Raw genomic sequence first — 93,107 nt, 5'->3', positions numbered from 1 at the left:
GCGTCGAGGGGACGCTGGTTGGTGATCCAGTCAATGAAGATGGCAAACCGATATGCGCTGGTCTTGGCTGAGTTGGGATTGGTGAAGGTGTGCCCGCAGTCTGTGCAGCGCCATCGCTGTTTTCCGCTGGATGTGGTGCCCATTTTTGTGGCGGTGTGCTCGCATGCCGGGCATAGGGGCCTGTTGTGTTTTCTCTTTCTGTGTTGAGTTGGCATGCAGCTGGTTTAACAGTCTGCTGTCATAGCACATCCAACGCCTGAAGTGGTGGACCTTCCGGTCTACGGCAGGGAATCCCGATTCAACGAGCACTGTCCCGCCGTAGGCCCAGGCAGGACCTGGAATCCATATCCAAAAAAGCACACATTTTGTCGCTTAACCCGGTTTTGTTGTGTTTGTGCTGGCACCAAATTCCGGGTTTTTCGGCAAGCGGGCTGGCAAAAGCCCAGGTCGCATGATTGGGCTAATGGATTGCGGTGCCCAGCCAACGTTCAGGAACGTTTAGAACAGAGCAACCAACGTCGCTAGAGTGCTACAGGAGTGCTGCGCGCAAGACAGTCGAAGAAAAGGAGAACCTCGTGGCTACAGAACGGATCCGCCGAGCAGTACTGGTGGTTGCGCTGCTGAACTTGGCGTACTTCTTCGTTGAGTTTGTGGCGGCTGTTTCGATTGGGTCGGCGTCGTTGTTTGCGGATTCGGCGGACTTCCTGGAGGACACGGCGATTAACTTCCTGGTGTTCTTCGCGGTCGCTTGGTCTGCATCGCGGCGTCGTACGGCGGGTAGTGTGTTGGCGGCGTTGATTCTGATTCCGGCGGTCGCGGCGGTGGTGACCGTTGTTGCGAAGGTGCTGGACCCGGAGCCGCCATCGCCGGAGGGCCTTACGGGGGTCGCGGTTGGTGCGCTCGTGGTGAATGTCGTGTGCGCGGTGATTCTGCTGAGGCTACGGGACCAGGGGTCGTCGTTGGCGACGGGGGCGTGGCTGGCGGCGCGCAACGACGCACTGGCGAACCTGCTCATCATTGCGGCCGGGTTGCTGACGTTCGTGTGGTCCACTGCCTGGTTCGACATCATCGTTGGCGCCATCATCGCAGCGGTGAACTTCTCAGCTGCGAAGGAAGTCTGGGAGGCGTCCCGCGAGGAGTACGACTCGGTGGAGGAAGCCTTCGCAGAGATGGATGACGACTAGCTCCACACCCCGGAGGCTCCTCGCCGGTGTGTGCAGATCAGATTCGTGTCGATGATGCCAGTAGATTCCATGAGTGCGTACATCGTGACGGGGCCGACGAAGGTGAAGCCACGCTTCTTCAGGTCGCGCGCGAGGCGGCGTGACTCCTCAGACTGGGTTGGAACCTCCTCCATCGTGCGGGGTGTAGGTGTGGTTTCTGGCTGGTAGGACCAGATAAAGGTTGCAAGATCCGTGCCGGTTTCGCGCAACTCGCGGGTGGCGGACGCGTTGGTGAGCACCGCCTGGAGTTTGCGCCGGTTGCGAATCAGGGAGGCGTCGTCAAGAAGGTGCTCGATTGAGTCCATCCGTGCGAGGACGTCGGGGTCGAACCCGTGGAAGGCTTCGCGTAGGGCGTCGCGCTTTTGCAGAATGAGCTTCCACGACAATCCGACTTGGAACCCCTCGAGGCAGAGGCGCTCGAACATTCCGGCTTCGTCGCGGATGGGCATGCCCCATTCGGTGTCGTAGTAGTGGCGCAGGAGCGAATCGTGTGCGGCCCAGGGTGGGCGGCTGAGTCCGTCGTCGCCGATGATTGGGAATTGTTGCTTCGTTTCTTTATCCATACGTAGTTTGACGTTTTTCTGTCTGGTTCGGTTCCTTGAGTACTCTAGTGTGCATGAACAGGCCAGCAGTTCGAGATTTTGCGCTCTTAGTCATCCGCGCGGTGCTCGGGATCGTGTTTGTTGCGCGTGGGTACCAGCGCTGGTTTGAGCTGGGAATGCGGCGCACTGCGGAGGACTTTGCGGCGATTGGGGTGCCTCAGCCGACGCTGTCGGCGTACCTGGCGGGATTCGTTGAGCTGGTTGGGGGAGCGTTCCTCGTCATTGGTCTGCTGACTACGATCGTCGCGTCGGTACTTGCATTATTGGCGGTGGCGGCAACCTACTTCGTGCATTTGAGCAACGGTTTCTTCATTGCCGATGGCGGTATTGAATACACGATGGTGCTCGCCGCGGCGTTGTTCGTGGTCATCGTGTTCGGGCCGGGGCGCGCAAGCTTGGACGGGGTGCTCACACGTGATTAGCCATGACGAGATTCAGGCCTGCCTGTCCGCGCGGCTCGACGGGGAGCAACCATCGCTTGACGACGCCATCGTGGACGCCCACCTGGCGCAGTGCGAGGAGTGCGCCGCGTTTTGGGAGCAGGCGCTTTCCTTGTCGCAGACGGTGCGCTTTGCAGAGGTTGACGGCAATGTGGCTCCTCCGAGCGACCTCGCTGACGCGATCCTCGCTGGGGTCAACGACCCGTGGCACGCGATGATGCAGCGCCGACAAGTCAACGTGATGATTGGCAGGGCCGCGCTGTGTGCGATCGCGGTGTGCTGGATTGTGTGGGCCATCGTTGGGGTCGTCGGTGTGGGCGAGGCGTTGGCGCAGACTCCTGAGGTCGCCGCAGCCACGCTGATGGGGGTTGCGGTCCGCTTCGGCGTGGGCCTGTCGTTGGGGCTCGCGTCCTGGAAGCCTGCCCAGATCCCCGGCATCGTGTTGATCGTGGGGACGATGTTCACGTTTACCCTTGGGTTTGCGGTGCTTGATGCTGTGCAGCGTATCGGAGCAGTGGCACCGATGACGGTCATCGCTCCGGGAATCGCGTTGTTGGCGCTCGCCTGGACGTGGATCGCGGACAAAGGCGTGGCCATGCGCCGCGCGTGGCACTTGCTCAACGCAGACCCGACCGGCCTCTAGCGAACTACTTCCAGCTCGGGAACCACATGAGGGACTCGTAGTAGCCGTCGGTGACTCGAAGGCCGTACAGGATCGGACCCCAGTAGACGAAGCTTGCCGCCACAACGGCGAGGTAGACAATCACGATGATTTGGCCGGTGCGAATCGGGGCGCCGGTCAGCTTCACCAGCCACTTAGGTTCCCGTAGCGTGCCTTTCTTCGCGATGTTTCCGAGCGCCAGCGCGAGCAGCACTGCGGTAAACGGAATGAGCGCGGTGGCGTAGAAGAAGTACATCTGGCGGTCGAACGCCGCAAGCCACGGCAGGAAGCCTGCGGCGAAGCCGATGACTGGCACGATGACGCGGAAGTCGCGTCGGGTAATCCAGACCCACGCTGCCCACAGCAACGCGGGGATGGTGAGCCACCAGATCGCCGGGGTGCCGAACAGCGAAATCATTTCGCGGCAGGTGTTGCCGTCGCCGCACTCGATGTCGGTGGAGGAGTAGTAGAGGATCGGGCGTGCTGCGACGAGCCACGCCCACGGCTTGGAGTCCCATGGGTGCGAGTGCCCGCTAGAGCTCGTGAGGGAGCCGTGGAACTCAAGCACGGAGAAGTGGTAGTACAGCCATCCAGCAGCGGCATCCGGCAGGTTGGCCAGCCATGGCCAGTCGGATCCTGCGATCGTGCCGTCCGCCAGGGAGTGGCGGTACACAGAAGTCTCAGAGGCGAACCATGCGCGCCACGACCAGATATAGAGGAGTGCGGGCAACAGCACGATCGAGGCGAGTGCAGAGGGCACGTCGCGCACCAGTGCGCCAGCCAGTGGCTTCTCGACGCCATAACGCTTTCGCAGCCACAGATCCCAAAACGCAGACATTAGGCCGTAGAACGCGATGTAGTACAGCCCCGACCACTTCACACCGAGTGCCAGTCCGAGCAACACACCGGTTGCGAAACGCCACCAGCGGAACCCGAGGCGCGGCCCGTACGGACCCGAGGACTGCACAGCACCTGACAGCCAGGCGTCGTGCCAACGCTGGTGCACCTGACGCATGTCACCTGCGAGCGTCCACGCGGCGGCGACGATGAACAGCACCTGGAAGATGTCTAGCATGCCAAATTTGGCTGCGACCAGCAGCACGCCGTCGAAAAGCGCGATGACGCCTGCGATGGCTGCGATCGACGTTGACTGGCTCACGCGTCGGGCGAGCAGGAACGTGAACACGATTACTGCGGTACCAAAGAGCGCTGTCATGATGCGCCAACCCATCGGGGTGTAACCGAAGACGGTTTCACCAAGCGCGAGGAGCTGTTTGCCCAGCGGCGGGTGCACCACCAGCCCATAACCGGGGTTGGACTCGATGCCGCCCAGCACTGGGTTAAAGGAGCTGCGCACCATGTCCCAGCCCTGCGGCACGTAGTGTTTCTCGTCGAAGACCGGGGTGCCAGAAGACGTCGGCTGCACCAGCCCGAGGAAGCGCGTGAACAGCGCGAGGACCGTCAGTACCGCCAGCGTCACGGTGTCCCGGCGATGCCAAGGCACGCTGACTGGTGCTCCCGGCTGTGGCCTGCCAGGCTTCATCAACGCGGGCGTTGGCGACGCTTCACTCTGGACGGTATCGATGGGCGCATTGGTATTCACGTGAATGGATACTACTGTGTTCGCCGCATTATCTGTAGCTGCACCTAGTATCTATTGCATGGATAGTGCAGACACTCAAGCGACGTTGCAACACCAGTTTCCAACACGTGGGGTAGTGCTGGCCGCTACGCCGCTCGGCAATATTGATGACGCCTCGCAGCGGCTTCAGCACGCACTCGCGAACGCAGACGTGATTGCGGCGGAGGATACGCGGCGCACCCGCGCGCTAGCGGCAGCCTTGGGGGTGGAACCGCGTGGGAAGATCATCTCGAATTTTGACCACAACGAAGAGCAGCGGCGGGACGAGTTGCTCGTGGCTGCTCGCAATGGCGTTGTGCTCGTGGTGACCGACGCCGGCATGCCGATTGTGTCCGACCCTGGCCTTTCACTCGTTGCAGCGGCACACGACGCCGGCGTCCCCGTGACTTGCCTGCCTGGCCCCTCTGCTGTCACGACGGCGCTTGCGCTCTCAGGCTTGCATGTAGGGCACTTCATCTTCGATGGCTTTGCTCCACGCAAGGCAGGCGCGCGGGAAGCCTGGCTCAAGGAGCTTGTGCACCAACCGCGCGCCGTGTGCTTCTTCGAATCACCGCACCGACTGGCACAGACGCTTGCCGACGCCGCTTCGGTCCTCGGCCGCGATCGACGTGCAGCGGTGTGCCGCGAACTGACAAAAACGTACGAAGAAGTAAAGCGCGCGACACTTGGTGAACTCGCCGAGTGGGCCAAGGACGGAGTGAGGGGAGAAGTCACCGTTGTCATCGAGGGCGGTGACGCCGCAACAGCGGAGCCCGAAGACCTTGTGGAACTCGTCTTAGAGCTGGTAAGCGGGGGTATGCGGATGAAGGATGCAGTGAAGACTATCGCGAAGCAGCACGGGGTGAAATCGGGCGAATTATATGACCTCGCTCAGGAAGCTCGCAGCGCGGAATAGTCAGACTTTTTGGCTGAAAATGGGCACTACGTGGACGAATTGGATTAGATATAGCAGCCGAATTCAGTTAACCTGCTAAAGCTTTCTTATTTTCTATGGAATTGAGGAGAATTTTTCATGTCTCAGGGAGACCTGACCCAGGATCCGCATGATCCTGATGCAGAAACTCGGAGTACTGAACAGATAAATTCCGATGAAACCGAAATTGCCGCACCGTCTGCGACGAGCGAGCTTGCCGAGCTCATCGTTGCAGAGCGGCGCGGGGAGCGTAAAGAATCGGTCGACGCAGAGGAGCAGGTTGAGCTTGCTGCGGAGGACGAGAACGCGAAGATTGACTGGAGCATCGTTGTTCCGCTTCTCGTCGTGGTGGCGGCCGTCGTCGCTTGGGGCCTGTTAGCAACAGATAGTTTCTCGAGCTTTGCTGATACGTCCTTCAGCTGGGTGATTAACAACCTTGGCTGGGCGTTCGTGCTCTTCGGCACGATTTTTGTGTTCTTTGTCTTGGTAATCGCGTTTTCGAACTTCGGTACGATCCGCCTGGGCAAGTCGGACGAACAACCGGAGTTTAGAACGTCGTCATGGATTGCGATGATGTTCGCGGCAGGCATGGGCATTGGTCTGATGTTCTACGGTGCGTCTGAGCCGCTGGCGATGTACCGCGATGGTGTCCCTGGCCACCAGCCACACGAAGTGGGCACTGCGCTCGCGCAGACAATGTTCCACTGGAGCCTGCACCCATGGGCGATTTACGCGATCTTGGGCCTTGCGATCGCGTACTCGACGTTCCGCCTCGGCCGCAAGCAACTGCTCTCTAGCGCCTTCATCCCGCTGATTGGTGAAAAGGGCGTGAACGGTTTCTGGGGCAAGCTCATTGATGGTTTTGCAATTTTTGCAACGATTTTCGGTACCGCATGTTCGCTGGGCTTGGGCGCGATGCAGATTAGCTCGGGCCTGAACGCTTCCGGCTTTGTGGATTCGCCGTCGACGAAGCTGACGGTCGGCATCGTGTCCGTCCTGACTCTTGCATTCCTGCTGTCCGCGATGTCGGGCGTCGGCAAGGGAATCCAGTGGCTGTCGAACTTCAATATGGCGATTGCTGCGTTGCTGGCTATTTTCGTGTTCGTCTTCGGCCCAACCGTCAGCACCCTGAACTTCTTGCCGACGGGCGTCGGCGCATACCTGTCCCAGTTTTTTGAGATGGCTGGCCGTACCGCTGAGAACCAGAACGGTGAAGCAGGAGACTTCCTGTCCGGTTGGACCATCTTCTACTGGGCATGGTGGATCTCCTGGTCACCATTCGTTGGCACCTTCCTGGCACGAATTTCCCGTGGCCGCACGATTCGCGAGTTCTGCCTTGGCGTCATGCTGATTCCAGCAGGCCTGTCCACCGTCTGGTTCGCCATCTTTGGCGGCACCGCGATCAAGTTCGAGCAGGACGGTCGTTCCATTTACGGCGAGGGTACCTCGGAAGAGCAGCTCTTCAACCTGCTGCACCAGCTGCCTGGTGGCTTCTACATTGGTATTTTCGCGGTGATCCTGCTGGGTACGTTCTTCATCACCTCGGCTGACTCGGCTTCGACCGTGATGGCGTCTATGTCGCAGAACGGTAAATCGGATGCGAACCCATGGATCGCAGCTGTCTGGGGCCTTGGCACCGCGTTCGTTGGCCTGACGCTGCTGATCGCTGGCGGCTCTGACGCACTGGGCGCGCTGCAGTCTGTGACGATTGTTGCGGCAACCCCGTTCTTGCTCATCCTGATCTTGCTGATGTTCGCGATTGTGAAGGACGTGTCCAACGACACTATTTACCTGGACAAGAAGGAACAGGATCGCTTCAACCGCCAGTTGGCTATTGAACGCCGTATGCACCGCGACCAGCTCGAGCTTGATAGGAAGAAGGAGCAGGTCAAGCGCATGTTGCGTCCGCGTAACTAAGCTCTGACATCCTGCGGTGAATACCGCTCATGGCCCCGATATGACCCGAAACATGGGTTGTGTCGGGGCCATAACTTATGCTTAAGGGCATGACTTCTGCGAAGACTCAAAAAAATATCCTTGTGTGCGTTGCGTGGCCATATGCGAACGGCCCCCGCCACATCGGCCACGTAGCTGGTTTCGGGGTACCTTCTGACGTGTTTGCGCGCTATCAGCGTATGGCTGGCAACAACGTCCTGATGGTCTCCGGCACCGACGAACACGGGACCCCGCTGTTGGTGCAGGCGGACAAGGAAGGCGTGAGCGTCAAGGAGCTCGCAGACCGCTACAACGAACAGATCGTGCACGACTTGGCCGGTTTGGGTCTGTCCTACGACCTGTTTACTCGCACGTCGACTCGTAACCACTATGCCGTGGTGCAGCAGCTGTTTAAGGGACTGTACGCCAACGGTTACATGATCAAGGAGACGACGCAGGGCGCGATCTCTCCTTCGAATGGCCGTACGCTGCCGGACCGCTACATTGAGGGCACCTGCCCAATCTGCGGCGCGACTGACGCTCGTGGTGACCAGTGCGATACCTGCGGTAACCAGCTCGACCCAGCAGACCTGATCAACCCTGTCTCCAAGATCAACGGCGAGACGCCGAAGTTTGTTGAGACCGAGCACTTCATGCTGGATCTCCCGGCGCTGCACGACGCGTTGAAGACGTGGCTGAGCACCCGTGAGAAGTGGCGCCCGAACGTGCTGAAGTTCTCGTTGAACCTCTTGGAGGACATGCGTCCGCGCGCAATGACGCGTGACATCGACTGGGGCATCCCTATCCCGGTCGAGGACTGGCAGGACAACCCGTCGAAGAAGCTCTATGTTTGGTTTGACGCGGTGGTCGGCTACTTGTCTGCCTCGATTGAGTGGGCGGAGCGAAGCGGCAACCCGGATGCGTGGAAGACGTTCTGGCAGGACCCAGAAACGGCGAGCTACTACTTCATGGGCAAGGACAACATCACGTTCCATTCACAGATCTGGCCAGCGGAGCTGCTCGGCTACGCGGGCAAGGGCTCGCATGGTGGGCAAGAACACGAGCTGGGCACCCTGAATCTTCCGACTGAGGTTGTGTCCTCGGAGTTCCTGACCATGTCCGGTTCGAAGTTCTCGTCTTCGAAGGGCGTAGTCATCTATGTCAAGGACTTCCTGAAAGAGTTCGGTGCGGACCCGTTGCGCTACTTCATTGCGGTGGCCGGACCGGAGAACAACGACACGGACTTCACCTGGGACGAGTTCGTGCGTCGCGTGAACAACGAGCTGGCGAATGGCTGGGGCAACCTGGTCAACCGCACTGTGTCGATGGCGCACAAGAACTTCGGCGAGGTTCCAGAACCAGGAGAGCTCGCCGAAGTGGACGAGAAAATCCTTGAATTGGCGGAATCCACGTTTGTTTCCGCAGGCAAGGACTTGGCCGAGGCTCACTTTAAGAGCGCGATCACCAAGATCATGCACGTGGTCGGGGAGACCAACGCGTACATCGCGGACCAGGAGCCGTGGAAGCTCGCGAAGGATCCGGAACAGCGCACTCGTCTGGCGACGGTCCTGTGGACCGCACTGCAGGTGGTCAGCGACTGCAATGCGATGCTGACCCCGTTCCTGCCGCACACGGCGCAGAAGGTACACGAGACCCTCGGCCGGACTGGTGTGTGGGCGGCAGAGCCGTCCATCGTTGAGGTTCGCGATGACGCTGACTACGATCTCGTCGGCGTCGGCCTGCCGGAGCGCGGCCAGACCTACCTCACCATCACCGGCGACTACTCCGAGCAGCAGGCGACATGGAAGCGCGTGCCAATGGAGCCCGGCGTGGCACTGTCGAAGCCGAAGCCACTGGTGGCGAAGCTCGATCCGGAGCTCGGGGAGACCGGCCCGGAGTGGGCGCCTGTGCAGTAACGCTGCGGCAGCGCTAGAGTGCTTCGAGTGTTTGCTCTTGTACTTTTCGTCGCTGTCATTAGTGCCTCACTGAATTTGCGTGCGGGCATTGCCTCCGTCGGGTCTGTACTTGACCAGGTCATCGCATACTATGACGCCCCGGCATGGGTCGGTGGCGTCATCACGGCGATCCCCGGCACGCTCTTCTTCCTGGTCGGTATCTGTGCGGTACCGATTGCGCGGCGGTTTGGCCTCACCCCCGTCATTCTGGGCGCTGCGGGGTTGCTGACCGCGGGCTTGGGCTTGCGCCCCTTCGCACCCGATATCGCGATGTTCTTACTCGCGACGGTGGGCGCGGCCGGCGCCATCGCACTTATGAACGTGTTGCTGCCTGCGTGGATCAAGCAGCACGGTGGGCGCTACATCGTCGCCCTGACTACGGTGTACTCCGTAACCCTGGGCTTATCGTCGGCGGCTGGCCCGCTCAGCGCGTTGGTGACACCCTCGTGGCAGTCGGCACTCGGCCTGTGGGCGGTGACGGCTGTCGTGCAGCTGGCGGTTTGGGTATTTGTGCTCTTCAAATTCGGGAGGGACATCCCCGGGAGCAAGGCTTCGACCCCGCAGGACGGCGCGGTTGCTACGCCAGAAGCGCCGGTGTGGAAGTCGCTCACTGCGGTGGCCTTGATGCTCTTCTTCGGGTTGCAGTCAACCAGCGCGTATATCCAGATGGGGTGGTTGCCCGCCATTTTCATTGACGCCGGGGTTGCCCCTTCCACCGCAGCCACGGGACTGGGGCTGCTTGGCGCGGTAGGCATGGTTGGTGGGCTTGTGCTGCCGACGGTCATCTCTCGCGCGCGGACGCTGACGCCGCTGGTGGTGCTGTTTGCGCTCTCGACGGCCACTGGGTATCTCGGTTTGTACTTCGCACCGGCAGCATCACCGCTGGGCTGGAGCTTCCTCCTGGGCTTCGGCGGGTGCTGCTTCCCGCTAGCAATCGCACTGATCCCGGCGCGCACACGCGACCCGCTAGTCACTGCACGGCTGTCGGGTTTTGTGCAGCCGGTCGGGTACGTGCTCGCGGCAACGGGGCCGCTGCTCATTGGCGTGGCCTATGGGCGGATCGGGGAGTTCCAGCCGATCCTGATCGCGTTAGTCATCATGGCGTTGGTCATGGGGGCTGTTGGCATCGTGGCGGCGCGTCACGTCGTTATTGACGACGAGCTTAGTGTTGCAAGCCGCTGAGGAACTGCTCCAGGAACGTGGTGAGTTTGCCGGTTGCGTCGTCGTCGAAGCGGGCGTCGACAACCATGATGGGGGCGGTGTATTTGGGGGAGTTGGTGTCGGCATCGCGGACGACGACGAGGTCCGTGCCGTAGTCATCTTTCAGGAGTTTCCAGGTAAATCCGTAGTCGCGGACGAATGCGTCGCCGAGGGCGGTGCCGACGATACGGGCTGTGTCGCCGCGCGGGTAGCTGCGTTGTGCGTCGCGGGGAAGTGCAAGGAAATCCTCGAGTAACCCTTCGAACCGCTCGATGATTACTCGTGCAGGGCCATTGAGCCCCTGCGCCGCTGCCTCGGCGAGTGCGTTGTCGATGCTGGTTTGGGTCTGTGCGTCAATCGCGTGGAATGTCATAGGCTCTATCGTATGAGCAAAAAGAAACCTCGCCCGACACCAGTACCAGCAGCCCCTATACCAGGGCTTATCGACGCCCACACCCACCTGGCCTCTACCGGAGCCACCACGCAGGCGGATATCGATGCGATTATGGAGCGTGCGTTGAGCGCCGGTGTGGAGCGGGTATGCACCGTGGGCGATGGGCTCGCGGAAGCAGAGCAGGCGCTTGCTGCCGCGCACATGCATGAGGGCGTGTTCGCAGCGTGCGCGATCCATCCGACGCGAGCCGCCGAGCTCGACGACGCGACGCGGGAACGGCTCACGCAGATGGCCTCGGACGCTCGGTGTGTTGCGGTGGGGGAGACAGGCATCGATACGTATTGGATCCGCCACGACGCCGAGAACACCGCTGACCTTGCCACGCAAGAAGAGGCGTTTCGTTGGCACATTCAGCTCGCCGTGGACTCCGGCAAGGCATTGATGATCCATAACCGTGAGGGGGATGCGGACATGATGCGGATTCTCGCGGATACGCCGAAACCGGAGCATGTGATTTTGCACTGCTTCTCCTCGCCCCTTGACGTGGCGCGGGAGGCGATTGAGCGTGGCTATGTGCTCTCCTTTGCCGGCAACGTTACGTTTAAGCGCAATGAGGAGCTGCGGGAGGCGGCGGCTCTGGCGCCGGTGGGCCAGCTGCTCATCGAAACCGATGCGCCGTATATGACCCCGGAGCCGTTTCGAGGTTCGCGCAATGAGCCATCGCTGATTGGGCATACGGCACACGTGGTTGCGCAAGCTCGGGGAGTGGACGTCGAGACGCTGGCGAGCGAGGTATCCGCTACCTTCGATCGCGTCTATGGTCTGGGATGATGCTGTGCACGTGTCCGGGAACACACTGGGCGCAAGTAAGCGTTGTCCCAGGTCGGCTGTGAGTGGTGTGAATCGCGTGGCGCGAGTGAACGTGTCCACCATGGTGTGCAAACATGTGCTGGTAAAACGGTAGAAGTTACCGTATTGTTATCGAAGTATTATTTCGTGACGAAGGGGAATGACGCTTTATGGGCTCGCGTATCCAGCACAACAACACCGCAACGAAGCGAATCGCCGTCGGGGCACTCGCAGGTGTTGTCATTGCAGCCGGTACCACCACGGCGCTCACCGCGCAGAAGGACGTCACAGTGGACGTCAACGGTGAGGCGACCTCGCTGAAGACCTTCTCGGGTGACGTCGCGGGTGCGTTGCAGGCTGCGGGCGTTGAGGTCAAGGACAGTGACGTTGTGTACCCGGCGCCTGCTGAGAAGCTGTCGAACGGCGATACCGTGACCGTTCGTACTGCGAAGCCAGTCGCCGTCGTCGTCGACGGGGTGGCAAAGGAAATCACCTCGACAGCGCTGACTGTTGGGGAAGTCATGGACGAGGTGGGTGTGTCCCCGGCTTCCTCGTCGGACCTGGACAAGGACACCAAGCTTGTCGACGGCCTCAATGTCGACGTGACCACCCCGAAGATCATCGCGATCAATGACGGCGGGAACGTGACCTACGCGTCGGTTGCGAAGAAAACCGTAGGCGAGCTCCTCGCGGACCGTGGCATCACCTTCGACTCCGATGATCGTTTGAACCACCCGCTTGATGCCGCGGTGTACCCGAACATGGAGATCGTGCTCGACCGCGTCAACGTGGTGAAGCGTGCTGAGGTCCTGCCAATCGAGGCACCGGTTGAGTACGTCGATGATGAAGAGCTGGAAACCGGCAACGAAGAGGTGCTGGAGGAAGGCAAGGACGGGGAGAAGGAAATTCTCCACGAGACCGTTCTGGTCAATGGCAAGGTTGAATCCGAGGGCATTGCAGGTGAGCGCGAGGTTCGTGCGCCAAGGGCGGCGAAGGTGCGACGCGGTACCAAGGAGTCGGCGAATGCTCCCGCAGTAGCAGCTGGTTCGGTATGGGACACGTTGGCGCAGTGTGAGTCTGGCGGCAACTGGTCCATCAACACGGGTAATGGCTACCACGGCGGCTTGCAATTTTCTGCGTCGACGTGGGCAGCGTACGGCGGCACCCAGTACGCGCCGACCGCTGACCAGGCGACCCGCGAGCAGCAGATCGCAATCGCCCAGAAAACGCAGGCATCCCAGGGGTGGGGTGCGTGGCCTGCATGTACCGCACGGATGGGGTTGCGCTAACCTCGTCAGGTATGAGCGAAACCCAACTGCTTGGCCCGGTAGAAATCCGTGAGCTTGCGGCTGCACTAGGTGTCACCCCAACGAAACGGCTGGGGCAGAACTTCGTGCACGACCCGAATACCGTGCGGCGTATCGTTGCCGCAGCGGAGCTTTCCCCAGACGACCGCGTGGTCGAGGTCGGTCCTGGTCTCGGGTCACTGACGCTTGGCCTGCTCGATGAGGCAGCGCACGTGACAGCGCTTGAGATCGATGACAGGCTGGCACAGCAGCTGGGTAAAACCGTGGAGCTTCGCGCACCTTCGGCCGCGAGCAAGCTGGATATCGTGCACATGGATGCACTGAAGACTACGCAGCGTGATGTTCCCGGGGAGCCAACGGCCCTCGTTGCGAACCTGCCGTACAACGTTTCTGTGCCGGTGTTGTTGCACCTGCTTGCGGAGTTCCCCTCCATTCGCCGCGTGCTCGTGATGGTGCAGAAGGAGGTCGCTGACCGCCTTGCCGCGAAGCCAGGCACGAAGATTTACGGCGTTCCTAGCGTAAAAGCGGCGTTTTATGGCGAGGTGTCGCAGGCAGGGACCATCGGCAAGCACGTCTTCTGGCCGGCTCCGAATATCGAGTCCGGGCTTGTTCGCATCGACGTCGATCCCGAGCGCGACCGCAGCGTGCGCGACAAGGTCTTCCCACTTATCGACGCCGCCTTCGCCCAACGCCGCAAGACGCTGCGTTCAACGCTCGCATCGGTGTACGGTTCCCCCGCGGAAGCCGAGTCTGCGCTGCGCGCGGCCGGCATCGATCCTGGACTGCGTGGTGAGAAGCTCGGGGTGGAGGACTTTGTCAGGCTGGGGGAGGCTCGATGAGCAACACGCGGGAGATTGTTGCATCAGCGCCCGGCAAAGTGAACCTGCATCTCGGCGTCGGCAACGCGCGTGCTGACGGCTACCACGAGTTGGTAACGGTTTTCCAGGCCGTCGAGCGCCGCGAGCGAGTTCGCATCGTCGTCGAGGATGAGTCGGCATGCGTCGAATCTGGCTCCGTGGTCGTTGGGATGCAGACGCACTTCCACGTGGACGTACCAGACGAGGATATCGATACGCCTCGAAACCTGACGTGGCGTGCGGTCGATGCCGTCGTCGACGCCGTCCGGGCCCGCAGTGGCGTGCAAGGATTGTCGTTGCCGAAGGCGAAGCTGGTCGTCGACAAGCATGTGTTTGTGGCAGGCGGGATGGCGGGCGGCTCCGCAGATGCCGCGGCTGGGCTCGTCGCGGCGAACGCCTACGTGGAACGGTACTGCGGTGAGCGGCTCAGCGAAGAAGATCTCTACGACCTTGCAGTCGGGCTGGGAGCGGACGTGCCGTTTGCTCTCCACGGACACACAGCGCTCGGCACCGGGCGTGGCGACGCCCTCGTTGAGGTCCTCGGACGCGGCACGTACTGGTGGGTGTTTTGCAACCCGAAGATTGGGATCTCGACGGGCAAGGCCTTCGAAACACTCGATGACCTGCGTCACGACAACCCGGCGCTCGTACCGCATTTGGACACGGCCGCGCTGTCGCAGGCACTCGTGACGGGCGACCCGCGCGAGCTAGCGAAGCACCTGCACAACGATTTGGAAGCTGCAGCGGTGGCGATGCGCCCACGCATCGCAGCCCTGATCACACGCATCGAATCCGAAACTGAACTTGTAGCCCGCGCGATTGTTTCTGGGTCCGGGCCGACGATCGCCGCACTGTGCTTCGACGAAGAAGCCGCGCGGGCGCTTGAAACGGTGCTTCGTGACAACGTCGAGGGCGTCGAGGTGTTCTGTACTTCCGGCCCGTCTGCGGGGGCGCAACTCGAGGCGTAGGCTACGATGGGTTTGCTATGGCGAACCTGATCAACCTCGAAAACGTATCCAAAACCTGGGGCTTAAAAACACTGCTCGACGGTGTCTCCCTCGGAATCCAGACCGCCGATCGCATCGGCATCGTGGGCGTCAACGGCGGCGGGAAAACAACGTTGCTTGAGGTGCTCACCGGCATCGAAGCCCCGGACAGCGGGCGCGTGTCGCACAACTCTGACCTACGCATGGCGGTGGTGACACAACGCTTCGAAATTCACGACGACGCCACCGTCGGCGACGTCGTCGTCAAACCCTTGGGTCTCGAGACGTACGAGTGGGCGTCGAATAGCAAGGTGCGAGAGGTTCTCCAAGGAACAGGCGTGGCTGCCCTCGGGCTGGACACCCCGGTCGGGGAGCTTTCTGGTGGTGAGCGGCGCCGCGTGAGCCTCGCCGCGGCCCTTGTGCAGGACTTAGATCTCGTCGTGCTTGACGAGCCGACGAACCACCTTGACGTCGAGGGCGTGCAGTGGCTGGCATCCCACCTCATGCAGCGCAAACTCGCAGTCGTGGTGGTTACGCACGACCGCTGGTTCCTCGATACCGTCGCTACGCTGACCTGGGAGGTCCACGACGGCACCGTCGACGTCTACGAGGGTGGCTACAACGACTGGACGTTCGCCCGCGCCGAGCGTGCCCGCCAGGCCGACGCCATCGAGCAGCGTCGTCAGAACTTGGCGCGCAAAGAACTCGCGTGGCTGCGCCGAGGCGCCCCTGCACGCACGTCAAAACCGCGATACCGCATCGAAGCAGCCGAAGCTCTCATCGCAAATGTTCCGCCACCACGCGACAAGGTCGAGCTGATGGCGTTTTCCAAGCAACGCCAGGGCAACGTCGTCATCGAGTTTGAGGACGCCCGCATCGACGCTCCTGACGGGCGCACGCTCGTCGACCACCTCACGTGGCGGCTCGCGCCGGGCGAGCGCATCGGTCTTGTTGGTGTCAACGGTTCCGGAAAGACGACGTTGCTGCGGACGCTTGCCGGTGACTACCCGCTTGCTGCCGGCAAGCGCATCGAAGGCCTGACCACACGGATTGGGTGGCTGCGACAGGAACTCGACGACCTCGACCCAACGAGGACGGTGCTCGACTCTGTGGAGGACGTCGCGCACTACATCACGTTGGGTAAGAAGGAGGTTTCGGCATCCCAGCTCGCGGAGCGCCTCGGGTTTAGCCCGAAGCGCCAGCGCACACCTGTTGGGGACCTCTCCGGCGGTGAGCGTCGTCGACTCCAACTGACGCGTGTGCTGATGAGCGAGCCGAACGTTTTGCTCCTCGACGAGCCCACGAACGACCTTGACATCGATACATTGCAAGAGTTGGAAGACCTGCTTGATGGTTGGCCAGGGACGCTCGTCGTGATTTCACACGACCGCTACCTCATCGAGCGTATTGCAGACACCACCTATGCGCTGTTCGGCGACGGAACACTCAGCAACCTGCCGGGCGGGATTTCGCAATACCTCGAGCAGCGAGCTGCGATGGGCACCCAAACGGGTCCACTCGATTTGGGGGAGAAGACCGAAAACTCCGAAAAAGCTGCCCCCGTGGAGGAACCGCGGCTGTCATCGCAGGAAGAACGTGAGATCCGGAAGCGGATGAAAGCGCTTGAGCGCAAGATCGCGACGGCGGAAGCACGTGCCAAGGAGTTGGAAGCGCAGATTGCCGACATGTCGGGTGAAGACGCGCCGGATTTCGAAGCGATCGGCGCGAAGACGCAGGAATTGCAGCGCACCAACGATGGCCGCGATGAGCTAGAAATGGAGTGGCTTGAGCTTGGGGAGCAGCTCGAGCACTAAATCGGGTACCCGTTATTGATCTTCTCGATCAGGTCGTTCACAATACGACCCTGCTCGAGAAGTGCTTCCTGCAGGTAGTCGGACGCCTCGTGGCGCTTTTCTTTGCGCAGCAGCTCCACAATGTGCTCGTTGACGGAGATGAACTGGCGGTTAAACGACGGCTGCTGCTGAATAATCGGAAGCGTTGCCAAGCGCATGAACGCGTCAAGCTGGTCCATGGTGTCGCCGAGGGTCTTCGAGCCCATTGCGGAGAGCACCACGTGGTGGAAAGCCTGGTTCACGGCCGTCAGCAGGTCATCGTCGTCCTGAGCGATTGCCTCGCGGGCTTCAGTGTTGAGTTTTTCGAGACGGTCAACATCGAGCTCTTCGCCCCAAAGGAGAGCCGCAGGCTCGATTGCGGCGCGCGCACGGTAGGTGTCAGTGACGAAGTCCGGGGAAGGAGTGGCGAGGAATACGCCACGGTTCGGAATGCGCTCACAAAGACCTTCTGACGTAAGCATTGCAAATGCTTCGCGGAGGGTATTTCTGGATACCTCGAAACGCTCAGCGAGGGCAACCTCGTTGAGCTTCTGGCCTGGGGAGAACTCACCACGCGAAATCGCGCGGCGGACCTCAGAGGCAACGTTTTGAGCAAGCATGGCATCCGTAAGTGTAGAACTATTTATTTAAGCTAGTCAGCAATGGTAAATAGAACCATCGGCCGACAACTGTTACGAGTATAACGCATCTATTGTTGAACAATTAACTGAGCAGCTTCGTAGCCAAAAGCGTCGGCTGACAACAATGCGAGATATGCGTAGGGTGGTGGCATGATTTTGATCAACGTTCGTTACAAGCCACTGCCAGAATACGTCGAGACATTTCGTCAAGAGGTAGAGGAATTCACCAACGCAACCCGCGCAGAGCCGGGCTGCATCTTCTTTGACTGGTACCGCAGTGAAGAGGATAAGAACGAATACCTGCTCATCGAGGCATTCCACGACGATGCCGCGGAAGCGCACGTGAACTCCGATCATTTCCGCGCCGCCCAGGAGCTGTTCCCGAAGATTCTGAAGGAAACCCCGACCATCATCAATACCCTGATCGAGGGTAAGACCGAGTGGGATACCATGGCTGAATTCAAGGTGGACTAGCCGAATCGGCTTAATTTCTCCCCGCTTTATGGGTACGGTTAGTACCTATGAGTGAAGAGAAGAATTCCACCAAGCCCCCGAAACTTTCCAAGAAGGCGTACGAGAAAGAACTCGTACGCCTTCAAGCTGAGTTGGTGGCAATGCAGCAGTGGGTCGTCAAGACCGGAGCGCGTGTTGTCATCGTGATGGAGGGGCGCGACGCGGCAGGCAAAGGCTCCGCAATTAAGCGCATCACCCAGTACCTGAACCCGCGCACCTGCCGTATTGAGGCGCTGCCGAAGCCAACTGAGCGCGAGCAGACGCAGTGGTACTTCCAGCGCTACGTCGAAAAGCTCCCCGCCGCAGGCGAGATCGTCATCTTCGACAGGTCCTGGTACAACCGCGCCGGCGTTGAGCGCGTGATGGGGTTCTGCACCACGGAGGAATACCGTCGGTTCCTACACCAGACACCGATCTTTGAACGCCTCCTCGTTGAGGACGGCATCATGCTGCGTAAGTACTGGTTCTCTGTATCGGATGAAGAGCAGTACAAGCGATTCCAATCCCGCCGGGAAGACCCGCTGCGCCAGTGGAAGCTCTCGCCAATGGACCTCGAGTCCATTACAAAGTGGGAGGACTACTCCCGAGCCAAGGATGAGATGTTTATCCACACGGATATTCCTGCGGCGCCGTGGTACACGGTTGAGTCGGAGGATAAGAAGCGCTCGCGCATCAATGTGATTTCTCACCTCTTGTCGACGATCCCCTACGAGCACATTGACCCTGATCTGCCAGAGATCCCTGAACGCCCAGAGATTATTGACTACGAGCGACCTCCGCGCGACGAGTTCCGTTACGTGCCCGATGCTGCTGCAAAGCTGGAACTCTCCAAGGTGAGCAGCAAGAAAAAGAAGAAGGGCAAGAAGAACTCCTAGTTTGGTGTGTTGCCCAAATGGAGAAACCCAGCCATACCATGAGGTGGCTGGGTTTCTTGTTTTGCGGTCTGTATATCTCTGTATATCAAGGAATCGTTGGTAGCTGGATCCCGAGAATCGTCCCTGCGCCCTGGGCGAGTGCGGCGACGGTCATTACGACGCCAGCGATCGCCATGAGTGAAGTGATCACCGTGGTGATGTGTCCGCCGACGTTATCGACGGCGCTCATACGAGCTTCCCGAGCATCGCCTGGAAACCTGGCTGGCTCGCTGCAAATGCAAGGCCACCGAGGGCCGCGATTGCGGCAAGCACGATTCCGACGATCGCGCCGGTTCCAAGGCTTGATCCTTCCGGCGTGGGAGTGGGCGTCGTCTGTGCGGGAGCATCCTTGAATTTCAGTGCAAGGGCTACCTTGGAATCCGCGAAAGGCTCACCGGCCTTGTACTGCTTATCGAAGATCGCGGAGCCGTCCTCTGTCAGTTTGGTCGGGGTGAAGGTCGCAGCGAATTGGTTGTTCTTGTTAGCCTTCAGCGGCTGTTGGACGTCGAACTCGACGATGCGCTTATCGTCGCCGGTCAACGTGGTGGTCTCTGCACCGGGCATAGCGCCCTTGCGGACATAGTCTGCCTGGAGGAACCCTTTAGCCCCTTCGATGACGACCTTGAAATCAGACAACTGGATATCCATCGCACCGTGGTGTGCGTTGATACTGATAGCGCCGTCGAGGGCTATGACCCCTTCGCCAGTTGCCGTGAGCTTGGACTCCTTTGCATTTACTGGCAAGGCGAAGTCAACCAGCTTGCTCGCGTCAAGTACCTTTTCTGCCCCATCGGACGCCGTGATGGTTGCTGCGGCAAACGGCTTCTGGATGTAGCTCAGGAATGATCCCTTGATGTTCCAGTTTGCGTGCCCGGACTCGAGCGTTGGGGCTTCCGCGAATGCGCTCGGCGCGACGAGGGCAGTAGAAGCAAGGAAGGCAGCGGTGAGGGTTGCCAGAGTGGTGGAGCGAGACATGTACGTCCTTTCATGAGTAATCGCAACCACACCGAATGGTGAGGTTAGGCTAACCTTAAATATTGGTTGGGGTTTGGTCAACGGCCGGGGGTAATGGGGCTAGGTCGCACCTGTCATAGGGGAGCAGTTTGCCTCATGAGGCGCGATGAAAACACGATTTCCGTCGTGCAGGACCGTAATAGGCCAGTCGTAGATCTCGCTCAGAATGTGGTCCTGGTACACCTCGGCCACCGGCCCCGCTGCCGCAACAGCCCCCTGCTTCAAGCACACCACGTGGTCGCAGTACCGCGCAGCAAGCTGAAGATCGTGGAGCACGACGATCACGGTCGCGCCATCACGTGCCAAGGTGCGGGCGACGCCCATCGTCTGCTCTTGGAAGCGCACGTCCATCGCGGCAGTTGGTTCGTCGAGAAACACCACAGGTGTTCGCTGTGCCAAGACTCTGGCAAAGGCCACACGGGCGCGCTCACCACCGGAAAGCGTGAACATCTCTCGTTCCTGGAGGTGCGTGATGCCCGTCGCGGCGAGCGCTTGGTTGACGATGGTGGCGTCGTCAGGCTGAGTGCCCCACGGATGGCGCCCCATCTCGACGACGTCGCGCACCAAGAACGAAAAGGCGACACTGACATCCTGAAGCATGACGGCACGCGTCCGAGCGAGTTGATGAGCGGTGCACCCAGATACATCCTGACCTACAAGCTGGACGCTTCCGCTCGAGAGGGATGTATCGCCGGAGAGTGCAGCGAGCAATGTAGACTTGCCAGCTCCGTTGGGGCCGATGAGGCCGGTGACCTCTCCACTCTGCGCGGACATGCTGACATCGTGGAGTATTTCGCGCCCCTGTCTATGGACTGTGACATGTGAAGCGGTAACTGTCATTGTGCATGGCCCTTTCGCATCATCTGCCGCAGCAGGAAGAAGAAGGTCGGCCCGCCAATCAGCGCTGTGAAAATACCGATTGGCAGGTCAGCGAATGGAATGATTGTGCGGGAGAGGATATCGCCAGCACCGATCAAAAGCGCGCCACCGAGTGCAGAAGCCGGGACAAGCACCGTATTGGACGGGCCGACCGCAGTGCGCACGATATGTGGGACGACGAGTCCTACGAACCCGATCAACCCAGCGAAGGAGACCGCTGCGGCTGTAAGCAATGTCGATAGTGCGATCGCCAACATGCGCAGGCGTGCGACGTTGATGCCTACATGGAATGCAGCTTGGTCGCCCAAAGCGAGGATGTCGAGCTTGCGCACAAAACACATGGCACATGCCAATGCGAAGGTGACAACGGCAGCTACCACCCCAGTTTGCGCCCAACTCGCCCCAGCGAGACTGCCCATCTGCCAGAAAACGATCTGTTCCCGCGCCGTGGTGGGGGCGATGAATGTGAGTGCTGAAATGCATGCGCCGCAGATAGCGTTCGCTGCGATGCCTACTAGAACCAGGTTCAGGACGCGGACTCTGCCACCTGAACGCGCTAGCTGGTACACCACCACGGTGACGAATATGCCCGTTGCGAACGCGAAGATCGGCACGGTCATCGTTCCGAATGTGGTGATGCCGAATACGGTGGCGATTGCTGCGCCTACACCTGCCCCGGTGCTGACGCCAACGACGCTTGGTTCTGCTAGGGGGTTGGCAAATACGGACTGCATGAGCGCCCCGCCTGTTCCCAGTGCCGCGCCGACGCAGAGTCCTAGAACGAGCCTCGGGATGCGGATTTGCCACAATACTGATGCTTCGAGTGTGGACGCTGACATTGGCCCTGCGGTAAGGATCGGCCAGAGCTCGCCGGGGGAGAACTCAAACTGGCCTACAACGAGAGAGGCAATGGCCGTGAGCACTAGCAGGGAAGCGGTGGCTGCGAAAAGCACAATTCTTCCAATGCGTCGTGCATGGATTGCTCCGTGGTGCTCGCTCATAGCTGCTCTCCGTAGAGAGCGTGCGCCGCGCGCAGCAGCAGTTCGCCAGTTTGAGGTCCGAACGCAAGTGAGTCACCGTCGGGAAGCGCCAGGACTCGCCGGTGCTGCCCCGCGGTGGTTTGTGCGACGCCGGGACGTTGGAGGAGGCCTTCAATATCGCCTGTGGACTGGAGCCCACCGTTCATCATGACGAACACTTCGGGGTTTACCTCGGCGAGCGCCTCAGGGCTTGCAGGCGAAGGCTGACCGATGCCGTGCTCGGAATTGACGTCCCTGCCACCTAGAGCAGTGATGAGTTCTTCAGTTCCTTCTTCACGCCCGAGTAGATAGAAGACGCCACCGGTGCCGCGAGCATACAAAAACGACATTCGCAGTGGTTCTTCAGGTGCCACCGCAGCGATTGCGTCGAGCGCTTGCTGGACTTCTTTCTCGCTGCGTTCGGCGAGGAGGCGGCCTGCCTCAGGCTCACCGACGAGGGTTGCCACATTAGTGATGTCCTCCGCGATCGAGGCCAGCGAACGCGTCGGCTCCAGCATCACAGTGGTGATACCGGCTGCCCGTAGCTGGTCGATCGCCTCAACTGGTCCTACTGAGCGGTCGACAAGCACCAAGGTGGGACGAAGATTCAGAATGGCCTCGACGTTGAGCGAATGCCCGTTTTCCGTGACTACGGGCAGATGCGCAAGCGACGGCTCCGAGGAACTTACGGTCCGCCCGACGATGTTGTCTGCCATGCCGACACCACGAAGCGTCTTGGTGAATGTGCCGTATAGGTCTAGTGCAAGGATGCGGGAGGTATCAGTAATGGTGACGTCGTAACCGTCCGCATCGGTCACTTCGACGGGCAGAGCTTGTTCCCGTGGCGTATCGATTGGCTCGACCTCGGAGATCTCAGAGACCATCGAAACCCCTTGCGCCTGGTGTGGGTCCCCGTTTGTCTGCAGCGACTCCGCGAGCTCGTTGGTGGTGTGTTGTGTTGGGTTGTCCCACTCCGCACACCCGCCGAGGCTCAGCGTTATCGCAGTCGCGGTAACCAAGGAAAGAGTGGTTTGCAGCATTTTCATAGTGTCATATCTCCCTATCCAATGACCGCGAATCTGATGAGCGCACCGCCTGCGCCAAGCAGCGAGGCAATGAGCACCAAGAGCGTCGCGACGGTCGCGTCATCCCAACCATCCGCCCCTGTACGCGAATTGGGCGCGGTGTTTTTAATCTGGAACTTTCCGCCTTCTGGCTGATCAGAGGACGAAACAGTTGCGTCCCCCAAATGCTCGTCGAGAACGCTTCCGCGGGAAGGCGTAGACGAGGATGTTGTAGACTTCCGAAGTTTCGCTCGAGCGTCGGCCCCCGCCGCATTGTTGGATGGAGAGGACGCCCCTCCGATGGAGCCCTGGCCTTCGGCGCAGTTAGCCGATCCGCCGAGTTGAGCGGTGAAGTGAATTGTGTCGAGCGGATCGCCAGGAGGGTAGAACTGCCCAAACGCTTCCGAACCTGTGCTCGTAAGCGTTGCTTCTGCTGTACCGGTTACCGCAGAGTCGCTCACATCGAGGTTCGTGAAAGTGAGGTCTGCGATGGCGATGCGCCCGTAGTCGCGGGGGTCGCCTTCCATGGTGTTCGACGTCGCGTTGAGGATCAGCTGGCCGGTATTGCCGGAGAACTGGATTTCCATGTTGGAAAAACGAGTGTCCAATACGCCCCCGTGCCCGGTAAAACGGATCGAACCGGGGTAGAGAATGGACCCCGACCGCGTCGCAGAATCAACTGCTCCCGAATTGCCGTTGAAAGTAAAGGTGTTACCGCTGTCTCCAACGCCTTGGAGCTCCCACTTTCCTTTCGCGATATTGCCACGGATGTATGTACGGAACGACTGCCGGATTCCCCACTGTGCCTCAGCAGAGGTGACTCCGTGTGAGGTGCCAGCATCACAGACGGTATTTGAAGATGCATTACCGCCTGACGGGGCTGTGGCTGAGGCATCGCGATTGCTGTGGGCCGATGCGTTGCTCGATGGGGAAGTCGGCGCTGATGCTTGGTTGCGCGCCGGGGCCGTGTTGGCAGCCGAAGCAGTCGTCCCCGGCGCCGTCGAAGAGCGGTTGGGACGGGCTGACTGTTGCGACGATGTAGCGCGCTCGTGTAACGACGTTGCGCTTCGCAAGACCTTGTCGGCGTTGGTAAACAGCCCGTTGACCTCGATGAGCGTGTCGTTTACCTGTCCGAGCCAGAAAGCCGGTCCGCTTGTCGCCTTTGAACGTGTGGCGCCACTGTGCCCCTGAGCAGCTGCGTTGCTATTGTCTCCTGATGGGGACCCGAGTGTGAAGTCCGGGACTGGTCCGGCACCCGAAGCCTCCGTGAGTGAGAGATCGATACTGATCGGGTCGAGGGGCTCGCCTGCTTCGTAGAATCCGGCGAAGATAGTTTCCCCAGAAGCGGTAAGTGAGGTGTGGCCGCTTATTGTCACTTGGCTTGCGGTGAAGTCCGGTGCGGCGTCAAGGGTGATGGTGGCCAGTACTTCTTTTTGTCCTTCTTCGACAGGGCCCACAGCTCCTGCGCCGACATACTTCCGTGTGCTGTAGTCCACCCGGAGTTCTGCGTTAGTGCCGTTGACCACCAAGATCGGGTTGCTGAGCGTCAGCTCGAGAGAGCCATCGTGGCCACTGAAGTGGACTGAGCCGGTGAAGTTGAATTGTCCGGAGGATGGGCCAGTAATCGCGGAGGATTCGGCTGGGAATTGGAATGCCGTCCCTGAGCGAGTTGCCCCTTCATCTGTGGAGATGGACCCCTTGGCGACGCCAGTTTCGATGTACTTACGGAACGATTCCCGCACACCCCAATCCATTGTTCCCGTGGATACAGTGCGGTGTGACGCGGTTTGTTCTTGTGCCGGAGCAGAAGGAGGGGTAATGAGGAGCGGGCTGAACGCTGTTGCTGCAAAGCCAAGCATGCTGGCAGAAGCGGCCAACGCGCATACATAGCGGATAGACATAGTTCTTGAGGAATACTCTTCGTCGTCGGAATAAATGAGGGTAAGCTTACCTAATAAAAATTAGGTAAGCGTAGCCTTATGGAAGGGTGTTGTTGTGGTAGTGGATCAGGAGCCTGTAACCGAGCTCATACCAGTCGTCTCAGAGGTGCCTCGAGGGCGGTTCGCGCCGTGGGAGCGTGCACTGGCAGCTGTGATTGCTGGGATTGTGGTCTTTGGCGTGAGCGCCGGAAATGTGTGGGTAAGCTCCTTGGCCTGCTTGGGGTTAATTGTGCTAGTTCTTGCGCTAGCAGCGCTGCCGTCGCGACGTAGTTATCAGGCAGCACCACGCGGAGATCGTCGCTCCGGCCTTCTCGTTGGGGTGGTATGGGCTGGGGTGATTGCAGTCTCACTGATGGTGTTGTTTGCGGTGCCTGAGAGCTACACCCTTACCGGGGGCGTGCTTGCCGCCTTTGTGGCGGCAAGTGCCGTGTGGGGTGTGCTTGTGTATCTCGACAGCAGTGACGCCAAGTGTCGAGGGCTAGTCGAGTCGTGATGTGAGCTCCTGGAACACCGCTTCATTCAGCGTGAAGACGTGCTTTGCTGTCTCGATGAGTTGGGCGCGTTCGTCGTCGCTCAGTTGCATGGCGTCCAGGGATGCTTTGTATTGCGCACGATATGGCGGGATTTTCCCAATCGCGGAAAAGTCGTAGAAGTTGAGGGCGTTATCGCCGAGGTTGTATTCGCTGCGAAATACCCGGGCAAGCGCCTGACCACCAGCGATGTCGCCGAGGTAGCGAACGTAGTGGTGTGCTATCACTTCGGGGCCGTTGTTGGGGGTGAGTGCGTTGAGTTCGGCAACGTAGCGTGACGTTGCCTCGAGTGGGTGATGGTGATTTTGCCAATCCGCGCCGAGTAGCGCTGTGAGGTCGGCGGAGATTGCGTCTACCCGCTCAAGTCTCGGGTCGGCGATCTGGGCTACGGCATGGTGAGTGGCTGTGCGGCGCACCGCGGCTTCGAGTGCGGAATAGATGTGGAAGTACTGCACGGTGAGCTCGGCGACGGCTGTTGCGCTGAGCTGACCTCCGCTGAGGTTAGACATGAAGCGGGAGGTCTCGGCACTTGCGTGTGCGGCTGTGGTCTGCTCCTTCACGGCGACGGACAGTGGCATCTGTGCAGGGGCGATGAGGGTCATCGGTGACTCCGATCGTGTGTAGGTGGGGAGCGAGCGCTCCAAGCTGACGCACCAATAGTAAGGCAAGGCTTACCTAAAGAAAATCGCCCAAAAGTTTAGGATTTATGCCTTGTATTTATTGCTCGTTTTATAACCGCGTGGCGTGGAAACAGTTTTGTCTCCGGGGATCCAGAATCGCCAGGGGGCATCAGCATTCTTCGAGATGCCAATACGGGGGCCACAAACCCACTCCGGGGGAGCGGTAGGTGCGGTCAAAGAGACGGATTTATGGTTGTCGGTGAGTTCAAACCCCAACGCTTCGCCCAGGTTTCCGGGACCACGCGCCAGGTTGTCTTCTTCGATGGGAAGGCGGTCGGGTTTTTGGCGGCGTCGATAGGCGATATCGTGGCCTTCGATGACCCTGCCTCCGCGCAGTAGGCATCCCTGGCCGATGCCCTCCGGTGCGCACACAATGTTGACGTTGTGGTGAATGCCGTACGAAAGATACACGTAGAAACGTCCGGGAGGGCCAAACATCGCAGCGTTTCGTGCCGTTTTGCCGCGATAGGTGTGCGCGGCGGCGTCTTCCTCGCCGAGGTATGCCTCGACCTCGGTCAATACGATGCTGACCCCGCCATGAGTGAGTGTGCACCCGAGTAGTTTGGGCGCGACGATGTTTGCGGGGCGGGAAAAGTCAATCATGGCCCCACCCTAACGAGAGTTCCCCAATGGTGGTTGAACGAAAGGGGGAAACACCACATGAAGTGTGGCTGGAGTTTGTTTTGTTATTTTTTTGCGTACGGTGAACACAGGAACGCTTTTCTACACGCCACTTAGTCTAAGGAGCATCATGGCAGGCAAGCGCAACTGGGCAGCAACAGCGTCGATCGCGGCAGCGTTGGGGGTAGGAACTGTTGCAGCTGTGGATCTGACTCAGAAGAAACACTCCATTCGAAGAATTTACCCAGTCTTGGGGCGTGCGCGGTGGGCACTCGAGAAGATTCGACCGGAGCTTCAGCAGTACTTTATTGAGCGTGACTGGGACGGCCGCCCATTCGACCGCCGCACTCGTAGTCTCATCTACTCGCGCGCGAAAGGGCAGACTTCGACCACTGCGTTCGGTACGCAAGAAAACGTCTACGAGCAGGGACACCGCTCCCTGGTGCATTCGATGCGCCCCGTAGATATGCCTGCGGAGCCGCCGCGCGTGCTGATTGGAGGCCCGCAGTGCTCCCAGCCGTACAGTGCAGCATTGCTGAACATCTCCGCTATGAGCTTCGGCTCGTTGTCTGGGCGCGCCGTCGAAGCGATGAACAAGGGAGCCAAGTTGGGCGGGTTCTACCAGGACACCGGTGAAGGCGGTCTGTCCCCGCACCACGAAAAGTACGGCGGTGACCTGGTGTGGGAAATCGGCACCGGGTACTTCGGCGCACGCACCCCGATGGGGGGATTTGATGCAGATACCTTCGCAGAGAAGGCAAAGCGGCCACAGGTGAAGATGACGCTGCTCAAGCTCTCACAGGGAGCGAAGCCTGGTTTGGGCGGTGAGCTGCCAGCCGCGAAGGCGACGAAGGAAGTTGCTGAAATTCGCGGGATCGAGGAAGGGAAGGCGTTCACGTCCCCAGGTGCGCACTCTGAATTTGATACCCCAATCGGCCTCCTGCACTTCATCGACCAGATGCGTACCCTCTCCGGGGGGAAGCCGGTTGGATTCAAACTGTGCATAGGCTCTCGTCGGGAATTCCTCTCGGTGTGCAAGGCCATGCTCGAGACTGGCATTCTGCCTGACTTCATCGTGGTCGACGGTTCCGAGGGCGGTACTGGCTCGGCGCCGAAGGAGTTTGAGGACCACGTGGGCCTGCCACTCACAGAGGGCCTGACGTTCGTGAATAATGCGCTGGTGGGCTGCGGCCTTCGCGACAAGATCAAGATCGGTGCTGCCGGCAAGATCGCCGCCGGCAACGACTTGGTGCGTCGCATGGTGCAGGGCGCGGACTTCCTGCTGAGCGCCCGCGCGATGATGATGGCCGTCGGCTGCGTGCAGGCAATGGAGTGCCACCTCGGTACGTGCCCGGCTGGTGTCGCGACGCAAGACCCGTGGCGTGAGCGTGGCCTGGATGTCGAGGACAAATCAATGCGCGTGATGCGGTACCAGAAGGCCACCGTTTCGTCAGCGCTGCGCCTCATGGCCGCGATGGGAGTGCAAGATCCGAAGGACCTGCGCCCCGAGATGATTCGCTGCAACGACGACTACGGGAAACCCCAGACGTACCGCGAGCGCTACGAGTGGCTTCGCGACGGTCAGCTTGTCGACGGCGACGTCCCGGAGAACTGGCGCGAGGACTGGGAATCTGCGAACGCGGAGTCGTTTCTAGCGAAAGGGAAGTAGCGCTTCGCTTCGGCGTGGAAAATTTGCCACAATAGGGGCATGACCCTAGATGAATCACAACGCGCGAAGGAACTGGCCGAGCTTGAGGAACGCCTCGAGCTCGGCCGTAAGCACCACGAAGAACTCATGGCGCAGATGAAGGCGAAAGTCCAGGAGTTCGAAGAGCGCCAAGCTGAGCTTGAGCGAGCTATTGCGGAGCGCAAGTCCGCAAAGTAAGCGCTATTGCTCACTGAGCCATGCAGCAAGTCGATGCACTGCTGCATGCTCAGCGTTGGTTCCGATGACCTCGTCCGCCACCGTCTTAAGATCCGGGTGGGCGTTGCCCATCGCAACCGCTGTTCCAGCCGCCTGGAGCATCGTGTAATCGTTCAGGAAATCACCGATCGCGGCAGTTGCTTCCTGAGGCACGCCCAAGGCGTCCGCGATCGCCAGCAGCGCCTTGCCCTTGTCTGCCTCTGGGCTCATGATGTCGATCCAGTGCTGGCCACTAACTACGTGGTGCAGCCCAGGCGCGTGCGCCTGCACCCACGCCAGCGCGTCACGCTCTGCATCACCGTCCACGTAGAGCGCGACTTTCACGGGTTGTTCGAAGGGGACGTCGACAAGCGAATCCACGTTTGTGTTGGCGTGATAGTACTTTGCAATCTCCTGCTCGACTTCCTTAGATGCACCGCGCAGCGAGTAGGACTGCTCGGGGGTGCACAGCACCGCCGACGCTGAAAACGGCGCTGTTTCAAACGCGCGTAGAAACTCGCGTACTGGCTGCTCCGGCATGGCAGTCACGTCGATTATGCGGCCGTCATGGAAGACAACGGAACCGTTCTCCGCGATGAACGTGTGAGGCTGATGAGTGGTGAACATGTCACGAAGCGTCGCGAGCTGGCGTCCCGATGCCGGCGTGACCAGGACTTCGCGGTCGTCGGCAAGGCGAAGGAGCTCCCAGAAGGCGTCGGGAATGCGCCCGTGTTCGTCGAGCAGGGTGCCGTCCATGTCGAGGGCGATGATCTTCGGGCAAGGCATAGATTCGTTTCCTCCAATGCGTTGATGTACGTGCACAGGGTACCGAAGGTAGTTTCGCGCCAGCTTGTCGACGCCACGTTGGACAAATACCGCCATCCAGCACCGGGGGTGTGTTTTGGGGGTGGGGTGCGGGTTTACTTGGCGTTGCACTACAAAGCCCACCTAAGGCGACTGATGTAACCATATCTCGCGGTGCGGTTGGTTTAGCTGGAGTATTTGTAACAAAGATGGACCAATACACGCTACGATAATTCCTGTATTGGGGGTACGGCAGCTGTGTCATGTACCCCCAAGGCAAACGTTTCCCAATTGTTCAATTACCGCATGAAGAGGATGACTGTGTCTACGCCTACGAATACAACGCACCAACAGGACTGGAATCACAAGCTGACCCTGGCCCAGGAAATGCTTCCGCTCATCAGCCAGCTTCACCGTGAAAACAACGTTGTCACCTCGATTTTTGGCCGACTGTTGGTAGGTGTGACGGACATCGACATTATTAAGGCGCACCGGTACGCGCGTCGCATTGTGGAGAAGGAGCTTCCGCTCGAGGACACGTTGCCGGTGCTTCGTGAGCTTGTTCAGATGAACCTCGGCACGGCATCGATTGACCTTGGCCGTCTTGCCAGCGACTACAAGAAGTCCGGCGCGAGCGATCTGCGGGCCCACTTGAACGAGGCGCTTGCCGACGTCGTCGATACGGACTCGGAGCTCGAGCCACGCGATGTTGTGCTGTATGGTTTCGGTCGCATCGGCCGCTTGTTGGCCCGCATTCTGATTGCTCGTGAGGCGATGTACGGGGGAGCGCGCCTGCGCGCCGTCGTCGTGCGGAAGAAGGGTGACGACGACATCGTCAAGCGTGCATCTTTGCTTCGCCGCGACTCGGTGCACGGTCCATTTGACGGCACTATCACTGTGGATCACGAGAAGGAAGTCATCTGGGCCAACGGGACGCCGATCCAGATGATCTACGCGAACGACCCGGCATCCATCGATTACACCGAGTACGGCATCAACGATGCGATCGTCGTTGATAACACCGGTGTCTGGCGCGATGAGGCTGGGCTGAGCCAGCACCTGAAGTCCAAGGGCGTCTCCCGCGTTCTGCTGACCGCTCCAGGTAAGGACGATATTAAGAACATCGTCTACGGCATCAACCATGCTGACATTGCGGACGGCGACCAGATCCTGTCCGCGGCTTCGTGCACCACGAACGGTATTACGCCGGTGCTGAAGGTCATCAACGATCGCTACGGTGTGGTGCACGGCCACGTTGAGACAGTGCACTCCTACACGAACGACCAGAACCTGGCTGACAACTTCCACAAGGGGGACCGCCGCGGTCGCGCTGCTGGCCTCAACATGGTGCTGACGGAAACAGGTGCTGCAAAGGCTGTGTCGAAGGCGCTTCCCGAGTTCGAGGGCAAGCTGACCGGCAACGCGATCCGCGTTCCAACGCCTGACGTTTCCATGGCGGTGCTCAACCTCGAGCTCGAAACCGAGACGACAAAGGATGAGGTCAATAACTTCCTCCGTAAGGTCTCGACGGATTCTAACCTGCGCCAGCAGATTGACTACATCCAATCGCCTGAGGTTGTCTCGACAGATCTGCTCGGTACCACGCACGCTGGTGTCGTTGACGGGTTGGCGACGATTTCGGCCGGCAAGCACCTCGTGCTCTACGTCTGGTACGACAATGAGTATGGCTACTCCCACCAGGTAGTGCGAGTTGTTGAGGAGATCGCGGGTGTTCGCCCGCGCATTTACCCTGCACGGACCGTTCCGGAGGATCTGAAGTAGTCATTTCTTTTCATGCCCCAGGCTGCACAGGGCAGTTCCTGGGGCATGATGAGTTATTGGGGGTGTACGTTTTTGCGCTGGGAGTTCGCAAATTGACGTTCATACACTAAGTTAAAAGCGTACGTCTTTCGGTATGGGTGATTCGAAGAAGTGTAAGGCAGAGGCAATAGTGCGTCGAGGTAAGTGTAAAACCGGGCTCGCGGTCGCAACGGCGACTTCAATCATGCTTGCGTCCGCAGGTAGTGCTCCAACATATGCCCGTGCCGAGCAAGATTCTCCGGGAGTGATCGACGAAGTTGCCGTCGATACTTCAAACTCGCTGGGGTTTGAGGAACTTCCGGAAGGGAAAGCGAAGCGCTCGTACCTCTTCCTCGATACCGATGGTTCACCACTGCAGGACACCGAGGTACGGTTCGTGAGCCAGGACGGGAAGACTTCGCACGTTGCGCGCACCAACGAGAATGGTGCAGTTGCGTTTATCGTCGACCCAGGTTCGTACCGCTACCAAATCTATGGCGGAAAGGACCCGGAGAAACCGCGCTTTATTTCGGGTTGGATCACCGTCAAAGAAGACACGTTCATCATCACCTCGCTGAAGCTGCCTGCTGAGCAAACCATTTTCTATACATGGCCGAAGATTGACTTGAAGCCAGGTGAGCGCAAAGTGGTCATGCCAAACGAGGAGAATGAGACCGGTACCGAGTTTGAAAAGATCGGTGGGACTCCTGAATGGGTGACTGTCTACCGTGACGGCACGGTGGAGGTTGCACCACTCGAAACGACGAAGGCCGGTGTGTACACCGTCAAGATTCGCGCTTCGAACGCACCTGACTTTGCCGTCAGGATTGAGTTGCAGGAATCAGCTAGTGGCGCTGATCGATACGCCTTCAAGTATCCAACCAGCTACGTTCGTCCCGGTTCTGTCGGTTCAAGCATCACACCGAGCTTGACGCTGCGTAAAGACGGCTACGACTTCATTAACCAGCCGGTGCCTCGTGGGACGATGTTTGAGACTTCATACCCAGAAGCTACGATCGATAAGAACACCGGCGAGGTCAAGTACATCGCTTCGAGGGGCACCAAGGTCGGGGAGACCGTCAAAATTCCGGTGACCGTGACGATGCCCGACGGCAGCCAGCTGAAGACGGACGCCGCTTTTGAGGTGATCCCTCCGCTGCTCAAGACAGTAACGGACATCTCCTATGATGACGCCCGCGTGGCGCCAGGTGGAAAGTTCGTTGCAGATCTCAACTCCCGCGAACCGCTGCCCGTTGGCACCGAGTTCCGTTGGGACGCTAGAAAGAACGCTGACCTCCGCGGATGGAACGTCGCCGTCGACAGTGCCACGGGGGTCGTCGAGGCTGTGGTTCCCGAAAGCGTCGAGGATAAGGATTACAACTTACACATCCTGGCCAGCTACACGGATGGGTCAAGGGAGTACGTAACACTGCCTGTGCACATCGTGAACCAACTCAGCCCGGAGGAACTCGAGGCACACAAGCTGCGCTATGCACAGCAAATCGTGACCCCTGGTAAGGCGTTCACCGCTGAACCAGAGGGCGATCCTGTCTACGGCAGCGTGTTCTCCATCGAAAACGACGGTGGCATTCCGATCACCATTGACCGCGCGACAGGCCGCGTCACTGCAAAGATTCCGGCAGATACCGAGGCAGACAGCACCTACACCTCGAAGCTGCGCGTTGACTTCCCCGGTGGGCACCAAATCATCGAGTTGAAGGCAACTGCTAACTCGTTAGCTAGGAAGAACACAGTCGACTACGCTGTGCAAGAGGGCTTTGCCAAGCCGAAAGATCAGTTCTCTGGCGTCCACTATGGGCTGCCAAAGAGCTACAAGAACCAGGACGCGAACGTCGATATCAACCCGGAAACGGGCGAGGTGCGAGCTACGGTGCCACGTAGTCAGAAGCCAAAAGAGATTAACGTTCCTGTTGTTGTGACGTGGGAAGATGGCTCACAGCAGCTGATCGACCTACACGTTGTGCCTAAGCAAACAGCGACGCAAAAGGAGCTGAACTGGGAGCGCGTGTGGTGGATCGTGCCGTTCATGATCGCCGCTGAGGGCCTTGGTGTCTTACTCTTCTGGTTGTGGGACAGTAACAAGCATGTTCCGCCGTTTAATGCGGTGACGCATGCGTTGAAGAACGCCGGATTTAACGTTTCGGGATAAAGGACGAGAAAAGTGAAGATGAAACGAGCTCTTGCTATCGCGCTGTGCGCAGGCCTTGCCTTCGGTGGGGTGCAGCCCATCGCTGAGGCTGGCGTTCAAAAGAATCCCGGCGGCGTCTGGATCGAGAATGATTCGAAGACTGAAGGCTTTGCTACTTCGAACCTGGCGTACGGGTCGAAGCTGAACACGACGTTCCAGAATCCGCAGTCGGTCGGCGGTTTGCTCGAAAGCAGCCTGCAGACTGTCCTGACCGTCGACGGGCGACAGGTGGCGTTCCTTCCGACTGAGACGAAGTCTGACGTTGAAGAAAACGAGATCGGTTACAAGGTCATCCTGACGCACTACGATGCGAACACCGAAATCCAGATCACGCGCACGATTGAGATCGGCACAAATTCGATGGACGTGACGGTCGAGGCTACGAACAAGTCGAAGCGTGACCGCAAGATTGACATTGAGATGTTCTCTGCCGTGCCAAAGTATGCGCAGTATCAAGGTACCTACCGAGGCGGAAGGTTTAACTTCGGTCCTGCCGAAAAACCTGGCTACGATGTTTCGGTGAACTTCCGTGGTGCTGACGTCTCAAAGGCGGCGGGGCACGCGATCGAGTCTGGCGAAGCTAGCCGGGTGGGTGAAGTTGCCGAAGACGGCGCCGGCTACCAGTACGCGGCGTGGAACAAGGAACTACCAGTTCAGGGGACGGCGTCGGTTACCGCGAACATCTTCATCCAGACGCAGCCCACGGCGAAAGACACTGACCAGGATGGGCTGCCGGATGAGTGGGAGATGGTGGGGTTTACCGCTGCTGACGGGACCCAGCTTCCACTCGACAGGTGGGGGGCGAAAGTAGGACAGAAAGATCTGTTCCTGCAGTTGAACTGGATGAAGTCTGAGTGGGAGACGCTGAACTGCAACGAGGTGAATAAGTTCGGCGCGAACATCCAAGACTTTGAGAAGTTTGCGAAGTGCGCTGAGGCGAACGCGAACGTGTACCGGCCTTCCCGTGAGTCCCTGATGGAGCTGGAGGATAAGTTCGCTGCGCACGGGATTCGTCTCCATATCGATGCTGGTGACCTCTACACCTCCATCCCTAACTACGAGAACAGGCACGGTGGCCCAACGGAGGACTTCACCCCGCTGTACTTCGCGGATGGTATGTCGAAGCGAGACAAGCTAGGGCAAAAGCGCCAGGAGCTGCTCGGTACTCGTGAGTCGGTGTTCCGCGTCGGCATTATCGGCGACCAGATGGAGAAAGGCGACTGGTCGACGGGTACCGGCCTGGTCAACGACTCTGCGTTTTACGTGTCTTACCACGAGAACGTGACCAACCAAGAGCAGCTGCGAAACACCATCCTGCACGAGTTCGGCCACAACCTAGGCCTGACCCACAATGGCGCACTGTCGACGAACCCGGTGGATACCGAGGCGTATTTGCCGACGTACAAGTCGGTCATGAACTACCTCTACCAGTGGTCGCACTTCGACTACTCCGACCAGGCCTATGAATCGGTCCCCAAGACCGACAAGAGGTACCCGAAGGAGAAGTGCGAACAGGACGGCGTCGTCTGTTACGAGGGCGAGTACTCCGTGCCAGCAGACTGGGAGAACCTGAACCTCAAGGGTAAGTACATTGGCTCGGGCGAAGGCACGATTGGTACCGACGACATTCCGGAAACGGGCCACAACATTTCTGCTCGCGAGCTTGAAATTATCGCGGCGGATCAGAACCCTGGGAAGGCTGGTTTCCGCCTGGCTGGCGGTGAGGATGCAGCGGTGGTGACGAACCGTTCGACCGACGTACTGACCGGCGAGATCCGCAACCTCGGCTTGGACCCGCATACGTTCACGGTGTACGCCAAGTACCCAACGATCACGGGCGCGGAGCCTATCGAAGTGCGGGTGCCGGGACAGCTAGACGCCAATGGCGCAGAACCGTCCGCACGCGTGGAGATCCCGATCAAGAACGCTACCTCGCTGCGCGACTCGATGATGCCGCTTGAAATCCGCATCGTCAACAGCGAAGGCGAGGAAGTATTCAAGGAGGAGTACCAGGTCTCCGTTCTTGACTACACCGCGGAAGAGATGGAGCGCATCCGTAAGGAGATCGAGAAGGATCCAAACGCTAGTGACCGACTGAAGGAGTCCGCGCGCCGCATTCTGGACCCGAAGGCCGGGCGTCAGGCGCCGGAAGAGCCGGACCGTATTGAGGTGGAGACGCCGACGCCACAGCAGCCGCAGACCGATCCAGGTGTGAACACGGCTGGTCAATCGAACAAGTCGTCCGCGTCTGACAACGTGGGGATGATCGTCGGCATTATCGCTGCAGTCGGCGGTGTGTTGGCTGCGGCGTACGCTGCGGCATGGGCATCAGGTCTTCTGAAGTTCTAAACTTCTCTCTACAAAGGCCCCGTGGGAATTCTCCCGCGGGGCCTTTCTCTATTTGTGCAGCTCAACCATATCTTCGTGTGAGTTTGCATATAATAAGTTGCAAGTTCGGTAGGGCGAACTTTAGAGTTGGTGAGGTACACCTTAGTTTGAAAGGAAACACTTCATGTCACGCACATCCAGGATCCTCACTGCATGCGCGCTTGCCTTGGGCGTAGGGCTCGCAGGCTGCTCGTCTACCGAGGACAACCAGGCGACACAGGACGGCATCAACGCCGACGGTGCGCTGCAGGTCTACGCAACCACGGGTTACCTCGCGGATGCCATCGCCAACATTGCGCCTGAGGCGGAGGTCACCACGATGGTTGGCCCGGGCGGGGACCCGCACACCTACCAGCCCTCAACGAAGGACATCGACAAGATTCAGTCCTCCGATGTGGTGTTCTGGAACGGCCTGCACCTCGAAGCTCAGATGATCAAGCAGCTGGAGAGCCTCGGGGACCGCCAGCTGGCAGTAGGAGACAAGCTGCCGAACAATCTGCTGCTTGACTGGCCAGAAACCGATGCTGAGGGCAACCCTCTGCATGACCCGCACGTATGGAACAGTCCAGAGGCGTGGAGCCTGGTTGTCGGCGAGGTCGCAAACAAGCTTGCAGAGGTCGACCCTTCGAAGTCCGATGAGTACCACGAGAACGCCGCGAAATACCAGGCGGAAATCGCGGATGCGAACGAAAAGGCTGCAACCATGCTGGCGAACATCACTGGGCCACGCATCTTGATCACCGGCCACGATGCCTTCAACTACTTCGGCAAGACCTACGGGTTGGATGTGTACGCGACGGACTTTGTTTCCACAGAGGCGAAGCTGTCGGCGTCGGAACTTTCGGACCTTGCGGATCTCATCGCGGACAACAAGGTGCCGACGATCTTCCAGGACAATCAGGCGAACCCGCAGGCGATTAAGAGCCTGCAGGAGGCTGTGCACGCCCGCGGGTGGGATGTCGCCATTTCTGACGAGGAGCTCTTCGCCGACACCCTCGGCCCCACCGCGCCAACGGATACCTACATCGGGGCGTTCCTGCATAACGCTGAAGCAGTTGCTGCAGCGCTCGGGGGCAAGTAACCCATGACTACGCAGACGTTTGCGTGCGCGACGCATAATCTTTCCGTCGCCTACCACCTTGATCCGGTCCTGGAGCAGGTGGAGGTGCGGGTCCCAGAAGGCGTCATTATGGGGGTCGTCGGGCCGAATGGCGCCGGCAAGTCGACCCTGATCAAGGCAATGCTGGGTCTTGTTCCGACGTTGACCGGGGCGACCGAGTTTTTCGGCCAGCCTCTCAAGGCAGTGCGCCACCGTGTGGGCTACATGCCTCAACACGCGAGCGTTGACTGGGATTTTCCTACGACGGTGCTTGACGTGGTGACGATGGGCACGTATGGGAGCCTCGGTTGGTTCCGCAGGGCGGGGAAGCGCGAACGCGCCGCCGCGTACGGTGCGTTGGAGCGCGTAGGGATGCAGGATTTCGCCAGCCGCCAGATTGGTGCGCTCTCCGGTGGGCAGCGCCAGCGGGTGTTCCTCGCACGAGGGTTAGTGCAGGACCCGGACCTGTTCTTCCTCGACGAGCCGTTTCAGGGCATTGATGCGAAAAGTGAGGCGACAATTATCGACGTGCTCCGCGACATGCGCGAGGCAGGTACGACGATGGTGATGGTCCATCACGACCTCGCAACGGTACCAACGTACTGCGATGCGGTGACGCTGTTGGACAAGACAGTGATTGCATCGGGCCCGGTGTCTACGACATTTACGCCGGAGATGATCGCGAAGACGTACGGATTGAGTGCGGACTCTATGGGATTGTTGGGTGTGCTGTGATGGGGACGTCGATAAGCCTTGGTGCATTCTTTGCAAACCACACCTACTCCATGGTGTTTTGGGGGACCACCATCATCGGCGCTGTGGCGGGGATGCTCGGGACGTTTGCGTACCTGCGGAAGCAATCGCTGACCAGTGATGTGATTTCCCACTCCGCACTTCCGGGCACGCTGCTGGCGTTTTTGCTGTGCGTCGGGCTGGGAGTCGACGGCCGTAACATGGTTGCGCTGCTCGTGGGCGCTGTCATCACTGGTACAAGTGCGGTGATGGTGGCGAACACGATTACTGCCCGGACACGGACGTCGATTGATGCAGCGATGGCGATCAGCCTGTCGTTCTTCTTCGGCTTCGGTATGTTGTTGCTGGACGTGATCACAAACAATCCGTTCCCAGGCAAAGGTGGGATTCAGGACTACCTGTTCGGCAACGCGTCAGTGATTACCAGGGCGGACCTGCGAATCAGCATCATCGTCGGGGTGCTCGCGGTCTGCGTGATGTGCGTGTTGTTTAAGGAGTTCGAGCTGCGCTCCTTCGACCCCGTGCAGTCCACGATGCTTGGGTTCCACCCGAGGGTCATCGACACGGCGATGTTCATGACGATCGCGCTCGCGACGGTGATCGGGGTCAAATCGGTGGGGCTGGTGCTGATGGTGGCATTCGTTGTAACTCCGCCTGCTGCGGCGCGTCAGTGGGTGCAAACAGTGCCAGCGATGGTCGTGCTCGCGGGCGTGTTTGGAGCCGTCGGCAGTGGTGCTGGATCCTACTTATCGATCGCGCTTGGCAACGTGCCGACGGGCCCCGTCATCGTGCTTGTCCTGTTCGCGATTTTTCTGGTGTCGTTCCTCTTCGCTCCGAAACGCAGCGTTATCGCACGGGCTCGCGCACAGCGGCGCGCAACCGCAGCGCTACGCGCCAGGCTGGAAACTGCAACGAAAGCGGAGGTGGGATCGTGAGTTTTATCGTCGGGACACTCTTGTTAGCGGTAGTGACGGCTAGCGCGTGCGCGGTGCCGGGGGTATTCGTTGTGCTGCGGAAGCATTCCATGCTCATTGATGCCATCGGGCACGCGATTCTGCCAGGCATTGCCCTGGGGTACTTATTTACGAACAACCTGAACTCGCCGGTGGTGATCGTGTGTGCCGCGCTGGCGGGCGTGCTGGTGGTCCTCGGCGCCCAGTGGCTCGGGGATTCGGGCCTGGTGATTGGTGACGCGCCGCAGGGGCTTATCTTCCCCGCACTGTTCAGCGTGGGCGTCATCCTGATTACCTCGCACTTCTCGAACGTGCACCTGGATACGCACGCGGTGCTCGTCGGGGACTTGAACCTGGCCGCGTGGCACCAGCTCAGCCTCGGCGGGGTGCAGATCGGGCCGGTGTACCTCTACATCATGCTTGCCGTGCTCGTACTCAACGTGGCTGTGATTGGTCTTTTCTACCCGCAGCTTCTCGCGTCCACGTTTGATGGCCAGTTCGCGCGCAGCATCGGTGTGCCAGTGGGCATGCTGTCGATCGCGTTTATGTTCCTGGTGTCGTTGACCGTAACGGCAGCGTTCAACGCAGTCGGGGCGATCCTGGTCATTGCGCTGGTGGTCATCCCCGCGGCAGCAGCCAAACAGTTGGCCACGACGGTACCTCGCATGATGGCCCTGACGGTTCTGCTCGCTGCGGTTGGGGCAGTCGCAGGCTTCGGCGTCGCCTACCTTCTCGACGCCCCCACCTCCGCCACGATGACTGTCATCTACGGGCTCGAGTTCCTCAGCTGCGCCTTGTGGGCCCGGTGGACTCGGCAGACTCGGCGGTCACCCACACGGCGTCCGCTGCGCGTTTCCCGAGCGCAAGTGGAGGTTGCTGGCCGTCGATAAGCACTTCGACGGTGTCAGAGAACGGGGCTGCCTGCTGGGTACGCAAGTGCGTACCCACCGTGATACCGGAGGTGTCGAAGAACTGCAGCAGACTCGGGTCACCGTCGGAGACACGTTGGACCACGACGTCGTTGTCTGGGGCGATCGTGCTCAGCGGCTCAGCGTGGAATTGCGGCACGGTGCCGTCGGCGGCGGGGATGGGGTCGCCGTGTGGGTCGCGGGAAGGGTAGTTGAGGTGGGCGTCGAGGCGCTGCAGCATGAATTCCGAAACGGCGTGCTCGAGGACCTCGGCGTCGTCATGCACCTGGTCCCACGAGTATCCGAGCGTTTCCACGAGGAATGTTTCGATGAGGCGGTGACGGCGAATCATCGCGACGGCGTGCGCGCGGCCTTCCTCCGTCAGCGTAATGGGCGCGTAAGGCTTATGGTGTACGTACCCATGCTGAGCAAGCTTCTTGACGGCGTCCGACACGCTCGAGAGCCGAAGCCCCATGTAATCCGCCAGCACCTTGGTGGTCACCTTCGTGTCTGACCATTCGGTGAGCGCCCAGAGTGACTTGAGATAGTCCTGCGTACTGGTGGAGAGCTGGGAAACGGAATCCATGGGGCTTACTGTACAGACTCGAGAATGAACGCGAGGTGCATGGTCTGCAGCTCGAGCTCGCCTTCGGTCGCCGGCAGCGAAGCGATTTCCTGACGCGCCTCAGCGGTCAGCGGGATGACCCATCCAGCATTGGGGTCGAGTACAGGAACAGCGGGCTTTTTGGCGGGCACCCAAGTCACGGTGCGCGCGCCGGGGCAGATCATTTGGAGCGGGCCGTCGATACGCTGGAGCTCCGCGAGTGCCGCCGGTGTAGAGGTCACGACGACCAATCGTTCGTCCGAACCTGGAGAGAGCGCCGCAGTCGTGACCTTGAGCACCGGGAGCTCCACACGCTCATACTCCGTCGGGTACTCTGCGAGTGCAGGAGCAGCGCCCGCCCCGAACCATTTCTTGATCTGACCCAACACGCTCATGGTGCACACGATACCCTGTACTAGGGTAAACGCCATGGAACACAGCGAATCGCCTCCGGCGACAGACTACGTCGTGCCCTATGGTCCCGGCGAACTCGTGCACGTGCCGCAGCACAGCGACAGGCCTGACGTGTTCACAAAAGATAACCGAGTGACGCCGCAGGGCTGGGTATACGTGGCCAAGCGTGTCATTGCAGACTTCTCCGTTGACGCGATGCTTGACCGCGCGGCTGCGCTGACCTATTACGCCGTGTTGTCTATCGCTCCGATGATTTTGGCGGTCTACTCGATCGCGACGCTGCTGCTGCCACGTGACGAGGCCGCCGTCAATGACATCATTGACGACTTCATTGCACTCTATGTACCCGAAGCATTGGAGGATGAGGCCCTGCGCTTCCTCCTGACGGTGATTGGCACCCCGGCGCAGAGCACGATTGCGCTGGTGGTATCGATCGTGGTCTCGCTTCTTTCCGCATCCGCGTACGTGCGGTCCTTCTCCCGGAACGCGAACGTCATGTACGGCCGCATAGAGGGGCGCAACCTGGTCCGCACGTGGTTCACCATGTGGGTCACCACGCTGATAATGGTGCTTGGGGTGATCGTGATCATCGTCGGCACGTTTTTGCGCGAGTCAATTGTGAACGGTCTGCTGCAGCCGATCGCAGAACCTCTAGGGATGACAGATACCGTTGATTACCTGACAAAGATCTTCCTGCCTGTCTGGGATTACGCCCGCTTCCCAGTCATCATCGTGACTGCGATCGCGTTGATCTCCGTGCTCTACTACGTTTCGCCCAACGTACGGCCGGAGAAGTTCCGCCTGCTGACCCTCGGATCTTCGATGGCGCTGACGGCGATTTTCATTATTTGGCTTGGCTTTTCGTGGTTCATCGGCACGATCGGGATTTCGAGCGCGTACGGGGCGTTCGGTACGGCAGGTGCCGTGCTTGTTCTGGTGTGGGTGATGAACGTCGTGCTACTTGAAGGCGTCAAGATCGACGCGGAAGTGCTCCGCGTGAAGCAGCTGCAGGCAGGCTACGACGCGGAAACAATAATTCAGGTCCCGCCGAGAAGCACGAAAGCGGTCGATTTCCGGCTGAAAGTGCAGCACTGGATCGACCGCAGTGCCTCCGCGCTCAAAGAGCAGGGGGAAGACGACGACGTCGAGAAGGGGCCGGAGGCCTAGTCGGCGACGAGTGGTTCCATCGTGAGGTTCGGGTGCTCCTTCTGGATGAAGGCCAGGCGCCACTTATCACCGAACAGGGCGATGAGCTCGCCGTCAGTACGCGTGAAGATCTCGACGCCACGCTGGCGACCAAGCGCCTCCGCGGATTCGGCATCGGTGCGACGTGCCACCGAGTACGGGATTGGTTCCGTGACTGTTTCCACGTTGTACTCCAGCTCCATGCGGGCCTGCATGACCTCGAACTGCATCGGGCCGACGGCCGCCATGACCGGAGCAGCGTCGCCGCGCAGGTCGTTGCGCAGGATCTGGACAACGCCTTCCGCATCCAGCTGGTCGAGGGCCTTACGGAACTGCTTATACTTGCCCAAAGACTTAGCGCGCAGCGTCTGGAAGTGTTCCGGTGCGAACTGCGGCATCGGCGGGTATTGCACCTTCTTGCCTGCGTAGATGGTGTCGCCCGGCGCGAGCGAACCGGCGTTGACCAAACCGATGATGTCGCCGGGGAAGGCGGTTTCCACGGTGTCGCGGTTACGCCCGAAGACCGTCAGCGCGTACTTGGTGGAGAACGTACGGCCACTTTGGGCGTGCGTGACCTGCATACCGCGGTCGAACTCGCCGGAGATGACTCGCATAAACGCCAAGGTGTCGCGGTGGTGTTTGTCCATGCCTGCCTGCACTTTGAACACCACACCGGAAAAGTCGTCGTCGAGGTCACGGTGAGTATCCATCGCGGTGGTGGAAGTCTCGACGGCCTTGGGGTCGGCGTCACGGCCCTGAGGAGCTGGCGCGATCGCGCACAGCGTGTCCAGGATTTGATGGACACCGAAGTTCAGCATCGCGGAGGCGAAGATGATGGGGGAGGTCACGCACTGCTCGAACAGCGTCTGGTCGTGCACAGCGCCGTCGGCGGCAAGCAGCTCAGCTTCCTCGACGGCGGTCTCCCAGGTCTCGCCCTCGCGGTTAGCTGCCTCATCAGGGGAGTAGTGCTCCTCCGGCGCGATGGTGGACCCGCCGGCGGTACGGATGAAGTGGATATAGTTGTCTGCCTCGCCGTCAGCGTTGATGTGGGCGAGCCCACGGAAGTCGCCAGCCTCGCCGACAGGCCAGTACAGCGGCGTCGGCTGCAGGTCGATCTCCTGGACAATCTCGTCCACCAGCTCGAGCGGCTCGCGGCCGATGCGGTCCCACTTGTTGACCACCGTGACGATCGGCAAGCCGCGCGCCTTGCAGACGCGGAAGAGCTTGAGGGTTTGTGGCTCAAGGCCCTTGGCGGCGTCGATAAGCATGACAGCGGCATCGACTGCGGACAGCACGCGGTAGGTATCTTCGGAGAAATCGGCGTGACCAGGCGTATCAACCAGGTTGATCATGTAGGGCGTCGTCGCCTCCGAGCCTTCGGGGAGGTACTCGAACTGGAGCGCCGAGGACGCGACCGAAATGCCGCGCTCCTTTTCCATATCCATCCAGTCGGAGACCGTCGACTTGCGGTTGCCCTTTCCGTGCACCGCACCTGCTTCCGAAATAACGTGCGCGTGCAGCGCGAGCGCCTCCGTCAGCGTTGACTTACCAGCATCGGGGTGGGCAATGACTGCGAACGTGCGGCGACGGTGGGCCTCTGCGCGGGTACCAGTAGACGTGCTCATAAGTGCTCAAGCGTAGTCGCAAGGCGGGGGAGATAGACAACCGGAGGCAGGTAGGGTGAGAAGCGGCGGTGCTATAGTCGCCGCGGTTGGGAAAGAATTAGGTCAACGTAACGCAACACTGTGAGGTTTGTGATGAAAGTCGGAATCGTGCTCGGATCCATTCGCCAAGGCCGCTTTGGCGAGCAAGTTGCCCACTGGGTTGCTGATGCTGCTGCGAACAGCCCCGACGTCACCTACGAGATCCTTGATCTCCAGGAGTTTCAAGTCCCACTGCTCGACACAGCGACGCTACCTGGAGGCGCGAACAAACAGTACGCCGATGAGCGTGTTACCGCATGGTCTCGCGCAGTCGATAGTTGCGACGGCTACATCTTCGTTACCCCTGAGCACAATCACTCCGTGCCTGGCGCGATGAAGAACGCCTACGACAGCCTCAGCGGCGAGTGGGCCATGAAGCCCGTCGCATTCGTTGGATACAGTGCCGACGGCGCGATTCGCGCGGTGGAGCACTGGCGGCAGATCGTCGCAAACTTTTCGATGTTCGACGTGCGCAACCAAGTTGCCCTTTCACTTTTCGACGACGCCACCAACGGCACCCTCACCCCGCGCCCGCAGAAGAACACAGACCTGACGAAGATGCTGAATGCGCTGGAACAGTTCTTGCGTCACCATCACGCTTCCCAGTAGGAGAGCCGGGTTAGCTGCGCGGGTGGATCTCGTTTTGCGCTTGCGCGAGCCCGGTGCTGGTGATTGCGTGGACGGCATCGGCAGCTAACGCGATTGCGTCAGTGGGGGTGGTTGTGAATTCCGCAAGCACCCAATCGGGGATAGCGATGCCGCTTCCTTTCGGCGGCCTGCCGATGCCGACGCGCACCCGCACGTAGTCGCGCGTCCCGAGCTCCTGCGTGAGCGACTTCAACCCGTTGTGGCCGTTCTCGTTGCCGCCCTGCTTCAAACGAACCTTGCCCGGAGGCAGGTCCAGCTCGTCGTGGACGATCACGATCCGCTCCGGAGGAAGGTTGTAGCGCGCGGCGAGCGGAGCGATGGCCTTGCCAGACTCGTTCATGTAGGTGTGCGCGCGGGCGTAGGCCACACCGTCCTTCACCGCGAACGAGTAATCGCGACCTGCGATGACCGGAAGCGATTTCGCGAGCGCATCCACAACGAGGTAGCCGACGTTGTGTCGCGTCCGCTCGTACTCGGTACCAGGGTTGCCCAGCCCAACTACGAGCCAGTCGATGTTCTCAGGGGCGGGGTTGGCGCGCTTGAAGCGGCGGAAGAAGTTCAACACGGAGGCTAGTGTAAGGCAGAACCTCTCGATTCTCACGGTGGGAGCCGTTAGCGTATGGGTATGCAGCTACCGAAGATTATTGCGGCTCCGATGGCGGGAGGACCCTCCACGCCGGCCCTTGTCAACGCCGTGACGTTTGGGTTCCTCGCGTTTGGGACCTGCAGCGTCTCGCAGGCCCGCGAAGAACTTGCGGAGGTCACCGGCAACTTTGGCGTGAACTTCTTCATGCCACAGCGGATTGCGCCCGATCAGCGTGACGTCCGCGCGCTGGCCGCGGAACTTGGGGTGGAGGTGCCGGATGTTGACTTGAGCTGTGGCTTCGAGGATAAGTTTGCGATTGCGCTCGAGGCTGGCCCTGCAGTGGTCTCCTCGACGTTTGGGTGTTTTTCCGAGCGCGAAATTCAACGCGCACACAACGCCGGCGCGCAGGCCTGGGCGACCGTCACCAACGAAGAAGAAGCGAAGGTTGCCGTCGCGCGTGGCGTTGACGCACTTGTGGTGCAAGGAATTTCTGCAGGAGGCCACCGCGCAACGTGGTCGCCGAACGAGACACCCGACCCGCGGGACACCCTGGAGCTTGTCCGCGTGCTCAAGGACATCAGAGTGCCAATCATCGCGGCTGGGGGAGCGCGCACGCCCTACGACGTCGATCGCCTCATTGAAGCAGGCGCCACGGCGGTATCCTGCGGCAGCATATTCCTCATGACGGACGAAGCCGGAACGAGCCTGCGCAACCGAGAGCTTCTCCAAAGCGATCGGTCGACGATTGCCAGCAGGGCGTTCAGCGGACGGGTCGCCAGGGGTATCCAGAGCGCGTTCACAGACGAATACCCCGATCTGCCGCCACTCTACCCCTACCTGCGCCCCATGACCTCGAGCAATGACTACTGCCTAGTCGGTGCCCGCCGAGGCACCTTGCCTACGGGGCCCGCGGCGGCCGTGGAAGCGTGGATGGCAGGTACCCGTTAACCCTGTTTAACCCTGCGCGTGGGCGATGAACGCGTCGGCCGCATCGGCAACAGCAATCGCGACATCGATCTGCTCTTTCGCCGCGAACTGGCGCAGCACAAAGTCCGCCGGCGGCATCTTGCCCGGCGGGCGCCCAATCCCGACCGCAAGCTTGTTGTAGTTCTTGCCGTTTTTCAGCTTCGACAGCGACTGGGTCACTGACTTCAGCCCGTTATGCCCGTGGTCGCCCCCGCCGGTGCGTAGCTTCACCTCTCCCAGCGGAAGGTCAAGCTCGTCGTGGACCACGTAAAGGTCCGCGGGGGAGGCGTCGAAGTAGTCAAGCAGTGCCTTGACCGGGCCGCCAGACACGTTCATGTAGCTTTGCGTTCGTGCCAGGACCACTCGACGGTCCGCCAGAAGCCTGCCTGCGGCGAGTTCCGCAACCTGGGTATTCGTGCGCTTGTGCAGCGCAAGCGTCGCCGGCGACATCGTTGCTCGGCCCGCGAGCTCCTCAATAACAGACACGCCTACGTTATGGCGCGTTCCCTCATATTTCGGGCCAGGGTTTCCAAGGCCCACGACGATGATAGGTGAAGCAGTCATTCCCACATCATAGGCACAGATGGCAAAACGCCCCGCTCGCATGTGGAACGGGGCGTCGAAACGTTGTGAAACGCAGCGGGAGGATTACTCAGCTTCCTCAGTGGACTCTGCGCCAGCTTCAGCGCCGCCCTCTTCAGCTTCCTCAGCTGCAGCCTCGAGATCCTCGTCAACCTGCTCGTAGGTGAAGTTCACCAGCAGGTGATCCGGAGCGGACACCAGCTCAGCGCCCTCAGGCAGCGTGACGTCGGCAGCGGTGATGAGGTCGCCGATCTCCTTGCCATCGATGTTGACCTCGATCTCGTCCGGGATGTTCAGAGCGTCGATCTCGATCTCGATCAGGTCGGACTCGACCAGGACGACTGCGTCTGGGTGAGCCTCGCCGACAGTGACAACAGGGACCTCGACGACAACCTTCTCGCCGCGCTTAATGCCGAGCAGGTCGATGTGGTCGATATCGAGGGTGATCACGTTCTGGTCGATGTGCTTGACCATCGCGAGCAGCTTCTCGCCGTCGAGCTCCAGCTCAACAATGGCGTTGACGCCCTCGTTGCGCACGATGGAGGTCATCTCGATGCGGTCGACAGAGAAGTGGATGTTGTCGATGCCAGCTTCGTAGAGAACGCCCGGGATACGGCCGTCGCGACGCAGGCGACGTGCAGCGCCCTTGCCGAACTCTTCGCGCTTCTGACCTGGGACAACAACTGGGGTAATAGCCATGTTTGTGACTCCTTTTGTAATTGGGCCACAAAAAACCTGTGACCACTGAACGGACAAATTGCTCGTCGAGTGATCACAGGCCAAAGTCTGAGATACATATCGCGTCGATAACGGCCAAAATCAGCCCTCGCCGAGACCCAGCTAGCTTAGGTTTCGACGCCCACCATTGTCAAGCGCCCGCCAGGCGGCAGTGCACGCATTGGTTTCTTCCTCGTTTGTCACCGTAATACGGATGCCTTCATCAAAGGCGCGAACAAGCACCCCGTGCGAAGCAAGCTGCGCCGCCAACTCCTGCGGTGATTCGTTCAAACTCTCTGCCGGAACCCACACGAAATTCGCCTCGGAGTGGGGAGTTCCGTATGCAGCGAAGAACTCCTGCAGCCGCTCACGCTGCGCGCGCGTCCGGGCGACGCGGTCGTGGAGCTCGTCTTGTGAAGACAAGGAAGCAAGCGCACCGACCTGTGCCACCGAGCTCACACTAAACGGAACGGCGACCTTATTCAGCGCATCGATCGTCTCCTCCTGGCCGAACGCGTAGCCAACGCGCGCTCCGGCCAGCCCATACGCCTTGGAAAAGGTCCTAAGGCACACAACGTTTGGATACACCTGAATTTCATCGACACCGCGCGGGGAGTCGGTGGCTGCGTTGTATTCGAAGTAGGCCTCGTCCAGCGCGACGATAACGTCTTGAGGGACGCGGGCCATGAAGTCAGCCCACTCGCGCTCCGTGATTGTGGTGCCCGTCGGGTTATTCGGGTTGCACACAAACACCAGGGAAGTTCGTGGGGTAATTGCATCCGCCATCGCTGGCAAATCCATCCGGTGGTCAGCCGTCAATGGCACTGCAACCGGCGTAGCTCCCGCGATCTGAGCGAAAATCGGGTACGCCTCGAACGACCGCCATGGGAAGACGACCTCGTTGCCCGGCTGCGAGGTCATGGTAACCAGCTGCTGGCACAGCGCTGAAGACCCGGTGCCGACAGCGACCTGCTCCGACCGCACGCCGAGCGAGGCAGCAATCGCCTCGCGCAGTTGCATCGCACCCATGTCCGGGTAGCGGTTCACCGACCGCAGTGATTGTGCCATCGCCTCCTCTACTGCGGGCAGTGGGCCCTCAGCAATCTCATTGGAGGAAAGTTTCACCGCACGCTCGTTCCTCTGGCCGGGGACGTAGGACGGAAGGCTATCGAGATCTTTGCGAATCAACTCGGATACTCCTTGAGTAGAGAATAGAAAATTTTAGGCGCGCGACTTCGGCTTCAACGCCCAAATGATTGAAAGCGCGATCACCCAGCCGATCAGAGCGAACAGGCCGGTGCGGTAATCAGGCAGGAACGCCATCAGGACCAGCACCAGGATGAAGAACCCTGCACAGATCCAGTTTGCCACTGGGTACCACGGAGCGCGGAACGACACATCGGAGTGCGTCTTCCGGAAGTTCAGGTGCGCGAAGCACACAGCAGCCCAAGTAATCAGCTCGGAGCCGACGATGATGGCAAGCAGGATGGCGAACACACGACCCTCAAAGAAGTAGTTCATGAAGACCACAATGCCCATCAGCGAACCGTTGAACAGCAGAGCGCGAAGCGGCAACCCCTTTTTGGTCGTTGCTGCGAAAAATGAGGACGCCTGGCCATTGCGCGCGAGATCGCGCAGCATACGGCTTCCCGAGTACGTCATTGTGTTACACACTGACGCAACCGCTACCAAAATAACAAGGTTGAGCAAGTGGGCGGCGCTGTCGATTCCCACAGAGGAGAGCACCCTGACGAACGGGCTGGCGGAAATATCCTGTTCGTCCCACGGCGCGAGCAGCAAGATGACGCTCATGCCACCGATGTAGAAGACCAAAATGCGCCAAATAACAGAGTTCACTGCGCGTGGGATCGTCTTCTCCGGGTGCTCTGTCTCGCCAGCTGCCGTGCCGATCGACATGATGCCGCCGAATGTAAAGGTCACCGCTACCAGGGAGAACAGCACACCAGATGCGCCATTCGGGAAGAATCCGCCGTGGACAAAGAGGTTGCCAAAACCGACTGCTGGTTCCGGACCAAGACCAAGCACCAGCACAACGCCCAGAATGATCATCAGGATCAGCGCAATGACCTTAAACAGTGAGAGCCAGTACTCGGCCTCTGCGAACACGCTCACGCGTGCTGCGTTCACAAGCATCACAACGACAAGCGTGACAAGCGCAGTGAGCCAGTGTGGAATGTCAGGGAACCAGAAGTCGAGGAAGGTACCCATCGCGGTGAGCTCAATCATGCCCACCACGATGGTGGTAAACCACCAGTTCCATCCCGTGATAAACCCGGCGCGCGGGCCGATAAACTCACGAGCATAGGCCGCGAACGAGCCTGAGACAGGATGCGCTACTGCCATCTCGCCGAGCATGCGCATCAGCAGATAGACGATGAACCCGACAATTAAAAATGTGAGCAGGACCGCTGGGCCCGCATAGCTAATGGATTCCGCAGAACCAAGAAACAGGCCAGTTCCGATACAGGAACCGAATGCGATCATCTGCAGCTGGCGGTTTTTCACCTTGCGCTGCAGGCCACCATCGCTGGTGACTTGGTGTTGTTCATCGCCGCTCATTGGCGTACTCCTTGCGATAAAGATTGCCGGATAGCCGGAGGCTTCCTCACACATTAATCAATTGCGTGTGTCAGACAACCGTTGGGTGTGCACAAAGAACCCCCTTGACGCCGCTTCGCGGGGAAGCGCGCAAGGGGGAGATCCCGAAAGTGAGGCGTAAGGCTATGCCTGTCCCTCGAAGAGCGTCGTTACCGAGCCATTTTCGAAAATCTCGTGAATGGTCTTTGCCAGCAGCGGAGCGATGGAAAGCACGGTGAGGTTCTTCCAGCCTTCGGTGCTCTGCGGAAGCGTGTCGGTCGTGATCACTTCCTCCGCGCCACAGTCGCTCAGACGCTCACGTGCCGGGTCAGAGAAGACACCGTGGGTACACGCGATGACGACCGACTTCGCGCCGGCCTTCTTCAGCACGCCGACCGCACCTGCGATGGTGCCACCGGTATCAATCATGTCGTCCATCAGGATGCAGTCTTTGCCGTCGACGTCGCCGACAACGCGGTTGGAGACGACCTTGTTCGCGGCGTCGATGTCTCGAGTCTTGTGCACGAACGCCATCGGGGCATCACCCAACATATTGGCCCACTTCTCAGCCGACTTCACGCGGCCAGCGTCAGGGGAGACCACCACGAGGTTGTCCATCGGGTACTTGGACTTGATGTAGTCCACCAGGATTGGCTGAGCGTGCATGTGGTCGACCGGGCCATCGAAGAAGCCCTGGATCTGATCCGTGTGCAGATCCACGGACACGATGCGGTCTGCGCCGGCAGCGGTGAGCAGGTCAGCAACCAGGCGGGCGGAGATAGGCTCGCGGCCGCGGTGCTTCTTGTCCTGGCGGGCGTACGGGTAGAACGGCAGAATCGCGGTGATGCGCTTTGCGGAACCACGCTTGAGTGCATCAATCATGATGAGCTGCTCCATCAGCCACTTATTCAGCGGCTGCGCGTGCGACTGCATCACAAAGCAGTCCGAGCCACGCACGGACTCTTCGAAGCGGACAAAGATTTCACCATTCGCAAAATCGCGCGCGGTGGTCGGTACCAACTCGATGTTCAGACACTTTGCGACGGCCTCCGCAAGCTCAGGGTGGGCGCGTCCAGTAAATAGCTTGAGGTCTTTTTGGCTTTCCGTGGAATATCCAGTCATGGTGATCCTTTAGTTCTCGCGTGCTTTCTTTGCAGCATTCGCTGCGTCCGTACCCGGGCGGTTGGCCTCAACCCAACCTTCGATGTTGCGCTGATGGCCCTCCTTGATGGCCAGCGCACCCGCCGGCACATCCTTTGTTACCACCGTACCTGCGCCAGTGTACGCGCCATCGCCTACGGTTACTGGCGCTACGAACATCGTGTCCGAGCCAGTTCGGCAGTAGTCGCCAATCGTGGTGTGGTGCTTCTGGACGCCGTCGTAGTTGGCGAACACAGACGATGCGCCGATGTTGGACTCGCGGCCAACGGTGGCGTCGCCAATGTAGGTCAGGTGTGGCACCTTTGAGCCTTCGCCAATCTTTGCGTTCTTGGCTTCGACGAATCCGCCGAGCTTGCCATTCGCGCCAAGTTCGGTGCCTGGGCGGATGAACGTGAATGGGCCGACGTTCGCATTCGCGCCGATGACGGAGAGGGAGCCCTGCGTGCGGACAACCTGTGCACCCTCGCCGACCTCCATGTCCGTCAAGGTGGTGTCTGGGCCGATGGTCGCGCCGTTGCCAATCATGGTTGAGCCCCACAGCTGCGTGTTTGGCTGAATGATGACGTCCTGGCCGATCTCAACATCCACGCCGATCCATGTCGTAGCAGGGTCGACGACAGTGGCGCCGGCGCGCATGGCGCGCTCGACCAGGCGACGGTTGAGTTCCTTGCCGGCCTCGGCGAGCTGCACGCGGTCGTTCACGCCGGCCAACTCGCGAGGGTCCTTCGCCACGTAGGCGCTGACGGCTTTGCCGTCGCCGCGCGCGATGCCGAGTACGTCGGTGATGTAGAGCTCGCCCTGCGCGTTGTTGGCGTCGATGCGGGTCAGCGCATCGCGCAGGACCGCGGCATCGAAGGCGAACACGCCGGAGTTGACCTCACGGACCTTCTTCTGTTCCTCGTTAGCGTCCTTTTCCTCCACGATTTCCAACACGTTGCCGGAAGCGTCGCGGATGATGCGGCCGTAGCCAGTTGGGTTGTCGAACTCGAGCGACAGCACGGTGACGGCGGCGCTGGTGGCTTTGTGGGCGTCGATAAGCTCGGTGATTGTCGATGGCTGCAACAGCGGCACATCACCGTTCGTAACAACGACAGTGCCCTCGAAGTCTGGGATGACCTCAAGCCCGCACTGCACCGCGTGGCCCGTGCCGTTTTGCTCCTCCTGCACTGCCTGCTTGATGCTGCGCCCCATCTCCTCGGCGATGGCATCGACGGCGGGGGAGACCTGGTCGCGCTGGTGGCCGACAACCGCGACGAGCTCCTGCGGGCCTACCGCGTTGGCTGCGTGCAGCGAGTGCGCGAGCAGACTGCGTCCGCCAATCTCGTGCAGTGTTTTCTGGATGCTGGACTTCATGCGCGTGCCCGCACCTGCGGCGAGGACTACGACGGCGCATTCAGGATGATTTACCACTGAACGGGTACTCCTTAATTCATCGGTGAATGAGGTATAAAACCAACTGCACAACAGCATAACGCGCTACGCGCGCGAGTTTGCAGACACATCCTTCAAACCTGCCGCGCGCCACACACCCACCGCGCCGACCGCGGCTAGGAACAGCAGCGTTGCCTCAGGTCCAAGGGTCGAAATCGCTGATGAAATCGCACCGACGATCAGCAGGACGATGCCCATCGCTGTGTTCGCTGCGCCCGTGATCATGGTGCGGCGATCGCCCTCCGCCATGTCCACGAGATAGGTTTTTCGGCCCACGCGCACCGTCGTGTGCGCCAAGTTGACCAGGAAAAACCCGATTGGCATGATCCAGCGGTTGACCTCGGGAGTAAGCCAGTGCCCGGACATCACCAAGAGCACGAGCACGACGGATGCGGCGCCAGCAGCCCACGCCATCGCGTTTTTCGACGACTTATCCGCCCACAAGCCTGAGACCTTTCCACCAACGAGTGCTGCGCCACCCGATGCCAGGATGAAGCCGCCGAGTGAGGAAAGGTTCGTGCCCTGTTGCTGGGCCAGCACGACAATAAAAGGCGTCGAAAGGGCAGTGACCAGCATCAGCGATCGAACGATGAGGAACTTCTGCAGGTCCCTGTCGTCCTTAATCAGGTCCCACGTTTGGCGTGCCCACCCCTTGCTGGAGGCCTCCGAGGGTTCCTCTTCAGGCTCCTTAATGGTGCGGAAAACTAGGGAGGCGAACGCCCACGTGGAGGCGCCCGCCGCAAGGAGCGTCACCAGGACCCATCGGGGTAGGTCATTCGGGAGAATTGCGAACAGCACACCGATCGCGAGGGTGACGGCGCCAGACAGCGCGGTCGCTTGGCCTGTGATGAGGCCACGCCGGCCTTTCGACACGGTTCGTCCTTGTACGTCCTTGCCTGCGATTGAGCACAGCGCGCGGAAGATAGACAGCGCCGCAAGCAAGATGACAACCGCAACGCCCAAGGCAGCGCCACTGAGCAGCGCCGCAGAGAGCGCGATCAACCCCGCTGATGCGGCCTGGCCCCATGAACCAACCAACCACACCCATTTTCGCGAACGCTGCGACGTGACCCAGGGGCTCAGCGCGGCTTGCGGCAGCATTGAGCCTGATTCGCGGATCGGTACCAAGAATGCCGTGAACAGGGCTGGTACCCCGGCAGCTGTGAACAGCCACGGTAATACTGTCTTTGCGGCAACGATTTGGTCACCGATTCCCTGCAAGCCGTTGGCCCACACGAATCTGCGTGCGTTGTACTCCTCGTGAGACGTCATACCAAAGATAGTAGGGTCGGCAGCAGGATTTATGCATTCGAAAGAGGAGAACTCATGGCTTCGGCACGCACTCACCGCAACGTCATCAGCAGAAGGACATTCTTTAAAGGCGCACTGTTAACGCAGGTAGCAGTGCTGGCAGCGTGCGCCGGGGAGGGCCCGGGAGGGGTACGCTCCGGCCAGGCGACGCCCGAAGGCGCTGAGGCCGAAGCCCGCCCGCTTCCTATCCCTCCGCTGGAGCAAGGCAGACTCAATGGCACCACGCGCAGCTTTGAACTCACTGCGCAGCAAGGCGAGTACGAGATCGTGCCAGGCACCAAGACGAAGACTTGGGGCTTCAATGGCCCGTGGCTTGGGCCCACGCTCTACATGCGCAAGGGTGAAACCATTGAGATGAAGGTGAACAACGCGCTCGACGAGCCCACGGTGGTGCACTGGCACGGCCTGCACTTGCCCGCGGCGGCGGACGGCGGTCCAGCGCTCATCTTCGATCCAGGCACGAGCTGGGAACCGACCTGGCAGGTCGAACAGGCGGCGTCTACCTGCTGGTACCACCCGCACCCGCACGAGATTTCCGCGCTGCACGCGTACCGCGGCCTCGCCGGGGGCATTGTCGTTGCCGACGACGCGTCCGACGCGCTCGGCCTGCCGCAGGAATACGGTGTCGACGACATCCCCGTCATCATCACCGACGCGAAGTTCACCGAGGACGGCCAACTCGACGAAACCATCGACCCAGCTTATGGCCTCCTCGGGACAACGCCGCTGGTCAACGGCATCACGAAGCCGAGCTTTGAGGCGTCGACAAGCCGTGTCCGACTTCGCATTTTCAACGGTGCAACGATGCGCTTCCACCATCTCAGCCTCGGCGTGCCGTTCAACATCATCGCGACAGATCAGGGGCTTCTCGACGCCCCCATCGAAGCCGACGCGGTACTGCTGAGCCCTGGCGAGCGGGTAGAGATCATCGTTGACCTTGAGGCGGGCAAGGACCTGATGCTGCGCAGCGACGGCGTCCCCAATGGGGGAGGCCTGCCTGACGAGGAAGTCGCCAACGGGTTTGGCCTGCAAGACACCTTCGACCTGCTCGAGATCGCAGCGCCGGAACACGACACCGCACTCGACGCGCTACCGGCACAGCTCGTCCCCGTGGTGCGTCCTGATGTCAGCGGAGCACCGGAGCGCGAGTTCCGGCTTAACGGCTTCCAAATCAACGAGCAATCCATGGATATGGAACGCGTCGACTTTGTCATCGACCACAATGGCCCCGAAGTCTGGCACGTCACCAACGAGAACTCCGACTGGCCGCACAACTTCCACGTCCACAACGCCAGGTTCCTGGTGGACAAGGTGGACAACGGCGACGTCGCATTCACCGAAGGCTGGCACGACACGATCTATGTACCGCCACTGTCAACCGTCACCCTCATTGTGGAGTTCGGCTGGCACCCGGATCCGACCTTGGCGTACATGTACCACTGCCACATGCTCTTCCACGAAGATGAAGGGATGATGGGGCAGTTCGTCATGGTTGAGCCTGGGCAGAAGGCGAACCTGCGGCCGATGCCGGAGGGGCATCACCACTAGGCTAAGTTCCAGGAAGACCACGACCTGAAAAGGTTTAAGAATTACTTGGAAGCTTTGCCTCCGCGAATGGCGTCTAACTTCCGTTGTAAGTCAGGGGAACCTGCCGAGACGATGCGCTGCAGCATTTGTTGGTTGCCTTGCATACGGCGTTTGTTTCTGGCTTCGTGCTCCGCAGCGATTTCCCAAAACTTTGTCGTGTTTATTAGATGCTTTGGAGAGCACTTCAATGAGTGATCGGTTGAATTGCTCCAAATAATCGAGTTGCTGGAGGGCGAACAGCGCTTGAACACATCTCTACAGAGGTCGACCGACCAAGCAAATTGTGACCGTTCTGCGAAGTGGTAGTCTGTGAGCCGTCCGAGCAACGCACACGTCCAGTCAGCAAACTGGATAGTTCCGTATAAGTGACTGTCGGCCTGAATCGGAACTTCAATGATGCTGCGGTTATCTTTGTTGGTTTTGCTGTAAATAGTTTTGCCAAGTGTTGCGACCGCACGTTCACGGTTGTCCGTATCAGTTGCATCCATGATGACCAGCAGCTCTTCATTGGCTTTCGTCGCTATCCTGCCAAGCCTATTGATGGCTTGGATCAAACAATGTTCCTCGCGCTCTTGAGAAGTCTCTTTAGTGACGCTGACTGGGCCAATTGGCTTCTCTTGTCCAAAGAAGAAGAGTTGACCACCAAGATTTCCCAGTTTTCGGTACAGCCTCTTAGTCGCTGGGTTGATTTCATCCTTGTACTCGCGGATATTCGCGGTGGTAAAGAGTGCTGATCCCTTCTTTTCCCACCGTCTTGGATGCGCATTAGCTTGCGTAATTTCCCAGTCAAGAAGCTGTTCTTTTACGTACTCAAAATAGCCACCAAATTGCCGAACGCTGTGCGACGGTATCAAATACCCGGCATAACCAAATACTGGGTGTGTATTAAACTTTTTATGGTCATGTCGGATGTAGGGGCCCTGGTGTCCGAATTCATCGAGGTAGGCTATGAGCATGGCGGTTCCTTCGAGATAGCTCAGCGGCCAGAACAATGCTTTGCTCTGGCCGCCGGAATTAGCGCGGTACGCGTGTTTCAGCGCCGCCACTGCAATTTCACTATAGCTTTTCCGGTAAACGGAGTCAATCGTGCAGTTTCGGGCTTAAGGGACATTTTGTGTGTATAAATCTATCTGGTTTCCTGGGATGACCTCGGCCAACAACCAGATATGGTTTTCAAAACAGTTCCATTCGCCCGTTTTGAGAAATCGACACCGAATGATGTCTGGAGTGTGGTATGGAGTCTGCTGGTAGCGCAGGGACCCCAGCGAGATCGAAGGCTCTAGGGGACTAGAACCAGCCGCCTGTGCGTTGGGCGGTCGCATATAGCCAGGGGACGAGCAAAGCCCTTGACGTGCACGATTCTGGTCGCGTCGAGGTATCGGGCGTTCCGGTCGACCTCATTGCGTCGACTAACCCAGGTCAGCGCGATTTGGATGGTTTGGGGGTTATTCTGCTGATTTTGCGCTGATCTGCGTTGGTATACCGGAGTAGGTCGACGGGAAGAGGTCGACGGGCCGAAAGAATTCGATACCGGCATTGATAGGCAGTGGAACCCCAGCTTAGGCGTGAGAAAAGGGTGGGCTGGACGCAGCTAAACACACACAAAATGTCCCTTATCGCGACACGCCGTAAAAACACACAAAATGTCCCTTAAGCCCAGTTTCGTGACTACATTTTGACTACATAAACCCCCACAAACGCCCTCAAACGCCCCACAGTTCACCCCGCTGGAAAACGAAAAACACCCCCAACCCAGGCAAAGCGCCAGGTAACGGGGGCAATAAAAAGCTTCCCCACCAGGACTCGAACCTAGAATGACGGTACCAAAAACCGTAGTGTTGCCGATTACACCATGGGGAACTGCTCGACCTAGTGTAACCGATACCCAATGAAATGTTAAAAAGTGTGATGAGCTGGCAGTTTGCGGGCTGTCGGGGTTGTGTCCGGGGTGGGCTCTAAGCTAGAACGCATGGCTCGGCAGCGAATGACAAGAACGCAGCGCAGGGACCAGTTGCTCGCAATTGGCCGTGCTGCCTTTGCAGAACGTGGATTTGATGGAATCTCCATGGAGGAGATTGCGCTGCGTGCAGATGTGTCGAAGCCCGTCGTGTACGAACACTTCGGCAGTAAGACCGGGCTGTACGACGCCGTGGTGTCGCAGGAGATGGCGCGGTTTGAGCGCACGATTGTCGAAGTGATCCAAAACGGACGCTGGCGAGAGCGCATTGATAATGGCGTGTTGGCGCTGCTGACGTACATCGATGAGGAAACTGATGGGTTTATCATCCTGGTGCACGGTAGGATCCTCGGACGTGAACGAACGTACTCGACAGTGCTGAACCGCGTGACTGCGGAGGTGTCCTACCTGCTTGAGCGTGCGTTTGAGCACCGCGGCCTCGATGCTTCGGTGGCGGCACTGTACGGGCAGGCGCTGGTTGGGACCGTGTCGAATACGGCGTTGTGGTGGTTGGACCAACGGGGCGTCGATACGCGGTTGGATAAGGCGACGGTCGCGGCGCACATTTCGAACCTGTGCTGGAACGGGTTGAGCGGGTTGGAGGCACAGCCCCGCATCATGACGAACGAAGTGGAGGAACAGTAGTGGAAGAACAGACAGCTCAGGCGCCTGCGTTGGGTGGTTTGCTCACTATGGCGCTTACCGACCCGAAGCTTAAGGGCTTGGTGGGCAACATCGGCGTCGACTCGTTGCACGTGACTGGAATTGACCAGGTTCGTTCGTGGGCTACGGGTGCGCTGGCTCGCCAGGTTCCGGTGCTGTTGGTGACCGCAACGAGCCACGAGGCGGAGGATCTGACTGCTGAACTGCAGGCGATGCTCGGAAAGGGCAAGGTCGCCAACTTCCCCGCTTTTGAGACGCTGCCTCACGAGAGGTTGTCGCCGGCGCCTGATGTCGTGGGTGCCCGTGCGAAGGTGCTGTGGGAGATGCCCCAGGTCATCGTCGCCTCGGCGCGCGCCTTCTGCCAGCCAGTGTTGCCCGCGGTGGAGCCGATTACAGTGAAAGTCGATACCGAGTGGGACTTCACGGAGCTGACCGAACAAGCCGTCAACTTCGCCTACGAGCACGTCGACATGGTGGCAAAGCGCGGGGAGTTCGCCACGCGCGGTGGCATCATCGATATCTTTCCGACCACCGCCGAGTACCCAGTGCGCCTCGAGTTCTGGGGCGACGAAGTCACCGACATCCGAAGCTTCGCCGTCGCCGACCAGCGCACCATCGAGGAGCTCACATCCGTCGAGCTTTTTCCGGCGCGCCAGTTAATTATCGACGCCAGCGTGGCTAAACGCGCCGATGAGCTTGCCCGCACGAACCCGTCGAATACCACGCTGGTGCAGCTGCTCACGCGGATCTCTGAGCACACCCACGCCGATGGGGAAGAGGTACTCATCCCGGTGCTCAGCGAGGCGAAGTACTCGGTGCTGCCGGAGCTCATGCCGAAGGGCAGCATTGTGTTCGTCTCTGGGCCTGAAAAGGTGCGCACCCGTATCGCGGACCTCGAAGCCACGGACCAGGAATTCTTGGAAGCTGGGTGGGAGGCCGCGGCGATGGGTGCGGAGGGCCCGCTTGCTGTGGAGGGCCTTGACGTATCGGCGTCCTCGTTCCGTTCGTTCGAGTCGTTGGAAGTGTCGGCACGCAACGCGGGCAACGCGTGGTGGACATTCGCACCTCCAGGTATGTTTTCCGCCGATGATGCGATGACGCTGCCGCTGGAATTCGAGGCTGCACCCGCACCGAAGGGCGAGCCCAAAGCAATTGAGCAGCTCTACGCGACGTTGAAACTGCACGTGCAAACCAATGGGGGCAAGGTAGCGTTCGTGGCGCCAGCGAAGGGCACCGTTGAGCGCATGGCGGAGCGACTGAGGGAGCACGGCATCTCGGCGCGCATCGCCACCCCTGGATTGGAACCTGTCGACGGCGCGGTCACGGTCTACCAGTCCCTTTCGCATGCAGGCCTCGTGTTCCCCGGACCCAACCTGGTGGTAGTGACGGAAACCGACGTGACCGGCAACCGCGTCGGCGACATCGCGGGCGCGAAGCGGCGCCGCCCGCGGCGCCGGAACCGGGTGGACCCACTCGCGCTGACTCCCGGTGATTTTGTTGTGCATGACACGCATGGCATCGGCAAGTTCATCAAGATGGCCGAGCGCACCATCAAAACCGGTGACGAAGCCTCCCGGCGCGAGTACATCGTGTTGGAATACCAACCAGCTAAGCGCGGCCAGCCCGGCGATCAGCTCTGGGTGCCGATGGAATCCCTCGACCTGCTGAGCAAATACACCGGCGGCGAGAAGCCTTCGCTGTCCAAGATGGGCGGCTCCGACTGGAAGAACACCAAGCGCAAGGCGCGCGCCGCCGTACGCGAGATCGCCGGCGAGCTCATCGAGCTTTACGCTAAGCGTCAGGCCGCGCCGGGCCACGCTTTCGGCCCTGACACGCCGTGGCAGCACGAGATGGAGGACGCGTTCCCGTTCGTAGAAACGGAGGACCAGCTCGCCGCAATTGAAGCGGTCAAGGAGGACATGGAGAAGCCGACACCGATGGACCGCGTGATCGTCGGTGACGTTGGATTCGGAAAGACCGAGGTTGCTGTTCGCGCCGCGTTCAAGGCAGTGCAGGACGGACAGCAGGTGGCGGTACTTGTGCCGACGACGCTTCTTGCCCAGCAGCATTACTCCACGTTCAAAGAGCGAATGGACGGCTTCGGGGTCACCGTTCGCGAGCTGTCGCGCTTTACTTCAGCGAAGGAAGCCAAGGAGATTATGGCAGGGTTGGCGGATGGTTCCGTCGACGTTGTGATCGGCACACACCGTCTGCTGCAGACGGGCGTGTTCTGGAAGCAGCTTGGCCTCATCATTGTGGATGAGGAGCAGCGCTTCGGCGTAGAGCACAAGGAGCACATCAAGGCCCTGAAGAGTCACGTCGACGTGCTCACGATGACCGCGACGCCAATCCCGCGGACCCTGGAGATGAGCCTGACAGGCATCCGCGAGATGACCTCGATCACGACTCCTCCGGAGGACCGCCACCCGGTGCTGACCTACGTTGGCCCGCAGGAAGAGAAGCAGGTTGCGGCAGCTATTCGACGCGAACTGCTCCGCGACGGCCAGGTGTTTTACATCCACAACCGCGTCTCCGATATTGAGAAGACGGCGCGCTCGCTGCGGCAACTCGTACCGGAGGCCCGCGTCGTGGTCGCGCATGGGCAGATGGGTGAGCAGCAGCTTGAGCAGACAGTCCAAGGGTTTTGGAACCGCGAATTCGACGTGCTTGTCTGCACCACCATCGTGGAGACCGGCCTGGACATCGCCAACGCTAACACCCTGATCGTGGAGAACGCGCAGAACATGGGTCTGAGCCAGCTGCACCAGCTGCGCGGGCGCGTCGGGCGTTCCCGCGAACGCGGCTACGCGTACTTCCTGTACCCGAAAGAGAAGACACTCACCGAAACGTCCTACGACCGACTTGCGACCATCGCACAGAACAACGACCTCGGCGCCGGCATTGCTGTCGCGCAGAAGGACCTGGAGATGCGCGGTGCCGGCAACGTGCTCGGCGCGGAGCAGTCCGGCCACATTGCAGGTGTTGGCTTCGACATGTACGTCCGGCTGGTCGGGGAGGCCGTCGAAACGTACAAGGCGCTCATGACCGGCGAAGTCGTCGACGCGACAGACCAGGGCCCGAAGGAGATCCGAGTGGATCTGCCTGTCGACGCCCACATCCCCGAAAGCTACATCAACGCCGAGCGCCTGCGCCTGGACGTGTACCGAAAACTTGCCGAGGCCCGCGATGAGCAGGACCTGCGCAAGGTTGCCGAGGAAATGATCGACCGCTTCGGACCACTTCCGACCGAGGTCTTGCGCCTCTTCGCGGTTGCACGCGTGCGCCACTTGGCTCGAACTGCTGGAATCTCGGACATCTTGACCCAAGGCACAAGGATTAAGTTCCACCCCGTGGAGTTGCCAGACTCGAAGCAAGTCAGGTTGAAGCGCCTGTACTCGGGAGCGAATTACCGTGCTGCGGCAAAGACACTGCAGGTACCAATGCCACGTGAAGGCAAAGGCATCAACCAGCCAAACCTGCGCGACATGGAGCTGCTGCAGTGGGTCGCCGACTTCATCGCGGACATTTTCGATGCCGAGAAGATCTCCGTTACCGGTGAGTCCGACGTCGACGGTGGCAGGAAAAAGAAACGCATCATCAGTGTGAGCCAGTAGCGGTTTCTACCGGGCTTTGTCCGGTGGTGCCTATTGGGAGTTTTCCCGGTGCTGCCTGTACTATGGGCCCGTGCGCCCCTATAGCCCAATCGGCAGAGGCAGTTGACTTAAAATCAATTCAGTGTGGGTTCGAGTCCCACTGGGGGCACAATGCAACGTCCCGCATACCTACAGGTAGCGGGACCTTTTGCGTTCCTATCGACTATGCTGTTGGGCACCCCTGTCCCCGAATGCCGAGAGGAAGCAATGAAACAGTACACAGCAGTCGGGATGATCGCAGTCGCTTGTTTGGGCGTTGTGGGTTGTTCCGGTGACAGTGGTTCGAGCTCCAGCAGCAACGATGCAGCCCCGGCCACGATCACCCAAACAATCACCACCACAGATTCACACGCTGAGGACACCGCCGCCCCAACCAGCGCCTCCGAGGATACCGAGACTCATACATTTTCAACGCGCCACTCCATCAACACTGGTCAAGTAGGAGGGGAGTGTGGCACCACTGAGTTCGGCGACCGAATCAAGGCGGGGCCTGCGACATCGTGCGAATTTGCAGCTGAGATCTTCGACGTCGCCTACACCGCAACCTGGCGCTACGTAGCGGCGAACCCCAACGTGAACGCGGTGCCGCGGGCTGATATCTCGGTGACGAGTCCCGTCACCGGCGAAACCTACCCGATGGTGTGCAAGATGGGCAGCGATGGCCGTGACATGTGGTGCGATCACCCCGAAGACGAGAACAACTCGGTGCACTTCTACACGTCTGGCGGTAGCCAACGGATGGCGAATCGCGTCAACCTTGTTCAGTAAGGTCGGGCCAGCGAACTATTAGAGTAGGTTCGTTAACGAGCGAACGGCCTGCTCATCAACCTTTGGCTTTTGCAACACAGCAACCAAGAACCCGGACTGCTCCGTGAACGGCTCCAAGTCCCAGCTCGCAAACTGGTGCTGTGGCTGGAACCCGACTTCGTGGCACATGGTGAGGAAGTCGTCGAACTCCCAGCCGCGCCCACGCCCGAAACCTACAACGAATCGCCCGCCGGGGCGCAGCGTTCGGAAGATGTTTTCAAGCGCGGGCCTGCGACCGTCGACGGCGAGGAACCCCATCACGTTGCCTGCCGAGACCGCAATATCGATATCGCGGACCTCGATCGGATCGGCGGAAAGGTCGCCAACTACCCAAGTTGCTTCGGGGAAGTCTTGCTTCGCGTACCCGATCAGCACAGGGTCGATGTCGACGCCGAAGACGATATGTCCACGCTTTGCCAGATAGCCGCCAAGGCGACCAGTCCCGCACCCTGCATCGAGGATGCGGGAGTGGCGGGCGGAGAGGGCGTCGATAAGCCGGGCCTCCCCGTCGATATCTTTGCCCTGTTGCACGAAGTTGCGCCACCGCTGGGCGTAATTCTCGGAGTGGTCAGGGTTTGCAGCGACAATTTCTTTCCAAGTGGCCATGCCCAAAACTATAGCTTCGGCCCCTTGGAAGTCACCTCCGCGTCCGTTGGGATGGCGTCTACCGGGATATCCTTCGGGAACGCGTGAGCAAGTGCGGCAGCAAAGTGCTTGCCACGGATGTCATTGCCGGTGGCGTTGTAGTGCACCTCGTCGCCTGCGAGGAACCAATCCAAGTTGGAGCGCACCTCGCTCGCCCAGTCGTAGACGACTACGTCTCGACGCTCCTTCGCGACCTTTCGCAACGCAACATTGAACTCGTCCATGTTCTCGTTGGCGTAGTAGCCGTTCGACGGGTTACCCGTTGCGGCTGTCGGCCACATCACGCGGTAGCCCTCCAACAGGTCAAGCATCTTGCGGATGTTTGCCTCCAACTCACCCGTGGGGTCGTAGCCGTAGGAGCGGGCAGCGTCTGCGTTGGCGGCGTCGTTCACGCCGGTGGCGATGACCCAGCACGTGCCGTCGTCAGCTGCGCCCTGGGCGAGCAGTTGCTGCACGGACTCAATCGCAGACGGGTAGTTCTCTCCGTTGCCGTTGAATCCCTGATTTGTTGCGCGAGCGCCAAACACGCTCGTATCTACCTCGCTTGCGCCAGCGTCCAAGTATCGGTCAATCGCAGTGACCGCGCCTTCAGGAAGCTGGTTGATATCGAACATGCCAATCGAGGTGGAATCGCCGACGTGGATGACCTTCTCGCAGCTCATCTTCACGTCCGAAGGCTGGTCCTCCCATGAAGCTTTCTCAGAGGCGGACGTCGTCAAGCTTTCCTCAGTTTCCTTGGCTTTGTCCTTTCCCTCGCGATGGTCGCGCGTGCCTCCGCGTTGCGCATCCTGAGGCAGGGACATGGTGGTGTTCGGCTTCGAGGTATCCATGGCGAACACAGCCGGGATGCCTATTGCAATGATTGCGGCGAGCGTAATCGTCGAACCAAGCGTGATCGGGCGGAGTGCCTCCAACGGGTGTGCACGGAATTGCTTCAGGGGCCCGAACACGCCATTGCGACGGATTGGGTTCTCAAACATGGTCCAGCTCAGCGCAGCAAGTGCAGTCGAAAGCACAAACACGAGGATGGAGGACCACACGCGGTGATCCTGCAACCACGCATCCGGCATGAAGTAAATCACCGGCATGTGCCACAGGTAAATACCGTAGGAGCGTTCGCCGATCCAGCGAAGCGGCTCCCAGCTGAAAATGGTCGTCCAGGGGCCGCGCGCCCCAATGACTGAGTAGATAGCAGCAACTGACGCAAGGTTCAGAAGCAGGATCCCACCCTTGTACAAGAACATGTTTTCCTGCGCGACGAGCATGCTCAGCGCGAAGATGCCGCCGAAGCCGAGGGCGCCAACAACGGTGCTCAGAACAGGGGAGGAACCAATGGTCTTACCGGCGTGCTTCCGTGAGGAAACCACGATTGCTAAGACCGCGCCGAGGAGCAGCCCGCCCGCACGGGTATCAGTGCCCTCGTAGACGCGAGTCGCGTCGATAGAAGGATCAGCGAGCACCCACATCCAGATAAAGGAAGCTCCGGCGAGCACCGTGGTCACGACGGCGACAATCCACCCACGACGGAACACCCTCAGCAGCACCCACAGCAACAGCGGCCACAAGAGATAAAATTGTTCCTCGATCGCCAGTGACCACATATGGTCCAGCGGACCGGGGCCATTGAACTGATCGAAGTACGATGAACCGACGGCGATGTTATGCCAGTTGTTCACGTAGAAAATGGAGCTCAACGCTTCAAACGAGCGGTCGCGAAGGTTGCCCGCATCGAACGCGACGGAAAGAATCACGACTGCCAACACTGTGGTCAGCATCGCAGGTATGAGACGGCGGAAACGCCTGACCCAAAACGTCTTCAGGTGCAGCGAGTTATCCCGGTAGTGCCCACGCATGAGGTTAAGCGTGATCAAGTACCCCGAGAGGGTGAAGAACACGCCCACGCCTAGCAGGCCACCGCTGAACCCAGGCAGGTTGAGGTGGTACGCGATAACCAGCATGACCGCTAGCGTTCGGATCCCGTCGAGGGCGGGGACATAGCGGTGAGAACCTGATATTGGGGGCGGCATGGGATGGCGACCTTCCTGGAGTGCGACAAACGTACAGAAGTATAGCGCTGCCAGAAAGATGGACATGAATTGTGGTGCAAATTGCTGCAGAGGCCACGCTCAGTGCCGTGATCCGGACAAATTCTTTGGGCGCATGGAACTAAAACAACACCCAGTGCGTTGGAGTAGGTGAACGATTGTTCTCAAAAGAAAGGATCAGGGGTCCGTGAGTAGCAACAACCCTGTATTGAAAACTCTGCCGGGAGTAGATTCCCAACGTGGCACTGGATACCAGGGGTACGGTGCCACGAACCCGTACGAGCAAGCACCCATGGGTGCATCGGCGGGCACCGTGTCTGAGGACCGTCCAATGACGGTTGACGACGTTGTCACTAAAACCGGCATTACCCTTGCCGTAATTGTCGCCTTTGCAGTAATTAACTTCGGACTGTACCTCGGTGGGTACGGCTCTATTGCCAACATTCTGACGCTGGTCGGTGCCGTCGCCGGTTTCGTCCTCGTGATGATTCACGCATTTGGCAAAAAGTACGGTTCCCCAGTTATTACCCTGGCGTACGCGGCTGCTGAGGGCTTGTTCCTTGGTGGGTTCTCATTCGCCATCACCGGGCAGTTCAGTGTCGCCGGCGCGGACGCAGGCGCGTTAATCTTCCAGGCGATCTTGGGCACCTTCGGTGTCTTCGCGGGCATGCTTGTGGTCTATCGCACCGGTGCCATTCGCGTTACCCCGCGGTTTAATCGGATCCTCACCGCAGCCATTTTCGGCGTGCTCATCCTGGTTGTCGGCAACCTCTTGTTGAGCATCTTTACAGGCATGAATCCGCTTCGCGGTGGTGGCACCATCGCCATCGTGTTTAGCCTGGTCTGCATCGTGCTGGGCGCACTTGCGTTCCTGCAGGACTTTGACGTCGCCGATAAGTTGGTGCGCATGGGCGCCCCATCGCAGGCGGCCTGGGGCGTTGCACTTGGCCTGGCAGTGACTCTGGTGTGGCTCTACACCGAGATCCTGCGCCTGCTGTCTTATTTCCAACAGCGATAGAGCATGCGCTCACTGCAATAAATACCCGGCCCCACGACTGTGAGGCCGGGTATTTTTGTCTAGTTGCGCTCAAAAGTGCCCCGGCCAACAACATCGCTGGGCCGGGGCAGGGAGCTAATTGCTGTATTCAGCGTACTTAGCGTGCACCCTCAGGGTTGATAGACGTGCCGTCAACGGTGATGGTTTTAAACACGAGCACACCATCTACGATGTCTGGGTTGCCCAGGACAACCTGCACATCTTCGATTTCGCGGTTCGGATTGACCGTGGTGCGGGTAGCGGTGCCCTGCGCGAGCTGCTCAGACCAGGTATCCCACACGATGTCCTGGAGGAAATCGTTCTGGTCGCTGCAGTTGAGAGTCAGCGAAGCTGGACGCTCAAGGCCGACGCTGCCGCAGTTATTGACCAGTGGGGTCTTGTCCGAAGCACCCATAGCGGTGACAGTCTCGGTGACTGCAGCCTCAGAGGTAGCGCCTGCTGCATCGGTTACGTTCGTCGGGGTTGCCTTCGCGCGCTCACCAGGAAGCGAAGTTGGGTCCTGGCTTTGTGCCGTATCAACCTTCAGGTCCGACGGGTTTTGGTGTGGCGGGTGGCAGGCAGTCAAGCCCACAGCACCGAGTGCGACCACGCTGGTGAGTACTAGCTTGCGGGAAAAGAACTTATTCACAGGAATTCCTTCAATGTCAGCGATCACGGATAACGCCGATGGCGTAGACAGGCTACTTCGCCCGTGGCGTGGAAGCCTTAACAGAATCATACGGTTCTGCGGAGACGATTGTTACCGAAATCTCTCGGCCATTTGGGGCGTTGTAGGTGCGGGTTTCACCCTCGGAAGCACCGACTACGGCTGCGCCGAGCGGGGAGTTCTCTGAGTAGGTCTCCAGGTCCTCGTTGTCCGTCGAAGCCGCGCGGGTACCGATCAGGAACGTTTCCTTATCATTTTCGTCATTGTTGTAGTAGACGTGCACGACGGAACCTACGTGGGCTACACCCTCGACGATGCCGGAGCGCTCCGTGGTGGAGTTAGCCAGCAGTTCGGAAATCTGCTTAATGCGAGCTTCTTCCTGGTCCTGCTGCTCACGCGCGGCGTCGTAGCCAGCGTTTTCCTTGAGGTCGCCTTCTTCACGGCGTTCGTTAATTTCGGCTGCGATGACAGGGCGATTGTCGATGAGCTGCTGAAGCTCAGCTTCAAGCTTGGCCTTCATCTCCGGGGTGATGTACTGCTGCTGAGTTTGCGCCATCAGGTAAAAACCTTCCCTATATATGTCAAACGAGCCCGCCGGTTGGCGGGCAACTTTACCAGGCGGATAATAGCACAGCTGCCGCGCAGGTGGTGCACTGGTGAGGCTTAGCGGGCGTCGTAAAAGGTGCTGGTGGGGTCCATGTAGAACGGCAGATTGTCCGAGCAGCCGTAGACACGTCCTGAGACTGCCGGCTCGCGCACCGGTAGTTCGACGGCGACCCGCTCGAGCTCCTGCCCGCCTGCGGGGAGTACTACTTCTCGACGCCCAACTTCGGCATGCGCGTAGTTGACCGCAGTGACGATGCAGTACGAAGGGGCCTCGACGTCTTTGCGTGATACATCGATCCACATGCGTGTGGTGTTGTCGTCGACAGCTTCGAGCGAGATGAAATCCGCAGTGACGGTGCGAGACTCCTGCTTCTTGAAGTAGTCAAAGACGCTGTAAAGCAGCACGACGACGAGGCCGATGGCGATCAGCGCGACGATCCGGCCAGCGGCGTTGCTGCGTTTCGTGGCTGTCGGGGTGGTGCTGGAGCCGTATCGGGATGTTGGGCGACTGGGAGAAGTCACGGTTACCTACCTCGCTGAATGACGCTGGATGACGCTGTAGCTGCAATCCGTTCCAATGGTACTAAGATGGCGCGAAGTTACGGAATCAGACCTCGAAGAAGTTCTAGGAGGAATAGTGGCCGGCTTGCGCTTGATGGCGATCCACGCACACCCAGACGACGAGTCCTCTAAAGGTGCAGCAACGATGGCAAAATACGCATCGGAGGGGAACCGGGTGCTCGTCGTCACATGTACTGACGGGCGACGAGGCGACATCTTGAACCCTGCGATGGATCGGCCGGGCGTGCTGGAGAACATCCTCGAGGTCCGGGAGCAGGAGATGGCGGAGGCCGCGGCGGCCCTCGGCGTGGAACATCAGTGGATGGGGTACGAAGACTCGGGTCTGCCACAAGGCGACCCGTTGCCCCCGCTGCCGGAAGGCTCGTTCGCGACCCAAGACCCGGAGGCAGTGACGGCGCATCTCGTCGAGTCGATTCGAGAGTTCAGGCCGCATGTCATCATTACCTACGACGAAAACGGTGGCTACCCGCACCCCGACCACTTGATGGTCCACGAAATCTCGATGCTGGCCTGGGACAAGGCGGGAGATCCATCCTTTGCTCCCGAAGCAGGGCAGGCGTGGACGCCATTAAAGCTGTACTACAGCCATGGATTTATCCTGCAGCGGATGCGTCTTCTGCAGGACCGCTTGTACGCGCAAGGAAAGAAGAGCCCGTACGAGCTGATGATTCAGCGGTGGGAAGAAAACAAAGCGGATGTGATGAGTCGCGTGACCACAAGGGTGGAGTGCGCGGAGTACTTCCCCCAGCGTGCAGCAGCGCTGACGGCACATGCGACACAGATTGATCCGGCGGGCGCGTTTTTGGCGAGCCCAGTTGAGGACCAGCAGGAGGTATGGCCGACAGAAGAGTTTGAGTTGGCCAGAACTCGCGTAGCATCAACGTTGCCGGAAGATGATCTCTTCGCCGGTATTGACCCGAAGACCGCGGACGCGCTCGCTGAAGGTTTCGGGCAAGAGCGCTAACATTTTCAGCACAAGGAAGACGAAATACACATGATGACGACAGCACACGCAGCGATTATCAACACCTCTGCTTACTTGGTGGCGCAGGCGCCGAAGGAAAACCCGGTGGGGCCGGACTTTGGCAAGGCTTCGCCATTCGGCCTGTTGCTGTTGGTGATGCTGGCTGTGGTCATTTTGTCTCTGGGGTTTGCGTTCCATCGCCGGTACTCGCGGTTCCGCCGTCGCAGCCTCTTCGCTGAGAAGCACGGAATCGACCCGTTTGACCAGGAGGCGCTGGATAAGGCCATGGCGGAGGCGGGTGTGCTTGATCGCCGGAAGAAGCGTTGGATCTAAGGCATCTAACATACATACCGTTGATTGGTGAGTAAGGTTGGGTCCGTGAGTAGCCTCCAAAAAATTCTGTATCCGCTGTATGAAGCGCGCCTGAAGCGTGAGCTGAAGGGCAAGAAACGCCCGAAGCACATCGCGGTCATGGCGGACGGCAACCGACGGTGGGCCCGTGAGGCTGGGTTCACCGATGTTTCTCATGGCCACCGGGTGGGTGGGGCGAAGATCGGCGAACTTGTGCGGTGGTCGGCGGAAATGGACGTGGACGTCGTTACGATCTACCTGTTATCAACGGAGAATTTGCAACGGACTTCGGAAGAAGTTGAGCTGCTGTTCGACATTATTTCCGAGGTGATCGAGGACCTTGCGACGCAGTCTTACTCCTGCAAGGTTCGGCTCGTAGGGCACCTGGAGCTCTTGCCGGATGAGGTTGCAGAAAGGATGCGCCGATCTGCCGACACCACCACAGGCAAAGCTGGCCTGACCGTCAACATTGCGGTGGGGTACGGCGGCAGGCAAGAAATTGTCGACGCCGTTCGCAGCCTCATTAGCGACGCCGCTGCCAGCGGCTGCAGCGTGGACGAACTGGTCAACGCAGTGACCGTCGAGTCCGTGTCGCAGCACCTGTACACCTCAGGTCAGCCCGATCCAGACTTAGTGATCCGGACGTCGGGGGAGCAGCGCCTCTCCGGCTTCCTACTGTGGCAGGCGGCGTACTCCGAGATCTGGTTTACGGACACGTACTGGCCCGCGTTCCGCAAGATTGACTTCCTTCGCGCGTTGCGCGAGTACTCGCAGCGCTCCCGTCGCTTCGGCAAGTAGGCAGCTACCTGGCGCTACATTTTGCGCATGCGGACCCACTGCACTGAATGGTCGGCGCCTTTGCGTAGCACGAGCGAGGCACGGATACGGGTGGGGGCAATGTTTTCCACTAGGTTCGGCAGGTTGATGGACTGCCAAATATCGCGTGCCTTGTGACGGGCCTGCGCCTCATCAATGTCGGCATAGTGCGCAAAGTGCGCGCCGGGCTCTCGAAATGCCGTGTTGCGAAGCTTCATGAAGCGGTCGATGTACCAGCGTTCAATATCGGTGGTGAGGGCGTCGACATAAATTGAGAAGTCGAAGAGGTCGGACACCATGAGGGTCGGGCCGGTTTGGAGGACGTTGAGCCCTTCGAGAATGATGATGTCCGGCTGGCGGACCTCAATGAACTCGCCTGGGATGATGTCGTAGGCGAAGTGAGAATATATCGGCGCTTTGACCAGTGGTTGACCCGACTTGACCTCGGTGACAAAGCGCATGAGGTCGCGCCGGTTGTAGGATTCCGGGAATCCTTTGCGGTCCATCAGGTTGCGCTCTTTGAGCACTTTGCTGGGATAGAGGAACCCGTCGGTGGTGATGAGGTCTACTCGAGGATGAGAGTCCCAACGCTGTAGCAACACCTGCAGTACACGGGCAGTCGTTGACTTGCCGACGGCCACCGACCCCGCAATCCCGATAATGAATGGCACGTGGCCTGGGTCATCACCGATAAACGTCTCTGTAGCCTTCGTAAGTTTTTGTCTGGCCCGTACCTGGAGGTGAATCAGGCGAGAGATCGGAAGGTAAATGTCTTCAACTTCCTGCATATCGAGGTTCTCGCCGATACCACTGAGCTTGGCTACTTCGTCCTCCGTCAAGACTTGTGGCATTTGCGCACGTCGGTGCCGCCAATCGTCGCGGTGAAAGTCCAAATAAGGGCTCGAATCCGAAGTGCGGGGAGATTTCGCCATGCGTAACATTGTTACATTTGTTGTTTCGTGTCGGGGAACTCAGGTGCAGATACTTCTGAAGTTCCTGAATAAAGTGGACTTCTTTCGTAGCGCTGATGCTTATACTGCTTAGCAGTGCCAGGCATAGGTGTGCCTGGACATGAGCTAAAACATGATTGACTGTCTGATCTTGAAAGGACCCGGTGCACGTGTCTGAAGACCTCCGCTACCAGGATCTCGCTACTTTTGACCCCGAAGTTCACGAAGCGATCGTTCAGGAGCTGTCGCGCCAGCGAAACACGCTGGAGATGATTGCCTCCGAGAACTTCGTTCCGCGAGCAGTGCTGCAAGCACAGGGTTCGGTGTTTACAAACAAATATGCCGAAGGCTACCCAGGTCGTCGCTACTACGGTGGCTGCGAGCACGCCGACGTCGTTGAAGACCTGGCGCGCGACCGCGCGAAGGAGCTCTTCGGCGCGAAATACGCGAACGTGCAACCACACTCCGGTGCGCAGGCGAATGCGGCTGTGTTGATGGCGCTGTGCGAGCCGGGCGACACCATCTTGGGCCTCAGCCTCGCTCACGGTGGCCACCTGACGCACGGTATGAAGATCAACTTCTCCGGTAAGCTGTACAACGTCGCTGCGTACGAGGTTGAAAAAGACACGTGCACCATCGACATGGAGAAGCTGCGTGAACAGGCGCGCGAGGTCAAGCCGAAGGTGATCATCGCGGGTTGGTCCGCGTACCCTCGCCACGAGGACTTTGCTGAGTTCCGCTCGATCGCAGACGAGGTTGGTGCGTACTTGTGGGTCGATATGGCGCACTTCGCTGGCTTGGTTGCTGCTGGTCTGCACCCGTCGCCGGTGCCTCATGCACACGTTGTGTCCTCCACGGTGCACAAGACGATTGGTGGACCACGCTCCGGCTTCATCCTGACCAACGATCTCGAGCTGCACAAGAAACTCAACTCCGCAGTGTTCCCAGGCCAGCAGGGTGGCCCGCTGGTGCACGTGATCGCTGCGAAGGCTACCGCCTTCAAGCTCGCCGCGACGGAGGCTTTCCGTAACCGCCAGGAGCGCACGCTCGAGGGCGCAAAGATTCTCGCCGAGCGCTTGACCCAGCCAGACGCCAAGGAAGCCGGCATCGACGTCGTCTCCGGCGGCACCGATGTCCACCTTGTGCTAGTGGACCTGCGTAACTCCGCGATGGATGGCCAGCAGGCAGAGGATTTGCTGCATAAGGCTGGCATTACGGTGAACCGCAACGCCGTTCCTTTCGATCCGCGTCCGCCAGCCGTGACGTCGGGGCTGCGTATTGGCACCCCGGCGCTGGCGACCCGCGGCTTCGGCAAGGAAGAGTTCGAGGAAGTTGCGGAAATTATCGCCGAGGCGCTTATCCAGGGTGAGAACGCCGACGTCGACGCCCTGCACGCCCGCGTAGACGCGCTGGCGGAGCGGTTCCCGCTCTACCCGGGCCTCGAAGATTGGAAGATGCTCTAAGAGCTACTGCTGCTGCTGCTCGGCCTGGCGCTGCTCTGAATGAGTGGTGCGGGCCGAGCTCAACCATTCCGGCTGGTTTTTCAGCAGCTCGTTGATCTCCTCAGTGGTGAGCGGCTTGTCCATGTCGTTTGCTTTGAGCGCGGTGATTGAGATCCCGAGTTTGCGCGCCACCTCGGGGCGGGGGTGCGGCCCATTGCGGCGCAGTTCCTGCAGCCACTCTGGGGGATTGTTCTGTAATTCGCGCAGTTGCGCGTGCGTCACGGCATTGTCTTGGAACTCCTGCGGCGTCGCTGGCAGGTAGATCCCGAGTTTCTTCGCGGCGGTCGCGGCCTTCATCGCGGTTCCGGATGGCTTCTGTGTAGTCATACACCAAACGGTAGCATTGTGCCATGCTATCGCTTGCTTTCGTCACCGGCACAGAGCCAGGGAAGTGGTTTAAACGCTTCGCACAGTCCACACCGCACTCGCTCGATACACAAGGTGTCGACGACCCCTTCGCTGATCTCCTGGACGAGACGACTTCTACATCGCTGGCGCTGATGCGCCTGCCCGATGACCGTATTACCGATGAATTTCACGTGGTGCGTCTCTATACCGAGGCTCCCGGCGTTGCCGTGCCCAAGGACTCTTTGTTTGCAGAGCTTGGGGAGCGCGTCGATTACGCGGACCTCGAAGGCGAAATCATCAACTGGGTATACCAACCGGAGGCGTCACTTGAAGAGCTTCGTGGTGCATTGCAGGTCGTTGCGGCAAACGTTGGCGTGGCATTGGCTCCGTTGCCGTTGTTGAAGGTGCTTTCGAAGAAACAGATCGCGTGTTTGGAAGTTTGGCACGCTCCGCTGGTTGAAACTGAGATTGCGTTGGTGTGGCGGAAAGCCGACGACGGTGACGAGATCCAGGACTTTGTGGGCGTCGCAAAAGGGCGCACCGCTCGCTCGTCGAGGGGGAGTGAGCCGACTGCTGGGACGAGGCGGCGCAAACAGGTGTCAGACTCCCGTGCTGCGCAGGGCAAACGCTTATATACGAAACGTGGGAAAAAGCGCAAGGGTGCGGCCGGGAAAACACCCCGAACGGGGGTGAAACGGAGGCGGCGAAAGTGAAATTTGCATAATGGACACCAGACAAATTCAACAACGAAAGGAAATTTTGATGAATTACAAGAAGGTTTTTACTTCCGCCGTTGCTGCTACCGCTCTGGCCGCAGGCTTGGTTGCTTGCTCTGACGGAGAGGGCGCCGATAGCACTGCTACCACCGCTGCGGATGGTGCTTCCGGCACCGCAACGGTGACCAACATCGAGACAGCTACAGAGGCAGCCGAGACGGAGACTGCTGCTGAGACCGCCACCGACGCTAATGGTGCAGAGGGCTCTACGGAGTCTGTCTCCTTGACTACCGCAGACGGTGAAGAGGTCAAGGTTCCAACCGGTCTGGTCCAGGCAATCGGCCAGTACGCTGACTCGGAGTGGGGCGAGCCGATGAAGGTTACGGAGCACGATGGCAGCTGGATCGTTGACTTTGACAATGACCACCACGTCGCTTGGAATGAAAACACCGGTGGCGCTCCGATCTGGGGCCAAATTGCTAACGTGTGGCTGACGAATGAAGGCGTTATGGACAAGGTTGGCTTCCCAACCGCAGCAGAGACCCCACTTCCAAATGAATCCGGCTGGTTCCAGGAGTTCGAGCACGGCACCATCGAGTGGACTCGTGAGAACAACGACACCGGCGCGTTCGCTGCAAACATCATCGAGAAGTAATTTGTAGCTCTACAACGGCTTTTGTCCCCGTTGGTTGCACGATGTGTGACCAATGGGGACAATGTCTTTTATGACCAAAAAAGGGTTTACCATTCGACCAATCCGGCCAGAAGACTACCCGCAGGTGCGTAGCATCTACGAGATGGGTCTGAGTACCGGAAACGCAACTTACGAGACGCGCGGCTTGACATGGGAGCAGTTTTCCAGGGCGAAGATCATGGAAACGGTGTTTGTTGCCGTTGATGAACACGATGACTCGCGTGTGCTCGGATGGGTAGCTGCGGCGAAGGCGTCGTCGAGAAGCGTGTTCCATGGAGTAGTTGAAGACTCCATCTACGTGCATCCGGATGCGCGCGGCATGGGGGTATCCGGTGCGCTGCTAGACAAGCTCATCGCGACGTGCATCGAACTTGATAAGTGGTCGATTCACTCGTGGATCTTCCCGGAAAACGAAGGATCGGCAGGGCTGCACAAGTCGCGCGGGTTTGAGAAAGTTGGCACCTTCCATCACATGGCGAAAATGTCCTACGGTGAGCGGGAAGGCCAGTGGCGTGACTCGGATATCTACGAGCTGCTGTTGCCGAAGCCGGGAGAAAAGAAACCCGGCGAAGGCCAGGCCTAGTCACGCCTCATCGTTCCTAGTCCAGCGTCTCTTTCAGCGGGTCCTCCCGGACCGGGAAGAGCAGCACCAACGCAACGGCGGCCAATGGGACCATCAGTAAGAACACTGGGGTCAGGCCGTCGTTGTAACTATTAAGGACGGCGTCGCGCAGTACGTCAGGCAGTTGTGCAACCGCGTGCGGGGTGAGGGAGTTGTGCCCACCGGTGCTCGAGAATTGCTCGGCGTAAGGGGCTGCCTCGCTAGGGGCCATCGAGGCCAATGCTTTTGGCAGGCGTTCCGCGAGCTCCTCCGTCATATTGTGAATGAACAGCGAACCAATAAGCGACGCACCGATCGCGGAACCGATCTGTCGGAAGAAGTTGTTCGTCGCTGTTGCAGTACCGACCATTGCTAGTGGGAACGAGTTCTGGACAATAAGTACCAGTACCTGCATGACTAAGCCGAGTCCGAACCCGAAGATGAACATATAGATACCCAGCGTGGTCAGCGGTGTGGACACTTCGAGCTGCGAGAAGAGGAAGAGTCCGACCGAAACGATGGCCATACCGATGATCGGGTAGACCTTGTAGCGGCCCGTTTTCGCGATAATGAACCCCACGGTAGTGCCAGTGCCCAAGATGCCGATGACCATTGGCAGCATCATCAGCCCCGCGTTCGTTGGCGTGAGTTCGTGCACCATCTGCAGGTAGGTAGGCAGGTAAGCAAGCGCACCGGTCATAGCCAGTCCCAGCACGGTGCCGGAGGCCGTCGTCAAGACCATGTTGCGATTGCGGAACAAGTGCATGGGGATGAGCGGGTTCGGTACGCGCAGCTCAACGAAGACGAACAGCGCTGCAGCGACAACCGCAAGCGAGGAAGTACCCAAAATGATAGGCGAGGACCACTCATACTGAGTGCCGCCCCACGTCGTGGTCAAAATAAGAGAAGTCGTGGCAACCGCCATGAGCACGGTGCCCAGCCAGTCGATGCTCTGTGCTGACCGCGAACCCTTGCGTAGGTGGAGCACGATTGTGCAGACCGTCATCGCGAGAAGCCCCAGCGGGATGTTCATCCAAAGGCCCCAACGCCAGCCGGGTCCATCCGTAAACCATCCGCCCAGCACGGGGCCAAGCACGGAAGAAACACCAAATACTGCCCCCATCACACCCATGTACTTGCCGCGGCTACGGGCTGGAACCACCTCCGCGATGATTGCCTGGGAGTTGACCATCATGCCGCCAGCGCCGAAGCCTTGGACGGCGCGCCCGATAATGAGCAGCTGCATCGACTGTGCAAGCCCACCCAAGGTGGAACCAATGACGAACAGGCCAATCGAGCCAATATAAGGCCACTTGCGTCCGACCCTGTCACCGAGCTTGCCATTAATTGGCATCGCGATTGTCATCGTGACCAGGAACGACGAAATCACCCAGCTCATGTGGTCTACGCCACCAAGCTCACCGACAATCGTCGGCAGGGCAGTGGAGAAAATCATCTGGCCCAATGAGCTCATCAGCATCGTGATGAGTAGCGCTCCAAAGATCAGGCCAACGTGTGGCTTAGTGTTGTTTACCACTGCAACTCCTTTGCATACTTCGTGACGACGGCAGCTACGCTACGAGCCTGCTCCTTCGGCGAACCCTCCTCTTGGAAATGAAGGCTTCGCGCATAAAGCACAAGCGTTGTCCGAAAAAGTTCCACAACGATTCGGGCTTCTGCCTCTATGGTGACATCTAGACGGCGGTCTTCGGGGTGGCTCGCAAAATGCTCACGCACAGCCTGCTCGAGGTGTCGTAGCGTATCGCGTTTGCGGGCCAGCATCGCGTTTGCCAACGATGGGTTGTCCTGCATGAGCCGCTGGATTCGGCAGGCATCCTCGGCTCGATCTTCGGCACCTGATTCTTCCATTGCATCGATTACCAGGGACAACATGTTCGTGGACGACTCATCAGCAATGCGTGCAAAGCTCTCGCTGGTGAACTCGAGAGGGAAGGGACCAAGCACAGCGTCATCTTTTGAGTCCATGTAGTTGAAGAACGTCCGCCGTGAAATGCCTGCACCTTGGCAGATCTCCTCGACTGTGACATTGTCATAGCCGTCGCGTGCCACAAGCGATGCAGCTGTATCGAAGATTCGCTCCCGTGTTTCGCGACGCTTACGCTGCCGGAGACCTTCTGACTGATCGGGAAAATTCACGGAGTGCAATCTTACACTCCGTGCAAAAATATCAAAGAAACCTATTCAACCAGGAGCGATAGTGAGCCTTCCACGTTTGGAGAGCTATCACCGCGGCGCCCGAAAAACTGTGCCTCAACGATTCCCGGCTCCGGGCTGGAGAAGCTCCAGAAACCATCATCAGTAGTTGGAGGGCACTGTTTCGTCAGAGCGGAAGCACTGCCATCATGCGCGATAAGCGCCACGCAACCGCTCAGAGGATAGCTGACCATCCCTTGTCCTTCATGGAGGGAGAACACCGCCGGCCACGCCGCTACGGCAGCATCAGGGCTGTGCGATTGGAGGGTGCCTTGGAATGTTCCGGAGGGGGCGTCGTCACGCACTTGCGGAGCTTCAAGAAACGCAGTCACCGTCACAACTGCAGGCACCCCGTTAGGCTCCGGCTTTGGCTGAGCGGACCAGTACGCTGCGGCGAGCGCTATCCCGATGAGCGAGACCACCAGAGCTAAGACACCGCCAATAACCCATGGCTTATTTGAGCCCCCAGCTGTACGAAGCTGCGAAAAAGAATCAGACATAAAAATCATCCCTGGTCGTGCTCATGAACATGGGCAGTAGCAGGGATGATTGTAGCGAAGACTAGTTGCGTTCGGTATGAGCCATCGACAGGACGTTCAAACGCTTGTCGAGCTCCTCCTCAGTCAACGTATCGCCGTCCACGAAGCCGAGGTCAATCACAGCCTGGCGGATCGTGATGCCCTCCTTCACCGCATGCTTTGCCACCTTCGCAGCGTTCTCGTAGCCGATTGCACTGTTCAGAGGGGTGACGATTGACGGTGAAGACTCCGCGAGCTGCTTCATGCGGGCCTCGTTCGCCTCGATACCGTCAACCAAGCGGGTAGCGAACTGTCGAGAGACGTTCGCCAGCAGGCGAGCGGACTCCAGCACGTTGCGCGCCATCATCGGGATGAACACGTTGAGCTCGAACTGGCCTTGCGAGCCGCCGAATGCCACCGCGGCATCGTTGCCGATCACCTGGGCAGAGACCTGGGTTGCCGCCTCGCACAGGACTGGGTTGACCTTGCCAGGCATGATCGACGAGCCTGGCTGCAGATCTGGGAGGTGAATCTCCGCGAATCCGGCGAGTGGGCCCGAACCCATCAGCCGGATGTCATTTGCAATCTTGTACAACGAGACTGCAACAGTGCGCATCGCACCGGAGAATTCCACCAGAGCGTCGCGTGCGGCCTGGGCCTCGAAGTGGTTCTTTGCCTCCGACAGCTGTGTCAGCCCAGTGATCTTCACCAGTTCTGCGGTGACCTTTGCGCCAAAGTCTGCTGGGGTGTTGATGCCGGTACCGACCGCGGTGCCGCCAATGGCGAGCTCGCCGAGGCGGCCAACAGTCGCCTCAACGCGCTCGATGCCGAGCTCGATCTGACGAGCGTAGCCGGAGAACTCCTGACCAAGCGTCAGCGGGGTCGCGTCCATCAGGTGAGTGCGGCCCGACTTCACTACCTCGTGCCATTGCTCAGCCTTCGCAGCCAGTGACTTCTGCAGCACCTGCAGGGCCGGGACCAGCACTTCGACGGCAGCTTCGGTGGCAGCAATGTGCGTTGCAGTTGGGAAGGTGTCGTTCGAGGACTGTCCCATGTTGACGTGGTCGTTCGGGTGGACTTCCACGCCGTTTGCGTGCGCGATCGAAGCAATGACCTCATTAGTGTTCATGTTCGAGGAAGTGCCAGAACCCGTCTGGAAGACGTCAATTGGGAACTGGTCGTTGTGCTTGCCGTCTGCGATTTCCTTCGCCGCAGCGATGATCGCGTCAGCCTTTTCCGCATCGAGCTTGCCCGAATCCTTGTTGACCTGCGCACACGCGGCCTTGAGGAGCCCAAGGGCGCGGATCTGCTGGTTCTCGAGGCCCCGGCCAGAGATCGGGAAGTTCTCTACAGCACGTTGAGTTTGAGCACGCCACAGTGCATCAACAGGTACTTTGACCTCACCCATGGTGTCGTGCTCGATACGGTACTGCTTATCGGCCATTCAATCTTTCCTTTACTTGATACTTACAGAAAATCGACGCTTTGAATTACTTGATCGGGCCGGAGTAATCGATCACCGAGTACTCCTGAAGCTTCGGCAGCTGGTGGAGGGACTCCACGTAGCGGACGGTGCCAGACTTCGAGCGCATTACCAACGAACGGGTGGTAGCGCCATTCTTACGGTAGGAGACGCCGCGCAGCATGTCGCCGTTGGTGACACCGGTAGCCGCGAAGTAGCAGTTATCGGAGGCCACCAAGTCGTCGAGGCCAAGCACACGGTCGAGATCGTGGCCCGCTGCCAGCACGCGTTCGCGCTCTTCATCGGACTGCGGTGCGAGCTGGCCCTGGATCTCACCACCAAGGCACTTCAATGCACACGCCGTGATAACCCCCTCCGGTGTGCCACCGATGCCCATCGCCATGTCAATGGAGTTGGTGTTCTGGGCAGCAGCGATGGCACCAGCAACGTCTCCGTCCATAATGAAACGTACCTTGGCGCCAGCCTTGCGAATCTCCTCAACCAGCTTGTTGTGACGTGGGCGGTCGAGTACCACCACAGTCACGTTACCAACGCCGACTCCCTTGGCTTCTGCCACTGCCTTAATGTTGAACTCGACGGACTTCGTAATATCGATGACCCCGACAGCCTCAGGGCCGACTGCAATCTTATTCATGTAGAACGCGTCCTGCGGGTTGAACATGGAACCACGGTCGGCAGCCGCGATAACCGAAATAGCATTCGGGCGGCCTTCCGCCATCAGGCGCGTGCCGTCGACTGGGTCAACCGCCAGATCAACCTGTGCGCCAAAACCGTTGCCGACACTTTCGCCGTTAAACAACATCGGCGCCTCGTCCTTTTCGCCCTCGCCAATGACGATGACGCCGTCCATCGTGACGGAGTTGATCATCTTGCGCATGGCGTCGACTGCGGCGCCGTCACCTTCATTTTTCATCCCGCGACCTACCCAGCGGCCAGAGGCAAGCGCAGCAGCCTCGGTAACGCGCACGAGCTCCATTGCAAGGTTACGGTCAGGGAAGTTTTCAGAAGTTTGTTCAGACATGAAACAGTGCCCTCCTGCGGCAAACTAGTTTTAGTTGTGACAACATCGACATCATGCCGCGTTGCAAAGCCATACCACTGCGGTCTGGCACACCTCTATCATGGCACTTTTGCCAGACATGAACCGTCGTTTCTACACCTAAAATAGGGCAATGCTGCGAATAGTGGTGTCTGAACTGGGGACTTCCTGCGTAAAAAGCCAACGCGCGGGGGTAAAAGACAAATTCGGGGGTATCAGGAATCCATGTCATACTGGAGCGCGTGGCTCAAGAAAACAAACCTCGCATTTTCCAAGACGGCAGAGACATGCTCATCAACGTCATCTTGATCGTGGTCGTCATGATCATTGCCGTTGGTGCGACCGGGCTGTGCACGTTCAATCCCGGTAAGCCCGAAAATGGGCCTGTGCAAGAAGTCGATGCGAAGACGTTCCTTGGCCTTGAGGCTCGCGGAGTCGATTTTCCGGTGCGCTACCCGGAAATGCCAACAGGTTGGGTGACGAACTCCGCGCGGCGAAGCATGATCGCGCAGCAGCCAGCTCCAGTCGTAGGGTGGGTCACGCCCGATGGTGGCTTCATCCAGCTGACGCAAACGGGTGCGGACAGCAAAACGGTCCAGTCCGAGGTCGACGGAAAGCAGCGCACTCTTGACCGCCAGGACACGATCGATGGCCACAGTATTGAGATATTCAAGGGTACCGAGGCGAAAACTCGCCCACTGTGGGTTATCGATGCTGGCGACGCACGATTCGCCGTCACAGGTGCCGGAACAGACGCCGAGTTTGAGGAACTGATACGTACTGCGCTCGCGACCGAGCCGCTGTCAGCGCAGTAGACGCCGTGGCAGCAGGCTATTCCGGCTGTGGTGTTTGCTCAGTCGCGTCGCGCTGCTGAATAGCGGCCTCGACACGTTTTGAGGCTCCCTCGAGTAGCTGCTCGCAGCGCTTCGCGAGCCCCTCGCCGTACTCCCAATACTTCAGTGATTCGTCAAGGCTCATTTGCCCGAGCTCGAGGACCCTCACTGTTTCTACAAGTTGCTGCCTAGCTTGTTCGAACGAAAGCGTTGCGGGGTCGGGGAATGCGGCGTCGGTGGGTTGGCCATTGCCATACGTGTTTTCGGACATGGATTGTCTCCTTGATGCTAGATGCTAGTGAAATTGCTGTGTGGATTTAATCGGCGGGGGTGGTCCCCATTGCTGCTGCGGTGATGGAACCGTCCGCGACGCGGATGCGCAGCTGCGATCCGGGTGGTGATTGTTCGATGCTGGTGACAACCTCAGGATCGGAATGGTCGCGGGGGAGGACTTGTACTACGGAATATCCGCGCGCGAGAGTTGCTGCTGGCCCTAACGCCGAAACTTGTGAGCGGAGCGCAGCGACCTGCTGCGTTTCTCGTGCCAACAGGTGGCTGATCTCTCGTCGCATCGAAGCAACCTGCTGTGAGACCTCTTCGCTTCGACGCTCAATTGCCAGTAACGGGTTCTGCATCACCGGACGCGAGCGCCAGTACTGGATCTCTTCCGATTTGGTGGAAACCCAGGTACGCAGCGCCTGCGCGCTGCGTGCGCGCGCCTCAGACAGAAATGCAAGCTCCTGGGTGGCATCGATGACGACGCGTTTAGCGGCGTCGGTTGGAGTGGCCGCGCGTAAGTCAGCGACGTTGTCGAGCACCGGGCTATCCGGCTCGTGGCCAATGGCAGATACCACCGGCGTCCCCGCCGCAGCTACGGCGCGCTGCAGTGCCTCCTCAGAAAACGGCAGGAGGTCCTCGACGGAGCCACCGCCGCGGGCAATGATGATGACCTCAACATTGGGGTCCGCGTCAAGCGTCTGCAGGGCCTGAATGACCTCGGGTACCGCGTTCGGTCCCTGTACCGCGGTGTTGATCACGCGGAATTGGACCGCGGGCCAACGGCTCTGCGCCACGGAAAGCACGTCGCGCTCGGCGGCTGAGCCGCGACCAGTAATGAGGCCAATCGTGTTGGGGAGCAGGGGAATCGGCCGTTTGCGGGCGCGGTCAAAGAGACCCTCACTTGCAAGCTGTTTCCGAAGCTGCTCAATCTTCGCGAGCAATTCACCGATACCGACGTGGCGAATCTGCGTTGTCCACATCGAAAAGGAGCCGCGGCCCTCGTAGAAGGCCGGCTTGCCGTAGATGACGACGCGGTCACCGTCCTTTGGTGGCGTCGGCAAGCTCCTTAAGTAGTCCGAGGAAACCGTAAGCTGCACGCTCGTTTCCTGCTGTGTATCGCGGAGCGTGAGATAGGAGAATTTCCAGCTCGGCTTGTAGTTCACCTGCGTGAGCTGGCCTTCGACCCACAAGTGGCCCAGACGGTTAATCCACCCCTTGACCGACTTATTCAACTTTGCCACTGGCCATGGCTGCTCAGGGCTACTTGGTGAGGCTGAACGCTCACCTTGTGCTTGTGTCAACACCGCTCCTTTCCCAGCGTGTCGATGGAATACGCTGTCATTGTTTCATAGATAGATCACCACAAGAATGTGTACCTACTGTTTTAGACGTTGATTCGGTAGGGTCGGTTCCATGACAAATCAGGGTAAAAAAGTTCTTCTGGCAGCACCTCGCGGTTACTGCGCAGGTGTGGATCGTGCAGTTGTCACTGTAGAAAAGGCGCTGGAAAAATACGGAGCCCCAATTTATGTGCGAAAAGAGATCGTCCACAACAAGTACGTAGTGGAAACACTAGAGAAGCGCGGCGTCATATTTGTTGACGAAACCGACGAGGTCCCCGAAGGCTCGCACCTTGTCTTTTCCGCGCACGGGGTTTCCCCCGCGGTCCGCGAAGCAGCGGACGGGCGCAACTTGCTGGCGCTCGACGCCTCGTGCCCGCTCGTGACCAAGGTGCACAACGAGGTGAAGCGGTTTGCCAAGCACGGATACCAGATCTTGCTTGTCGGCCACGAGGGCCACGAGGAAGTCGAAGGTACCGCAGGTGAGGCCCCGGAGGTCACCCACCTCGTTGACGGGGTCGAGGGTGTCGACGCCCTTCCCGACTTCCCAGAGGGGACGAAGCTAGTGTGGCTATCCCAGACCACCCTGTCTGTTGATGAAACGATGCTGATCGTTGAAAAGCTGCGCGAGCGCTACCCAGATCTAGAAAACCCGCCTAGCGACGACATCTGCTACGCAACGCAAAACCGTCAGGTAGCAGTGAAGAAGATCGCACCGCAGACGGAACTCGTTATTGTGGTCGGCTCGCAAAATTCTTCCAATTCGAAGCGCCTGGTGGAAGTAGCGCTCGACGCTGGTGCCAACAACGCATACCTCATCGACTACGCCCACCAAGTACAAGACGAATGGTTCGAGGGCGTCAACACCGTTGGCGTAACATCGGGAGCTTCGGTGCCGGAAATTCTGGTTCAGGAGCTGCTCGCGGAGCTGGCGAAGCGCGGTTACACCGATGTAGAGGAAGTCACCACTACGGTAGAGACGATCACGTTCGCGCTGCCGCGGGATCTGCGTCAGCCGCGCCGTAGCAGCTAGTGCTCGTCTAGCCTTCGCCTAGCGATCTTCGTTTTTGTACAGGTCCTCGCCAAGGCGTGAGGCAACTCGCCGGGCCCGCTCCCCACGGGGGCGGGCCTGACTGCGTTCTGCCTTCGTTCGCTTCAACAGCTCATCGACCGTGATGCCACCCTGGCTGCGTTCACGGGCCCGACGACCTTCGCTATTGGTCCTGCGGTTCGACTGGCTCATGCGGCGGCGCTGCGCTCGCTCCCGGCGCAGGACTTCATCGTTATGGCGTTGGATCAGCCAGTAGCGCACGATGGCGATCACCAGGGCACCAGCAGTCACCGTGAAGAGAATAGGGAAGTGCTCGATTACTGGGTAAAGCACCATAAGGATAGCGGTTTTCCCGCCTGCACCAGCGGCCCCGAGCTGATTGCGTGCTGAAATCAGTCCAAACCCAAGTAGCGCAATGACGAACAAAAGCGGGGTAGCCGCGACGGTAAGGAACAAACCCCGCGGGTCTACCAGCGTTGTCACGGCGATGACCGCGACGCTGAACAGTACGAGCAGAGGCCATCCGATGTATCCCGCCGACGTTGCGATGACGACGCCGGTCAGCAGCGCAGCAAAGATAATGCCGATGCTGGAAACGGTAGGCAAACCGTGGAAGGTGGCGGTACCAGAGCGCGGGGATCGGAGAGAGTTTTGAGACACGCTGGGCATTCTACCCGGCCTACCCCCGAGTCTTGCCAGTTTGACCCGCTCCAGGGGCTAACAATTCGACGAATCTGAGTCGCGGAGTCTCGGTCGCGCATCGATAGGGTGAAGCTCCGGCGCGCTCGACGAGTGCCCAGCTGCACCTAGTTCCTCGAGCTTACGAGCGGTGACCATCACCCGACTGTCGAGCGACGCCAGTGTTGCGTTGTACGACTCGACCGCCTTCTCAAGACTGCTCCCGACGCGGTTGTAGTGCTCTGTCAGCGTGCCGAGACGTCGGTACAGCTCTTCGCCAAGACGCTGGATGGTCTGCGCCTCCCGATTCATGGAATCTTGCCTCCACCCAAGTTCAACCGTGCGCAGCAGTGCGAACAGCGTCGTGGGGGTCGCGATGACGACGTTGCGGGCAAAAGCGTAGTCGAGCAGCTCCGGGTCGATAGCGAGACCGGCGTCCAAGAATGGGTCAGCTGGGACAAACATCACGACGAATTCCGGGCTGGGCTGAAATGCCTTTATGTATGACTTTGAGGACAGCGTATCGACGTGGCTTCGCAGCAGGTGCGCGTGTCTACGCAGGTAGCCTTGCTTTTCTTCCGGGTCTTCCGTGTTGAGCGCATCGAGGTATGAAGAAAACGGAACCTTGGCGTCGACGATTATGTTTCGATCCTGGGTGAGCCGGATAACCATGTCCGGGCGTAGCGAGGCGCCGTCGAAACGCATGTACGCCTGAGCGTCAAAGTCGACGTGCTCTACCATCCCACCCAGCTCTACCACGCGCTGCAGCTGCACCTCGCCCCATCTGCCTCGGACCTGCGGTGAGCGCAGTGCAGTGATGAGCTGATCAGTCCGGTCCCCGAGCCTGGATGAGGTGCGCGCAATTGCTTGTACTTGGCCTGCCAAGGCAGACTGCGCTACTGCTTGCTCTTTATCGATGTCTTCGAGACGAACCTGTAGGTCACGAAGTGCCTGTGCCAGCGGGCGTAGATCAGTAGGCGGGTGCTGTTGGGGGTTGGTACGCTGCATCCAAAACGTGCCGCCAAAAAAGCCCAGGATGGCCCCAACGAGGAGGCCCGTAAAGATCAATAGCAGTGCGGTCGATGCGTCCATGTGCATTAGTAGAGCACATGAGCGGGACAAAACTAGGCGTTAGGACGCAGTCGATCGAACACCTGTTTTAACTTGTCGGGCTTGTACCGCGGACGGAAGCGGCGATCGGGTTGATCAAGATCCTCCTCCGCGGACTCTCCCTGTGCAGCCTCCGAGGGGACAGTGGCTGCCCATTCATCTTCCTCGCGCAGCGCATCGCGCTTGTGCTGGCTTTCGATGCTTTCCAGCTCAGCAATCGCACGACCTTCCTCGGTGATGAAAGAAAGATCTTCCGGGCGTACTTCCCCTGAGTGGATGCGCACAATATCGAGCGCGTAGCGGTAGCAAACCGCGATCATCGCAGCTACGGGGACTGCCAAGAAGGCACCAATCAGGTTGAAGAGTCCACCACCTACGGTCACGGAGACCAGCACGATCACTGGATGCAAGTTCATTGCACGGGACTGCAGCATCGGGGAGAGCACATTGCCTTCCAGCTGTTGGACAACAATGACGATGGCAAACACAATCAACGCTTGGGTTACGCCAAGCGACACCAACGCGACCAAAATGGCAAGCGCGCCTGCCACAACCGCACCCACAATCGGGATGAACCCCGCGATGAACGTCAGCACAGCGAGCGTGAACGCCATCGGGACGCCCACGAAGTAAATGCCGAGTCCGATGAAGATGGCGTCGACAAGCGAGACAACAGCTTGGGCGCGAATAAAACCACCAAGCGTGTCCCACGCTCGAGTGAAGAGCTCAGTGAAATGAAGGCCTGCGCGACCCCCGGTAGCACTGCGAAGCCATGGCAGGAACTTGTGTCCGTCTTTGAGGAAAAAGAAAGTCAAGACGAGCACGACGAACAGAGTGACAATCAGGCCTGCGGCAGTGCCAATACCCGTGAATACACCACCAGCGATTGCCCCGGCCTGCTTCTGGAGCCACTGCGCAATCTCGTTCACGCCCTCATCAAGATCATCGGGGTTGACATTGAGCGGTGGACCCTGCAGCCAGAGCTGCAACCGCTGCACACCTTCGAGCGCTTGCAGATAGAGCAACCTCGAGTGCGCCGCAATGTCCGGGGCAATCAACGAGACGAGAAAGCCGAGAAATCCAAAGAAGCCAAGCAACGTCAAGAGCGCCGCAAATCCAGCTGGTATGCCATGCTGGCGCAGCCAGCCCGCAACGGGCGCGAGCACAGTGCAGATGATGAGCGCAAGAACAACCGGAAGAATGCCTGCCCAAAACATCCCGATCACTTTGCCAAGCGCGGCCAAAAACACTGCGACAATGAGGACTCGCAGCGTCAACGTCGCGGCGGACTTGATCCACGCGCGGTAGACAATGCCGCGATCAATCGGATTGGCGTCGTAGTCGAGAGGTTTCTGAGTGCTCACGCGACCTATTGTGCCCCATCCGAGGGAGAAAGAAACGTAACCCGACCGCGAGCTGCAAACTTTTCGACGGCAACGCGATGGGTGGGCTAGGATTGGCCAGCGTGAGTCTTACACTTGGAATCGTCGGTTTGCCCAATGTCGGAAAGTCAACCCTTTTTAATGCGTTGACGCGGAATGATGTGCTCGCTGCGAACTACCCGTTCGCAACCATCGAGCCGAACGTGGGGTTGGTTGAACTGCCAGACCCGCGCCTGAAGCGCTTAGCTGAGATCTTTGAATCCGAACGCATCCTGCCCGCGACGGTGTCGTTCGTTGACATCGCTGGCATCGTCAAGGGGGCGTCCGAGGGCGAAGGTATGGGCAACGCCTTCCTTGCAAACATCCGAGAAGCAGACGCGATTTGCCAGGTGGTGCGTGCGTTCGCCGACGACAACGTCATTCACGTTGACGGCAAGGTAGACCCGGCGTCCGACATCTCCGTCATCAACACCGAGCTGATCCTCGCTGACCTGCAGACAATTGAGAAAGCGTTGCCACGCCTAGAAAAAGAAGGCCGTAAGAGCAAGGACGTCGCCGCAGAAGCTGAAGAAGCCAAAAAAGCGCAGGCAGTGCTTGAGGACGACCGCACCCTCTTCGCCGCGGCAAAGTCAGGGGACATCGACCTCGATTTGCTGCACCACCTGCACCTCATGACGGCGAAACCATTCCTGTACGTTTTCAACTCCGACGAAGCCGTGCTCACCGACGAAGCCCGCAAGCAGGAGCTGCGCGAACTTGTCGCGCCTGCTGAGGCCGTCTTCCTGGACGCGCAAACCGAGACCGAGCTACTCGAACTTGATGAAGAGGACGCATCGGAGCTCCTCGCATCTGTGGGGCAGGACGAGCCCGGACTGGAGATGCTTGCGAAAGCAGGTTTCGCAACCCTCGGCCTGCAGACGTACCTCACTGCAGGCCCGAAGGAAGCTCGCGCCTGGACGATCCACCAGGGCGACACTGCGCCGAAGGCCGCGGGCGTCATCCACACCGACTTCGAAAAAGGCTTTATCAAGGCTGAAATCGTCAGCTTCGAAGACCTCGACAAGTTTGGGTCCATGGCCGAAGCACGCGCCAACGGCAAGGTGCGTCAAGAAGGTAAGGACTATGTCATGGAAGACGGAGACGTGGTGGAGTTCAAGTTCAACGTGTAGTCACGCCTCGGGACTGCCAAAACCCGGGGTCTTCGGGATTTCGCGTAACGGCCCAAGTGAGTCCCGGTGCCTCGTGGCGAGCTCGACATCCGAGGTGGAGGCGGCGGAAGAGGGCGAGCAGCTCGTCGACAAACTCAACCTCGACTGTGGCAGCGTCCCAAAGAACGCCGTCCCAGCCTTCGTCGTGGACTGCGGTCGCCACGCGGCGACGCGAGTCACCGACGGGATTTGGGGCTATCGCCACCGGTTCGCGTGCTGGTTGTCGCGTTTTCGTTGTAGCCGCTGCCGAACAACCTCCGCAGACTCCACATCCGCGCCCCCCACTCTAACCGGCGGGCACAGGAATTCCCTGCTATTTCCCAAGCTCTTTGCGGCGCTCGGCCGCGAGTTTCAGCCGCTCGGCGCGATCGGAACGTTCCTTCTCCAGCAGTTCCTCGAGGATCTTGTCTTCCTCGTCGGAGATGTCGAAGACGGCGTACCAAGCGAATACGAGTATGCCCACCACGGGATACACCACCCAGGCGTAGTCCAGGTCGAACCCAAGCTGCAGCACGAAAAATACCGCTAAGCCGCCTATGAGGGTGGTGTAGATTGCGGTGTCCATCTTCCGCTTCGCTGCGAGTTTCTCATCCAGCTCGACCTCGGACGGGATCCGCTTTTCCAATGCGACCGGTTCGGCCGGGAGGTCGTCGAAAAGCATTGAAAGCTCCCCGCGAGTGCGCGCAACCGCGGCTTGACCTGTGCGTTCTTCGAACTCTGCCACATCAAGGTAGCCGTCTGCGAGCAGTGTGCCCAGCCGGTCCAGCGCGTCCGAGCGCTCGGCGTCGCCCACGCGGATTTCGTCCATTATCGCTCCCAACTTGCACTTGCCCTTGCGGCAAGCTGTTCAATCGCAGCCATGGCAGATGGTATCGAATACACAATCAGCGAGGCCGCAGAAGCCCTCGGCGTTTCCACCAAGGCGCTGCGTCACTGGGAGGCGCTCGGCCTCATCGCACCCGCGCGCACGTGGGCCGGCCACCGTGTTTACAGCGAGGCGGACCTCGAGCGCGGCGCGGCCATCGCCCTCTACCGCGGAGTCGGCGTGCCGCTTGCGCAGATCGCGCAGCTTCTCGACGCCTCCGGAGCCGCCCTCACCCGCGCCCTCAAGCACCACCAAGAAGCACTCGCGTCTCGACGGCGCACGCTCGACGCCCAACTCAAATCTGTCCAGCACCTCATTGACAACGCAACGAAAGGATCGATCGACATGGACGCAATGAAGAAGTACCTCGGCGAAGATATGCCCGCCTACCAGGAGGAGGCTGAGCAGCGCTGGGGTGATACCCCGGAGTGGGCGCAGTCCCAGAAAAAGCTCGCCCAAATGGGCGAAGGTGACTTCAAACGCCTGCAGGAAGAACAGGACGCGCTCGCCGCGGATCTGATCGCCGCACGCGATTCCGGCGTGGACCCCGGCTCCGAGGAAGCCGAAGCACTGGTGGAGCGCCACCGCGCAAGCATCGCCCAGTGGTACGAGGCGACCCCGGCTCGCCAGCTCATCCTCGCGCGCATGTACGTTGACGACGCGCGCTTCCACGAAGCCTACGGCGGCGCGCAGGACTACCTGCTCGAGCTGGTCACCGCCCACGCGGCGACCGAAGGCGTGGACGTGGACAACCCGCAGTGGGGTTAGAAACGGAGCAGTAATCCTTCCAACTCTTGCTGGAGTAAACGCTGTGCCGTCACTGGAACCCTTCTTGTGTGAATCTCTCCAGTACCATCGCGATCTTCCTGCCCGCTGCGCTTTTGATACTTGGCGCGATACCGTTCTGGGAGCGCATCCGTCAGATGCCACGCGCAGGTGCCGCCCAGGCTGGAGCGAATGCCGCGGTGGTCGGCATTCTCGGCGCAGCGCTGTACACCCCGGTGTTCACCGCCGGGGTTTCCGGCGTGATCACTCTGTCCATCGCCGTGGTCTGCTACGCCGCGCTCACCTCGTGGAAGGTCCCGCCGTGGGCGGTCGTCGTCGGCGCGGCCCTGGTCGGCTAGATTGTGCTGTGAACTTCGCTCTCGCCCGGTGCTCGGCGCTGAAGCGCGCCAAGGGAGGGAACCGGGACTAGAACGTCACGTTGGCCAGCACCGCGCCGGTGGGTTGCGCCGCGCCGGCGGCGACTTCCTCGGTTACGAGGACTGAAGCAGTTCCACCGGGCAGCGGCATCCACACGTCGTCGTGGGGTTCCTGGCTGATGACTCCAGCCGATTCCACGGCGCCGTCATCCATGACTGCCCACACTTGTGCCCCCATGCCGTCGTCGAGAGCTGGCTGGCCGTTGACCATGGCGCCGCCCTTGCCCATGTCAGAGCTGATCACGATGTCGAGGCTCGCGCCCATCGCGTCGGCCTGACCTTGACGCGCGTCGTCGGCCTCCATGATTGCGTGCATTTCTTCGACGCCTTGGGCTGTCACGGATTCGCGTGACTCGTCGACAGTGATTTGGGTGACCGCGAACCCGCCACCGGCGATGAGCACAACGGCGGCTGCTGCGGCGGTTGTGAGACGTCGCCCGGAGCGGTTCTTCCGCGCGGTGTCGAAGTCAGCGACCTGGTCGGTGGCGTCGATACGCTCCATGATTGAGCGTTTGAGCTCCGGTGGCGGGGTGACCGGTGTGGCCGCGGAATTGAAGAGGTCCTCGATATCTTTATCCATCACAGGCCTCCTTTCAACGACACGGCCTTGCGAAGCTTTTGCAACCCGTCGCGTACCCGGGTTTTGGCTGTTCCGAGAGCGACGCCAGTGGCATCGGCGATTTCTTGATGGGTGAGTTCCCCAAAATACGCGAGCATGAGCGCACTTCGATGGGGCTCTCCGATTGAATCAATGAGTTCTTGAAGTTCCTCAGACTCTAGTCGCTGTTGAGCTTCGTCCTCAGCGGCAGCGACCCATCTGGTCAGTTGACTGTTGAAATCGTCGGTGTCGCGGGCTTGGGAGCTGCGCCAGCTCCGCAGCCGATCGATGGCTCGCGATTTGGCGAGCCGCAGTACCCATGACTTGGCGCTGCCACGGTGTGGGTCGAAGGTGTGGGCGCTCTGCCATACCTCCACGAAGACTTCTTGGGTGACCTCTTCCGCTTGGGCCCGGTCACGCAAGATGTGGGTGGTGAGACCGAGAACCTGTGGGGCCAGAACGTCGTAAAGCTCGGCGAAGGCGACTTTATCGCCCGCGCGCACGCTTTCTAAGAGACGGTCAGGATCCACAGATTCCAAATCTAACACCAGGGTCATGTGCTACTTGGATTCTTCCATCATCTTGTCTTCGCTCATCATGGCATCGGAGGACGGTGCCATGGAATCGCTCATCATGGCATCGGAGGACGGGGCCATGGAATCGCTCATCATCGCCCCGGAGGACGGTGCCATGGAATCGCTCATCATGGCTTCGGAGGACGGTGCCATGGAATCGCTCATCATCGCCTCGGAAGACGGGGCCATGGAGCCGTCCATCTTGTCCTCCATCTTCTCCTCGGAGTCGTTGCATGCGACGAGGCCGGTGGCGGCGATGACGATTGCGCTGACGCTGGCGATTGCGCGGTTGATAGACATAGTGTCTCCTTCACTTTTTCGGTTCGCAGGCGCAGTGTTTCTGGCCCGTTATTGAGTACTACGGAGCCGCGGGCTGATGCGGATTGGACCAATCCGGTGCGGGTGCTCACTCCGTAGTGCTGGGTGTGGGAAAGGCAACCGGAAAGTAGAGGAAACTCATGATCAGCGTGATTCTTGTCGGATTCATCGGAGGTGTGATCACGGCTTTGTCGCCGTGCATTTTGCCGGTGTTGCCGGTGGTGCTGGGTGTCAGCGTCGGGCGTAAACCGTCGCACGTGGTGGCAGGTTTGGTCGTGAGCTTCGCCGCGATCGCGCTGCTGGGTACGTTGCTGCTTAGTGCGCTGCATTTGCCGCAGTCGGTGTTGCGCTGGGCGGGAGTGGTGTTGCTGGCATGGGTGGGGTTGGGAATGATTTTTCCGCCGGTGGGGGAGGTGTTGCAGAAGCCCTTTGACGCGCTTCCGCGCCCCACGGCATTGCAGGAGAAAACGCGCGGCAAGGGAGGTTTTCTCATCGGTCTGGCCCTTGGCGCGGTGTACGTTCCGTGCGCGGGCCCGGTGCTTGCAGCGGTGACGGTGGCGGGCTCGACTGGGCAGATCGGTTGGAACACGGTGGTGCTCACTGTCGCGTTCGCGATTGGGTCCGCGCTGCCGCTGTTCGTGTTCGCCCTGGCGGGCAACAAGATCGGTGACAAGGTAGACGCGGTGCGGCGCCACCGTAAGGCCATCGGCGTGCTCATCTTGGTCTTCACTGTGGCGTTGGCTCTCGACGCGCCGGCGACGATCCAGCGTGCGCTGCCGAATTGGACGTCGTCGCTGTCGAACCGTTTTGAGAATTCGGACTTGGCCAATGACGCTCTCAACAAGGTCGGCCCAACTGGGAGCGGTTCACTGCAGTCGTGCCGCCGCGCCGACCCCGCGCAGCTGCAGGATTGTGGCCCGGCACCGGAATTCGCGGGGCTGACGAACTGGATCAACGCCGACCAGCCGCTGAGCCCGCAGGACGGTGGTGTCATGCTCGTTGATTTCTGGGCGTACGCCTGCATCAATTGTCAGCGTGCGGGGGAGCACATCACCAAGCTTTACGACACTTATCGCGATTCCGGTCTCACCGTCGTCGGCGTCCATTCCCCTGAGTACGCTTTCGAGCACGAGCTGGGCAATGTCCGCAACGCCGTAGAAAAGGAGGGTATCCACTACCCGGTGGCGCAGGACAATGACTTCGCTACGTGGAGGAATTTCAACAACCGCTACTGGCCAGCCCGCTACCTGGTGGACAAGCACGGCAACGTCCGGCAGATCGTGGAAGGGGAGGGAAGCTACGCCGAGACAGAAAAGCTCGTGCGTGAATTGCTTATCGACGCCAACCCCGACGTCGACCTTCCCGAACCGGTCGAAGGCGGCGAAGCAGGAGGCGGTACAAAGGGCCGCAACCCGGAAACTTATCTCGGCACTGCGCGCGCCGAGTACACGAAGCAGCCCGGTTACACCGACGGCGAGCACGACTTCGGTGAACCGGCCGCCCCGGAGCGCGGCATGTTCACTCTGAACGGGACGTGGATTCTCGAGGAGGAATCGGTGCAGACCACCAGTGGAGGACACCTGGGCATCAACGTCTTCGCCAAGTGGGTCCAGCTCGTGGTTTCGGGTGAAGGCGAGATCGAGGTCGAGTTTCCGGACGGTGCGAAAAAGTCGTTCCCGGTCGCAGATGGAACCCTCGACCTTGTGAAAGGCGACACGCCCACCGAGGGAGTGCTGCGCATCCGGCCCACGGCAGGCGTGAAACTGTATTCGTTGACCTTCGGCTAGGCAGAGACAACCTTGTCCAGCGCCTCGGAGAACTGCGCGACGGTGCCGTCGACGTAGCCCTCGGAGATGGAGGTCCACTTGGTGCCGGCTGCAACGCAGTCGA

The 93,107-nt window shown here is 59.7% G+C and carries 93 protein-coding genes and 1 tRNA gene (1 of these 94 only partly in view); 46 read left to right on the top strand and 48 right to left on the bottom strand.

From position 1 onward, the window contains the following. The coding region (locus tag KBX13_RS06295; RefSeq protein WP_256021271.1) for a hypothetical protein at nucleotides 1-207 on the top strand (207 nt) is incomplete at its 5' end. A gap of 368 nt (nucleotides 208-575) precedes the next feature. Then, nucleotides 576-1,184, top strand: a complete 609-nt coding sequence (locus tag KBX13_RS06290) for a cation transporter (RefSeq protein WP_256000366.1) — start codon at nucleotides 576-578, stop codon at nucleotides 1,182-1,184. Here KBX13_RS06290 and KBX13_RS06285 read toward each other — a convergent pair. After that, nucleotides 1,181-1,786, bottom strand: a complete 606-nt coding sequence (locus KBX13_RS06285; protein ID WP_256000367.1) for a DNA-3-methyladenine glycosylase I — start codon at nucleotides 1,784-1,786, stop codon at nucleotides 1,181-1,183. The genes KBX13_RS06290 and KBX13_RS06285 overlap by 4 nt on opposite strands. Before the next feature lie 53 nt (nucleotides 1,787-1,839). On the opposite strand from KBX13_RS06285, the gene KBX13_RS06280 reads away from it, so the two are divergent. Next, on the top strand, nucleotides 1,840-2,247 hold the full coding sequence (locus KBX13_RS06280; protein ID WP_070976133.1) for a DoxX family protein: 408 nt from the start codon (nucleotides 1,840-1,842) through the stop codon (nucleotides 2,245-2,247). After that, a complete protein-coding gene (locus KBX13_RS06275; RefSeq protein ID WP_070479267.1) occupies nucleotides 2,240-2,908 on the top strand; it encodes a zf-HC2 domain-containing protein in 669 nt (222 codons plus the stop codon). The genes KBX13_RS06280 and KBX13_RS06275 overlap by 8 nt, the downstream gene beginning before the upstream one ends. A gap of 4 nt (nucleotides 2,909-2,912) precedes the next feature. Here KBX13_RS06275 and KBX13_RS06270 read toward each other — a convergent pair whose 3' ends face one another. Then, entirely contained in the window at nucleotides 2,913-4,469 is a 1,557-nt protein-coding gene (locus KBX13_RS06270; protein ID WP_252931167.1) for a dolichyl-phosphate-mannose--protein mannosyltransferase, read from the bottom strand. A 118-nt stretch (nucleotides 4,470-4,587) separates the two neighbouring features. Here KBX13_RS06270 and rsmI point away from each other — a divergent pair, with 118 nt between their 5' ends. From rsmI to KBX13_RS06250, 4 genes are all read left to right on the top strand, one after another. After that, the gene (gene rsmI / locus KBX13_RS06265; RefSeq protein ID WP_070479269.1) at nucleotides 4,588-5,463 is read left to right on the top strand and encodes a 16S rRNA (cytidine(1402)-2'-O)-methyltransferase; all 876 of its coding nucleotides are present in this window, start codon (nucleotides 4,588-4,590) and stop codon (nucleotides 5,461-5,463) included. 117 nt (nucleotides 5,464-5,580) lie between these two features. After that, nucleotides 5,581-7,398: a BCCT family transporter gene (locus KBX13_RS06260; RefSeq protein ID WP_084028600.1), complete on the top strand. Its 1,818-nt coding sequence runs from the start codon at nucleotides 5,581-5,583 to the stop codon at nucleotides 7,396-7,398. An 89-nt stretch (nucleotides 7,399-7,487) separates the two neighbouring features. Continuing rightward, nucleotides 7,488-9,332 carry a methionine--tRNA ligase gene (metG, locus tag KBX13_RS06255; RefSeq protein ID WP_070363552.1) on the top strand — a complete coding sequence of 615 codons (1,845 nt, stop codon included), beginning with the start codon at nucleotides 7,488-7,490 and terminating at the stop codon, nucleotides 9,330-9,332. 27 nt (nucleotides 9,333-9,359) lie between these two features. After that, the gene (locus KBX13_RS06250; RefSeq protein ID WP_141742267.1) at nucleotides 9,360-10,553 is read left to right on the top strand and encodes an MFS transporter; all 1,194 of its coding nucleotides are present in this window, start codon (nucleotides 9,360-9,362) and stop codon (nucleotides 10,551-10,553) included. Here KBX13_RS06250 and KBX13_RS06245 read toward each other — a convergent pair. Continuing rightward, nucleotides 10,534-10,944 (bottom strand): DUF3806 domain-containing protein, encoded by a 411-nt coding sequence (locus KBX13_RS06245; RefSeq protein WP_070362810.1) that lies wholly within the window; start codon nucleotides 10,942-10,944, stop codon nucleotides 10,534-10,536. The two genes, KBX13_RS06250 and KBX13_RS06245, sit on opposite strands and share 20 nt — an antisense overlap. A 12-nt stretch (nucleotides 10,945-10,956) precedes the next feature. On the opposite strand from KBX13_RS06245, the gene KBX13_RS06240 reads away from it, so the two are divergent. The 5 genes from KBX13_RS06240 (at nucleotide 10,957) to KBX13_RS06220 (ending at nucleotide 16,778) form a co-directional block, all read left to right on the top strand. After that, nucleotides 10,957-11,796 carry a TatD family hydrolase gene (locus KBX13_RS06240; protein WP_070362809.1) on the top strand — a complete coding sequence of 280 codons (840 nt, stop codon included), beginning with the start codon at nucleotides 10,957-10,959 and terminating at the stop codon, nucleotides 11,794-11,796. Between the two features lie 188 nt (nucleotides 11,797-11,984). Further along, the gene (locus KBX13_RS06235) at nucleotides 11,985-13,103 is read left to right on the top strand and encodes a resuscitation-promoting factor (RefSeq protein WP_256021262.1); all 1,119 of its coding nucleotides are present in this window, start codon (nucleotides 11,985-11,987) and stop codon (nucleotides 13,101-13,103) included. Between the two features lie 11 nt (nucleotides 13,104-13,114). Continuing rightward, nucleotides 13,115-13,960 (top strand): 16S rRNA (adenine(1518)-N(6)/adenine(1519)-N(6))-dimethyltransferase RsmA, encoded by an 846-nt coding sequence (gene rsmA / locus KBX13_RS06230; RefSeq protein ID WP_256000370.1) that lies wholly within the window; start codon nucleotides 13,115-13,117, stop codon nucleotides 13,958-13,960. Next, nucleotides 13,957-14,946 carry a 4-(cytidine 5'-diphospho)-2-C-methyl-D-erythritol kinase gene (locus tag KBX13_RS06225; RefSeq protein WP_256000371.1) on the top strand — a complete coding sequence of 330 codons (990 nt, stop codon included), beginning with the start codon at nucleotides 13,957-13,959 and terminating at the stop codon, nucleotides 14,944-14,946. Before rsmA ends, KBX13_RS06225 begins: the two co-directional genes overlap by 4 nt. 17 nt (nucleotides 14,947-14,963) lie before the next feature. After that, on the top strand, nucleotides 14,964-16,778 hold the full coding sequence (locus tag KBX13_RS06220; RefSeq protein ID WP_256000372.1) for an ABC-F family ATP-binding cassette domain-containing protein: 1,815 nt from the start codon (nucleotides 14,964-14,966) through the stop codon (nucleotides 16,776-16,778). Here KBX13_RS06220 and KBX13_RS06215 read toward each other — a convergent pair. Beyond that, entirely contained in the window at nucleotides 16,775-17,416 is a 642-nt protein-coding gene (locus tag KBX13_RS06215; protein ID WP_070362805.1) for a GntR family transcriptional regulator, read from the bottom strand. The genes KBX13_RS06220 and KBX13_RS06215 overlap by 4 nt on opposite strands. A gap of 171 nt (nucleotides 17,417-17,587) precedes the next feature. Here KBX13_RS06215 and KBX13_RS06210 point away from each other — a divergent pair, with 171 nt between their 5' ends. After that, complete coding sequence (locus KBX13_RS06210; protein ID WP_070362804.1) at nucleotides 17,588-17,911, top strand: putative quinol monooxygenase; 324 nt, start codon at nucleotides 17,588-17,590, stop codon at nucleotides 17,909-17,911. 47 nt (nucleotides 17,912-17,958) lie between these two features. Continuing rightward, nucleotides 17,959-18,825, top strand: coding sequence for a polyphosphate kinase 2 (gene ppk2 / locus KBX13_RS06205; protein ID WP_070362803.1), 867 nt, complete (start codon nucleotides 17,959-17,961; stop codon nucleotides 18,823-18,825). A gap of 85 nt (nucleotides 18,826-18,910) precedes the next feature. On the opposite strand, the gene KBX13_RS06200 is transcribed toward ppk2, so the two are convergent. The 8 genes from KBX13_RS06200 to KBX13_RS06165 form a co-directional block, all read right to left on the bottom strand. Next, entirely contained in the window at nucleotides 18,911-19,054 is a 144-nt protein-coding gene (locus KBX13_RS06200) for a hypothetical protein (RefSeq protein WP_168156192.1), read from the bottom strand. Beyond that, nucleotides 19,051-19,839 (bottom strand): HtaA domain-containing protein, encoded by a 789-nt coding sequence (locus KBX13_RS06195; protein ID WP_256021260.1) that lies wholly within the window; start codon nucleotides 19,837-19,839, stop codon nucleotides 19,051-19,053. The genes KBX13_RS06200 and KBX13_RS06195 overlap by 4 nt, the downstream gene beginning before the upstream one ends. Before the next feature lie 99 nt (nucleotides 19,840-19,938). Continuing rightward, entirely contained in the window at nucleotides 19,939-20,718 is a 780-nt protein-coding gene (locus tag KBX13_RS06190) for a heme ABC transporter ATP-binding protein (RefSeq protein ID WP_070362801.1), read from the bottom strand. Then, the gene (locus KBX13_RS06185; RefSeq protein WP_070479285.1) at nucleotides 20,715-21,758 is read right to left on the bottom strand and encodes an iron ABC transporter permease; all 1,044 of its coding nucleotides are present in this window, start codon (nucleotides 21,756-21,758) and stop codon (nucleotides 20,715-20,717) included. Before KBX13_RS06185 ends, KBX13_RS06190 begins: the two co-directional genes overlap by 4 nt. After that, complete coding sequence (locus tag KBX13_RS06180) at nucleotides 21,755-22,822, bottom strand: hemin ABC transporter substrate-binding protein (RefSeq protein WP_070362799.1); 1,068 nt, start codon at nucleotides 22,820-22,822, stop codon at nucleotides 21,755-21,757. The genes KBX13_RS06185 and KBX13_RS06180 overlap by 4 nt, the downstream gene beginning before the upstream one ends. Before the next feature lie 14 nt (nucleotides 22,823-22,836). After that, entirely contained in the window at nucleotides 22,837-24,594 is a 1,758-nt protein-coding gene (locus KBX13_RS06175) for an HtaA domain-containing protein (protein WP_256000476.1), read from the bottom strand. A 664-nt stretch (nucleotides 24,595-25,258) separates the two neighbouring features. Beyond that, nucleotides 25,259-25,912 (bottom strand): heme oxygenase (biliverdin-producing), encoded by a 654-nt coding sequence (locus KBX13_RS06170; protein ID WP_256021258.1) that lies wholly within the window; start codon nucleotides 25,910-25,912, stop codon nucleotides 25,259-25,261. A gap of 102 nt (nucleotides 25,913-26,014) precedes the next feature. Next, nucleotides 26,015-26,593 carry a DNA-3-methyladenine glycosylase gene (locus tag KBX13_RS06165; protein WP_070479291.1) on the bottom strand — a complete coding sequence of 193 codons (579 nt, stop codon included), beginning with the start codon at nucleotides 26,591-26,593 and terminating at the stop codon, nucleotides 26,015-26,017. A 148-nt stretch (nucleotides 26,594-26,741) separates the two neighbouring features. Between KBX13_RS06165 and KBX13_RS06160 the strand changes: the two genes are divergently transcribed. Continuing rightward, nucleotides 26,742-28,280 (top strand): FMN-binding glutamate synthase family protein, encoded by a 1,539-nt coding sequence (locus KBX13_RS06160; RefSeq protein WP_070362795.1) that lies wholly within the window; start codon nucleotides 26,742-26,744, stop codon nucleotides 28,278-28,280. Nucleotides 28,281-28,319: 39 nt separating this feature from the next. After that, entirely contained in the window at nucleotides 28,320-28,496 is a 177-nt protein-coding gene (locus tag KBX13_RS06155; protein WP_168156190.1) for a hypothetical protein, read from the top strand. Nucleotides 28,497-28,499: 3 nt separating this feature from the next. Here KBX13_RS06155 and KBX13_RS06150 read toward each other — a convergent pair whose 3' ends face one another. Further along, complete coding sequence (locus tag KBX13_RS06150; RefSeq protein WP_256000373.1) at nucleotides 28,500-29,300, bottom strand: HAD family hydrolase; 801 nt, start codon at nucleotides 29,298-29,300, stop codon at nucleotides 28,500-28,502. Nucleotides 29,301-29,705: 405 nt separating this feature from the next. Between KBX13_RS06150 and KBX13_RS06145 the strand changes: the two genes are divergently transcribed. From KBX13_RS06145 to KBX13_RS06115, 7 genes are all read left to right on the top strand, one after another. Then, nucleotides 29,706-31,100 (top strand): glyceraldehyde-3-phosphate dehydrogenase, encoded by a 1,395-nt coding sequence (locus KBX13_RS06145; RefSeq protein WP_370687315.1) that lies wholly within the window; start codon nucleotides 29,706-29,708, stop codon nucleotides 31,098-31,100. 223 nt (nucleotides 31,101-31,323) lie between these two features. Beyond that, nucleotides 31,324-33,288, top strand: a complete 1,965-nt coding sequence (locus KBX13_RS06140) for a Rib/alpha-like domain-containing protein (protein WP_256000375.1) — start codon at nucleotides 31,324-31,326, stop codon at nucleotides 33,286-33,288. Nucleotides 33,289-33,300: 12 nt separating this feature from the next. Continuing rightward, nucleotides 33,301-35,676: a hypothetical protein gene (locus KBX13_RS06135; protein ID WP_256021255.1), complete on the top strand. Its 2,376-nt coding sequence runs from the start codon at nucleotides 33,301-33,303 to the stop codon at nucleotides 35,674-35,676. 163 nt (nucleotides 35,677-35,839) lie between these two features. Beyond that, nucleotides 35,840-36,796: a metal ABC transporter substrate-binding protein gene (locus KBX13_RS06130; RefSeq protein ID WP_070362790.1), complete on the top strand. Its 957-nt coding sequence runs from the start codon at nucleotides 35,840-35,842 to the stop codon at nucleotides 36,794-36,796. Between the two features lie 3 nt (nucleotides 36,797-36,799). Next, entirely contained in the window at nucleotides 36,800-37,549 is a 750-nt protein-coding gene (locus tag KBX13_RS06125) for a metal ABC transporter ATP-binding protein (RefSeq protein WP_070976160.1), read from the top strand. Continuing rightward, the gene (locus KBX13_RS06120; RefSeq protein ID WP_256007872.1) at nucleotides 37,549-38,502 is read left to right on the top strand and encodes a metal ABC transporter permease; all 954 of its coding nucleotides are present in this window, start codon (nucleotides 37,549-37,551) and stop codon (nucleotides 38,500-38,502) included. Before KBX13_RS06125 ends, KBX13_RS06120 begins: the two co-directional genes overlap by 1 nt. Further along, the gene (locus tag KBX13_RS06115) at nucleotides 38,499-39,410 is read left to right on the top strand and encodes a metal ABC transporter permease (protein ID WP_070976163.1); all 912 of its coding nucleotides are present in this window, start codon (nucleotides 38,499-38,501) and stop codon (nucleotides 39,408-39,410) included. The genes KBX13_RS06120 and KBX13_RS06115 overlap by 4 nt, the downstream gene beginning before the upstream one ends. Here KBX13_RS06115 and KBX13_RS06110 read toward each other — a convergent pair. Then, the gene (locus KBX13_RS06110; RefSeq protein ID WP_256007871.1) at nucleotides 39,304-40,014 is read right to left on the bottom strand and encodes a metal-dependent transcriptional regulator; all 711 of its coding nucleotides are present in this window, start codon (nucleotides 40,012-40,014) and stop codon (nucleotides 39,304-39,306) included. The genes KBX13_RS06115 and KBX13_RS06110 overlap by 107 nt on opposite strands. Before the next feature lie 5 nt (nucleotides 40,015-40,019). Further along, a complete protein-coding gene (locus tag KBX13_RS06105; protein WP_256007870.1) occupies nucleotides 40,020-40,463 on the bottom strand; it encodes a hypothetical protein in 444 nt (147 codons plus the stop codon). Here KBX13_RS06105 and KBX13_RS06100 point away from each other — a divergent pair. Beyond that, nucleotides 40,462-41,613 (top strand): YihY/virulence factor BrkB family protein, encoded by a 1,152-nt coding sequence (locus tag KBX13_RS06100; protein WP_256021252.1) that lies wholly within the window; start codon nucleotides 40,462-40,464, stop codon nucleotides 41,611-41,613. The two genes, KBX13_RS06105 and KBX13_RS06100, sit on opposite strands and share 2 nt — an antisense overlap. On the opposite strand, the gene KBX13_RS06095 is transcribed toward KBX13_RS06100, so the two are convergent. Further along, the gene (locus KBX13_RS06095; RefSeq protein WP_070362783.1) at nucleotides 41,610-43,256 is read right to left on the bottom strand and encodes a peptide chain release factor 3; all 1,647 of its coding nucleotides are present in this window, start codon (nucleotides 43,254-43,256) and stop codon (nucleotides 41,610-41,612) included. The genes KBX13_RS06100 and KBX13_RS06095 overlap by 4 nt on opposite strands. 132 nt (nucleotides 43,257-43,388) lie before the next feature. On the opposite strand from KBX13_RS06095, the gene KBX13_RS06090 reads away from it, so the two are divergent. After that, on the top strand, nucleotides 43,389-43,943 hold the full coding sequence (locus tag KBX13_RS06090; protein WP_070362782.1) for an NADPH-dependent FMN reductase: 555 nt from the start codon (nucleotides 43,389-43,391) through the stop codon (nucleotides 43,941-43,943). Between the two features lie 10 nt (nucleotides 43,944-43,953). Here KBX13_RS06090 and pth (KBX13_RS06085) read toward each other — a convergent pair whose 3' ends face one another. Next, nucleotides 43,954-44,547: an aminoacyl-tRNA hydrolase gene (gene pth, locus KBX13_RS06085; protein ID WP_083290960.1), complete on the bottom strand. Its 594-nt coding sequence runs from the start codon at nucleotides 44,545-44,547 to the stop codon at nucleotides 43,954-43,956. A 54-nt stretch (nucleotides 44,548-44,601) separates the two neighbouring features. Between pth (KBX13_RS06085) and KBX13_RS06080 the strand changes: the two genes are divergently transcribed. Further along, nucleotides 44,602-45,516 carry a nitronate monooxygenase gene (locus KBX13_RS06080; protein ID WP_256021250.1) on the top strand — a complete coding sequence of 305 codons (915 nt, stop codon included), beginning with the start codon at nucleotides 44,602-44,604 and terminating at the stop codon, nucleotides 45,514-45,516. Between the two features lie 6 nt (nucleotides 45,517-45,522). On the opposite strand, the gene pth (KBX13_RS06075) is transcribed toward KBX13_RS06080, so the two are convergent. The 7 genes from pth (KBX13_RS06075) to KBX13_RS06045 form a co-directional block, all read right to left on the bottom strand. Continuing rightward, nucleotides 45,523-46,098, bottom strand: a complete 576-nt coding sequence (gene pth / locus KBX13_RS06075) for an aminoacyl-tRNA hydrolase (RefSeq protein ID WP_070479311.1) — start codon at nucleotides 46,096-46,098, stop codon at nucleotides 45,523-45,525. An 84-nt stretch (nucleotides 46,099-46,182) separates the two neighbouring features. Next, on the bottom strand, nucleotides 46,183-46,815 hold the full coding sequence (locus KBX13_RS06070) for a 50S ribosomal protein L25/general stress protein Ctc (protein WP_070362778.1): 633 nt from the start codon (nucleotides 46,813-46,815) through the stop codon (nucleotides 46,183-46,185). A gap of 141 nt (nucleotides 46,816-46,956) precedes the next feature. Then, nucleotides 46,957-48,021 (bottom strand): histidinol-phosphate transaminase, encoded by a 1,065-nt coding sequence (hisC, locus tag KBX13_RS06065; protein WP_070976173.1) that lies wholly within the window; start codon nucleotides 48,019-48,021, stop codon nucleotides 46,957-46,959. 33 nt (nucleotides 48,022-48,054) lie between these two features. Next, a complete protein-coding gene (locus KBX13_RS06060) occupies nucleotides 48,055-49,413 on the bottom strand; it encodes an amino acid permease (protein ID WP_256021248.1) in 1,359 nt (452 codons plus the stop codon). A 162-nt stretch (nucleotides 49,414-49,575) separates the two neighbouring features. Then, nucleotides 49,576-50,553 (bottom strand): ribose-phosphate diphosphokinase, encoded by a 978-nt coding sequence (locus tag KBX13_RS06055; protein WP_070362775.1) that lies wholly within the window; start codon nucleotides 50,551-50,553, stop codon nucleotides 49,576-49,578. Between the two features lie 9 nt (nucleotides 50,554-50,562). Next, complete coding sequence (gene glmU, locus KBX13_RS06050) at nucleotides 50,563-52,002, bottom strand: bifunctional UDP-N-acetylglucosamine diphosphorylase/glucosamine-1-phosphate N-acetyltransferase GlmU (RefSeq protein WP_256021247.1); 1,440 nt, start codon at nucleotides 52,000-52,002, stop codon at nucleotides 50,563-50,565. Between the two features lie 66 nt (nucleotides 52,003-52,068). After that, nucleotides 52,069-53,295, bottom strand: coding sequence for an MFS transporter (locus tag KBX13_RS06045; RefSeq protein ID WP_256000386.1), 1,227 nt, complete (start codon nucleotides 53,293-53,295; stop codon nucleotides 52,069-52,071). Nucleotides 53,296-53,349: 54 nt separating this feature from the next. Between KBX13_RS06045 and KBX13_RS06040 the strand changes: the two genes are divergently transcribed. After that, nucleotides 53,350-54,882, top strand: a complete 1,533-nt coding sequence (locus KBX13_RS06040; RefSeq protein WP_256021246.1) for a multicopper oxidase family protein — start codon at nucleotides 53,350-53,352, stop codon at nucleotides 54,880-54,882. A 41-nt stretch (nucleotides 54,883-54,923) separates the two neighbouring features. Here the strand turns inward: KBX13_RS06040 and KBX13_RS06035 are convergent, their stop codons facing one another. Continuing rightward, complete coding sequence (locus KBX13_RS06035; protein WP_070362772.1) at nucleotides 54,924-55,967, bottom strand: DUF3800 domain-containing protein; 1,044 nt, start codon at nucleotides 55,965-55,967, stop codon at nucleotides 54,924-54,926. Between the two features lie 923 nt (nucleotides 55,968-56,890). Here KBX13_RS06035 and KBX13_RS06030 point away from each other — a divergent pair. The 4 genes from KBX13_RS06030 to KBX13_RS06015 all read left to right on the top strand — a co-directional run bounded on the left by KBX13_RS06030 (nucleotide 56,891) and on the right by KBX13_RS06015 (nucleotide 61,962). Next, nucleotides 56,891-57,523: a TetR/AcrR family transcriptional regulator gene (locus KBX13_RS06030; protein ID WP_070362771.1), complete on the top strand. Its 633-nt coding sequence runs from the start codon at nucleotides 56,891-56,893 to the stop codon at nucleotides 57,521-57,523. Nucleotides 57,524-57,570: 47 nt separating this feature from the next. Beyond that, nucleotides 57,571-61,155, top strand: coding sequence for a transcription-repair coupling factor (gene mfd / locus KBX13_RS06025; RefSeq protein ID WP_256021269.1), 3,585 nt, complete (start codon nucleotides 57,571-57,573; stop codon nucleotides 61,153-61,155). A gap of 74 nt (nucleotides 61,156-61,229) precedes the next feature. Beyond that, nucleotides 61,230-61,303: transfer RNA gene (locus KBX13_RS06020), tRNA-Leu, on the top strand. Nucleotides 61,304-61,401: 98 nt separating this feature from the next. Beyond that, entirely contained in the window at nucleotides 61,402-61,962 is a 561-nt protein-coding gene (locus tag KBX13_RS06015) for a hypothetical protein (RefSeq protein WP_256021244.1), read from the top strand. An 18-nt stretch (nucleotides 61,963-61,980) separates the two neighbouring features. On the opposite strand, the gene KBX13_RS06010 is transcribed toward KBX13_RS06015, so the two are convergent. After that, complete coding sequence (locus KBX13_RS06010; RefSeq protein WP_070362768.1) at nucleotides 61,981-62,607, bottom strand: class I SAM-dependent methyltransferase; 627 nt, start codon at nucleotides 62,605-62,607, stop codon at nucleotides 61,981-61,983. Nucleotides 62,608-62,615: 8 nt separating this feature from the next. Beyond that, complete coding sequence (locus KBX13_RS06005) at nucleotides 62,616-64,673, bottom strand: acyltransferase family protein (RefSeq protein WP_256021242.1); 2,058 nt, start codon at nucleotides 64,671-64,673, stop codon at nucleotides 62,616-62,618. 205 nt (nucleotides 64,674-64,878) lie between these two features. Here KBX13_RS06005 and KBX13_RS06000 point away from each other — a divergent pair, with 205 nt between their 5' ends. Next, nucleotides 64,879-65,709 (top strand): Bax inhibitor-1/YccA family protein, encoded by an 831-nt coding sequence (locus tag KBX13_RS06000; protein ID WP_370687314.1) that lies wholly within the window; start codon nucleotides 64,879-64,881, stop codon nucleotides 65,707-65,709. A gap of 136 nt (nucleotides 65,710-65,845) precedes the next feature. Here the strand turns inward: KBX13_RS06000 and KBX13_RS05995 are convergent, their stop codons facing one another. The 3 genes from KBX13_RS05995 to KBX13_RS05985 all read right to left on the bottom strand — a co-directional run bounded on the left by KBX13_RS05995 (nucleotide 65,846) and on the right by KBX13_RS05985 (nucleotide 67,522). After that, nucleotides 65,846-66,376 carry a hypothetical protein gene (locus KBX13_RS05995; protein WP_070362765.1) on the bottom strand — a complete coding sequence of 177 codons (531 nt, stop codon included), beginning with the start codon at nucleotides 66,374-66,376 and terminating at the stop codon, nucleotides 65,846-65,848. 52 nt (nucleotides 66,377-66,428) lie between these two features. Further along, on the bottom strand, nucleotides 66,429-66,950 hold the full coding sequence (greA, locus tag KBX13_RS05990) for a transcription elongation factor GreA (RefSeq protein ID WP_070362764.1): 522 nt from the start codon (nucleotides 66,948-66,950) through the stop codon (nucleotides 66,429-66,431). A gap of 107 nt (nucleotides 66,951-67,057) precedes the next feature. Then, nucleotides 67,058-67,522 (bottom strand): DUF4307 domain-containing protein, encoded by a 465-nt coding sequence (locus KBX13_RS05985; protein ID WP_070362763.1) that lies wholly within the window; start codon nucleotides 67,520-67,522, stop codon nucleotides 67,058-67,060. Nucleotides 67,523-67,637: 115 nt separating this feature from the next. Between KBX13_RS05985 and mca the strand changes: the two genes are divergently transcribed. From mca to KBX13_RS05970, 3 genes are read left to right on the top strand one after another with little or no spacing between them, the layout of a single operon-like run. Then, nucleotides 67,638-68,546 (top strand): mycothiol conjugate amidase Mca, encoded by a 909-nt coding sequence (gene mca, locus KBX13_RS05980; protein WP_070362762.1) that lies wholly within the window; start codon nucleotides 67,638-67,640, stop codon nucleotides 68,544-68,546. Between the two features lie 30 nt (nucleotides 68,547-68,576). After that, a complete protein-coding gene (locus tag KBX13_RS05975) occupies nucleotides 68,577-68,879 on the top strand; it encodes a hypothetical protein (protein WP_141742271.1) in 303 nt (100 codons plus the stop codon). A gap of 45 nt (nucleotides 68,880-68,924) precedes the next feature. After that, complete coding sequence (locus KBX13_RS05970; protein WP_070363549.1) at nucleotides 68,925-69,695, top strand: isoprenyl transferase; 771 nt, start codon at nucleotides 68,925-68,927, stop codon at nucleotides 69,693-69,695. A 14-nt stretch (nucleotides 69,696-69,709) separates the two neighbouring features. On the opposite strand, the gene coaA is transcribed toward KBX13_RS05970, so the two are convergent. Further along, nucleotides 69,710-70,645 carry a type I pantothenate kinase gene (gene coaA / locus KBX13_RS05965; RefSeq protein WP_070362761.1) on the bottom strand — a complete coding sequence of 312 codons (936 nt, stop codon included), beginning with the start codon at nucleotides 70,643-70,645 and terminating at the stop codon, nucleotides 69,710-69,712. 188 nt (nucleotides 70,646-70,833) lie between these two features. Between coaA and glyA the strand changes: the two genes are divergently transcribed. After that, nucleotides 70,834-72,126, top strand: a complete 1,293-nt coding sequence (gene glyA / locus KBX13_RS05960) for a serine hydroxymethyltransferase (protein ID WP_070976188.1) — start codon at nucleotides 70,834-70,836, stop codon at nucleotides 72,124-72,126. A 3-nt stretch (nucleotides 72,127-72,129) separates the two neighbouring features. On the opposite strand, the gene KBX13_RS05955 is transcribed toward glyA, so the two are convergent. Then, nucleotides 72,130-72,492, bottom strand: a complete 363-nt coding sequence (locus tag KBX13_RS05955) for a DUF5997 family protein (protein WP_256021240.1) — start codon at nucleotides 72,490-72,492, stop codon at nucleotides 72,130-72,132. A gap of 23 nt (nucleotides 72,493-72,515) precedes the next feature. On the opposite strand from KBX13_RS05955, the gene KBX13_RS05950 reads away from it, so the two are divergent. From KBX13_RS05950 to KBX13_RS05940, 3 genes are all read left to right on the top strand, one after another. Further along, on the top strand, nucleotides 72,516-73,226 hold the full coding sequence (locus tag KBX13_RS05950) for a LysR family transcriptional regulator substrate-binding protein (RefSeq protein WP_070362759.1): 711 nt from the start codon (nucleotides 72,516-72,518) through the stop codon (nucleotides 73,224-73,226). Nucleotides 73,227-73,275: 49 nt separating this feature from the next. Further along, nucleotides 73,276-73,884 (top strand): LGFP repeat-containing protein, encoded by a 609-nt coding sequence (locus KBX13_RS05945; protein WP_070362758.1) that lies wholly within the window; start codon nucleotides 73,276-73,278, stop codon nucleotides 73,882-73,884. Between the two features lie 70 nt (nucleotides 73,885-73,954). Beyond that, entirely contained in the window at nucleotides 73,955-74,506 is a 552-nt protein-coding gene (locus KBX13_RS05940; protein WP_256021238.1) for a GNAT family N-acetyltransferase, read from the top strand. Nucleotides 74,507-74,522: 16 nt separating this feature from the next. On the opposite strand, the gene KBX13_RS05935 is transcribed toward KBX13_RS05940, so the two are convergent. The 5 genes from KBX13_RS05935 to glpX form a co-directional block, all read right to left on the bottom strand. Beyond that, complete coding sequence (locus KBX13_RS05935) at nucleotides 74,523-76,061, bottom strand: MDR family MFS transporter (RefSeq protein ID WP_256021237.1); 1,539 nt, start codon at nucleotides 76,059-76,061, stop codon at nucleotides 74,523-74,525. Continuing rightward, nucleotides 76,055-76,681, bottom strand: coding sequence for a TetR/AcrR family transcriptional regulator (locus KBX13_RS05930; protein ID WP_256021235.1), 627 nt, complete (start codon nucleotides 76,679-76,681; stop codon nucleotides 76,055-76,057). Before KBX13_RS05930 ends, KBX13_RS05935 begins: the two co-directional genes overlap by 7 nt. 41 nt (nucleotides 76,682-76,722) lie before the next feature. Then, on the bottom strand, nucleotides 76,723-77,238 hold the full coding sequence (locus tag KBX13_RS05925) for a hypothetical protein (RefSeq protein ID WP_256021234.1): 516 nt from the start codon (nucleotides 77,236-77,238) through the stop codon (nucleotides 76,723-76,725). A 61-nt stretch (nucleotides 77,239-77,299) separates the two neighbouring features. Continuing rightward, nucleotides 77,300-78,700: a class II fumarate hydratase gene (locus tag KBX13_RS05920; protein WP_256021232.1), complete on the bottom strand. Its 1,401-nt coding sequence runs from the start codon at nucleotides 78,698-78,700 to the stop codon at nucleotides 77,300-77,302. Nucleotides 78,701-78,746: 46 nt separating this feature from the next. Further along, the gene (gene glpX, locus KBX13_RS05915) at nucleotides 78,747-79,760 is read right to left on the bottom strand and encodes a class II fructose-bisphosphatase (protein ID WP_070479332.1); all 1,014 of its coding nucleotides are present in this window, start codon (nucleotides 79,758-79,760) and stop codon (nucleotides 78,747-78,749) included. 260 nt (nucleotides 79,761-80,020) lie between these two features. Between glpX and KBX13_RS05910 the strand changes: the two genes are divergently transcribed. Beyond that, entirely contained in the window at nucleotides 80,021-80,593 is a 573-nt protein-coding gene (locus KBX13_RS05910; protein WP_070479333.1) for a DUF4245 domain-containing protein, read from the top strand. Nucleotides 80,594-80,609: 16 nt separating this feature from the next. Here the strand turns inward: KBX13_RS05910 and KBX13_RS05905 are convergent, their stop codons facing one another. Together KBX13_RS05905 and xseA are read right to left on the bottom strand one after the other, a co-directional pair. Next, complete coding sequence (locus KBX13_RS05905; protein ID WP_256021229.1) at nucleotides 80,610-80,882, bottom strand: exodeoxyribonuclease VII small subunit; 273 nt, start codon at nucleotides 80,880-80,882, stop codon at nucleotides 80,610-80,612. A gap of 46 nt (nucleotides 80,883-80,928) precedes the next feature. Beyond that, entirely contained in the window at nucleotides 80,929-82,191 is a 1,263-nt protein-coding gene (xseA, locus tag KBX13_RS05900) for an exodeoxyribonuclease VII large subunit (protein ID WP_256021228.1), read from the bottom strand. 112 nt (nucleotides 82,192-82,303) lie between these two features. On the opposite strand from xseA, the gene KBX13_RS05895 reads away from it, so the two are divergent. Continuing rightward, nucleotides 82,304-83,263 carry a 4-hydroxy-3-methylbut-2-enyl diphosphate reductase gene (locus tag KBX13_RS05895; protein ID WP_252931094.1) on the top strand — a complete coding sequence of 320 codons (960 nt, stop codon included), beginning with the start codon at nucleotides 82,304-82,306 and terminating at the stop codon, nucleotides 83,261-83,263. A gap of 18 nt (nucleotides 83,264-83,281) precedes the next feature. Here the strand turns inward: KBX13_RS05895 and KBX13_RS05890 are convergent, their stop codons facing one another. From KBX13_RS05890 to KBX13_RS05880, 3 genes are read right to left on the bottom strand one after another with little or no spacing between them, the layout of a single operon-like run. Next, nucleotides 83,282-83,941, bottom strand: coding sequence for a DUF6542 domain-containing protein (locus KBX13_RS05890; protein ID WP_176754833.1), 660 nt, complete (start codon nucleotides 83,939-83,941; stop codon nucleotides 83,282-83,284). Between the two features lie 57 nt (nucleotides 83,942-83,998). After that, the gene (locus KBX13_RS05885) at nucleotides 83,999-85,051 is read right to left on the bottom strand and encodes a DNA recombination protein RmuC (protein ID WP_070976198.1); all 1,053 of its coding nucleotides are present in this window, start codon (nucleotides 85,049-85,051) and stop codon (nucleotides 83,999-84,001) included. A gap of 32 nt (nucleotides 85,052-85,083) precedes the next feature. Continuing rightward, nucleotides 85,084-86,433, bottom strand: a complete 1,350-nt coding sequence (locus KBX13_RS05880) for an AI-2E family transporter (RefSeq protein WP_070362747.1) — start codon at nucleotides 86,431-86,433, stop codon at nucleotides 85,084-85,086. Nucleotides 86,434-86,534: 101 nt separating this feature from the next. Here KBX13_RS05880 and ychF point away from each other — a divergent pair, with 101 nt between their 5' ends. Further along, nucleotides 86,535-87,620 (top strand): redox-regulated ATPase YchF, encoded by a 1,086-nt coding sequence (gene ychF, locus KBX13_RS05875; protein ID WP_256021226.1) that lies wholly within the window; start codon nucleotides 86,535-86,537, stop codon nucleotides 87,618-87,620. Here the strand turns inward: ychF and KBX13_RS05870 are convergent. Together KBX13_RS05870 and KBX13_RS05865 are read right to left on the bottom strand one after the other, a co-directional pair. After that, a complete protein-coding gene (locus KBX13_RS05870; protein WP_145945254.1) occupies nucleotides 87,610-87,864 on the bottom strand; it encodes a hypothetical protein in 255 nt (84 codons plus the stop codon). The genes ychF and KBX13_RS05870 overlap by 11 nt on opposite strands. A gap of 108 nt (nucleotides 87,865-87,972) precedes the next feature. After that, nucleotides 87,973-88,467: a DUF1707 domain-containing protein gene (locus tag KBX13_RS05865; protein ID WP_070362745.1), complete on the bottom strand. Its 495-nt coding sequence runs from the start codon at nucleotides 88,465-88,467 to the stop codon at nucleotides 87,973-87,975. 51 nt (nucleotides 88,468-88,518) lie between these two features. Between KBX13_RS05865 and KBX13_RS05860 the strand changes: the two genes are divergently transcribed. Together KBX13_RS05860 and KBX13_RS05855 are read left to right on the top strand one after the other, a co-directional pair. After that, complete coding sequence (locus KBX13_RS05860) at nucleotides 88,519-89,292, top strand: MerR family transcriptional regulator (protein WP_070362744.1); 774 nt, start codon at nucleotides 88,519-88,521, stop codon at nucleotides 89,290-89,292. A gap of 68 nt (nucleotides 89,293-89,360) precedes the next feature. Then, nucleotides 89,361-89,648 carry a chromate transporter gene (locus tag KBX13_RS05855; RefSeq protein WP_256021223.1) on the top strand — a complete coding sequence of 96 codons (288 nt, stop codon included), beginning with the start codon at nucleotides 89,361-89,363 and terminating at the stop codon, nucleotides 89,646-89,648. A 67-nt stretch (nucleotides 89,649-89,715) separates the two neighbouring features. Here KBX13_RS05855 and KBX13_RS05850 read toward each other — a convergent pair whose 3' ends face one another. Genes KBX13_RS05850 through KBX13_RS05840 form a run of 3 tightly spaced genes read right to left on the bottom strand, consistent with a single transcriptional unit; the run spans nucleotide 89,716 to nucleotide 91,199 of the window. After that, nucleotides 89,716-90,306, bottom strand: coding sequence for an anti-sigma factor (locus KBX13_RS05850; RefSeq protein WP_070362742.1), 591 nt, complete (start codon nucleotides 90,304-90,306; stop codon nucleotides 89,716-89,718). Beyond that, nucleotides 90,306-90,881: a sigma-70 family RNA polymerase sigma factor gene (locus KBX13_RS05845; protein ID WP_070362741.1), complete on the bottom strand. Its 576-nt coding sequence runs from the start codon at nucleotides 90,879-90,881 to the stop codon at nucleotides 90,306-90,308. Before KBX13_RS05845 ends, KBX13_RS05850 begins: the two co-directional genes overlap by 1 nt. A gap of 3 nt (nucleotides 90,882-90,884) precedes the next feature. Beyond that, complete coding sequence (locus tag KBX13_RS05840; RefSeq protein WP_143110582.1) at nucleotides 90,885-91,199, bottom strand: hypothetical protein; 315 nt, start codon at nucleotides 91,197-91,199, stop codon at nucleotides 90,885-90,887. 158 nt (nucleotides 91,200-91,357) lie between these two features. Between KBX13_RS05840 and KBX13_RS05835 the strand changes: the two genes are divergently transcribed. Next, nucleotides 91,358-93,004, top strand: coding sequence for a cytochrome c biogenesis protein CcdA (locus tag KBX13_RS05835; protein ID WP_256021221.1), 1,647 nt, complete (start codon nucleotides 91,358-91,360; stop codon nucleotides 93,002-93,004). On the opposite strand, the gene KBX13_RS05830 is transcribed toward KBX13_RS05835, so the two are convergent. Then, nucleotides 93,001-93,107, bottom strand: partial view of a hypothetical protein gene (locus KBX13_RS05830; protein ID WP_143110583.1) — the final stretch only. It continues 244 nt past the right edge of the window; the window shows 107 of its 351 coding nt (coding positions 245-351); its start codon lies off the right edge, out of view — the gene reads right to left on this strand; the stop codon is at nucleotides 93,001-93,003. The genes KBX13_RS05835 and KBX13_RS05830 overlap by 4 nt on opposite strands.

Source organism: Corynebacterium sp. CCUG 51687, assembly GCF_024453995.1.
GTDB lineage: Bacteria > Actinomycetota > Actinomycetes > Mycobacteriales > Mycobacteriaceae > Corynebacterium > Corynebacterium pseudogenitalium.
The sequence above is the reverse complement of the archived record's forward strand: the minus strand, read 5'-3'. Positions and strand labels throughout refer to the sequence as shown.

Bases quoted from the DNA above. Each gene is read 5' to 3' on its own strand.
- KBX13_RS06285 (WP_256000367.1), bottom strand. From the start codon at position 1,786: ATGGATAAAGAAACGAAGCAACAATTCCCAATCATCGGCGACGACGGA.
- KBX13_RS06280 (WP_070976133.1), top strand. From the start codon at position 1,840: ATGAACAGGCCAGCAGTTCGAGATTTTGCGCTCTTAGTCATCCGCGCG.
- KBX13_RS06270 (WP_252931167.1), bottom strand. From the start codon at position 4,469: ATGAAGCCTGGCAGGCCACAGCCGGGAGCACCAGTCAGCGTGCCTTGG.
- rsmI (WP_070479269.1), top strand. From the start codon at position 4,588: ATGGATAGTGCAGACACTCAAGCGACGTTGCAACACCAGTTTCCAACA.
- KBX13_RS06260 (WP_084028600.1), top strand. From the start codon at position 5,581: ATGTCTCAGGGAGACCTGACCCAGGATCCGCATGATCCTGATGCAGAA.
- metG (WP_070363552.1), top strand. From the start codon at position 7,488: ATGACTTCTGCGAAGACTCAAAAAAATATCCTTGTGTGCGTTGCGTGG.
- KBX13_RS06245 (WP_070362810.1), bottom strand. From the start codon at position 10,944: ATGACATTCCACGCGATTGACGCACAGACCCAAACCAGCATCGACAAC.
- KBX13_RS06240 (WP_070362809.1), top strand. From the start codon at position 10,957: ATGAGCAAAAAGAAACCTCGCCCGACACCAGTACCAGCAGCCCCTATA.
- KBX13_RS06235 (WP_256021262.1), top strand. From the start codon at position 11,985: ATGGGCTCGCGTATCCAGCACAACAACACCGCAACGAAGCGAATCGCC.
- rsmA (WP_256000370.1), top strand. From the start codon at position 13,115: ATGAGCGAAACCCAACTGCTTGGCCCGGTAGAAATCCGTGAGCTTGCG.
- KBX13_RS06225 (WP_256000371.1), top strand. From the start codon at position 13,957: ATGAGCAACACGCGGGAGATTGTTGCATCAGCGCCCGGCAAAGTGAAC.
- KBX13_RS06220 (WP_256000372.1), top strand. From the start codon at position 14,964: ATGGCGAACCTGATCAACCTCGAAAACGTATCCAAAACCTGGGGCTTA.
- KBX13_RS06215 (WP_070362805.1), bottom strand. From the start codon at position 17,416: ATGCTTGCTCAAAACGTTGCCTCTGAGGTCCGCCGCGCGATTTCGCGT.
- KBX13_RS06210 (WP_070362804.1), top strand. From the start codon at position 17,588: ATGATTTTGATCAACGTTCGTTACAAGCCACTGCCAGAATACGTCGAG.
- ppk2 (WP_070362803.1), top strand. From the start codon at position 17,959: ATGAGTGAAGAGAAGAATTCCACCAAGCCCCCGAAACTTTCCAAGAAG.
- KBX13_RS06200 (WP_168156192.1), bottom strand. From the start codon at position 19,054: ATGAGCGCCGTCGATAACGTCGGCGGACACATCACCACGGTGATCACT.
- KBX13_RS06195 (WP_256021260.1), bottom strand. From the start codon at position 19,839: ATGTCTCGCTCCACCACTCTGGCAACCCTCACCGCTGCCTTCCTTGCT.
- KBX13_RS06190 (WP_070362801.1), bottom strand. From the start codon at position 20,718: ATGACAGTTACCGCTTCACATGTCACAGTCCATAGACAGGGGCGCGAA.
- KBX13_RS06185 (WP_070479285.1), bottom strand. From the start codon at position 21,758: ATGAGCGAGCACCACGGAGCAATCCATGCACGACGCATTGGAAGAATT.
- KBX13_RS06180 (WP_070362799.1), bottom strand. From the start codon at position 22,822: ATGAAAATGCTGCAAACCACTCTTTCCTTGGTTACCGCGACTGCGATA.
- KBX13_RS06175 (WP_256000476.1), bottom strand. From the start codon at position 24,594: ATGGATTGGGGTGTGCGGGAATCGTTCCGTAAGTACATCGAAACTGGC.
- KBX13_RS06170 (WP_256021258.1), bottom strand. From the start codon at position 25,912: ATGACCCTCATCGCCCCTGCACAGATGCCACTGTCCGTCGCCGTGAAG.
- KBX13_RS06165 (WP_070479291.1), bottom strand. From the start codon at position 26,593: ATGATTGACTTTTCCCGCCCCGCAAACATCGTCGCGCCCAAACTACTC.
- KBX13_RS06160 (WP_070362795.1), top strand. From the start codon at position 26,742: ATGGCAGGCAAGCGCAACTGGGCAGCAACAGCGTCGATCGCGGCAGCG.
- KBX13_RS06155 (WP_168156190.1), top strand. From the start codon at position 28,320: ATGACCCTAGATGAATCACAACGCGCGAAGGAACTGGCCGAGCTTGAG.
- KBX13_RS06150 (WP_256000373.1), bottom strand. From the start codon at position 29,300: ATGCCTTGCCCGAAGATCATCGCCCTCGACATGGACGGCACCCTGCTC.
- KBX13_RS06145 (WP_370687315.1), top strand. From the start codon at position 29,706: ATGCTTCCGCTCATCAGCCAGCTTCACCGTGAAAACAACGTTGTCACC.
- KBX13_RS06140 (WP_256000375.1), top strand. From the start codon at position 31,324: ATGCTTGCGTCCGCAGGTAGTGCTCCAACATATGCCCGTGCCGAGCAA.
- KBX13_RS06130 (WP_070362790.1), top strand. From the start codon at position 35,840: ATGTCACGCACATCCAGGATCCTCACTGCATGCGCGCTTGCCTTGGGC.
- KBX13_RS06125 (WP_070976160.1), top strand. From the start codon at position 36,800: ATGACTACGCAGACGTTTGCGTGCGCGACGCATAATCTTTCCGTCGCC.
- KBX13_RS06120 (WP_256007872.1), top strand. From the start codon at position 37,549: ATGGGGACGTCGATAAGCCTTGGTGCATTCTTTGCAAACCACACCTAC.
- KBX13_RS06110 (WP_256007871.1), bottom strand. From the start codon at position 40,014: ATGGATTCCGTTTCCCAGCTCTCCACCAGTACGCAGGACTATCTCAAG.
- KBX13_RS06100 (WP_256021252.1), top strand. From the start codon at position 40,462: ATGGAACACAGCGAATCGCCTCCGGCGACAGACTACGTCGTGCCCTAT.
- KBX13_RS06105 (WP_256007870.1), bottom strand. From the start codon at position 40,463: ATGGCGTTTACCCTAGTACAGGGTATCGTGTGCACCATGAGCGTGTTG.
- KBX13_RS06095 (WP_070362783.1), bottom strand. From the start codon at position 43,256: ATGAGCACGTCTACTGGTACCCGCGCAGAGGCCCACCGTCGCCGCACG.
- KBX13_RS06090 (WP_070362782.1), top strand. From the start codon at position 43,389: ATGAAAGTCGGAATCGTGCTCGGATCCATTCGCCAAGGCCGCTTTGGC.
- KBX13_RS06080 (WP_256021250.1), top strand. From the start codon at position 44,602: ATGGGTATGCAGCTACCGAAGATTATTGCGGCTCCGATGGCGGGAGGA.
- pth (WP_070479311.1), bottom strand. From the start codon at position 46,098: ATGACTGCTTCACCTATCATCGTCGTGGGCCTTGGAAACCCTGGCCCG.
- KBX13_RS06070 (WP_070362778.1), bottom strand. From the start codon at position 46,815: ATGGCTATTACCCCAGTTGTTGTCCCAGGTCAGAAGCGCGAAGAGTTC.
- KBX13_RS06060 (WP_256021248.1), bottom strand. From the start codon at position 49,413: ATGAGCGGCGATGAACAACACCAAGTCACCAGCGATGGTGGCCTGCAG.
- KBX13_RS06055 (WP_070362775.1), bottom strand. From the start codon at position 50,553: ATGACTGGATATTCCACGGAAAGCCAAAAAGACCTCAAGCTATTTACT.
- KBX13_RS06045 (WP_256000386.1), bottom strand. From the start codon at position 53,295: ATGACGTCTCACGAGGAGTACAACGCACGCAGATTCGTGTGGGCCAAC.
- KBX13_RS06040 (WP_256021246.1), top strand. From the start codon at position 53,350: ATGGCTTCGGCACGCACTCACCGCAACGTCATCAGCAGAAGGACATTC.
- KBX13_RS06030 (WP_070362771.1), top strand. From the start codon at position 56,891: ATGGCTCGGCAGCGAATGACAAGAACGCAGCGCAGGGACCAGTTGCTC.
- mfd (WP_256021269.1), top strand. From the start codon at position 57,571: ATGGCGCTTACCGACCCGAAGCTTAAGGGCTTGGTGGGCAACATCGGC.
- KBX13_RS06015 (WP_256021244.1), top strand. From the start codon at position 61,402: ATGAAACAGTACACAGCAGTCGGGATGATCGCAGTCGCTTGTTTGGGC.
- KBX13_RS06010 (WP_070362768.1), bottom strand. From the start codon at position 62,607: ATGGCCACTTGGAAAGAAATTGTCGCTGCAAACCCTGACCACTCCGAG.
- KBX13_RS06005 (WP_256021242.1), bottom strand. From the start codon at position 64,673: ATGCCGCCCCCAATATCAGGTTCTCACCGCTATGTCCCCGCCCTCGAC.
- greA (WP_070362764.1), bottom strand. From the start codon at position 66,950: ATGGCGCAAACTCAGCAGCAGTACATCACCCCGGAGATGAAGGCCAAG.
- KBX13_RS05975 (WP_141742271.1), top strand. From the start codon at position 68,577: ATGATGACGACAGCACACGCAGCGATTATCAACACCTCTGCTTACTTG.
- coaA (WP_070362761.1), bottom strand. From the start codon at position 70,645: ATGGCGAAATCTCCCCGCACTTCGGATTCGAGCCCTTATTTGGACTTT.
- KBX13_RS05955 (WP_256021240.1), bottom strand. From the start codon at position 72,492: ATGACTACACAGAAGCCATCCGGAACCGCGATGAAGGCCGCGACCGCC.
- KBX13_RS05950 (WP_070362759.1), top strand. From the start codon at position 72,516: ATGCTATCGCTTGCTTTCGTCACCGGCACAGAGCCAGGGAAGTGGTTT.
- KBX13_RS05945 (WP_070362758.1), top strand. From the start codon at position 73,276: ATGAATTACAAGAAGGTTTTTACTTCCGCCGTTGCTGCTACCGCTCTG.
- KBX13_RS05940 (WP_256021238.1), top strand. From the start codon at position 73,955: ATGACCAAAAAAGGGTTTACCATTCGACCAATCCGGCCAGAAGACTAC.
- KBX13_RS05925 (WP_256021234.1), bottom strand. From the start codon at position 77,238: ATGTCTGATTCTTTTTCGCAGCTTCGTACAGCTGGGGGCTCAAATAAG.
- KBX13_RS05920 (WP_256021232.1), bottom strand. From the start codon at position 78,700: ATGGCCGATAAGCAGTACCGTATCGAGCACGACACCATGGGTGAGGTC.
- glpX (WP_070479332.1), bottom strand. From the start codon at position 79,760: ATGTCTGAACAAACTTCTGAAAACTTCCCTGACCGTAACCTTGCAATG.
- KBX13_RS05905 (WP_256021229.1), bottom strand. From the start codon at position 80,882: ATGTCCGAAAACACGTATGGCAATGGCCAACCCACCGACGCCGCATTC.
- KBX13_RS05895 (WP_252931094.1), top strand. From the start codon at position 82,304: ATGACAAATCAGGGTAAAAAAGTTCTTCTGGCAGCACCTCGCGGTTAC.
- KBX13_RS05885 (WP_070976198.1), bottom strand. From the start codon at position 85,051: ATGGACGCATCGACCGCACTGCTATTGATCTTTACGGGCCTCCTCGTT.
- KBX13_RS05865 (WP_070362745.1), bottom strand. From the start codon at position 88,467: ATGGACGAAATCCGCGTGGGCGACGCCGAGCGCTCGGACGCGCTGGAC.
- KBX13_RS05860 (WP_070362744.1), top strand. From the start codon at position 88,519: ATGGCAGATGGTATCGAATACACAATCAGCGAGGCCGCAGAAGCCCTC.
- KBX13_RS05850 (WP_070362742.1), bottom strand. From the start codon at position 90,306: ATGGATAAAGATATCGAGGACCTCTTCAATTCCGCGGCCACACCGGTC.
- KBX13_RS05845 (WP_070362741.1), bottom strand. From the start codon at position 90,881: ATGACCCTGGTGTTAGATTTGGAATCTGTGGATCCTGACCGTCTCTTA.
- KBX13_RS05840 (WP_143110582.1), bottom strand. From the start codon at position 91,199: ATGTCTATCAACCGCGCAATCGCCAGCGTCAGCGCAATCGTCATCGCC.
- KBX13_RS05835 (WP_256021221.1), top strand. From the start codon at position 91,358: ATGATCAGCGTGATTCTTGTCGGATTCATCGGAGGTGTGATCACGGCT.